This is a genomic window from Thalassobaculum sp. OXR-137 (assembly GCF_034377285.1).
Classification (GTDB): Bacteria; Pseudomonadota; Alphaproteobacteria; order Thalassobaculales; family Thalassobaculaceae; genus Thalassobaculum.
The window spans coordinates 4,822,733-4,938,075 of sequence record NZ_CP139715.1 but is presented as its reverse complement, the minus strand read 5'-3'; the positions used below and the strand labels follow the sequence as shown (position 1 = coordinate 4,938,075).

Sequence of the window (115,343 nt, the reverse complement as noted above, 5' to 3'; positions counted from 1 at the left end):
TGTCCAGCCAGCGCCGCAGCTGCTCGTTCAGATCGTCCAGGTTGCGGAACGAACGGGCCAAGAAGAAGTCCTCGCGGATGTATCGGAACGGCCGCTCGACCTTGCCCTTGGTCTTGGCCCGGTAGGGCTGGCACGCGCGCGGGTGGAAGCCATAGTGGCGGGCCAGATCCACAAGGGCCCTGTTGTAGACGATGCCGCGCGGCTCCCCGTCAGCAGCTTCGCCGATCACCGCCGTCTTCATGCGGTCGTAGAGAAGCTCGCGTGGCACGCCGCCGATCGCGTCGAAGGCGGCGACGTGGCAGCGCAGCACTGTCGCTAGGTCCTGATGGGCGACGAACCGTGCCCAGATCAGGCGGCTATGCCCCAGGACCAGCGAGAACAGCCACACGATCCGCGGCTGTTCCGGCTCATCGGTGAACACCACCTGGAACTGAGCAAAGTCGACCTGTCCTTGCTGACCGGGAGGTGTCTCGAAGCGGATCTCATAACCCGGTGTCGGCGCGGGACGGATATCACGCAGATAATCCGTCACCGCCGTATAGCCGCCGCTATAGCCGAGGTCCCGCAATTCTCGCAGCAGCCGGGCGCCGGTCAGGCCAGGCCACGTCATCACGCGTTCGCGCAGATAGGGGGTGTACGGATCCAGCAGACGTGACCGTGGCCTGCGTGGGCCATAGCTCGGTGGCTCCAGGCCGCGCTCGATGTAGCGACGAACGGTCTTGCGGTCGAACCCGCTCTCCCGTGCGATCGCCGATATAGACAGCCCCTGCCGATGCAGTTCCAAGATCATGAGCATCTCTCCCAGTTTGATCACCGCCGAACTCCTCTCGCCGACCGAGAGGAGCATCGGCAACTCGCCGCCGCCGGTCATCCGGGGCGCGCCCCGGATGACCGGCGACACGCCAACTGGGGAATTTTCAAACGGCGGTTCTGGGGAGATTCACTCCGGTATCAACACTGGGGTTTGCGCTCCAGCGCCACATGCAGGAGCAGGCCGGTCAGCAGAGTCCGCGCTTCCCGTTCCCAGTGATTGGCTTCCTTCCCATCGGGGGCGACCAGCATCTCCGCGATCATGCGAGCATCGTCCACCTCTTTCGGTGTAAAGGTCCGTATGAAGTCGATTGGATTATAGCCATCACCGCCGAGGGTGGAATCGAAGGGGGCGAAGGCAATCACCCTGCCCAGCGTCTCGCGGTACGCTCGTGTGACCGCATGGTTCTCGCCCTTGATATCCGTCACGACGACTGAACCGGGATGGTCGAGCAGGTTCGGGATGACGGCCCCGACGCCCTTGCCGGAACGTGTCGGGGCGAAGGTTAGAAGGTGACCTGGTTTGGCGTGACGGATGAAACGCCATCTGGACTTGCCGATGATCGGCCCGCGCTTGAGCAATTCGGCCCGCCGCAAATCTGATGATGCTGCAAAAGCGGCCTTGCCATAGGCATCGCGTGGAACGAAAAATACCCGCTGCACGGCCCAAGTCATCAGAAACAGCCCGAGCAATCCTCCGGCGCACAATGCCTTGGCAACCAGCGTGCTCGTGGAAAAATAATAGAAGAAGAGATAAAGCCCGATCGATGCAAACAGCAGCAATGGGAGCCAGATGGCGCATGCCCATAGGGCACGCTTAGCGTAGTCTATCACAGCCATGATATTACCCTTTTTAACGTTGAATACATTCAAGGGTTTATGATGGTGTGTTAAATAAAAATACTGACAGGTAGAAATGATATAAAATAATGCATATAGTAATTAGCGTTGCCGATCCACTTGTTATTACCCTAGGTTAACAAGAATACATTCACCAGGGTCGGCAACGCCATTAGATTATGATTTATGACAAAAATTTTTATATCTACATCGCCGCAATAACCATTGCGATATTCCGGCGTGTGCACAGTAAAGAGCAAATATTTCAATAATTTTATTTAAATTTCCTCAATTATCTCGTTAAAAATATTATGTCATGCGGTATATTTGTGTGTGGCAATATAAGTATTTGAATTCGTATTTTATCGTACAAATAAATATTTTTAATTATTAGGTATATGAAAATGGTTTGGCGATCAGTAATTTTAGCATCTTTATTTAGTGTAGCCATTGTCGCAAGCGTATCTGCGCAGAGTAAGTTTTTTGCCACATCCAGCCGCGGGATTGAAGGTGGCAAAGCCAATGCCCAAATCGGCACCTTGCAGGGTGAGAACGACCGCATGAACGCTTGTACTGCGGCTGGTAGGATTTATGCGCCAACCAATGCAGGTGCGGATGCTGGTGGGTGTGTGACCAGCTTCACCATTGATACGGCAACCGGCAATCTGACTGTTACCGGTACGGGGATTTTTGACAACGGTGCAACTGTTAACAACGGTTTGAACGTCCCAAGCGGAAACGTGAATGTAGGCAACCGGGTGACTGCGGCCGAGCTGTTTGTTGGTGCAGGCAACGTCGGTACCATCCCAACCTGCACGGGCGCTAACAAAATACAATGGAACGGTACGAGTTGGGTGTGTGTAGCCGATGAAATTGGTGCAACAGCAGCAACAGAAACCGACCCACAAGTTGGTGGTCTGACCAACGGTCGTTGGTGCCGCACAAATGGTTCGCAAATCATTTGTGATGTGAACGTTCCTCTAGCTTGCGGAACATCTCAGAAACTCATTTGGAACGGAACGAGTTGGACCTGCCAAGCCGATCAGGGGTTGGTCTCGGAAAGCGATCCCCAAGTCGGAAGTCTTACGAGTGGAAAATGGTGCACAACAGACGGTGCGACAATTAACTGTACCTCGGACGCCCCGACCGGCACGACCACAACAACCACCTCGGGCGCATCCTGCGTAAGCTGTAACTCCGTCTGCTCCTGTGGCGGCTCAACGGTGAGCTGTTACCAATGTAACTGTGACCAATGCTCTGGCGGTGACGGGGGGGATTGGTAATGGCCGCCCATACTGTACCGTTTCTCAATCTCAAGTTTGTGTCAGGGGCTGTCGTTACGCTGCTTATCTCTCTTGCGCCTAGCGTTCCGTGGGCGTCGTGCGGCCTCTTCCCGCCACATCAAGAACGCAAGGGATTCCAAGGGCATGAAACTTGGCAGGATGAGGACTTGCGGGTTTTCGTCTCCGATGGCTATTCGTTCCCTGCTCTTGCAGAATGGGAAGCTATCGGCGCGAAACAAGGCGACGACGGATGCTTGACGGCACCAGCCAAACAGACAGTAGCCGTTGTTCGATCCTCGGCTTGGCAAAGCAGAGATGTCACGGTTTCGCCAACCGCAAAGATGCCGGTTCGCCTTCTTAGTCCGGCTACGTGGACTCCCGCACAAACCGACACTGCCCTCGAACGTATCGCAACCGTGTTTGAGCGTATCGCTGATTTATATCCGCTCGGTCTTGATCCCGCCGGAACTGAGCCGTTTGCGATCATTGCCACGGTTGACGGACGCAGTCGATCCGACGTTCATCCAGTGGATACACCGCAGGTCGGCTTTCTCAGTGCGTTGCCTGACACCCCAGCTTTCGATGCTCAGGTTGCGCGTATGTGGGTACAGCTATTTTCACACGGCAGGCCGCACCCCGAACTTGGCCCGAAGGAAAGACGGAAGCCATCTCTTTCGGCAAAATTCCCGCTTGAAGTATTCGATGCGCTTGTCGCAGGATACGCTTCGCTTGCCGCAGCTTACGAATTGCAGGATCGGGATGCTGCACTGTACAGAGCTCTCTTAAACTATTTCGCGATTGTGGACGACAACTACGCCGCCTCGCCCGTGGATGCTGAGTGTCGGCATGTCGAGGCGGGTAATTTTGCTCAGAAACAAACGCGGTGGGGGTTCGGATCTGACCAGGATCGTCAGCTTTATACTCAGTGTCTCGCTCCAGCCCATGCAATTTTACTTTCAGACGCATTCACTTCAAGCGAGGATCAAGGCTCCAACGCGTTCAGAGACTGGGTGCGGCGGACACACGAGAACGGCTTCACGCCCTTGTCCATTCCACTTCCCGAGCGACTGCAAGGCATTGCCTGGGTGGAAACGCTATTTTCTCCGAGTCGCCAACTTTTTATCAATGCTTACCGCCGCGCTCGTCAAATGGGCTTAATCGAGCTGCCGCAAGTTGATCGGCCGAGAAATCTGAAAATCTATTCAGAGGGTGCCAAGCTCGATGCCCGTCTGTATTCCAAGAGCACTGATGCAAGGGCAGATCGAGTATTCCTCCTCACGCATAGCTATGACCCGATGAGTTATTCACCATTCGTCCGGGCATTCGATTTAGTCGCGGCGCGGACTGTTGAGATGTTGCTTGAGTTTGGCGATGTTCTGGTTCTGCATCGGGCTGGTTACGGTGAAACAGTCGGCGGCACGCTGGAGGAGTATGGCCCCTGCGCCAATCCCGAATATTTAATCGCTGCCCAAGACGGCGGCGTGCACATTGGTGATGCGGCTCACTGGTTAAAGCGCCGTAGTTACGACCACATCATCGGGGTGAGTCGCGGCGTTGGTGCAGTTGCCATGCTCAGCGCCGTTGAAAGAGGCGACATTTCAGGTCTGCTTATTGCCGACCCGGTGCGCGGGGCCGCCACCAGAGAATCTGTGTGTGCCCCCGATCGCATGTTGCACACAGTAGAACAGCTTTACGCGCGCGCCAAAACGGTCCCGCTGGAAATCGCAGGGCACCCGGATCTGATCTTTTACGAGGATGGTCGCCAGAAAGAGTTTGAAGGTATATTCGGCAAAGTTAATTGGTTGAAGCCTAGGGCGCATGACGACCCAACAAACGGTTTTTACCAAAACCCTGAACGGTGGCGATCGCAACTAGAGAAATTGTTGAAGAAAATATAATTTCGACGAGTACGATAACAACAAATATAGAATGTTGTGCCGAAAAAATAACTCTGGAAATTATTGTGAAATTACAAACACCTAATGATCATTATAGGCTTGTGGAGGAGGTTTGTTTGATTGCGTAAAGAATTATATTATTGGAATAAAATGCATGGCAAAAATTGTTGTATTTCAGAAAAATCCGAAAGACGTTATCTGGACAGTAAGGTGCGACCAGCCGATATTGGAGCTTGAGTTTGGCACATTCGACGACGCGATGCGGGAAGCCGAGAGACGTGCGCAACTGTTGAAGGCCGAGCTCATCGTTTATCCGCGTAGGGCGCTTTAAGTACCGTTTTTGCAACAAGACGGGCGCCGTTGATGATATTGTGAAAACGTGTTGCGAATACTTGTTGCAAATAGATGGAGCGAATTTGACGGTTGATCTTCGGCTATGCCCGCGTATCGAAAGCTGAAGGCCAGGACACGGCTGCACAGGTTGCTGCGCTGAAGGCGGCGGGAGCCGAGACCATATTCGAAGACGCAGCGTCTGGTGGGCGGTTTGACCGTACATCCCTCCAAGAGCTTCTGGATGCCGTCGGACAGGGCGACGTTGTTATCGTCTGGAAACTCGACCGTCTTTCCCGTTCCCTCATGGACCTTCTGCGCATCATGGACCGCCTCGACAAGGCGGGAGCAGGCTTCCGGTCGCTGACCGAGGCTATCGATACTACAACGCCGGCCGGCCGGATGATGATGCAGATGCTGGGCAGTGTGGCAGAGTTCGAGCGGGAGATGATCAGGGAACGCACCCGCGCGGGCCTCGCCCATGCCCGTGAGCAGGGCCGCCCACTTGGCCGCCGTCGTGCTCTCACCAGCGACCAGCGCCGAAAGGCAGTTCGCTGGATGCAAGAGGGCCAGAGCCAGGCCGAAATCGCCCGCACCTTCGGCGTCCATCGTTCGACGGTTTCCAGGTTGGCGCATGAAACGAGAGTGACCGCTCGGTGACTTCGGCTTCCGAAACGAACAACAGTGGGCTTGGTATCGGAAATCAGACGATTTCAATGTATCCAATCAATTCAGCTGAATAGCTGCCGTCGCCGTTGGCTGCTCCCTTGTGTTTTAGTTCGCGTTGTAAGGTCGGTTCGACGACAGAAGAGAATAGCAGAAGGCGTTCATCATCAGATAGTTTCGGTGATCCAGGTTCAGCCCTAAGGTATCTGTCTGTCTGCCGTTCGACACTGGGGACACGACTGCCTTCCATGTTCACGGCAATGGGCTGCAAAGAGATGCGCTTCTCGCCATTGCCTGCTGTCGTCTCGACCATCCAGAGAGACAAGAGTACTGGGTCACCCTCCTCACTGCTGTTCGCCACAGCCCCAAGGCTTTCGGGAGAAAGGCTTCTCCACCGTCCAAGCTCTTCCTGAACGGTAGGGTGATCTATGCCCATCAGTTCAATGTTGTCATTGGCGGTCGCAGTGTCACGATCCAGCGTAAAGCGTTTCTTGCCTCCAGTGGTCGTGCTGTCCAGTTCGTAGGTCTCTTCGTCTATCTTCACTAGGCGCTGGTTGCGCTCGTCCAAGGCCGCCGCCAAAAAGTTTACCAACCGCTGCATGCTTGAAGATATGTCGGAGAACGGCTGATAATCATCGAGACTGAAGCCATCCAAGTCTTGGAACAGGTCGAATACAACCTCGCGCGCTTCGCGAGCGTTGGACAGTGCAGCCTCCAACTCGACCGCTGTTCGTTTCAATAGCGGGTCGGATAGAGCTTCTTGATAAAGCCGGTCATAGTTCAGGCGTTCTGATAGCTGGCCCAAAATCTGAGAACGTAGGTCTTCTGCAACATTCCCTTGGTCATCGACCTTTCCAAGCGTCTTGGCAATTTCCGTCAGCTTGTCATCGAGCAAGAGAAAAATGCGACCTTCAATCGTATCGGAAAGTACCAGGTTATAGACTTGGGCCGTATGGGCCTGCCCGTAACGATGGATGCGACCTATGCGCTGCTCCATATCCATAGGATTCCAGGGCAGGTCGAAATTGAAAAGGATACGGGAAAACTGGAGATTGATACCTTCGCGGCCTGCGGCTGTGCAAACCAGCACCCTCGGTCCGTTCTTCATCTTGAAGCGCCGTTCGGCCGCAACCTTCGCTCCATGGTCTCCACCCCGGAGCACGACAACACCTTGGCCCGGATAGACGCTCTCGATCTCCTTTGCCAGGAGTTCAACCGTGCCGAGATAGGTCGCGAATATGACGATTTTCTCGTTCGGATTTTGCCGCCAGAGCGTACCGAGTCCGTCCAGAAGCTTTTGTGCCTTCGTTTCCCGCCTCTCGGGGAAAATGGAAAGCAATTCCGCAATGCGCAGACGTTCTTCGGGCAGATGAAGGTCAACCACAGCGGAAGCAGCATCTTCCATGTGCGACGATGCGAATTCACTCCCGTATGGGTCTGACGCCATTTCCAGCGCTTCCTCATCCAGCTTCTTCGCCAGCCGGTACTTGAGGTCTGCCATCACGCGATCGACTTCGGTTCGTCCAATCGGATCACGGCTGAGGCTCCACTCGGTATGGACGATTTCCCGAGCTTCATCGTAGAGCCGTTCCCGTCCCTCGATGTCCAGCTCACGGTCGCGAAGCAGGGCTTCGTGCAAAGTGAGCATCAGCATTCTCCGCTTCAATGTTCGGCGCACAGCGGCGAAACTCGATGCAGCAATCTTCTGGAAAATGGCCATGAGGAATCCTAGGGCACGCCCCTGGTTCCCCTGTCTCTTCGCGAGATCAAATCCGTCTTCGAGGTACTCCCTCAGCTTCTCGTAGAACTGACGTTCATCCTCATTCATGAGAAACGATTCAGTATGTACCCAACGCCGGGCAAAGAGCGGATCGCCGTCCGGGCGGCAGGCATCCGCCTTGGTTCGGCGGAACATCACCGTGTTCAGTCTGTGGCGGTTCTCAATCATTTCCTCGGGGCTGCCGAAGAGTGTCGGATTGAGCAGTTGGACCAGCATCCAGAATTGGAAATGGTTGCCTTGGTGCGGCGTCGCTGATAGCAGCAACAGGTCGCGTGTATGGCCCTTCAAAGCCTCACCGAGCTTATAGTTTTCGGTCTTTCGGACCTTGCCGCCAACTCGGTAGGCGGTCAAATGATGCGCCTCATCGAAGACCACCAGATCCCATCGTGGCGCTTCGAGCAGGCGCTTGATACGCGCTGGACGTTTGAGGGTGTCGATACTGGCGATCAACCGATCATGCTTGGCAAAGGCATTTGTCTTGCGGTCGGTGATGTCGCCTTCCGAACCAAACACCTCAAAATCCAGATTGAAAACTTCATTCAGTTCCCGGTGCCAGTTGTTCACCAAGCCGGCGGGAACGACCATTAAAGCCCGGTCCAATTCTCCCCGGCTGGCAAGCTCGCGGAGGATGAGTGCCGTTTCAATTGTTTTGCCTAGTCCTACCTCGTCGGCGATCAGGAAACGGCGGGGCGAGGCGGTCGCGATCCGATGCGTCAGCACGACCTGATGGGGAAGTAGATCAATGCGCGCGGAGGTCAGCGCAGAGGCGCTCTCCATGACGGGTAGTGCATGAGCTTCGTAAGAAAGCCAGACATTCCGCAGCCGTTCGGGCGTCCCTTCGACCGACCGCAAAATGCGCTCGGTTCTGGAAAGCTCTCGCTGCACATTGGTCAGCGGAACACGCCGTTCTCCGACACTGAAAAATGCGCGCAGATAGCCGTCACTGGGTGCCTCCAGCACCACCCCGGCGCCAAGTTCGGGATGCGTGATCCGCTCACCTGGTGTGTAAGACATTGCTTCCATCCCGCGTCCTCAAGTGATCCGCAGGTGGAAAAGGCCCACCGGTTTGCCTGCCTCGGACATGATGATTTCTTGGGGGTACTCCCTGGCTTCGCCCCATAGAATACGGCCAAGCTCTATATTCTCGTTGGAGTGCGGTGCCGCACAGCGCCATCTAACCGCGTCGGTTGCCATGTCGGTATGGAAGCGCCGCTGTCCTTTCGGAAGCCAGAAGATCAGGGCGGCTTCACCGGAATATGCATCTTGAAACGAGAGAATGGCTGACTTCAATTCCCCGCCAAGCCAGTTCTCAGCATCGGATGGGTTGAGCAGGTCGATGCTAGCATCGAGGCCAGCGACAACGAGTGAATTGCCACCGTTACTCGGCAGATCGTCCGGCCAATCCCTTCCGGCCCGCATCAATTGGCGCAGACTGAAAACCTCAGAAGGTTGGGTCACGGCGGAAAGGGCTTCGTCGTCCCATATCCAGCTAATCCCGCGCCGCTGCCAGACGCTGTCGAGCAATTGCTTCATGCTCAGTCCTCCAGGAACAGCGACATCTGTGCCACTTCCTCTTTGTGGCTCGTGGCCCAGTTGTTGTAGATCGTAAGTGCCCGCGAGGCGGCGTTCCGCATAGGCTGCGTCTGGCCCCGTCTGCTAAGCCATTCCAGCAATCCCTTCAGAGCCGGGTGCGGCTTGAAGTTCTCATTCTTGAGCGTGTCGGAGGCGTTGATGCCGCTTCCGTCATAACATGCGCCCGTCAGAACAAGGGCCTGATCGAGGTCGGCTGTGAGACGCCGTCGGTGCTTGCCCTGCCAATCTCTGGCGAAATCGAGTGGATCGGCGACCTGGAATACTTTCTTGTCTTCGCTGCACCAGCCTCGCTTTTCGAATTCATCGGGTGCAATTCCGGAGCCGCGCAGCAGTTTCTGAATCTGGTCCCGCGCAAGCTCGGTCTTGCCGTCGAAGATGCGCAGGAATTGACGAGACATCGGCTCGGCGATGACGGGAACCGCCTCGATGGTTTTGTTCGAATCCTCGTCGATCAGCTGGTTGATGCCGACAAGAGCATCCTTCACCGAGATCGGGCGGCCTTCGTCGACGTAGACCTTGCCGTAGTGGCGCGAGAAGTATTCCAGCGCCTTGCCACGGCGGATGACCTGAAGATCGGCTGCGGGGAGACCAGCACGAGCGTGGTTTTCCAGCATGCCTTGGAGCTGGCGCACGTCGGCCAGGACTTCGCGGCGCATCCGGCCCCAGCTGACTTCCTTGGGTGCTTCAGTCCGTTTTCGGCAAACATGAATGATATCATATTCGATGGTTTTCGAGCCAAATTCACCGTCGCCCTTCGTCTCGTCAGACCGGATGGGATAAGTCGCCTCAAGGTAAAACCCGGCGTCAAATAGAGATTCCAAAACTGAAACCCATGGAGCATCTTCGCTGTGATGGAAAGTGAATGCGAGCATACCGCCCGGCTTGAGGACGCGGTGCGCTTCCTTCCAGCAAGCTGTCAGCAGTCGCTGGTAGAAGCCATCGGGATCCTCGGGCTCGCGCGCTCGATTTGAAACGGCTTCCATAGATTTCGGAGTATATTCTGGGCCAAATACTCCTGGGTACTTATCTTTAAGCGGCAAGCGCAACCAGACATGGAAAAAATCGGCGAGTTCAGAATAGTGAAGGAGGCCGCCAAAGGGGGGGTCCGTGATGACCAAATCAATGGATTGGTCATGATATTGAGTAAGCTCGGTAGATGAACCTTGGAAGACTTCTGCCGGCATAACGGCGTCACCAGGAAACACTTTTTCGCTTTTTCCGGTAACCTCGGCAGCCAGATCTGCATCGCTAGTAGATAGAGTTTGAACACTCACAGCTTCCCAAGGCCGTTCTGCCCAGTCACGACCTTCAATCGTGCCTGCCGTAGACGACGCCCAATTTCCTCGCCCAAGTTTTGGAAAGACACAATTTTCAATGACAGTGGACTTCGGGTGAAAATTGTTATTTGAGAACATTGGTTCAGGTGTGTCTCGCTGAGGATTCCAAAAACTGAAAAGGCACTGATTTCTTAGATATTGCTGGAATGCGCCGAGGACGAATTCTCGTACAGACCAGTCATATCCATCTTGCTCAACTATCGTTTTTAATATCTGTGAATGCACCAAGAGCTGTCGTGGATTAAACATCTTCCACCAATGCGTGAAGCCATGATTAGGAACGCCGCCTTGAAGGTGGTGCGTCATAAATCCGTAAGGTAACTCAGATTTAGGCCAGTATTCACTTAGATCGGCGTCTTTTCTCCGGTCCCATTCACTGATTGCTGCATTGTATTGGTTTGCCAATGATGACTGAAATGGTAAAAAATACCGGCCGCCGTATGGTGCTCCTGAAAGCTTATAGTTCTCAGAAAAACATTGAACAGAATATCCCGCCATTGGTCCAGTTTTACCCGACGCTTTAATAGCGTCGAGAACATCGTTTTCGCGGCCATCGGATTGGCAGGTGAAGGTAGATTTTTTTGGTACGGTGCCACCTCGTTTATCTGTGGCAAAGACCACACCTGTTTCTGGGCATTCAACTTCCTCAGGCAGCGTGCCTCGGACTTCCAACAATCTCAGGTGCTTTGCTCTATCGGAGTTCCAGCGGCTCGTCGCTTCCACGCTGTCAGTTGCAGAACCGCCGTACTCATTGCCATTTTCATCCTTCTGAGGGCTGCCCGTCATCCACTCTGGGTGGACGAGCAAAGACAGTTCAACCTTCTTATTCTTGCCCTTGCCGAGCTTGACCATCGACGTTTGGCCGCAGCTTGGGCAATTTACGCGCCCCTTGCCATCAAGGGTCGAGTACGGTTTCTCATCAGGAGCAACGTAAAGAGGCACATCTGGTGCCATTCGCGCTGCTGCCGCTTCGATGTCGAAAGCAGTTTCGCAGGAAGTGCATTTGTGCGACCAGCTTTTCACTGAGATGGATTTTACAGCCATGACCGGGTTGGTCATGATAGGCGTGCGATGGCCACAGCCTGTCACCTGGCAAGGACCATGCTTGGCCCAGAAGGCGTAGATGATTTCCGGCCCTTCGTAGCTGTAGTCCTTTCGCTCTTCCGGCTTCAGGGAGAGCGGGTCAAAATCTGATCCCATCACTTTGCCACTCGGCTTGTGCGTCCAAGTTCCCTTCTCACCGTTCGGGCCGTCGCAGTAATAGAAGGGCATAATCTGGGGTTTGACCTCGGCCTCGATATCGGCCAAGAGGCGCTTTACCTCGTCCAGATCGACGTCGGCGAGCTCCTGCTTTACGACAAACCAGGCCACCGGGTTCAGGTCGTTGCCGGACATCTGCATGCCAAGGCGTGAGCCTTCGACCAGCGTTGTTCCGCCGCCCATGAAAATGTCGGCGACCTTGAGATGCTTGAAGGCACCCTTCTTCTGGTGATTGGCGTAATAGTTGTCCCAGACGAGCTTGGCAGCCATAGCCGGATCGTCCGGAGCCTTCGTGGCTGCCGCAATCAACATCGAGCGGAAAACACTCGAACGCCGCCGCGCCCACCATTTGGACATCTGGTAAATCGGCTTGCCGGCGTTGCCCTCAATCACCGCAACCTGATTGACGGGCAGGATGGGGAAATCGACTTCAAGGCATGTCTTCGGGCGGTTAGGGTCGCTGAAATCGACCGTTTCCATTGCAACGGGTTTACCTGCGCCGACCGCGCGTGCCACTTCCTGAGCTACAAGTTCCTTTTTCGTGGCCATGCACGGAGTTCCTTACTTTGTTATTTCTACAAACGGTGACAGCATTTCCAGAATAGAAAGCCCACCGTGTGCCAGCGTCGGATAACCGCCCTGGCTCTTCCATTTCCATCGCCCCACAGCGAGCATGTGCGGTCCGTGCGCGCTGGTCATTTGCAGGGCCACAGGCGGAACGAAAGGTCCCGGATCATGCTCGCCCGGAACAAGACGCCCGCTCTTCAGTGTGCTCTTGAGGAACGCGGCTTGCTCATCGGCCGCATCAAAGAATAGCCCCGTTGCCGCGTAGCCATGATCAGACGTGATCACCAACCGACGGCCGGTTGCCAGGCGCTCGACGAAGCCCCAGAAATCGTCACTCGTCAGCTGTGCAGCGATATCACGGGTCAGGGTATCCAATCCTTGGCCTGCGCCGGAACCATCGTGAAGCTTGCTGTCAGGCCAATGGTGCCAGAAAACCCAATTGGGCGAGGCATCAATCAGCCCCGCACAATCAGTCCATGGAAGATCGACACATTCCGTTTTACATGGCGTCAGCCGGTGCGTTTCGCCACCGCCATTGTTCTGTAGCTGGCTGCGGCTGTTGAAACCTAAAGCGCGCGCGAAGGCGTTTGTCTCACTGGGTATCTCAGCCCCAAAAGCTGTAGACGAGTGAAGGGTGAACCCTCGCTCCTTAACGCCTTCAACAAGCCAAGGAAGCTCCCGCAAGCTCAGCCCGTCCAGGACAAGAATTGCCTTGGCGCTGTAAGGCTCTTTCCACCACTCAGACAACCGGTCGGCATTACGTACAACGTCGGTTCCGAACGATTGCCACAGATCCCACGCGCTCGCAGACAAGAAGTGGTCGAGAGCGCCGACAGCCCTGTCACGCTTCGTGACCTCGCCAGGGGCATTGCCTTCCGACAAGGGCTCCGCGCACAGAGCGAGGGTGTTTTCAACGATTGCACGCCATGCATCGGCGGAAGCATCCGTCGTTAGTGATCTTAGCTGATTGGTGTCGAGCGGCATCAACTGTCCTCCTTGTCGAGCGACAACTCGAATGTCATGCCGTCGGGCAGCTTCTTCAGCAGTTCTTTCAGCTGCGCACCGGTTGCGGCAGGCACCTTCAGCGTAACCTCCTTTACAGGGGTCGCCGGGCCTATGCCCCAGCCCTCAAGTTTACCAATCAGATTGAGCGGAGATGTCGCAGGATTGGACAGATTCGTGCGTGTCCCAACAGCGACCCCGCCGCCGCCGTATATTCCGCCACCAGGTTTCGTTGGGTCAGGCGTCGGGGACGCAGGATCATCACCACCGCCTGTTGAGGGCGTCGGGGATACCGGACCTCCTGAGCCTCCTCCCGTTACCGGGTAGCCGGCCGGCGGTATCGGAGGGCTAGAACCGCCTGTCGACGGTACCGCGGATGGCTGAAGCAGGAATACCTCGTCAAGCTGTCGGCCTGTGTAGGCCAATTTGGGTCGCAGCCGTTTCCAGGCTGCGTCTTCGTCCTCTCCAGACTGAGCTTGTAAGTACTCCATTCCACGCAGGTTGATCGCGATGGTGCCCCGTGCGCAAAGACGAACTATGCGCTCTTTCATGGCTGTTTCACCAAGCCATGGAATGCAGTCCTGTCCCGTCGGGCGAGGCTCTTGCAGCTCGCGAAGCAGCTTGCCCACGGAGGCGTTGTTATCAGCAGCCTCCTTGACCAGGTCTTCAAAATCCTCAGGGACAAACAGATCGTTTAAGAGAGCCTGCTCCATCGCTTCAGGAATTTTTGCGCCCTGCTCGCGCAGGGTTTCGATGTGAAACTCACATTTCTCCGGATCGGCAAAATTCCAGCGGTGCAGAACGGCAAAGCGGTCGAAACGCTTCTTCAGGATGTCACGCAGTTCGTTCTGATATTTCGTCTGGAGCTTCCGGTATTCACCATTCTGAGCGCCCCATTCCTGTGCTTTCATTTCGGCTCGCGCGAGGATCAGCAGGTCGCGGTCGTAAAACGCATTTGATGTTCCCGCTCGTGGCAAAAGGAAACGGACAGTGTTGCGGCGTTTTTGCAGATGGTCCTTCAGCCACTTTCCGAGACGTTCGTTCAGATGGTCTGGCTCTTCCGGCAGAACCAAAATAGGGAGCCGGTCGTCCCATCTCTCAGGCTGTTCGCTTTCATCCAGTCCCGTCCATGGATCGTTCAGCCAGTTGCGTGGCAATGCGATGACCCTGAAAGTCTTGGCAACCTCTTCAGAACCGCCAATGACGTAACGGACCTCTTTGGCAAGTTGTGCCAGATCGGAGCCGTCAGTGAACAGCTTGTCGTTCCGCGCAGAGGCCATAACCTTGGCCTGAGGATTTTCCTCTTCCTTGAAAACAAGGCGTGAGCCGTCCTGGTGGATGTTGAAGCTGTTCTCGATAATGGTTGCTAGCTCTACCTGGAAGGCGTTGTCATCTATTGCCTTGTCCTGGGTGACATCGACCTGAAGGACCGCGGGCTCGGCACCTGCAAGATTGCCAACGGCAATTGAGCGCAGCCAGAGAGCACCCATGATCTCCTGAAGATGCGGTGCTTTGATCGCATGATCTGAAACCGCCTCAATGACCGAGGTGACATTGCGCAGCGCTTTATCCCGTAGCGTTCGATGTTGCTGGTTCGCCACCGAGTCCAACAGCGCGCCGATGCCGGAAGCTTCATCATCCAACCGGAAATCCGCCGAGGTCAGAATAGGCGTGTGCTCACCTCTGCTTTTGAACAGATTTGCAAGGATGCGGATAAGGTCGCGGGTCTCTTGAGCATCCGTCGCGACCAATACTTGGTCTTCCAGAAGCTGAAGCAAGTGGGGAGCGAAAGGCCAGGATTCGGTAAACTCTCGCCTTTTGCGATCCTGTTCTGAAGATGGAGTGCCAAGGTGTCGGAAGTACTCGGAAACGTGACTGGTTAGCAGACTCTCGATAGAAGCAGGGGCAATCTGAAGCCGGTTTTCAAAAAGCCGATGCAATAGCATCCGTCGCCGGTCATGCTGAATACGTTCAGGACTGCCACCTGCCTTGAAATCAATCTGGACAGGGTTGACGCGATGAATCTGCTGATATGCATCGGTATCGCCATTGCGAACAGAAACCACAAGCACGAGTAGTTCGGGGTGCTCTTTAGCGATCTCCGATAAAATCTGGATGAAATTGAAGGCCCAATTTTTCCATGGATACTGCTTGGTGTTCGTCAGGCCGTCATACCAGGTTTGAAACTCGTCGAGCAGCAACATCGTCGGTGTATGCCGCAGCATTTCCAAAATGAGCTGGTCCGAGGGAATATCTGTTTGGGCACTGCCCATCCCTTCCCATTTTCCCTTAATATAGGTGCCATGGGGATGGCGTTCGAACAGCAAGTCCCAAAGAAACTTGTATCGCTGCCGGTGCAGGCTTTCACCAATGACAAGCATGCCGTTGCGTAGCTTGATGCTTCCAATCTGCGGATCGCCCAGCGTGCTTGACCAATTGTTCAGCCAAGCCCCGGTCGACGTAGGATCGTTGACCGCGTGATAGAGAGCGGCCATCAGGTGAGATTTACCAAGGCCGCGCTCACCGATAACAACCACGGGTCGACCATGATCAGGGCCGACAGCTTCTATACCCTTCAACAGGTCATGAGTTGGGTAGGTGATCCCAAGGAAGTCCTGAGCAGATACCTGAGTTGCTCCCGTATTTGCTTCATTCGAGAGCTCAATCGCTGTGCCCTTGAGGCGGCGCCCTTTAAACTCTTGCCTTAGATTCAAGCCAAGCATTGGCATGCCCCCTCTACATTTCTCTTGTTTTCGGTTGAAGCTATGAGCAGCCCCAGCACATCGACGTTCTGATGTTTATGACCCCGAATGCGCGATACCGTTCCAACATCGGCATAACGTGGTTGGCCATACAATTGATCGACGGGCTTGTACTGAGATCCTTCACAATTCTCCGTTGATTTCATTTATTGAACCCCGCCATTGCCGAGTTCCCGTTTCTCATAGACAGAGGCTACCCGATTGCCGTCCCAGACGTAGCAGAGATGCCGTTCCTGCCGCCCGTTCGACAGCAGGCGAGGTCGGAACACGGCAACGCACTCACCGCCCGCGCGCCGCACGCTGTCATAGGCAATCCCGTTCGAGCCCTCTTTGCGGAGCGTCTTCCCCAAATGCTGGCCGGCTGCGTAATTGTCATTGTGATAGACAAGTGGCTGGGTTGCCTTCTGGCCCCTTAGATCATGAAGCTCGCCATTGAGGTCCGTCACATACACCCGCATGTCGAGTTCCATGTGATCTTGCTTCGTGGCGCGCATGAAGCGCTCGCGATGGTGCTTTGTCTCAGCGATAGCCGTCTCCAGATTATTCGCGGCATAAAACACCCCGTACGTGCCGTCAGAGAACCGACTCCCCTCGGGGTTCAGGTGTGTGAAGGCCGCCATAATGATACTTGTGCCCGGCCCGCTGATCCTTTCCTCGGGCGGCACAAGGCGGATATCGCCGACTTCATCCCTTAGCCTTGGGTTGGTCAGGGACTCCAGTTCAAAGATGGCTTCCAGATCATCCGGTTCTGTTACCCGCTCGAAGAGCGCAATCGGTGGAAAGCGGCTGGGGATAATCCTCCAGCACGGCTTCCAATCGATTTGAGTAACAGCAACTGTCATGCCCAGCCGCCTCGCTGTGCATCGAGGTATTGTCTGACCACAAACAGGTCAGCCACCTGACCAGACAGCATTCTGTCCAACGCCGACTGGCCGGCGAACACAGGCGCTTCATTCGGTCGCTTGACCCATTCATCCGCCGCCTGTTCATCCGGCAACAGAATTTGCAACGCCTTGTAGACCCCGACGATGTAAGAAATGCGCTCAAGAGTATCCCTCGGGAGAACGGTGTTCGGGTCCTTCTTCCACTTGAAGAAGGTGGACCTGGCCGTCACACCTAGGAGAGTCATCTGGTCGTCAACCGACAGCTCCCACAGCTCCGCTATACGAAAGAACGTGCGCAAGGCTGGACCCGACAGGCCCTTGCGATCAATCACTGTAGCTGGACGCGCTTGCGCTGGCATGACACCCTCCAATTCTGGCTCATGATTTAGATGTAGTCTATATATGGACTTAATGCAAGTGTGAAGTTGCCCAAACGAAAGAAGCCCCACCGCGAGGGTGGGGCTTCGGTCGAGGTCGAAGGCCGTGTCAGGCCGCGTCGTTCAAAGCCTTCGGAGCCATACGCTGACCCTCCAGCCACTTGTTGAATTCGGCACGGTCGATATAGACCCGTCCACCGATCTTGATCAGCGCAGGCTTCAATCCATTCGTTTCCGCATGGAATATCCACCAGCGCAGCTTGGCTTCCGTGATGAACGGTGCTTCCACCGCTACCTGCTTCACGGTCGCCAGGTCCCGAAAATCAACCATGGTAAACCTCATGGTATAAGGGGCCTATAAAGAGCAGGAACCTCACATATAGCCGAAAACGGCTTGCCGAACAATGAAGTGTGGGCGGGTTACAGCTCGGCGGGCAGCACCTTGTCGTTGACGCTCTGCACTAGCTCCTTGACGTGACTTTCCGACAGGTGGGCGTACCGGCGCACCATCTGAAGCGTCCTGTGCCCTAGTACCTCGGCAATCTCCACGAGGCTTGCGCCGTTCATCGCCAGATAGCTGGCCGTCGAGTGGCGGATGTCGTGAAACCTGAAATCCACCAGTCCGGCCGCGTCCCGTGCGTTCTCCCAGGCGGTGCGGATGTCGATCGGCGCCATGCCATCCCGTCTCGGGAACAACCACTTGGCGGGCGGCGCATGGTCGAGCTTCTCATAGAGCGCTTCGACCTGCTTCATATGCGCCGAGAGCAGTTTCTGGAGGGCAGTCACGATTGGCACAGTGCGGGTATCCCCGTTCTTCGTGTTGCGGAGGATAGCGACACCCCGCTTCAAATCCACATCGCCGAAGGTTAGCGACAGAACCTCGTTCTTCCGCGCGCCCGTGGACAGGGCGAAGATAACGACAGGGTACAGATGCTCGTTCTCGCTAGCCTTGCAGGCCGCGAGCAGGGCGGTGCGTTCCTCGTCACTCAGGAAGCGCATGCGCTCGTTCCTGATCTTCGTGATCTTGTTGACCCCGTCGATGGGGTTGACCGCCGTCCAGCCCCACTGTTTGGCATGCTTGAGCAGTAGGGCCAGAGTGTCGCGATAGTGCTTCAGGGTTTTGCGGCTCTTCGGCGCTGCCTTGATGGGCTTTGCGGCTTCGCCGTCATCTGCCCTGCGGCGGCCGTCACCTGCCTCGCCAAGCTCACGCAGCTTGGCGCTGATCAGCTGCGGCTCGATATAGGAAAGGGCATACTTGCCAAGCTCCCGCTCCCAGAAGGCCAGATAGGTCGTTTCCGCCCGCTGGGTCGATGGTGCCTTGTGCGGCAGCACATCGTCCCGGTACCGTTCGATCACATCGTTCAGTGTCTTGCTGCGGGCCGTGGACACCACGTTCTGAAACTCGCCTTTGCGGATCGCCGCTTCGGTTTGCTGCGCCCAGAGCTTTGCGTCCGTGAGGCGCTTGAAGGTCTTCTTCTGGCGTGGGAAGCCATGAATGCGCACGTCGGCCAGATAGACCGTGCCGGACTTACGCTCCCGTTTTTGAATGTTTGCCATGATGAACCTGACGTCTGGGGGCAGTAGGGGCAGTGAGCTTCAGGTTGCCATGGGAGAAAACCTGAAGGTCGCACCTCCGTATTCTGGGGGCACTTTAGGGGCACTTGATATCAGGTTTTGCCCATAATTGCCAATAGCCATCAATGATGCAAAGGTCACAAAGCACTGATAAATATGATGAAAAAAATTGAGGGTTGTTGGTGCTGATAGGTCTACATGGGGCTCATAACCTGAAGGTCGCAGGTTCAAATCCTGCCCCCGCAACCACCGACAGTTGACACCCCACAGCAACCGCTGCGGGGTGTTCGTGTATTTGGGCGCAAGCATCGCTCAACGCCAGGATCTGCGCCAGATTGCCGTGGAGTTTGACGTCCAGTCCGGGTCCATCGGCGCGCGGCATGAGCACGATGCGGTCGATGAGAGATCGCAGAACCTCTCCAGCCTCAGTCTTGATCGCTGGATCGTTCAACGAAGCGGTCAGGTCAGCGATTTTGCGGGCGTAGAGCTTGGCCAGGTTGGGATGCGGCGTGACCGTCGTGCTGGAGACTGACGAAACCCGAGCCTCAAGGTCCACCTCTTGCTTCCTCAGTTCCGCAATCCGCGTCTTCATGGATGCGTCGTAGAAGCCATCTTCGATGGCCGTGAGTATCTGAGAGATCTTCGCGCGCGTGTTCGACAGCGCCCTTTGAGCTGCACTGCTATCGGCGGACTGTCTGGACTGCAGGCGTCGGACTTCATCGTTGAAAGCTGATATGAAAGTCTCGGTCAGCTCCGGGGTGACCAGGCGGTTCTTGAGAGCCGTTAAGACGCGCTCTTCGATCTCCTGGCGCTTGATGGTCACCGAGTTGGAGCATGTTCCCTTAGACCGTCGTGTGGCGCAGCCGTACCGGTCCTGGGCGACGATCGTGTAGCCTCCACCGCACATGCCGCAGGTCAGCAGGCCGGATAGCAGGAACACGCGTCGATGCGCGACGTTCAAGGCGTTACCGCTCTCGTCCCGCCCCATGGTTCTGGCGAGATCTGATCTGCGGGTCCGCGTTTGTTGCCAGACGCGGTCATCAACAATCCGAAGATCAGGAACCTTAACGACTTCCCACTGATCCTGGGGGTTCGGACGCGCGACGCGACGGCCGGTCCGTGGATCTTTGATATAGCTGCATCTGTTCCACTCGAGGCGCCCAACATAGAGGCTGTTGTTCAGGACGCCCGTGCCGCGCTCGGCTTGGCCCCGGATGGTGGTGTCTGACCATGGTCGCCCGCCTGGTCCCGGAACTCCATCGGCGTTCAGGTCCCGGGCGATCTTGCGTGGGCTGTCTCCGGCGGCGTAGCTGCGGAAGATCCGCCGAATGACTTCCGCTTCCTCTGCGTTGATCGCTCGTTCGCCGGCGCCGTCTGTGGTGGCTGGCAAAACGTCATAGCCATACGCCTTACCACCGGGGATCTTGCCTTTGAGGGCGCGGCCGAGTTGACCGCGCTTGGTCTTATCGGCGAGATCACGCACGTAGTGCTGCGCCATCATACCCATCACTGCGGTGTGGATCGGCGTTACCTCGCCGACGTTCAGGGCGTATAGGCGGATGCCGAGGAAGCTCAGGCGGTCGTGAAGGTCGGCGGTATCTGCCAAACGACGGCTGAGGCGATCCAGGGACTCGCAGAGGACGACGTCGAATACCTTGCGTTCGGCATCACGCAGGAGCGCTGCATAGGCAGGCCGACCGTGCGTGGAGCCACCACTGATGGCTTGATCCGCGTAGATCTCCGTCACGGACCAGCCTTCCTGATTTGCGCGACGGCGGCAGAGTTCCACCTGGTCGTCGATCGAGGCGACCCGTTGGTTGTCGGACGAGTAGCGGGCATAGATCACAACGCGAGTCGTGCGAACCTCCGGCGTCGACGGCGTTCGACCGGATAGTGATCGCGTGGTGCCAAGCTCGGCAAGGGCTCTGGTTCATAGTGACCAGCGACAATAGCTTTGGCTCGATCAGCCACCGTCACAGAGAACCGATGAGCTCGTGGATCGGTCGGACGATCCTCAGGGTCGAGCGATCGCTTGAGCCAGTAGGACTGGTCGTCCACTGGTGTTCGGCTACTGAGGTTACAGCTCCAGACTTGAAGCCGCCCGAAGTTGAAGCCGGTATCCCGCAAATCCTGGCGCGATGGGGTGATCGCGAGCGTCAGGGTCTCCGTCGTGATTGCGCGCCACTCGGTGTTGATCCGGCGGATCACCTCCAACGCAAAAAGCTCGCGCCATCGGAAGGCGACCTCGGCAAGAAATCGATGCTCTAGGTGATGCGTTCGCGCCTGTACGGCTCCGATTTCATGGCAGTAAGCACGCCATCGGCCGCGCACGCCTTGGGCGAGGCTCGCGGTGTCTCCACCGAAGAGGCCAATCTGCCACTCGTTGAAGCGATTGCCGAGAACGAACCAGCGGAGATCATCAGGATTGTTCGGATGTTCCAGTTTGTAGACCTGGTTCAGCCAGTGGCAGAGAATCGCGAAGCGATGACCTCGGTAGTGGCTGCAGATGTACTCAGCGTAGCTGTCACGGCAGTAGCGCAGCCACTTGATGACGTTCACCGACACCCGAAACCGTTCCGCAAGGATGTCGACAAGAGGCTCGCCCTGGTCGATCAAATCCTCGTACTCATGGAGGAGGGCGCGAAAGCCCGATGCGTGTGGAGGGCCTGTTGCCTGCGGCCGGCATGGCCGGCGGAGATCCAGTCTTCAAACGCCTCATCGCCACGCTTCGCGTCGGTACGCGGTATCTCCTCCCAGATCTTGGCGCACTCGTCGCGACGCGCCTGCGGATCATGATCCCAATACTCGTTGCGCAGGGGCTTCATCGTGCCGCCCTCCGATGTGACTGCGCTGCATGTCTCTTGCGCCGGGAGAGGACGGCTCGGTTCAGGTCGCGTTGTGCCGACATGCTTTGCCCTTGATTGTAGAACCGCTGGCTCGTCTCCAGCGAGGTATGGCCGAGAATGGATTTGATGATCCGCACATGTTCTGGATCCTCGATCGCAATCGAGGTCGCTGCACAATCCCGGAACAGATGAGGGTTAATGGCGTGGCCGAACCTGGCCTTTGTGCGCTCCTCGATTTTGTCGTGGATGCCGCACTCGCTCAGGTCGTCGCCTGCCCAAGAGATCCAGAGTTTGTCGCTGTCGCGGCCATTGAGAAGCAGCGGGCGTACTCTATTCAGGTAGTCGTCGACATAAGGGGGGAGGTCCTGAGGAAGCGGGTATACATCGCCCCGTCCCGTTTTGGCGTCTTCGTCCCAGATCTGAATTAGATAACCATCGCCCGACCGACGCAGGTGTCGACCAACCCGCAGGCGCCAGAATGTCCGAAGTCGGAATGGCCGTGCTGCTAGGAGAGCAATCATCAGGCCATCGCGGAACTGAACCGACGCCGATGACGGGCGCGGCCCGCGATCGTGTTTCGAGCGTTCCATCAGATCGACCCCAAGATCGAAGAGTTGGTCTATCGGGACGATCCGGCTGTGCTTGTTGCGGACTGGCGTGATTTGACTGCTCAGCCTGCGCCCTAGGCGTCGCAGCCACTCAATGTCGGATCCGGGGCTCATCACCCGGATCGCCTCGCCGAGATCGATGATCCGTCCGGCAAGTGTCTTCGAGGCGACTTGCTCTCTCAGAACCCCAATGTATTGAGCGACCAGTTGACGGCTGATCCTTTCGGCGGGCGATGTAGCACCGCTGAGTGACCCGGTCGAAACCAGGAACGTTAGGTATCGCCCGTATGCCTTCTCGACCTTCCGAACGGTGTCGGGGCGCCAATGTTCGGCGAGGCCACCATCCTCTAGAAGATCACTATCGGCCCGTGCCCGTTGCCAAAGCTCTCGGTCGATCGACGGCCAATCCATGACAGGAAGACAGGTCCGATCAGTCATCACGACCCTCCCTGTCGCTAGATCCAGACAGTCTGCGGCGACGCGTCAGGACCGTGTTGTCGAAATGACGTGTGGCCTGCCCGGTTTCTAAGCCGGCATAGAAATTGGCCGTTGTGTCGATCTTCTTGTGGGCGAGTGTCCGGCGCAGCCCTTCGTAGTTCCCCGGGTGCTCCTCGAGGAACAGTTTGGCCGCGGTATGCCGGAATAGATGGAGGTTGAACTCCAGTCCGATCTCCCGACGCAGAAAGGCACTGACGTTCCGGCCCATCTGTTCGGCGGCCTTGTGCTCTCCGGGTCTGCCGCCGGGGAAGAGCCACCCTGCATCGGGGCCGACGAGGAGACGAGGACGATAGCGCTCCAAGTACGCCTCCCAGAGCTCAACAGTCTCGATCGGCAGCTCGAAATCCAAGGGTACGTGGTTCTTCACCTCGTCCGCGGGAATGTGGATGAAGATCATTTTCTGGCGCCCGTCGAACTGGTACCGAACATGTCGGTTCAGGTTCAATAACACGAGATTTCGGCGCCGGATCGGGACGAACAGCAGAAGCTCGACGACCAAGGCCGTTTGCGCCGCCAGCGCCTCTCGGTGCCCGATCTCAATCACGCGGTCGAGCTTCCCAAACGTCACGCTCGGGAGTTGAAGAAGCCGCTTTTCGTTGTCTTGGGAGTCCAGTTGAGTAAGGCGTTCCTTGTTCTTCGAGGTAAGGCCACTGCTTCGAGGCGTGACGCGGTGCTGAAGGTTACGAAGCTTATTGATCTCACCTTCCTCGAAGCGCGCGTAGTGTCGCGCAATCGCGATCGCCTTGCTCGCAATGTGGGCGAGCATGCTGCTCTGGTCTTTGCCGGTCCGTGATCTGAGAAAGGTGACCGCGATTCTAACGCGCTCAGGTTTGATCAGGTCGCCGAGCGACTTGATACCTTCGATCTGCTCACCCGAGCGCTGAAGGGCGCCCATGATCTGGCAGACGAAGTATCGATAGGACTTGAGCGTCGCTTCGGATACGGACGAAGGCAGGTCGTCATCGAAGGATAGATCGTCGCCCGATATGCGAGCGAGCCACCTCTCGGTGTCTTGCCGGAGCGCCTCGGGCAACTCTCCCCACTTCATGCCGTAGAGGTCACGGCCGGGGGCCAATGGGACTGAGAGGCTTGGCCATTCGGTGATGGCATCCGCTGCCTTGTTCCACAGTCTGATCGACCGACGAACCACCTTTTGAGTTTCTTTAAGGAGCCGGGACGACTCCATCCAGGCATGGAAGTCGTCGAACGTCTGCGCTGTTACATCGATCGGAGCGATGCCGTTCGAAGTGCAGTAGCTGAGGAACCGCGATAGATCGCTGGAGCGCAGCCCGAAGGTCTCCACCAGACGGGATCGTAAGGCTGTCCATTCCTCTGATACGGGAATTGGAAGGCCGCCGCGAAAATCCGGTTTGGGCCGGTAGCGGTTCAGGGCGAACTGAACATCGCTTCGGATGTTCTGCCATCGTTTGACGGACATGCCCTGGGCGAGCGGTTGGAAGCTTTTTAGGCGAGACCGATACGCCCTGGGGTCCGCCGGTGATGTGGCGAGGGGGAGGCTCAACAGTTCGGCAAAGCGCTTGATGCTCGACGTCACGTCCTGGCGCTTGCGAGGGGGAAGTTCGGTATCCGCCGCTATTCGAGCGGTGATCTCAGCAAGTGTGACGGGGACCGACCAGGCGGAAGCTGTGGGGGATACTTTCGGTGCTTGTTCCATCTTCGGGAACCTCCGCGATAGCCACTCGTGTACTCGGGAGGACAGGAGTGGACTGGGTGCCATTTCCGGGAGAACGTAACAGAGAAAATGAATCTCATTAGTGAGGGCGTGTTTTCCCTAAGCGAACGTAAATATTTGATTTGTATAGACTGCAGTGTCCCGCTGGGGACTAACGAGACAAGAGCTCTTTGCCTCTGCGCAGGCGCTCAAATGCCATGAGATCGTCGTTCGAAATGCGGATCGCGCGACCATATCTGTGAGCGGTCAAAGCTCCAGAAGCTATTGCTCTGCGAATGTGCTTTTGGGAAACCGAGAGACGCTCGGCGACCTGTTTGACAGTCAGATAGGGTTGCTCAGACACGGCGGTTCTCCTTCGGTTCTTCAGATGAAGGAGGCTCCGGGTGTTCGCCCAGCCATTCCCTCGCCGCCTGTTCGGCAAGCAGCCGGACTAGTGCACCCGTCCCAGCGGAGACAACCCCGGCCGAACTTGTGATCGGCGGCCATTCGGGCTGTTCCTTCTGTGTCGGGTTGCCTGGCATTCGGGCCTCCAAGTGGATGCCCAGAACCTGCCAGTCACGTCAGGTCCCGTGACGGGGACAAATCAAAACGTCGGTCAGGATTGATTTGTCTCGCGTAGCCGCTCCTGATGGCGCCTGAACTGTTGGGCGATCGCATCGGGTTCGGTGGGGCGGCCCATTGCACTCAGGATGGCACAGCAAAAATCGATGAATTTGCCGGACGGCTTGTCGCCAGTCTTAGAGACCGTCGGCCGCTTTCTCGTGATATCGAGGTAGGTATTAACCAGTTCCCCGATCACTTGGGCTCTCGTCGGGTCAGCAGCGTGCCGGCTGCCGCCTTTTCCCTTACTGACACGCGAGCTTGCTTGAGATGCAACCGTCTCGGCGGCCGATTGCCAGCGTTGAATTCGGTCTATGTCACGCTGCAGGCGCCGTTTCAGGCCACCAGACTGAAGGTTCTGCTCTAGGTTCTCCGGGTCGTCGATGAGCCCCAATCCAGACGCAAGCGATAGTCCGAAATCGGTCTCATCGAGGTTGGCTCTCCAACGACCGGCATCGTCCATCGTTGCGACCAGCTTGAGGACATTCTGAATGGCTTTGTGCATCGAATTAGCTCTTTTCGCCAATTCGCGCGAGTTCGGGCGGTGCTTCCTGATGGCGAACAGTTCGATCGTGACGGAGAGACGCTGCAGGCGATACTTCAGGATCGAGCGCTCTCTCATCCCGTTGTTGCCGAGACCAAGAAGAACGCGGTCGAGAAGTTCGTCGGTGATCCAGCCGTCCGGGTCTGCCATGTCGAGCCTGCTCCAATCGTGTTTGCCAGGCCGCTTGATCTTATCCCCAAGGCATTCAGACCCTCAAACGTGACAGCAGATGCGGCCATCCTTGGACGCCTCATGGTTCCTCAGCCTGCCCGACGCGAGGTGCAGCATCGAAACCTGGAGGGCGGATTACAATCTGAACCGGCCGCATTCCAGCCTGGGAAACTTGACCCCCAGCGCCTTTGCGGCCCAAATCAACCCAGCCCGAAAAGTCGCATAGCGGCTGGACCAAAGATGGGCTCAGGTCAAACCGACTGCGCTTCATCGTCCGTCTCATCGTCAGAGGAACAGACTAACCTGACAATGCGGAGCTTTCAGGGGAGCACGTCAGGCGGTCTTTACTCCGGGAACCGCTTCGGCTAATCGTGCAGCGCCTTTCGAAGCGCATCCGGCGCATCGGAGTAGAACAAAATTTGCACCTTCGTCGCCACATCATCGGAAAGATCGATCAGCGCCCTGCGGCTGGACACCGGTACAAGCACGGCACTCGCGCCTTTTTCCATGGCTAGCTCGACAACGTCGATCGGATTGTGGATCGGTTCGATGGTACCGCCCAACGTAATGCCGCCAGCAATGACGAGGCCACCCTTCAATGGCTTTCCTACGAGGGCTGAACAAAGCGCGACGAGGACACCGACGCCAAGCTTTTCGCCGCTCTTCGCTGCATCGAAAGATCGAAGCTGAAGAGCAAATTCGTGCTCGCGCGGATTGCGCTCACCGACGAGCTCCCGTGACCTTGCGTATAGGTTCTGTTCCGCGATGCGCGCGCTTTCCCGGAAGGGGCCAGGAGGTGACTGGTTCAGGATGCGGACGCCGCCGCCGGGACTTTCCGTCACCTCGATACGGAACAAACCCGTGCTTTCGTCCGGACCACCTGGGCTGATCGCCCAGACCTGACCGGATGGCAGAGGGTCGGAGCCGATGCTGTCCTCGCTCTGCAGCTCCGGGGTCGAGACGAACTTCTCGACGCCATCCAAGCCCATCACGTAGCTGAATTGCGTGTTGCGAAACTCGGCCGAGCCTATGCGTTTCTGCTGCTCCTTCACACGACGGCGCACTTCGAGGGCGAGACGCACCGCCCATTCAAGATCGTCGTCCGGCACGGCGATGGTCGGATCGGGATAGAGAAGCTTCAGCAGGCCGGAGACGGTCTTGTTGACCGCGTTCTGATCGCGGCCGGAAAGGGCGCCGCCGAAATGGACCCGTCCTTGGAGGACGTTGACGCGGCTTTGCGAGCGAAGGCGCGAGAAGCACTCGGCGAGGACATCGCTAACCAGGCCGAAGCGATCTGTGAACAGCTCCTTGCTGACCTTGGGAATGTCCCACCCCGGCAGGTAGCAGTGGATACGGTCCATGAAGGCGGTGTCGTTCCGCATTTCGGGCGGCATCGGTCCGAACAGGTGTCCCACCCGCTGCTGGTGCTGCACGTCCACATCGAAATTGCCGACCATGACGATACTGCCTTCCGCGCGGATGCTCTCCCGGCCGCGCGAAAACTCTCCCGACTCCATGTAGCCCTTCATGATGTTGACGCCGTCCTTCTGGTCGAAGGAAATGCCTGAGACTTCATCGAAACAGACGACGTCGTACTGACAGACAAGGCCGCGCTGGCCGTTCGCCATGTTGACGAACATGCGGGCCACCGTCGCCTTGCCGCCGGAAACGAGGTGCGCGTAGGGCGAGACCTGCTGGAATAGGTGGCTCTTGCCCGTGCCGCGCGGGCCTAGTTCGATCAGGTTGTAGTTGCGTTCCACAAAGGGGATCATGCGCAGGAGCGTCGTGTCCTGGGCGCGGGCGCTGAGAGCGGCGGGCTCCAGGCCGATACTGCGCAGGAGGAGGTCTTTCCACTCGCGCGTGGATAGTTGGGCACGGCCGGCAGCTATCTTGTCCAGTATGTCGCGCGTCGATAGCTGGATTTCACGGAGGCTCAGGACTTCGAACGGCCTGCCGCCCTTCTCCTGTGCGATGCTGGCGTCGTAGCCGAGTTCGATCTCGGCATAGAAGCCGCCCGTCAGCATGCGTTCGTGGTCCAGGACAATCTTGTCCGAGATGCGCACGTCGTTGAGGCGGAGGCTCGGCAGGGTCGCCAGGTAGCTGTCGGTCTTGGCGTCGAGCCGGGCGGTGATGATGTCGATGATGCGAACGGAGCCGCGGTCGCGCGCCTTCGACTTGAACAATTCCTCTTCACCCGCGCGCACCGTCCGGTCGGAGAGTTGCGACTGCACCATCTGGAGACCTTCTTCGATCTCCTCGGGCACGGTGCTGGCGCAGTAGCGGCCGAGCATGAACTCAACCACATAGGTCGGAACGGGGAACTGGCCGCGAAAACGGCGAACTAGGTCCTTTCGCACGATGTGTCCGGGGAACGCTTGCGCCGCCTTGCGGTCCAGGTCGTCGAGCTCGATCACGTCAGTCCTCCCCGACCGTCAGCGTGCGGTGGGCCAATACCCGACCATCGTCATCCAGTACGACAAGGCAGGCGGCTTCACGCTCATGTTCGTCGCTGACCAGGAACGACGTGCGGCCATGCTCGTCGAGAACCCTGTCGCCCTTGACCAGGGTCGGTCCGCTGGTCTCCGAACCGAGGCGCAGATCGACGCGGAGGTCGGCGCCGCCGGTCACTTCAACGCGCAGACGCAGCCCCTCCCACCTGGTTTGTCCAATGGTGACGGCGCGCCGTGCGCCATCGTTCGCCACCTTCAGGACGGGCAGGATGCATTCCTGCGGGCTGACGCCGCCATGCGCATACTCGTAGCTTGCATAAAATGATCGCGCACCCGTCGCCGTCGCCACCGAGACCTGGGGGTTCCAACTCCAGGGAACCTGGAGATAGGACGTTTCGGCCTGCGCTTTCACCATGGCGCAACGCGTCCGCTTGCCGTTGGGCTCCACCAGGCCGACATCGAGCGCCGCGTGGGGCAGCCCGCCCGGCATCAGCAACCAGCCATGGTCGGTAACGATGTGAAGGCTCCGTCCCGAGCGCACCAACTGAAGGATACGGTCGGCCGCATCCCGGATACCTGCCGAAAGCCGCTCGGCAAGCCGCGCGCCCAGCGCATGCCCTTCTTCATCGAACCGCCCAGTCTCCGCCCAGAGCTTGGCGTCAGGGAGAAGGGCGCTGTCCGTTTCCCAGCCTTGCGCTTCCATCAACTTGAACAGAACGGGTTTCGTCGCCGGCTTGCCTTCTGGAGACAGTGGCAGAACGTCGGCGGTGGTCGGCGGGCCGCTCAGCAGGGACGCCACCGGCGAGACCATCGGCTTGCATGTCGCCGTGACGGTGGGGAACCCGGACCACATCCAGCCCAGCGAGACCTTTACACCCTCATCCTCCAGGCGGCGGACCAGCTCACGGGCAAGGTCCATGCGCAAGCCGTCTACGAACAGAATCGTGGTGGCGTCGTGACCAGTCTCGGGCGGAGCAGCGAGCTTTACCTTGCCGACCCGGATCAGCTCCTGGAGCGCGAGGGCGCCCTGATCCATCCAGGGCAGATAGACCGCACGTAGCGCTGCGGCGACGGCCTCGCGGTCGAGCTCGCGTGGCGCGACCGCCAGCGCGCGCATCGCGGCCCAGTCCACATCGGCGCCAGCCGCAACATAGGCTTCGGCCAGCGCCTTGCCATCATGGCTCGGGAGCGTCTCGGCGGCGGCGATTTTCGCGATGAACACGAGGGCCTGCGCCAGGGGTGCTTCGCCGCGCCGCGCCCAGACTGTCTCGCGCCGCCAAGCATGCTTCGCTTCCAACTCTCCAATTCTTACCTTTGCAACCTCCGGCGAAAGATCGTTGAGCTCGAGGAGTTGCTGGCGCAGGTCCTTTTCGTCCCGAGCATTCAAGCGGGGGTACGAATCCTGGTGCTCGAACAGCGTTCCCGGCTCTTCGAGGCTGAGATACGTGACGACCTTTTCAAAACCGGTAGAGGCGGCGAAACGCGCCCATACCTCCGCCCAGCGCCCTTCGCGCTTGGCCAAGCGCCGCGTAGCGTCCTGCGGGGACAGCTTGCGCGGATCGAACTTTAGTTGCTTTTCGGCAATGTTGGCGAAGGCCGCGAACCGCGCGGGATCGCCCAACTCGGTGATGGCGCCGTCGATCCAGTCGAGCATGTCGGCGGCGAGGTCGGGCGCGAGCAGCGCGTTGAGCTGATGCGCGTTCCAGCGTTGACTGCGCAACTCCTCGATCGGGCGCGTGCAGAATCGCAGCGCCGCGTGAGAGAGCGCTGTGCGGCTCGCACTGTCGTCGGCGATGCCGAGCTTGAGTGCTCCGCGTTCGGAGGTGAGGAAGCCGCGCAGCGTCCAGTCCTTGCCGTTGACGTGCCCGAACGCGGTGCCTGCCACGGTGAACCACACCAGCGGCTGTAGGAGGGTCGGGCAATCGTCGGCGCCCTTTAGCGTCTCGCGAGCGACACCGGGCAGATAGAGGATGGGCGTGCTCTCCTCGGGGATGGCAACGGCGGGAACGGCACCGGCAACGGCTGCGCGCAACCAAACCGCCGGCCCCGTTCGTGTCGCCGCATCGAAGTTGCCGTACGTCAGCAGCTCCGGAAGCCGCTCGCGCAGCGCAGGCAGAAGGGGTTCGAACTCCCGATTGACGTCGCACCACACCACCGCTTCCGGCGGCGCCTCGGCCGCGGCGTTGTAGCTCGCGGCGTCATGCAGGGCGCTGACGAGGGCATCGAGAGGCGTCTTCACTTCGCCGCCTCCACCCGTTTCGCAGCGGCATCACGCGCGGCGCGCTTCTCGGCCAGGGTGGTATGGTGGTCGTTGCGGCGCTCTCCCTTGAAAACGTCGTACCAGGGCGCCGACGAAACGTCGTTGCCGCGATCCTTGTCCTTCAGGATCTTCGACAGGTCGTGGGTGAGCACGCCCGCCTTGATGAAGGGGCGAATGTTCTGGCGCACGCCGTCGTCGAGGTCTGGGTCCCAGCCGAGCGGCTGCTGGGCGATGGACTTCCAGCGCACGAAGATGTCGAAGGGCCTCTCGCCCTCAAGGATCTTTTCCAGCTTCTGCTGGAGCTCACGGCCTTTCTCGTAGCGCAGCGTGTTGTTCTCGGCCTTGGCGCGGGCGAGCCAGTCACCAAGCAGGGTGTAGGTCAGCTTACGCAGATTGGCCTGGTCGAAGCGGTGGTAGTGGACGAAGACTGAGAAGCCGTCCTTCAACCCATCCGAGATGTGCCACACGAAGGGACGCTGGCCGAACAGGGCGCAGTGTTGGCGGAAGGCGCGGTCACGGACCCAGGCTTCGAGTGAGCCATCGCGGGCCGATTTTTTGTCGAATGCTTCATCTCCCTCGGCGACGAGGCGGCGCTCTAGGGCATCGGACCATTCAGCGCCGAATGCGGCGGCGAGATAGGCGCGCAGGCGATCGGCGAGCGGCTTCTCACCAGCGACAGGTGGAACGCCGAGGAGGCCATCATTGTCGCCGGACGGCAGTGCTGCGGTCTTTGCGATCCAAGCCCGCGTCTCGTCAGATAGGCGCATATCGGAATCGGTCTCCGCTGGCCAGCGGTAGCCGCAAAGCCGAGCAAGTGCCACATGCAGTGCCATGCCAGGTTCAGAACTGGCAGGATGACCACTAAATAACCATCGCGTGGGATTGCTCGAAAAAGGAGCGAGTTTGGGTCTAATCTCATCGGCCCATTCCGACGGGTCAAACGGTAAATGCTGGAAATATCCATTCCCAATTCCAAAGGCTGAGTTTACCGATTGCACAACATCTTTGAATTTTGCGCTCCGCATAAAATTTAGTATTGGGTGGATGAATCTACTGTCTTTCGGAATTATCACAGGGGAAGATGTAGAGAACTTATCACCCCAGTAAAGGGCGACAGGAAAGGGAGAGATCTTCGTGGTTACAAGACCGGTTTTACCCCAGGCTTCTCGACCACGAATAGCAGCGCCGGGGAAGCCAGCATCAACTTCTTCCCACTTGATAATGTAGCTCTTTCCGCTGCAATCAGAGCTTCCATCGGGCGTGTTCTGGAAGTAAATCCACCGATCTGACAGCTCCTGCTTCTCCCAGAATGTCCTTACAAACCTGTCTCCATCTCCAGGCGATGTCCCCTGAAATGCGGTGGCGTACTGGCCAAGCGTGGAACCACCTGCCTTAGCGCCTATCAAGATGGGATCCGTACTTTTGCGGCCCTTGACCGGAGTTAGCTTGAGCTCGCCTGCGCTTAATGCTTTAGCTTTCGCCTCTGTCGTGCGAATTGATTGCGCATTTATTCCAAAAGCCGATATTTTATCACTGATTCTCGACGAAATCGCGAACAATCATACGTTTACCACTTCTCCAGTTATCTGACCAAAAGCGCCAGAACCGAGGGATGCCAAGACGTCAAAATCGAATAACCGAAGAAGGTTCGACCTACAGGCTGAATATGTTGTTTGACTTAACCATGAATTAGGGGCGACTGCGGCGATTGATGAGCCTTGACCGGCCAACAACTGCATTCGGCCAATCATCGCTGTCGCGAGATCATTGCTTAAATCAGGATAGTCGCGCTCCAGGCAGCTTTTCAGCCGATCATTCTGTTGATTACGACCTAAGAAGGGAACATTGGTCGCCAGCAAAGTGAATTCGCTGCTCAGCAGGCCAGCAGCATCCGCCATTCCACGCGCTGCAATCACGCCCTCTCTTGCTTCAGGCGTAGCTTTCTTCGCCTTCTCTAAGAGTTCGATCAGTACGGACTCAATCCGTGCAACACGGCGGAAATCGGCCAGATCTCCACCGGTTGGATGGAGAAGGCTGCCGAGTAACGGAGCTTGTGCAAAGAGATCGTGGAGGGCGGCAAGAGCCAGTTCCAATTCGGTTTCGCCCTCGGCAAGCGCTACGAACTCACGCTTCGGCAGAGGGGGCGGAGCGCCCACCCATGCGACCTGGGGCACCGGCAGGACTTGCCATCCACCAATCCGCCAAGCGCTGAGTGCTACCGCGAAGGCGGCGATCTGCACACATCGCCCGTCGATCTCCAGCCCATGAAGGTTGTCGCGCAACACTGCCAAGACCGCATCGGGCGGCGAGAGATGTTCTTCGGCCTGCCGTAGCGCCGCCAGGATCGCCAGCGCCTCGGTCAAAAAGTGCCCGGACCCACAGCAGGGGTCGAGCATAGTTATGGCCTTGGCCTCCTGAGGCCAGCCGGGGAAGATGCCCGCCGCGGGCCGCCAGGGCCCATCCTCGCCTTCACGCACAAAGCGCAGCATGTCGAAGCTGTAATCGGGCAGCGAACAGGCCACGCGCAACGTGTCCTCGTCCGCGGCGGTTTGCGCAAGCATCGGATCGGCCGCGAGTACCTTCCCCGCCCACCAGGCCCCAAGCGTGTTGTGCAGCAGGAAGCGCACCATGTAGGGCTCTGTGAATAGCTGCGTGACCGCTGGCAGTTCATCCGCCCCGATCTTCACGCCCGACTTGTTGACCGCATCCTTCTCGGCCGCGCGCCAGAACTGATAGGTCCAGCCCAGGCTGTCCTCGGCCTGAAAGACCTCAGCATCGAGCCCCGTGACGAGGCGGTGCAATTTCTGCGTATGGACCGGGTCGAGCTCGATCGCGAGGACCGGATCGTCGATGCTGAAGACCGCAGGCAGCATCGAGGCCGCATAGCGCTCGGCGATCACCCACGGATCGGTTAGGCCCTCAGCCTCTGCGAGCTCCCGGCAGTCCTCCAGTGAGACCGGCACGTCATACTCCGGATTCCGAAGCAGCCCGCGCTCGGCCAGGAACCGAGCGAAGAGCATGCGATGCCAGTGCGCGTAGGCCGCCGCTTCGACCAGCCGCTTCGTTTCCTGCGTCTCGTCCGATTTATTGAATGCGTCCCCCAGCGCACGGGCATGGGCGCGCAGGCGGCGGCGCAACTCCTTCTCGCCATCATTCAGGTAGGAGGGCGCCTTGCCGGTCGCGACGCCGAGGCGCTGGATCGCATCGCCCGCGCTTTCCTCGGCGATGATGCGTGCGTCCTTGACCGTCTTTTCGAGTGTCCGGCGCAAAGCGGTGGAGAGGTAGCGGTTCGTCATGCGTCACACCTTCGGGATCACGGGACCATCGCCCAGCGACTTGACGATCCGGTCGCGGACCTTGGCGAGCCAGTCATCCAGCTCGGCCTCGCTCTTCAGCAGCGCGCCCGGCAAATTCACGGCGCGGGCCTCCGGCTCCAGCAAGGCTGCGGCGGCGGCCAGCGCATCCTCGATGCGCGCCGGGAGCGCCTTCACCATGTTCTCCCACTCCGAGAGGCCGCGCTTTGACAGCGCTTCGGCGATCGCCTGCGGCGTGTCCACCGCGGGCTTGTCTACCATCAGCGGCCCGCATTCCTGGCGGATGCTGTGCTTCTGTTCCGGGGACAGCTTCGCCCAGGTCGGATCGGCGGCAAGCCGCTGCTCGCCCTTCTGCCACGCCGCCTCCCAGGCTGCATAAGCGCCATTCAGCTTCGCCCGCAACGTGTCTGCCGCCGCAGAGATCAACGGCGGCACCGGATCGGGGTCGGCGAGCAATCGCCGTCCGTCACGCAGATCGTCGAGATCGCCCTGTTGTTCCGTGGCGCCCAGGGCGACAAGACGTTCCGCCAACCGCCAGTTTGGCAGCCGGTCGCCGATCTTCTGGGCGGCCGCCTTCCATGCCTTCAGCTTGTCGCGCAATGTCGCCGCGTCGGCCGCCAGCGCGGCAAGCAGGTCATTGCCCGAAAGGCTCTTGTAGGAGGCGATGTTGGGGACCGTTTCCGGCTCCGGCGCGGGCGGCTCGCCACCAGATTGCCGCGCCGCCGTTTCGAGGCGTTCGAGAAGCGCCGTCAAGACCAGATGTTCCTGGTTGTTCTCGAAGGCGATGCCCGCGTCGGTCAGCAGGCCGCGCACAGGCATGCGCTGAGCGATGGTGATGATCGTCGTTTCACCGCGGAACGTGCAGGTGCCAAGCTTCTGACGTGGCAGATCGGGGAGCGATGCGGGCTTCCCATCGTCGCCCGTGACGCGGACCAGCCCGGCATTGGAGAGCACGATGAGTGCTCCATCGACGGTGTCCTGCGACCAGCCATAGGGCGGACTGGTGAACTTCGAGCGCAGGTCCGAACCTTTCCGACCCGGGCCGAGCTCGGCGAGCAGCGCCTTGCACACGGCATGGTTCTCCGGAGCCCCGGCATGGTCCACCGCCTTCATGGCGTCCGGGTCCTTGCGCATCGCCCGGTCGCGCACCTTGTCCCAACCAGGGTGGTCGCCATCGGCGAACTGCGGATAAAGGCGAGCAAGTGCGTTGGTCGCTCCTTCCTTTACAGCGTCTCCGGGCGCGCCCGTAATTAGTTTGCCGCCTGCCTGATAGACGCGTCCCTGCACCACCGCCTCGCGGACGATCTCCTTGGCTACGGCCTGCGCCTTGTTGGCGCGAGATTGCATGGCGGACTGGGCCTCGCGCCCGGCGTCTGTCTGCGGCACCCCACGAACTTGCAGGACGTGCTCAGCGGCGCGCCAGGTCGTGAGCGCGGTCGTCAATTCGTTGTCGCGCGTCGCATGGCGCGGGATGAGCAGATGTACGGAAGGGTCCGATGTCGATGCCGCCGCGATGTCCTTCTCCACCGCTGCCAGGTCTTCGTTCCACCCACTTCTCAGGCGCAATGGGATGCCATCCGCCGGAGCCTTGTCGTCGGGGCGCAGGCGGTGGATGCGTCGTTGCTGACGGCTGGAGCCGTGAGTCACGCTGGCGGCGCCCCCCAAGGCGGTCTCGATCGCCTCGTCGAGCAGCTCACGTCTTGATCGGGTGAGCTCCGATTGGTCGGCCAGAATTGCCTTTTCTTCGCTGCGATATGCGGCTTCCCATTCGGCGCTCTCCTTCGTCTGCAAGCGCCATTCACCGCCGACCTCGATCACCGCCCCGTCGGTCTGCAGCTCCTGCAACAATTCGGGCACCTTGCGGCGCAGGTCATCCTCACCCGCAAGGTCGATGATCAGGAGATCGGCAATCGTCTCCGCCTTTGCGCGGACGCCGTGATGGTCTGCCTCTGGCGCGATGCGACCGAGCATGTAGACCAGCATGAGAATTCGAGCCTTTAGCTGATCTTTTTCCGACCCACCACGTAGGGCTTCGATACGATTCCGCGTCTCTCCCGGCAAAAGACCTGCGTTGTACGCCTCGGTGGAGAACCGCCCATAGAGGAAGTCGACCGGTACTGCGTGACCCAGCGGCTTATCGCTGTAGGTGCGCGCAGCATCCAGTGTGGTGCGTAGTTGTCCTCGAAGAGTGCCGCCAAGTCCTGTCCGGTCGAGTTCGCGAAGGATGCGCTCCCAGACACGGCGACGGGATGGAAGCAGTGGCCAATCGAGCACTGCTTCGTCGTCGTCCTGCACCGTATGCGCCAGACGGCTGCCATGCAGGTGCCGACTGATTTCGCCCGCATTCGTGCTCAACATACCCCGAATAGGCTTGTCGGCACCCGTCTTCTTCCGCAGGACGGTCTTCCGGATAACGGCATCGACATCGGCTTCTCCAAGCGCGATTTGTACGGGGAAGCGATCGAGAAGCTTTTGAAGGTCCTGCACATCGCTTAGCGCCTGTTGACCTGTCGCGACCAACAGCACGCGACCGTCAAAACGTCCCGCAAGCCGTTCCGCTATGGTCTGTATCTTCAGTGTGAGGCCGGGGTCTTGGCGAATGAACTGCTGCACTTCATCGAGCACGATCAGGGTCAATGGCAACTCGGTTCGACCCAGCATAAGCGCTCTACGTACCATCGATTCGAGGAGATCAACGGTCACCGGTGGAGGCTCGGGGAACTGTGAACGGAGCAGCCCACTCAGGTCCTTGGGCGAGCCCGCCAGGTCTGGCTTGGCTTTGAGTACTGCGGCGCCGAAGCGGGGCGACAGAATGAAGTTGCGGATATCGGTGTCGAAGGTGCTACCGAGCTCCTCCCGAACGCTGTCCAATATCCCAAGATCGGCCAGCCAGAACGCGACTTGAGCCGCGCGGAGATCGCTTGGTAATCCGACTGCCCGTAGCACGATCCCAAGTGTAGCTTCGGCCGGATCAGACGGGCCTGTACCAAGTGTATCACCGGCCGCCACAACGCCATCCGCTCGTTTCGCTGCGATGCGCAACTCCTTCAGCGGAGCGGCCACTTCCGGCGGTAGATGATGGACCAGCCCTTCCGCCGTTGCACCGTCGGAAAACTCAAGATTGGTCCACAAAGCTGCGAGCATGCTCGCAAGGTGGGACTTGCCGGAGCCGTAGAAGCCAGAAATCCAGACGGCGGGGGCACTGCCGCCTCGCCCAACAGAACCAAGAAAGGCCTCAAGAATGCGCGCGAGTCCGTTGGCATAAGCGCCATCGCAAACGAAAGTCGTGAGCTCTCCCCTTAGCGTTTCGAGCGCTTCCGAAGTGGGTGGAAATGAAATCTTGGCAACGCCTTGATTGGCCAGCCTGTATTCGGCCGGATCGGTATGGAAAGTCTCGCGATTGAGCATGGCGCTGCCCCTCATAATGCGTTGTCAGTAGGAATAGGGATCGCGTGGTAGTTCCAGCCGTCCCGCGCATCGAGCAAACGGTACACGCCAGCGGAATGCTTTCCAGGAAACCCGACAAGGAGTCGCCCAGGAATCGACTCCGCGACGCGACTGATTAAGGCCGAGATTCGCGCGACACCGAACAGCGCACCACATCCGTCAATTGCTAGAATATCGTTCGCGGTGCAAGAGCGCAGGGCACCCTTGATCTCGTTGACGAGACTGTCCTCAACTTCAGGCAACAGCCCCCGCAGTTCAGCCGGTTGATCGACCAACGCATCAAAAAACTCGTGCTGCCCGATCCAGGAACCGAACCACCTGGAGAGGGAGACTTGTCGCCAACCGTGCCCGGCCTTGAGCGTCGCATGCTCGAACTCCGCAAGACGGCCTGTGAAACGTCGTTGGAGCGACTTGTCGTACCAGACGATCCAGACACGGCCCGCCGGAGGCAAATCTTCTGCCCAGGGAAGCCGGACTTGCTTGCTGTATGCGTTGAGGATGTCGTCAAACGTGTTCAAGTTCGGGCACCCCCAGAGCGACCGCCATAGGCTGACGGACGGATATTTCGGTCACATCGCCCGCTGACCGGACGCGAGCTAGCCCGATGGCTTCGGCTCTCCGCAATGCGTTGATAGCTTGGTCGGGCGCGAGGTCCAGCACCTTCATCCAGCCGGAGCTAAGGATAGACGGTCCACCAAAACCCGAAGCCGTTGCAATGAGTGCCGCGAAGGCGACGGTTGGTGGAGTCGGCATCACTCGCTGCCTAATTTTCTTGATCGCTCCCATCAGATGGCCGCTCTGCGTCCATGATGAAGCACAGTTCTGAGCAAGAGATCGCAGCATCTTTTCGCTGAAGCGTTCGGGATACGCTGCGACGAGTGCCTCTTCAAAGAATGGCCGTTGCAGGCTTTGCCCCACGGAACCGGCCATAACAACAGGGGCTGACTCGCGCAGCAACGGGTCACGCGCCAAGGCAACGAGTAATGCCTGCAATCGGCGGCCTTGAATGTCGCTTTTCCAGATTCTCATGTGCGCCTTCGTCAAAGGTGGCTGATCGCCGAGCCCATAGAGCGACGCCATGTGCCTGTAAGTCAGTCGCCGAGTGTTGCTCGTAGCCTTGCCGATGGCGTTTTCTTCGATGGCGGCTGACCGGAATTCCTCCGGTGTCGATGCGCCGGTTCCCATCAGCGCTTCAAGCTCAGCGAACATCATGGTCTTGGACTGATGCGCTCCTCCCCCGGACAGCTTTATCCCGAACGAGGAAAGCGTGGCGTCTTCTGCCCGCACGCCGCGCCAAAGAGTCGCCCTCGATTCGGGTTGGGTGAGCGATCCTCGGCAGCTCGCCATTTTAGTCCTCGTTCGAATTTCGAGCATGTAGAATGTGTTCGCCTCAATGTCGACCAATTGGGCTGGCTCGACAAATTGCATGGCTGCCTCGCGCCCGTGTCTGGAAAATTGGTACCCGGAAGAACTTCCGATAGTGGAGGATCTAGCTCCTGTTTGCTGATAGTGCGCGGTTTGGTTTCAGTATGCCAGACGCCTGGCATTGGCCTGAGCTGGCCTGGGCCCCGAGTTTACTCCGGCTATTGGTCGAGCCCGGGCATCGATTGGAGTGCTCCCGAACCTGCCCTCGGCTGAGGCAGGAAAGCGATCTGGGATATCTGGGTTGAACCCCTATAACCAAATTAACTATCTCAACTCTATCGAGATTCCCGAGATATTCTCCACTTCTTGATCAGCGTCCCGTATCGTGGTTAGGAGATCATGGATCTCCGAAAAATCTCCAGAAACGTCGATTTCGAAACCTTCATCTTCCTGTGTTGCCTTGAAATCAAAGGTATTATCTTTTCGTCTAAACTTATCAAAACAATGAATCTCTTCGGCTTGTGTTGATCCTAGGCGTTTCAGGCCACTCAAGAATAGCGGGCTTAAATTCAAAGCTGACCCATCATCTGGATTGACAAGATAGACCCAGCCGGGAGGGATAGATACTGGGCCTTCGTAGTTAAAGAGTTTCGAAAATGGCGCATTTGGGCCAACGGCACATCGAAAAATACCTTTATATTTTCCCGCAGAAAATGGTTTACCTTTTACGTCTTCAAAATATCCGACAAAGTTTTTCGCAAAAATGCGCGTAAGTTGATTTCCAATAAGGCTGATCACCCGCGGATAATCAATATCTTTCGGCTTCTTTCCATGTTTCTCCTGCGCAATCTCATTTACTACATGATCTATTTCATCAAAAAACGGTTCTTCTGTAAGTTTCATAAACGAACGGAAAGCATGCGATTTCACTCTTGTTCTCGATAACCTCTTCAATAAATCCCAAAGTGGACCGGCGGATCTGTTTTCAAATCCCTTCAGCAGATGTGTGTTGAGTTTTGACGATGAGGCGCAATAAAGTGAGTATGACGTATATGCTGTCATGCAAAGCATCGCCTCAATCACTTCTCTGCCAAACTTAGAAATACCATGCTCACTCGTCTCGGCAACGAATGAAGCAAGTGGGTGAGCTATAGGATAAGGAAGTTCTTGGATAAGATCTGTGATTTCAGTCCAGTTTTTTTCTTTAGACCTTTTTGTATACTCCCTTACATCCCTGTTGTCGACGTACGAAAATGCAGATGTGCTGGTTCCAAAATCAAAGCCCAAATATGTTTCGCCTTGAACTTCTTCGGATGCAAACGTCATGTCAAGTGCAAAGGGACGGCCTTCCACGCGAGTTTCAAAACCGTGTCGATCAATTTGTCCGTAAATAAAGCATGGAATTGCTGTTCCATCTTCGCGGACAATCAATTCAATATCTATACTACTCCCAAATTTTGTTTGAGGCGGAGTCGAAACAGTCTTGTCCATGACATTTTGAAGATTCTCAAGGTCTTCTGGATCAAATGATGATCTAAGAAAGTAATAATCTAAATTTCTAGTAGGAGCTTTGGATAACTTGGTTCTCCAGCGTATTGGTGTATCGATCAAGCCTCGTAAACTGCTCGCTGAAGGTAGAAGAACTCCATTTTCACTGCTGTTATTAAATGCATCATGGGTCGTGCAGCGGAATTTCCGTGTCTCTGCACCGTCACTATTAGGATTAAGAGAAAGGCATAGCCGATTATATGTCACCGCCCGAAAATCACTCGCGCCTGCTGTATAGTATCTTCTGGCACACTCTACTGCTAATCCCTTTGCTACAATTTCTTGGAAATCGTCGCTCAACTCTAGGATTTGCGCGTCGCCAATTTTTGGACGAAGATCTCGTTCAAGCAGGCTAGTGAGCCATCTGATGTTTGATGACCCACCAGATAGTAAGACTATCGAAATCGGCTTTCCATCAAGTTCCTGGGATGCCCGCTTGAGGCCGCTCTCAATGGCAGGCTGAAGCTTTTGCTTCCAAATACGTTGCTGGAAAATTTCGCGGATCTTTTCTGCATCCAGCCGAACCTCAGTCCAGTTCGGGTTCGCCGAACATGGGTTTACGGGCGTCCGCACTGGAAATGCTATTGCGTTTCCAAGGTTTGCACTTAGGTCCCAGTTCGCGATGCCGGAGCAAATTGAAACTTTAGCGATCTCCACACTGTGGAGGAGAGATCTGTAGTTTATAAAGAAATTTTTAACATCATCGCGAAGGTCATCTGGATCACTATTTTTCTCTTCAATGAACTTGTTAATATTTTTTCGTATTTCCTGCTTATCTGCTTTTTTGTCGACTACAGAAAAAAGTATGTCGTCCGCAATAGCGCGATTTATATAAAAGCCCCCGACGGCAATCGAACTAGCTGACAGTGGGCGTGAATTTCGACCACTTTGGCTAATATCACCTTCAGCGGTAGTTTCAATTACAGATACATCAAATGTACCGCCTCCAAAATCTATAACCAGGGCTATATGTTTTTGCTTTTCTGCGATTAGAGGATGTTTGATGCCATATCTGTAGTACTGAAAAACTGCAAACGGTTCTGGCATAAAATCAATCTCTTCAAATTTTCCGTGAAGAGCTCTTCGCATACATGCTCTATAGTTTGAAAGCCAAGTCTCTGTGACATTTTTTGAATTACTGAGCGATAGAGGCTCAGCGATCAATACACGATTAGGAAATTGTTGTCCTTCAAATTCTATTAACTTTTTTATTTTTTTAATATTTTCATCGCAAAAATCTCTTGTCATCCCTAGAGGTGAGCGAACTTGAGAAGCACCCACGGACACTCGAGTTCGTGCTTGTGATGCGGGATCCCGTTCTCCCAATTCAACTTTGAAGTCGTCGCGATAGGAGCTTCCCTCTAAAGCGTCTGTTCCAACTCGAACCTTTCCATTTTGATAGTCAACGACAGTTGGGACCGTTCTATCCCCATCAATAGAAAGCAGCTTAACAGCTGATACGAAAAGTTCTTTCTTGACGCTCACGTTCTACCTGTTGGTTCAGGCCACTTTCAGAGTATGTGACGGTAGCGCTAAGATTGAGCAGTTTCAAGCTATTGGAGTGGGAGAGAGAACCGCCGATGTGACTGGGCGTGCCCACAATCTGCATATGTCGCACTGAAATTTGCGACTAGGGCCTGTCCCCATAAACGGGTTTCGTTGAGGTCAGAGATTTGATTCAACCTCCTGTGATGGGGGGGATATGCGCCGTCACGAGTTGAGCGATAAGGAATGGTCGATCATCGAGCCGCTGCTGCTGCGCAAGAGCCGCAGGGTGAAGCGTGTGGATGACCGCCGGGTGATCAATGGGATCTTGTGGCGGTTTCGCACCTGGGCGTCATGGCGCGATGTACCGGAGCGCTTTGGACCGCGCGCTACGCTCTACAACAGGTTTTGCCGATGGCGGGCCTCGAGTGTGTGGGACCGACTCCTGGAGGCGGTCTCAGACGCTTACGACGGCGACATCGTAATGATTGACAACTCGTGTGTCCGCGTCCACCAAGACGGTGCCGGCGCGAAAGGGGGATCTGGCGACCCGTGCATGGGACAGTCCCGGGGCGGGCTGACCACGAAGATCCACGCCGTTGTCGATGCCGAGGGGCGGCCTGTTCGCCTGGCGTTGAACGCCGATCAGGCGGGAGACGCGCCCATGGCGGCGAGGCTGCTAGAAATAGTGACACCGGGCGCGACCGTGCTCGCCGACAAAGTCTACGACACCGACGGTATCCGATCCTTCGTGGCGGCCCGCGGCGGATGGGCGAACATACCGCCAAGGATCATGCGCAAAGGCACCTTCGCCTTCAGCCGATGGGTCTACCGCCAGCGCAACCGCGTCGAGCGCTTCTTCAATCACCTCAAACAGATGCGTGACATCGCCACCCGATACGACCGACGCGCCGACAACTACCTCGCCGCAGTCAAATTCGCTGCACTCCGCATCTGGATCAAAGCCTTATGAAACCGCTTTCTAGAACAAAACAAGAATTTTTTTGCAAAGCCAGTTCAAACAGCAAAAAAATCGCCACTACTTGCATGCGTCGATCTTGCAACCCATTGAGGCTAAAGGCAAGGGCTGGTTGGGGCTTCTGGAATGGAACCAGGGACCCGCTGACTAAGATTTATCGGCTCAATGGGGTACACCATTGCATACTTTCGGTGGTTTCACGCCCCCGCAACCAAGATACGCCCGCTAATCCAATCGGTTAGCGGGCTTTTTGTTGTCCTGACACCAGCCCCCGAAACCCGCCTGATGTTTGGCGCGACCCAGGCTGTCCTATCGCCCGAGCGCATTCGATCTCATAACCGCCGCTCCGGGCGGCCCCTTGCGTCGCTACCAATGTCCTGCCCCGTCCGTCACACTGCTGCGATGGATCACGCGACACCCAGGAGCCCCGACATCCCGTGCGGTACCAGGCGGGTCGTCGTGCTCGGCGGCACCGGGACGATCGGACGCGCGACCGTCGCCGCCCTTCTCGAGCGCGGGCACCGGGTCATATGCCCCGTACGCCCCGCGAGCTGCGACAAGGCGCGACGGTAGCTCCCCCCGGACGCCGACATCCGGCCGTGCGACGTCACCAATCCGGACGCCCTTGCCCGCGACGGTTTCCGCGGAGAGACCTTCGATGCCCTGGTCTCCTGTCTCGCCTCCCGTTCCGGCGCCCCGGGGGACGCCTGGGCCATCGACTACGCGGCACAGTCCCAGGCGCTCGGCGTTGCGCGCAGGTCAGGCATAACGCACATGGTCCTGCTCTCGGCGATCTGTGTGCAGCGACCCCGGTTGGCGTTCCAGAAGGCCAAGCTCGCCTTCGAGGCGGAGCTGACCGGATCCGGCCTGACATTCTCGATCGTGCGGCCGACCGCCTATTTCAAATCCCTGTCGGGGCAGATCGACCGGGTGCTGTTGATACCGGAGTGAATCTCCCCAGAACCGCCGTTTGAAAATTCCCCAGTTGGCGTGTCGCCGGTCATCCGGGGCGCGCCCCGGATGACCGGCGGCGGCGAGTTGCCGATGCTCCTCTCGGTCGGCGAGAGGAGTTCGGCGGTGATCAAACTGGGAGAGATGCTCATGATCTTGGAACTGCATCGGCAGGGGCTGTCTATATCGGCGATCGCACGGGAGAGCGGGTTCGACCGCAAGACCGTTCGTCGCTACATCGAGCGCGGCCTGGAGCCACCGAGCTATGGCCCACGCAGGCCACGGTCACGTCTGCTGGATCCGTACACCCCCTATCTGCGCGAACGCGTGATGACGTGGCCTGGCCTGACCGGCGCCCGGCTGCTGCGAGAATTGCGGGACCTCGGCTATAGCGGCGGCTATACGGCGGTGACGGATTATCTGCGTGATATCCGTCCCGCGCCGACACCGGGTTATGAGATCCGCTTCGAGACACCTCCCGGTCAGCAAGGACAGGTCGACTTTGCTCAGTTCCAGGTGGTGTTCACCGATGAGCCGGAACAGCCGCGGATCGTGTGGCTGTTCTCGCTGGTCCTGGGGCATAGCCGCCTGATCTGGGCACGGTTCGTCGCCCATCAGGACCTAGCGACAGTGCTGCGCTGCCACGTCGCCGCCTTCGACGCGATCGGCGGCGTGCCACGCGAGCTTCTCTACGACCGCATGAAGACGGCGGTGATCGGCGAAGCTGCTGACGGGGAGCCGCGCGGCATCGTCTACAACAGGGCCCTTGTGGATCTGGCCCGCCACTATGGCTTCCACCCGCGCGCGTGCCAGCCCTACCGGGCCAAGACCAAGGGCAAGGTCGAGCGGCCGTTCCGATACATCCGCGAGGACTTCTTCTTGGCCCGTTCGTTCCGCAACCTGGACGATCTGAACGAGCAGCTGCGGCGCTGGCTGGACAGTGTCGCCAATCCCAGGGTGCATGCCACAACCCGGCGGGTCGTGAACGAGGCGTTCGCCGAGGAGAAGCCGCACCTGCTGGTTCTGCCTCTGGCGCCGTTCCGCTCCGTACTACGTCTGGAGCGACGGATCTCCCGGGAAGGGATGGTAAGCGTCGGTGGCAACTTCTACAGCGTTCCGGATGCCACCCGGCGGCGCACGGTCGAGGTGCACACGCTCGCCCAGGAGATCAGGATCTTCGAGGACGGCACGTTGATCGCGACCCATCCGGTCCTGGAAGGCCGCCACCAGCGCCGGGTGGCTCCTGGACACCGAAAAGGAGGGGGCTCCACAGGACGAAGACGTGGAGCCGACGGAGATGTGGTCGTCAGCCGAACCGGCGACGTGGTCGCTCAGCGCTCCCTGGAGTTCTACGACGCTGTCGCTCGCCGTCTTGCCCGGGAGTGCCGGTCATGAGCGCTCCAGGTGATCTGACCCCGTCGACCCTGGAGCGGATCCGCCACGATCTGGTCGGTCTGAAAATGCCACGCGCCCTGGAAGCCCTCGATCAGGTCGTGCGCCGCCTCGAGCACGGGGAGATCGGTGCTCTGGAGGCCATCGACATGCTGCTCGCCGAGGAACTGACCCTGCGCGAGAACAGCCGCATCAAGACGGCCCTGCGCATGGGCCGACTGGCGACCATCAAGACGCTCTCAGGGTTCGACTTCTCCTTCCAGCCGTCGCTCGACCGCGATCGTATCCTCACCCTCGCACAACTCGGCTTTATCGGTCGCTGCGAGGTCGTCCACTTCCTCGGCCCGCCCGGCACCGGCAAGAGCCATCTGGCCATCGCCCTCGGCGTCGAGGCGGTGAAGGCAGGGCGCAGTGTCTACTTTTGCACACTCGCCGACCTGCTCGGGCAACTCGCCCGCGCCGAGCGCGAGGGACGGCTGACGGAACGCATACGCTTCTTCTGTCGACCGGCTCTGCTGATCGTTGACGAGATCGGCTACCTGCCCGTCGTTCCTGGGGGTGGCAACCTGTTCTTCCAGCTGGTCAACGCCCGATACGAGCGTGGTGCGATGGTCCTGACCTCCAACCGCGGCTTTGCCGAATGGGGCGAGGTGTTCGGAGACCCGGTCGTCGCCACCGCACTCCTCGACCGCCTGCTGCATCATGCTCTGGTCATCCAGATCGAAGGCTCCAGCTACCGGTTGCGCCAGCACGCCGACCTCATGCCCGAGCACGTCCGCTCCAAGGCTACCATCACACCGCCGACCCCAGCACCGCTACGACGGCCAAGGGGACGGCCGCCCAAAAACGACCACATCACCGCGACAACCTGACCGGCGAAACTGGGGAAATTTACTTCGGCGCTTCTGGGGAAATTACGGGCGGCATTGACAGGTGCGGCGCGGAAAGCCGTATCTTGTCTTCGGGGATGGCCGGCTGACGGCCTGCAAGCCGATCAGCGACAGGGATCTGGCAAATTACCTCGCGGACTGTCTCGACGACCGGTCTCTGTGGAATCGGGTGCTTCCGATTGGCGGGCCGGGCCCCGCGATCACGCCCCTGGAGCAAGGCGATCGGCTGTTCGAACTGCTCAAGCAGGCGCCGCGTGTGCGGCGGGTGCCGATCGGGCTGCTGGACGCCGCTATCGTGGTTCTGAGTGTGCTGGGAACGGTCTCGCGGCGTCTGCGCGACAAGGTCGAACTGGCTCGGATCGGTCGGTACTACGCCACCGAGTCGATGCTGGTTCTCGATCCGGCGACGGGTCGCTACGACGCAGAGGCGACACCGTCCACGGGCACGGACACGCTTTTCGATTTCTATGCGGAGGTCATAGCCCAAGAGGCGTCGGTCGATCTTGGGGAACACGCGGTTTTTTGATGGTCGGCGTCAAAGTAGGGGCGGCATCACTGCAGCCGGCTGCCCGACTATCGGGCGGCGGCGACGGTGCTGCGGAAGCGGAGCAGGGCGCAGACGAAAAAGACCGCGCCGATCGCGGCGACCGTCAGCAGCTGCGGCCAGACGATCTCGATCCCGGCGTCGCGATACAGCACCGCCTGGGAGAACTTCACGAAATGGGTGGCCGGCGAGGCGTGCATGATCGTGCGCAACGGCTCCGGCATGCTCTCCAGCGGCGTGGTGGCTCCCGACAGCAGGTTCAGCACCACGAAGACCGGGATCGACAGAAGCCCGAACTGCGGCATCGTCGTCGCGATGGTCGACAGCATGATCCCCAGCGATGTGATCGCGAAGAGATAGACGGCCGCCCCGAGGGCGAAGAGCCCGATCGAGCCCGCCACCGGCACGCCGAGCCCGCCCTCGACCACGAGCTTCAGCGACAGCACCGCCGCCAGGACGATCACCAGCCCGTTCGCCCAGATCTTCGCCAGTACGATCTCGGCCGGCCGGACCGGCATGGCCAGCAGATGCTCCAACGTGCCGTGCTCGCGCTCGCGGATCACCGCGGCACCGGAGAGGATCACCGCCAGGATCGTCAGGTTGTTCACGATCTGCATGACCGAGGTGAACCAGCTTGTCTCGAGGTTCGGGTTGAACTTGGCGCGCACGGTCAGGACCGCCGGTGCGCGGGCGGTCTCCTGCCCGCGCCCCAGCAAGCCCGCAACCTCCGCCTGGACGATGCTCTGAATGTAGCGCGTGCCGTTGCCGGCGAGGGTCATGGCCGTGGCGTCGACATTGAGCTGGATCGTCGGGTTGCGCCCGGCCAGCACATCGGCCTCCAGGCCGGGCGGAATGTCGAGGACGAAGGAGGCGCGGCCGCTGTCCAGCACCGGGTCGAGTCTGTCGATGCCGATCAGATCGGCCGGCTGGAAATGCGGCGGCAGCAGGGCGCCGCGGATCCGCTGCGACAGGACCGAGCGGTCCTCGTCCACCACCGCCACCGAGGCATTGCGCAGGTCGGTCTGCTGGCCGCGCGCGACCGTGTAGATCGCCAGGGTGAAGGTATAGGCGATGAGCCCCAGCAGGACGACGTCGCGCGACAGGCTGTAGAGTTCCTTCACGCCGAGGCGGACCGTGTTCTGAAGCAGGCGCGAGTCCGGCGGGCGCGGCATCTCAGTCCTCCTGCTTGCGCAGCAGGACCGAGGCGGCGCACCAATAGGCCACGACGAAGGCCGCGAGGATGGCGTGGTTGCGGTAGAGCTGGCCGAGGTCCAGCCCCTTGTTGAACACGCCGGTGGCGATGTTCTGGAAATAGAGCGACGGAAAGGCGTGGCCGATCACCCGGGCCGCCCCTTCAAGCCCCGACGCGGGGTACATCATGCCGGAGAAATTGACCGCTGGGATCATGACGATGATCGCCGTGGCGAAGATCGCCGCGATCTGCGAGCGCACGAAGGTCGAGACCACCAGCCCGAAGGCGGTCGCCGCAGTGGTGTACAGCGCGGCACCCACGAGGAGGGCGATCGGGCTGCCGGCGAAGGGGACCCCGAAGAGGCTGCGCATGAGGGCGACCAGCGAGGCGAGGCTCACCATCGCCACCGCGATATAGGGAAGCTGCTTGCCGATCAGGAACTCGAGCCGGCGCACCGGCGCGGCATAGAAATTGGTGATCGAGCCGAGCTCCTTCTCCCGGACGACGCCGAGGGCGGTGAGCATGGCGGGGATCATCATCAGCAGCATCATCAGCACGCCCGGCGAGATCGCGTCGGTCGAGCGGAAGGCCTGGTTGTAGCGGAACCGGGTTTCGACGGTGACCGGGGCGCGCGGCGCCGGAGCACCGGTCTCGGTCAGGACCAGCTCCGCCAGGAAGCCCTGGAACGCCGCCTCCACATAGCCGCGGATGGTTTCCGCGCGGATCGTGTTGGCGCCGTCCAGCCATGCCGCCACTTCCGGGGTGTGTCCGGCGAGCAGGTCGCGGCCGAAGCCCGGCGGCACCACGAGGGCGAGGGCGATCCGGCCGGCACCCATCTGCCGGTCGAGATCGGCGAAATCGGCCAATTCCGGCCCTTCCTCGAAATAGGGTGAACTGGAGAGCTGCCGCAGCACCATGCGGCTTTCCGGCGACCTGTCCTGGTCCAGCGCGGCATAGGTCAGGCTGTCCACGTCGAAAGACACGCCGTATCCCATCGCCAGCATCAGGATCAGCGGGCCGAGCAGGGCGAAGGTCAGCAGGATCCGGTCGCGCAGCAGCTCCAGCGCTTCGCGCCGGGCGAAGGCCCAGCAGCGCCTCAGGGAGAAGTATCCGGCGGGCCGGTCGGCCTTATTCGCCTCGGCGGGCGGGGCGGCGGCCACAGGGACGGGGTGGGCCGGAGCGGGATCGTCGCCGTCGCCGGCGGCCTGTTCCAGGTATCGGATGAAGGCCGCCTCGATCGTCGGCGCCTCCTGCCGCTGCCGCAACGCCTCGGGCGTACCGACGGCCAGGACCCGACCCGCATGCATCAGGGAGACCCGGTCGCAGCGGGTGACTTCCTCCATCAGATGGGTGGAGATGAAGATCGTCACCCCGCGCTTGCGGGACAGGTCGTAGAGCAGTTCCCAGAACCGGTCGCGGGCGATCGGGTCGACGCCGCTCGTCGGCTCGTCGAGGATCAGCATATCCGGTTCGTGCAGCACGGCGACCGCCAGTTGCAGCCGCTGACGCACGCCGACCGGCAGGCGGTCCGGCCGCGATCCGGCGACGGTGGCGAGGTCGAACTGCTCCAGCAGCTCCGCCACCCGATGGCGCTTGCGATCGGGGGAAAGTCCGAACAGGTCCGCGTGCATCTCCAGGTTCTGGCGGGTCGACAGCTCGCCGTAGAGCGAGAAGGACTGGGACATGTAGCCGACCCGCTGCTTCATCGCGCCGGACTGCACGCTCACCGGGGTGCCGAACAGTCGGGCCTCCCCTTCCGTCGGCGCCAGGAGGCCGGTGAGCATCTTCATGGTCGTGGTTTTGCCGCAGCCGTTCGAGCCGAGGAAGCCGAAGATCTCCCCCGCCTCGATCCGGAAGCTGACGCCGTCGACGGCGGTGAAATCGCCGAACCGCTTGACCAGACCCTCGGCCTCGATCGCGGGCGGTCCGGCAGTCGAGGGGCGGGGCGGGGAGACGGCGCCGTCCCGGCCGGACGTCGCCTCCGGCAGCAGCGCCAGGAACGCATCGTCCAGCGTCGCGGTCCCCGTCCGCGCCAGGATCTCGGACACCGAGCTGCGGGCGATGGCCCGGCCGCGGTCCAGGGCGAGGATCGTATCGAACATCTCGGCCTCCGACATCTGGGCGGTCGCCACCACCAGGGTCATCCCCGGTCGCCGCGCCCGGATGCGGTCGATCAGCCGCCAGAACTGCACGCGCGACAGCGGGTCGATGCCGGTCGTGGGCTCGTCCAGGATCATCAGGTCCGGGTCGTGCACCAGGGCGCAGCACAGGGCGAGTTTCTGCTTCATCCCGCCGGACAGCTTGCCGGCCGGCCGGTCCCTGAAGTCGGCGATCCCGGTCGCCTGGAGCAAGTCGTCGATGCGCCGCTCGCGTTCCTGCGGCGGCTGGCCGTAGAGCCTGGCGAAGAAGTCGACATTCTCCGCCACCGAGAGCGTCGAATAGAGGTTTCGCCCCAGCCCCTGGGGCATGTAGGCGATCCGGCCGCAGACGTCGGCGCGCCCGCCGGCTTGCGTCATATCGGCGCCGAGGACGGTGACGGTGCCCTGCTGGCTGCGGCGGATGCCGGCGATCAGGCCGAGGAGGGTGGACTTGCCGACCCCGTCCGGTCCGATCAGTCCGAGAGTCCGGCCCGGCATGAGGGAGAGCGAAATGTCGGCCAGCGCCTCGGTGGTGCCGTACCGGTGCCGCACACCCTCCAGACGGATGCAGGGCTCCGGGTCAGCGGACATCGGGGAGCCGGACGGCAAGGGATTCCGGCCACGGCACCGACGGGTCGAGGCGGATATAGGCCACCCCCGGAACCCCGGTCTTGACCACGTCCCGGTGGCGCTCGAGCACGTCCGGTGGGAGCGTCACCTTGACCCGGAACATCAATTTTTCCCGCTCGCTGGCGGTCTCGACGTAGCGCGGGGTGAACTGGGCCTCCGAGGCGACATAGGTCACCGAGGCCGGCACCACGTAATCGGGCGCGGCATCGAAGACGAGGCGAGCCTCCGCGCCGAAACGCAGCCGCCCGGCGGCGTCGGTCGGCAGGTAGACGGTCATGTACACGTCGGTCAGGTCGAGCAGCGACAGAACCCGGCCGCCGGCGGCCACGATCTCGCCCGGTTCGGCCAGGCGATACTGGACACGTCCGGCCCTGGGCGCGCGCAGGAAATGGTCGTCGCGATCGGCGGCGATGCGCTCGACGGTTGCCTTGGCGGCCTCGATCGAGGCGTTCGCCCGGGCGATGCCGGCCTTGGCGGAGGCGACCGCGGCGACGGCCGTCTTATGCTGCGCCCGGCGCAGATCGACCGTCTCGGCCGGCGTGTATCCCCGCTCGGCAAGCTGTTCCGCCCGGTTCAGCTCGCGCTCCGCATAAACCCGCTCGCTCTCGCGCTGGGCGAGCAGCGCATGCGCCTCGTTCAGCCCCTCTTCGGTCTGCCGCACGACCGCTTCGGCCTCGCGCAGCCTGGCATCGACCTCGGCCGCGTCCATCACGGCGACGACGGCACCGGCCTCGACCATATCGCCCTCGCGGGCGAGGACCTCGTCCAGGCGGCCGGAGGATTTAGCCGAGATGTCGATCCGCCCGGCCTCGGTCCGGCCGTTGGCGCTGACCAGGCCCGCCGGCAGCGACGTCTCCTGCCAACCGTACCAATACCAGGCGCCGAGCGCCCCTATGACGCCAATAAGGGCCAGAACGGGCAGGCTCTTTCTCATGGGATTCCGCTTCCTGAAGCCGTTGCGGGACAGACCTTCCGACAATCCTCTGAATCCGCGACGATGCTGCCGTGCGTCGATGCTCGAGACGCGTCGACATCATAGTCCCGATCGGGAACGGCGGACGCATTGATGCACGTCAATTCACGACGGCTCCGGCCTGCTAAGGTCGCCGGATGGCAGCCATCGAAGGTCGGATGATGAGCGTTATTCTGAAAGCCCCCTATTCTGCGGAGAACAATCCGGATCGACGGGACGGCGGCGCCGGGCGCCCGAGGAGCGGTCCGTGGCGTCGGTGAAGATCAGGTTTCACGGGGCGGCGCGATGCGTCACCGGCTCCTGCTACGAGCTGGAGACCGAACAGGCGCGCATCCTGGTGGATTGCGGACTGTTCCAGGGCTCCAAGTCGGAGCGGGAGCTGAATTACGGCGCGTTCCCGTTTGAGCCGTCCGCCATCGACGCGGTGCTGCTGACCCATGCGCATATCGACCACAGCGGCCTTCTGCCGAAACTGGTCAAGCTGGGCTTCGCCGGGCCCATCCATGCCACCCGGCCGAGCGTGGACCTGTGCTCGGTGATGCTGCCGGATTCCGCGCACATTCAGGAAGTCGAGGTGGCGCGTCTCAACCGGCGCAATGCCCAGCGCGGGCGCGACCCGGTCACCCCGATCTATTCCCCGCGCGACGCTGCGGACTGCCTCACCCTGTTCCGCCCGGCCGAGTACCAGACCTGGACGCCGGTGGCGCCCGGGATCCGGGCCCAGTTCTGGAACGCCGGGCACCTTCTCGGATCGGCCTCTCTGGAACTGGAGATCGACCGAGCGGGCGAGCGTCCGCTGCGGCTCCTGTTCTCCGGAGACATCGGCCCCAGCTTCAAGCTGCTGCATCCCGATCCCCAGGGACCCACCGGGCTCGATCACGTGTTCTGCGAGTCGACCTATGGCAACCGGGAGCGGCCGACCGTCTCGGTCGACGAGCGCCGGGCCCAGCTCGCCGAGGAGGTGCGCAAGGCGGCGGCGGTCGAGGGGCCGCTGATCATTCCGTCCTTCGCCGTGGAGCGGACCCAGGAGCTTCTGGTCGATCTGCATCTGCTCATGCAGTCGGGGGAGATCCCCTCCGCGCCGATCTTCGTGGACTCGCCGCTGGCCACCCGGGCGAGCGAGATCTTCGACCGGCACGCCGACGAGATCGAACAGGGCGATCTGCTGCGCGCCGCCTTGAACGCCCGCCGGGTCCGGTTCACCGAGACGGTCGATCAGAGCAAGGCGATCAACCGCTTCACCGGCTTCTTCGTCGTTATCGCCGCCAGCGGGATGTGCGATGCCGGGCGCATCCGACACCACCTGAAGGCCCATCTGTGGCGGCGCAATGCCACGGTGATGCTTGCGGGCTTCCAGGCCCAGGGCACGCTCGGCCGCATCCTGCTGGACGGCGCGCAGCGGGTCCGGATCCAGGGCGAGGAGATCGACGTCAAGGCGCGGATCAGCCTGTTCGACCTGTATTCCGGCCATGCCGATGCCAGCGAACTGGTCTCCTGGCTGCAGAACCGCGGGCCGGTGTCCGGGACGATCTTCCTGACCCACGGCGAAGAGACCGCGCTGACGGCGCTGCAGGCGCGGGTCGCTTCGCTCTTCCCGGAAACCCGGATCGTCGCGCCGCAACTGGACGATCTCTACGATCTGGACGGCGTCGCCACCTGCGTGGTCGAGGGTGCCCGTCCGCGGCGCCTGCCGCCGGAGAAGGTCGCCCGTCTCGACTGGCACAACGACCTGTCGAAACTGCTGCTGGCCATCTCCGAACAGGTGGATGCCGCTGCCGACGAACGCGGGCGGGCTGCCATTATCCGCCGCCTGCGCCGGGCGCTGGACGCCGAGGAGGGCGGATAGTTTAGCTTCCGGAATCGTCGGAATCGTCCTGATCGCGTTCGTAGCGCCGATCGACCGCAAAGGGCGGCAGCCAGGATTCCCGCCGGATCGTCCAGAGCTCGTAGGTCGGCACGAACTGCTCGGGCGCGTCGAGGGTGCCGAGGTTGATCTCCATTTCGTCGCCGCTGCGCGAGAAGACCGAGCTGCCGCAGCGCGGGCAGAAGGTGCGGCCGGCATACTCGGCGGTCGTGCCCGTCACCGTCACCGCGCTCTGCGGGAAGATGGCCGAGGCATGGAACAGCGCGCCGTGCTGCTTGCGGCAGTCCATGCAGTGGCACACCCCGACACGAAGAGGGCGGCCGGTGGCCTCGACCCTCACGTCCCCGCACAGGCATCCCCCGGTGTACCGCTCCATGTCCACTGTCTCCGTTGAAGGTCGGGTCGGCGAACCGTCTCACCGAACGAGCGAGAAGTCACGGGGGACGGCGAGCAACCGCGCAGGCTTGGCGGTCCAGGGTCCGGGGCCGGCCGCCTCTTTGGGGGTATTGAAAGGCTATGCGGAAGGTCGGTAAAAAGCATCGCGGAAAGCGCGAGTGACAGAGATTGAATATCCTTTTTGTGTTGATGTGACTAAAATCACGGCTATGAGGAGGTGTGGGGCCTCTGGGAATCGGTAGGTCCGTTGGGTCGGTCCGGCGTCGCGAATGGGAGTCCGGGCGGCGAGGCTTGGGCCTTAGCGTTCATGAGGGGAAGGCCGACGTGCCCAATGCCGGTCAGTGTCAATCTCCGCTGCGTCTCGGCCTGCTCGAATACCACCCGGAGACGGGCCGGTTGCTGGACCGGACGGGATCCGACGTCTTCCTGCGGGCGCAGTCGGCCCGCGTGCTCCAGCTGCTGGTGGAGAACCTCGGACAGCTCGTCTCGCGCGACCGGCTGATCGAGGCGGTCTGGCCGAATGTCAGCGTCACCGACGACAGCCTGACCCAGTGCATCGCCGATATCCGACGCGCCATCGGCGACGGCACCCGCGAGGTGCTGCGGACGATCCCCAAACGCGGATTCATTCTGCAGCCGGCCTCGGCCCCGGCCCGCCCGTCCTCCGGGCCGACGGTCGCGCCGCTGCCGCCCCCGACCCCAGCAGTGGCTGCAGCGTTTCCCCGGGTCGCCGCCCACCACTGGTCGGAAGATCTGCTGCCGACCATCGCCGTGATCCCGCTGCGTGCCCGCGATGCCGGCAGCGGCAGCGTCGCCGAGGAAGTCGTCGGCGAGGTGGTTGCCGAGGAGATCATCTACGCCCTGTCCCGATCCCAGGAGCTCTATGTCGTCTCCCGGCTGTCGGCGACGTATTTCCGGTCGCGCGACGCCTCGCTCGAGGAGATCGGCCGCACGTTGAGCGCCGACTACGTCATTTCCGGCACGATGATGGGCGATGCCGACCGGGTACTGCTCGGCCTGGAATTCGCGGAATCGGAAACCGGGCGGATCCTCTGGGCGGACCGGGTTGAGACCACCCTGCCGTCGCTGCTCAACGAGCCGGACACGATCCAGACCATCGTCGGCCGGATCCGCCGGGCGATCTTCCTGCGCGAGAGCCAGCGCGCCCGGTCGATGCCGTTCACGTCGCTGCCGGCCTATTCCCAGCTCATCGGCGCGGTCGGGTTGATGCACCGCCTGTCGCCGCCGGATTTCGAGGAATCCCACAGCATGCTGTCGTCCCTGATCGAGCGGTGGCCGCAGGAGCCGGCGCCGCTGTCCTGGATGGCGCGGTGGCACGTCCTGCGGGTCCAGCAGGGCTGGTCGGACGCCCCGGCCCAGGACGCGGAGGCGGCGTTGACCTGCTCCGGCCGGGCGCTGGAGATCGACCCCGACAATTCGCTGGCGCTCACCAGCGAGGGGTTCGTGCTGACGAACCTGCTCAGGCGGCTGGACGAGGCGGAGGACCGCTACAACACCGCCCTCGACATCAACCCCAGCGATGCGGTCGGGCGCTTGCTGCGGGGCACCCTGTACTCCTTCGAGGGCAAGGGAGCCGCGGCGGTGCGTGATACCGAGCGCGCCCTGCTGCTCGCGCCGCTGGACCCCCACCGGTATTTCTTCCTAGCGCTGGCGGCCGGCGCGCATCTGTCGAACGGGGATCATGTGCGGGCGCTGGAACTCGCCGACATGTCGCTGCGCCTGAACCGCACCCACACCTCGACATTGCGGATCAAAGCCGTCGCCCAGATCAATCTCGGCCAGGAGGAGGCGGCGCGGAAGACGGCCCGCGAACTGCTCCGGCTGCAGCCCAACCTGCGCATCGGCACTTGGCTCGGTAGTTCGCCGAGCGCCGATTTCGAGATCGGGCGCCGCATCGCCGACGCGCTTCGGAGTGCGGGGGTACCGGACTGAGGTTTCCAAACGGGGGAGAGACCAGCATGACCAACGGATTGAGCGGATCGCCTGAGGGCAGTTTCGGAAGTTTCGGCAGCTTCGGCAGTTTCGGGAGCTTTGGCAGCTTCGGGAGTTTCGGAAGTTTTGGGAGTTTCGGCAGCTTCGGCATGCCGGAATCGCCGGTGGCGTCGGAGGCGCTGATCACCAACCGGGACGGGATCGTCGGGCCGACCGTTCCGTTTCTCGAGCACGACCCGCGGGTCTCGCATGACCCGGTCCGCGGTCTGCCGCATTTCTCGCCGGTGGTGCGGGCGAGCATCTTCATGTTCGAGTTCGCCTCGCGCGTGGCCGTGACCGTCGATCGGGAGGGAGAGACGCCGGTCGCCCAGGTCCTGAGCACCGCCGTCGATCCCGGGCCGAAGCATCGGATGACGGCCGAGCCGCTGGTGCGGATCGCTGCCCCGTCCATCGAACAGCTGCGCGAGCAGACGAAGTACCTGATCGCCTATGCCGACCTGCGTCAGGACCGGGCCCGCGAGATCCTGGTTCAGACCTCGGCCCTGATTCCGTTCTATGCCTCGATCCTGTATATGGATCCGGGCCGAACGCCGCACACCCTGGAGTTCCTGTACACCGCGCTCAGCTGCGCCAACGTCCTGTATATGCGGATCAAATACGGACTGGCCCTGCCGCGCCCCATCGAGTTCTCGCCGCAGATCCAGCCGGCGATCCCGACCCCGACGCATCCGACGCTGCCCAGCGGACACGCCACCGAGGCGTTCCTGCTCGCCCGGCTGATCTGGAAGCTGCGGCGCCATTCGACCCACCATCCGGATTCCAAGCAGGAAGCGGTCTGGGGCGAGATGCTGATGCGTCAGGCCTCGCGGATCGCGGTCAACCGGACGGTTGCCGGCGTGCATTTCCCGGTCGACAGCGTGGCTGGCGCAATCCTCGGACTGACCCTGGCCGATTTCATCTGGAGCCTGGGCGAGAAGAAGATCGAGACGCGGAGCACGGCCGATTTCGACGGGCATCTATTCCCGGCCGATGAGGATTTCCATTGGCACGACCTCTATGATCCGAAGGACGACCAGCAGCGATCCTCGGCCGGCAAGAAGGGCCGGCACTGGATGACCAGCAGCACGAAGAAAACGAAGGGCGACGAAGCCGGATCGGAGGCATTCCGCTGGTTGCGCCACCGCGCCCTAGCCGAATGGGAAAAGCCGATCGACTGACGGCGGCGACTCTTTTCTTCCAGGCTGCAGGAGGCACCCATGCAGGTCGATTGGCAAGACGACGGGGATCCGGGCGCGATGGACCCGGTCACCGATTACCGGCTGAGCCGGGATCCGAGCACCTACCCCGGCCCGCTCGACGAGCTCTGGTGGTCGGCGATCTTCCATCTGGAGGATCTCAGCCTGGACGCGTTCCAGGAGCTGGCCGAGCGCGACTTCCCCGGTCAGCTTCTGGTTCCCGACGTCTATGACGCGGAGGACCGGGCTGCCGAGGGGATGCGGAGCGTGACGCTCCTGGCCCGTGCGCCGCTGATCCGGTCGGCCAACCGGCGGGGCAACGCCTTCGGCACCGCCGGCGTCTATCTCGGCGGCGTCGTCCCGGAGACGCATCTGCGGCTCGACCCGTCTGAGGACGGTGTGCCCCTGCCGGATGAGGTCGTCCACTGTTACGACGACACGGTCGTGACCGCCGTCATCGACGATGCGGTGGGCTTCGCCAATTCCCTGTTCCGGGACGGCGAAACGTCCAGCCGGGTGCATCTCGCCTACATCATGTCGACGCCGCTCCACGACCGCCACCGGCGCGGATGGCGGCGAGAGGTGCATGGCCGCTCGCTGGACAAGTGGGCGATCGACAAGCTGCTTAAGGAGTACACGGCCTTCGGCCTGACCGACGAGGACGCCCTGTACGTTGCGGCGGGAGCCATCGACCTTGCCGGCGGCGGCTTCTCGCCCCTGGCGCTGCGGCAGTCCCACGGCACTCACGTGGCGGCCCTGGCGGCAGGCTATCCGATGGACAAGGCACCGGCGCACAGGCCGATCCTCTGCGCGTCGCTGCCCTGGCGGGTCACCGCCGACACCTCGGGCGCCAATCTGTATCCGAGCCTGCTGCTGGCGCTGCACAGGCTGGAACGGGAGGGTCGGCGGTTCCGGCTGCCCGACGGCTCGGTGGCGCCGATGGTGTTCAACTTCAGCTACGGCACGCTGAGCGGACCGCATGACGGCTCCGGCTTGATCCCAAGTCTCATCCAGCGGGCGGTCGACCGGGGCGACGGCCCGATCCGCCGGATGGTGCTGCCCGCCGGAAACACCAACCTGTCCCGGACCCATGCCCTGGCCGAGATCGGCGAGACCGGGACCGCGACCCTCGACCTGAGGATCCTGCCGGACGACCGGACGGACAGCCATGTGGAGATGTGGCTGCCGACGGTCGATCACACGGGCTGGAACCCGGTCAGCGTGACCGTCACGGCCCCCGGGGGTGGGGCGTCCGCGACGATCACCGCGGGCTCCGACCGGATCTACCGCCTGCTGGACCGCGACGGACGGGAGATCGCCCGCCTGTCCTATGCGGCGGCCAACCGGACGGTGAACCGGGCGTCGATCGTCCTGTCGGTCAACCGCACCTACAGCGTCCACGGCGGTGCCGGACTGGCGCCGATGGGCGACTGGCGGGTGGAGATCTGGCGCAAGCGCTTCGGCGCAGACGAAGCGGCTGCGGCGGCGCCGCAGGACGGGGCGGCGGTGGAAGTGTGGGTCCGCCGCGACGACTCCCTGCCGGGCTTTCCGCCCCGCGGCCGGCAGGCGCATTTCAACAATCCTGACTATCAGAAATTCGACGCCTACGGTGCACCGCTGCCGGTGGATCCGCCGGGGACCCACTGTCCGATCCGCCGGGCCGGGACCCTGAACGGTCTCGCGACGGGTGAGGCGCCGCTGGTCATCGCCAGTTATACCCGCAGCAACAGCCTGATCTCCGACTATTCCGCCTCCGGACCGGTGCCGAGCCGGAAGGGGCCGGATGCGGCGGCGCTCGGCGACCATTCTCCGGTGCTGCGGGGCGTCCTCAGCGCCGGATCGAAGAGCGGCTACCTGGTCCGGCAGTCCGGGACCAGCGTGGCGGCGCCGCGCATCGCCCGGCTCGCCGCCGACGAGATCGCCCGGGACAAGCGGAAGGGCGGGGTGGGCGACCGGAACTGGCTGCAGAAATATGCCGAGAAGGCCGATCGCGGCAACTTCCCGCAGCCAAGGCCGGAGTTCGCCCGCGGCGGAGCGGGACGGATCGACGTGGAGGTGGACCTGGGAACGCCGGACTACGATTGACCGCTCCAGTCCGACGCTCCGGCGGCCGGAGCGCCGCCGGGGCCGGATCGTTGCGGCACCGTCTTCAGGAAGATTTCGCGCAGCGATCAGGATTCCACGGAAGGCATCGGCGAGGCTGGGAGGCATCACGGCGCGGCGGGCCGCGCTATCCCATCAAACCCGGAGGTTCCGATGGTGCTTCGCCCAGACCTGAACGGAATGTTGCTGCAGCTGCCCGACGACATGGTCGTCTACCAGGTCGTCAACGGCAAACGCCACCCACTCCCCAAGACATCCGCGATCAACATGCTGTTCATCCCCGGCGCCCGGGTCATCTCCCAGGGGAGCCCCGACGAGCCGAGCACGGCGATCCGCTGGTCGCTGTCCACGGATTGAGGTCCCGGCCGGTCTCGGGAACGAGGCGAAATTTCGTGTCGATTTCACCTCGATCTCAGGACTTCGCGCCGCCGCTGCCGCACAGTCGGGACATCAGGGAGGGCGAGGTCGGGTCCGAATACCCGGCCCGCTCGCAAGACCGCGAGGGGAGGACGGCGATGGCACGGCGCAACGACCTCAACGGAACACTGCTTCAACCGCCCAACTGCGGCACGACCTATCTGGTGCTCGGCGGGCGGCGGCATCTGGTGCCGGACCGCCGGGTGCTCGCTCTTCTCTTCCGCAGCAAGCCGCCGGTCAGGACCGACATCGACCCCGACGACGTGGATGAAGGCGACCCGCTGCCCGATGGCGGCTGTCTGGTGCGCGTTACGAACAGCGCGGAAGTCTACCTCGTCCCCGGCTCGGACAAGCTCTGGTTCGTCGGGCCGGACGAACTCGCCGCGAACGCCTTGGGCTGTGGGCGGACCGGCGCGTGTCCCGACATTGAAATGGCTCGGTGCCCCGCCGATTAGGGACAGAGCCGACGGAAGGCACCGCAGGCGGGTGGGACCGGCTGCAGGTGGCGGGGTCAGCCGATTGGGGAGTGGTCGGCTGGCTGCGAGGGGGGGACCGGGCGTGTGATGGACGCCCGGTCTTTCCTCGTTTTACCGCTCAGCCGATCAGGAAGCTGTCGGTGCCGAGCTGGCTGGCGGACACGCCGATCAGGGTGACGGAGTTTCCTGCCGACAGGTCGAGCAGGGCGTTGCCGGCGCCGTCGTCGGTCAGCCGGGCGAGAAGGTCGGCGGTTGTGGCGATTCCGGATCCGTTGACGCCGGCTGCGACCGCCAGCACGTCCTGGCCGATCGTGAAGTCATGCACCGTATCGGCCCCGTCCGCGTCGCCGAACCGGAAGACGTCGGCACCGAGATTGCCGAACAGTCGGTCGTCGCCCGCTCCGCCGGACAGGGTGTCGGCGCCCTGTCCGCCATACAGCGTGTCGGCTCCGTCCTCGCCCCAGAGCCCGTCGTCCCCCGCGTTGCCGTAGACCAGGTCGCCGCCGCCGTTGCCGTGCAGCCGGTCTGCCGCGTTGTTGCCGCACAGTATGTCCGCATCCTGGCCGCCATAGAGCGTGTCGGTACCCTGTCCCCCGTACAGCGTGTCGGCGCCCTGGTTGCCGTAGATCAGGTCGCTGTCGGCGTTGCCGTACAGCACGTCGAGGCCGCCATACCCCCGCAGCGTGTCGTTGCCGGCGTAGCCGCGCAGGATATCGTTGCCCGCCGTGCCCGAAACCGTGTCCGATCCCGATCCCGATCCCGATCCCGATGCCGGCTGGCCGCCGGCCGCTCCGCCGGAGTCCGACGCCGGTGGCGGCCGGTAGGTCAGGGTAACGTCGTTCCCGGTGCCGCCCAGGTAGCTGATCTGGAAGGTGCTGCCGCCGATGGTGAGGGTGGCCCCCTCCGCCAGCCCGTCGAAGGCCCCGGTGACGGCGTCGACCCCGTCGTTGTCGATCAGCGTATAGACGTCTCCACTGGCTGGCGTGTAGCCGAGGGTCGCGTTCAGCGTGGCGTTGGAGAGGGTCACGGTGCCGGTGACCTTGATCTGGTCGTAGCCGGTGCCGGCCGTGTTGCCGTCGATCTCCATGGTCGCGGTCGAGCCGCTGGCGAGGGTCAGGTTCCCGGTCGAGATGATGCCCGGGCTATTGCCCGGCGCGATGGTGCCGCCGTTCGCGACCGTGACCGCCGTGGAAAAGGTGCTGGTGCCGCCCAGGGTGGCGCCAGAGGCGACGGTGTAGGTGCCGCCCCCCGCGATCGTGCCGCTCCCGCTGATCGTGCCGCTGAAGGTCGTGGACGCGGAGTCCGTCAGCGTGAGGGTGCCGCTGCCGATGTTGAGAGTCCCGCTGCCGCTGAGGCTGCCGATGGTTTCGCTGGTGCCGTTAAGGTCCAGGGTGGCTCCGGGGGAGACGGTCACCGCGCCGCCGTCGGCCAGGGCGCTTCCACCGGAGACCTGCAGCGTGCCGGCGCCGATCGTGGTCCCGCCGGTATAGGTGTTCGTGCCGCTCAGGATGGTGGTCCCGGTGCCGGACTTCGTCAGGCTGCCGGTCCCGGAGATGTCGTTGGAGATGGTCGTCGTGCCGGTGACAGCCAGGCCGCCGCCGTTCAGGACGACGGACCCGGAGCCGAGATTGCCGGATGACTCGACCGACAGGGTGCCGGCGCTGACCGTGGTGGTGCCGGAATTGGTATTCGTTCCGGTCACCGTCAGCGTGCCGGTCCCCGCCTTGGTCAGGTTTCCCGTGCCGCCGATCACGCCGCTCAGAGAGACGGCGGCGCCTGTATTGATCGTTCCGCCCGACGCGCCGATCGTGATGGTGTTGTTGATCGTGCCGGCGCCCGTGACAGCCAGCGTGCCGCCGTTGATCGTCACCGCGCCGGAGGAGAGGTTGCTGTCGCCCGCGACCGACAGCGTTCCCTGACTGATTGTCATGGTGCCGCCGGTGGACCCTGTCCCGTTGAGCGTCAGCGTGCCGGAGCCCGACTTCGTCATGGCGGCCGTGCCGCCGAACCATGTCACATTCCCGGAGAGCGTGACGTTGTTGCTGCCGGTATGGATCGTCCCCGCACCATCGAATTCGATCGCGGTGGTATAGGTGGCGCTGGTCGCGAACCTCAGGGTGCCGGAATCGATCTGCGCACTGGTCGGGGAGGTCGTCGTTCCGATTTCGGCGTTGGAATTGTCTTGAATCCACAGCAGACCGACATCGCTGAGCGACCCGTTAAGGGAGAGCGTCCCGCCGCCCTCGGCCAGGACGACATTCGCCGCTGTCGTGAAGTCGAAAGCCGAATTGATTGTCAGCGACTGACCGGCGGTCAATTCGAAATAAAGGTGCGAATTTGAAACGAGGGTCGACCCGCCGATGGTGAGCGAGGTGGTGCCGTTCGTGAAACTGAGTTCTGTGGCAGAGCCGCGCACGAATTGCGGCGACTGCGTCAGAGTGATGGTCTGGCCGTCGAGATTGCTGAAGCTGATCGTCGCATCGGTTGTAGTCGCCGCGAGCCCAAGTGAGCCGGCCGTGACGTTGTCGCCGGCGGTGCTGGTGACGGTCGCCATCAGAAGGCCCGGCCAGGTGGCCATTCGGGTCGGGCCGAAAGGAAGCTCACTGTGATGCGGCCGCGCGCCCGCCGAGAGATCGAACGCCCAGTCGCCGCCGCGCCACGCGGCACCGGTCGGCGTGGAGGAGGCCAGCACCGGGGCGGCCAGGGCGGCCGACAGGGCCTCGACGAAGCGCCGGCCGATTTGGCCCCGGCCGACCGAGCAGCCATAGAGGACCAGCGGTCGGCCCGCCAATGCCTGCCGCAGCGCCGCGATGTCGGGCCGGGCCAGATCGGCCTCGGTGACGTGCGATCCCGCCAGATGCACGAGGCCGGGCGCGCCGTGGCTGAACAGATGGATCGAGGAAAGACCCCTGCCTGCCTGCGCGATTGCGGCGGCGAGCCCGAGGATCGGCGAAATCCGTTTCGCCAGCCCGGCAATTCGGCAGGCGTTCGTCAGCAGGTTGAGCAGCGGCGCCTGGTGCGGAACAGCGGTGTCGATGACGGCCAGGGCCGTGAGCGCTCCGGTACAGGGCGTCGCCGCGAAATGAGTTGTGGAATTTAAATTAATTGCTGAGTTATGAGCCATGTTCTATGGGTCTCAGAATTGATCGCTTCTCGAAATCTAAGTCCATATCTTAGGTATGTCTTTTTTAATCGAAACTAGAAAAGTAGAAGATTCAGTTTGAATATCTCGTTATGAATTTATTTCGTGCCGAAAGGATCTGGTGCCGGGGTGCGTGTGCAGCCGGCTGTCAGCCCTCGAAGCATCCGTAAAGCTGGGTGAGCCTGGGGATGTCGCGGGCGATCTCGCCGGCGCGGGACCCCATCCGGGCCGGATCGCGGTCCAGCGGGTTCGGCAGAATGGCCGCAATGCGCGCCGCTTCGCCGCGGGACAGAGCGCTGGCCGGCTTGCCGAAATGCCGCTGGGCGGCGGCCTCCACGCCGTAGATGCCGTCGCCCATCTCCACCACGTTCAGGTACAGCTCCAGGATCCGCTTCTTGGGCACGAGAAGTTCGAGGCCAAGCGCCAGCGGGATCTCGACCATCTTGCGCAGGATCGAGCGCGAGGGCGGCAGGAACAGGTTGCGGGCGAGCTGCATGGTGATGGTGCTGGCCCCGCGGCTGGGCTGGCCGGTCTCGCGGAACTCCTCCAGCACCTTGTTCATCTGCCGCCAGTCGATGCCGTTATGCTCGCAGAAGGTCTGGTCCTCGGAGGCCACGACCGCCCGACCGGCGTCGCGGGCGATGTCCGACATCCCCACCCAGCGGTAATCCACCGGGGCGCTGCGGACCAGCATCAGTGGGGTGCCGGGCGGCGGTACCACGCGGTACAGCAGCATCAGCAGCACGGGCAGCACGACGACGACGAGAAAGACCGCCAGGAGAAGTCGCCGGATCAGTCGGGCCATGCTGTGGTTTCCGTGCGGTGGTCTCGTCCACCGTCATGTGGCGTCCGCGCGGTCCTGTCAACTTGCGCCGTCCCGACCGCCGGGCCGCGAAAGACCGGGATCGCGGAGGCGGGCCGCGCTATTACTTGCCGGAAGGCGGTCGTCCGGTCGCCGGCGCGCGGTCGTGGGAGGAGGACGGGGATGCCGGATCTGACTGCCGCAGGGCGCCTGCTTCGGATTGCCGTGGCGCTGGTCCTGATCCTCGGGTCGGTGGCGGTCCTGGAGGGGGCGCGGCGCGGGGTGGAAATCCGAACCCTGACGGTTGGCGAGACGCCGGTGAGCGCCTACGCCCTTGCGGGTGCCGAGGGGCCGGTCGTGGTCGTGGCCCATGGCTTCGCCGGCTCACGGCAGATGATGCAGGGGTACGCCCTGCCGCTCGCCTGGGCGGGGTACCGGGTGTTCAGCTTCGATTTCCTCGGTCATGGCCGCCATCCGCTGCCGATGTCGGGCGACGTGACCGCGGTAGAGGGAACCACGCGGCTGCTGATGGCGCAGACCGATGCGGTGATCGACGCGGTTTCCGACGGGCGGGCGCCGGTGGCGCTGCTCGGGCATTCCATGGCGACCGACGTGCTCGCCCGGGTCGCCGCCGAGCGCGACGATATCGGTCCGGTGGTTCTGATCTCGGCCTTCTCTCAGGCGATAACGTCGCAGAGCCCCCGCGACCTGCTGATGATCACCGGGGCGTGGGAGCCGGGATTGCGGGACGCCGCGCTCCGGGCGGCGCGTTTGGTTGCGCCGGACGCACAGGAGGACGAGACGGTGACCGCCGGGCCGGTGGTCCGCCGGGCGGAGGTGGCACCGCTGGCCGATCATGTCTCCATCCTGCAGAACCGGGACGCGCGGGCGGCGGCGGTGGACTGGATCGACCGGGCCTACGGCCGCGGCGCCGGCACGACACTCTGGCCGACCGGATGGGCGATCCTCGGCCTGTTTGGCGGGCTGGTGCTGATCTTCGGCGGGATGGCCCGGTCTCTGCCGGCAGACGAACCGGCATCGGGCAGGCTGAGCTGGCGGCAGGTGGCGGTGGCGACGGTCCTGCCGGCGGTGCTCGCACCGCTCGTGGCGGTGCCGCTCAATCCGAACCTGCTGCCGGTGCTGGTCGCCGATTATCTGGCCCTGCATCTGGCGCTGTTCGGCCTGCTCCAGCTCGCGCTGATCTGGAGATGGAGGCTTCCCGTCGGCCGGGTCTCCATCGCGGCCCTGCTGCTGGTTCTGGGCTGGTGCTGTCTGTTCGGGTTTGCGCTGGACCGCTACGTGGCGAATTTCTGGCCGACGGCGGGGCGGTTCTGGATCGTCGCCGCCATGGCCCTGGGTGCTGTGCCGTTCATGGTGGCCGACGCGGTGCTCACCCTGCGCGCTCGGATCGCACAGAGGCTGGTCCTGCGGGCCGGCTTCCTGGTGTCCCTGGGCGTCGCCGTGGCGCTGGATTTCAGCGGACTGTTCTTCCTGCTGATGATCGCGCCCGTGGTGCTCGTCTTCTATCTCGTCTTCGGCACCGTAGGGCGGGCCTCGGCCGTCCGGGCCGGTCCGCTCGCCTCCGGCCTCGCCCTGGGCCTCGTCCTGGCCTGGGCGCTGGGGGTGAGCTTCCCCCTGTTCGCTCCCTGACGGCCCGCCGCGTGCGGCCCGGGTTGCTGAGGGCGGCGTCACAAAACTGCAGCCGCTCGGTCATCGAAACGACCAGCCAACAGCAACAAAGAGTCCGCAAAGCTCTCACATAACCAACATCGCCTCCTGCGACACTCCAGGTCTGTTCACATACTGGAGTATGAGCCATGAGAGGCTTCTTCCGCCTGGCCGTGGGCGCGCTCGTCGCGCTCGGCCTGATGGCCGGACCGGCCTTGGCCGACGATCGGCCGGAGCTGGTCGTCGCGGTCAACGATCTTCCCGACACCCTCGAGCCGGCCGACGGCATGGGCAACGTCCATGTCCGCATCATCTACTCGATGTTCGACAGCCTGATCCGCCGCGACTTCCTCGCGAACGGCAAGGGCAGCGGCTCCAAGCTGGTGCCGGGCCTGGCCGAGAGCTGGACGCGGATCGACGACAAGACCATCGAGTTCAAGCTGCGCCAGGGCGTGAAGTTCCACAACGGCGACGAGATGACCGCCGACGATGTGGTCTTCACCTTCACCCAGGGCCGCATGCTGGGCGACCGTCCGATCGTCCCGACCGGTCGGCAGGAGATGAACACGATCAGCCACGCCGAGCGCATCGACAAGTACACGGTGCGGATCGTCAGCCGCGTTCCGGACGTGATGATGGAGCAGCGTCTGGCCGGCTATGCGAGCTGGATCGTCAACGCCCGCGACTACCTGACCCGCGGCTACGACCAGGTGCGCCGCAGCCCGGTCGGCACCGGCCCGTTCAAGATCGCAGAGTTCGTCGACGGCGAGTACATCAAGCTGGTCGCCAACGACGAGTATTTCGGCGGCATGCCGACCGCCAGCAGCATCACCTTCAAGGTGGTGCCGGAGACCTCCGCCCGCGTCGCCGGTCTGGTCAGCGGCGAGTTCGACATCATCGTCAACGTGCCGCCGGATCAGGTCCAGGTCCTGCAGGGCTACGACGACATCGACGTGAAGCAGGTCGTGCTCGACAACACCCACATGCTGGTCTTCTACATGGACGCGCCGTTCATGAAGGATAAGAACGTCCGCCAGGCGCTCTCCCTGGCGATCGACCGGGCGCTGCTGCGCAAGGCCCTGTGGAACGACAAGAACTTCACCCCGAACGGTCACCAGCTTCCGGACTACGAGATCTACCTGGCCGATTATCCGGAGTTCGCGTTCGACCCGGACAAGGCCCGCGAACTGGTCAAGTCGTCGTCCTACAAGGGCGAGGAGATCGTCTACCGCCTGCCCCTGAACTACTACCTGAACAGCCTCGAGGCGGCTCAGGCGATGCAGCAGATGTGGAAGGATGTCGGCCTGAACGTGAAGGTCGAGCCGGTGGAGAACTGGGCCCAGGTCACCAAGGCCGAGGGCACGAACATCCGCCCGTGGTCCAACACCCACCGCATCCCGGATCCGAGCGGCTCCTTCGTCTCCCAGTGGGGCCGGATCAGCGACGTCCAGAACAACAAGGCCTTCCCCGACCGTGCCTGGAAGGCGCCGGAGGAGTTCAACAAGCAGCAGGACCTGCTGGTTTCCGGCACCGACACGGCGGCCCGCAAGGACGCCTACCGCAAGGCGCTGGACATCTGGACCGACGAGGTCCCGGGCACGATGCTCTACAACCCGCTTGAGACCTACGCGCTCAAGAAGTCGGTCCATTGGGAGCCGTACTCGCTCTACTACATGGACTTCCGTCCCTACAACCTGACCTTCGGGGTCGGCGGCTGACGCCGTGGCACGGGGGCGATCGGACCTTGCCGTCCGGTCGCCCCCGTCGCCGTTCCGATTTGGATATCCCTATGCATTCGAGCGACGTTCCATCTCTTCTCGACGTCCGCAACCTGACCGTTCGGATCGACCTTCCGGGCGGTCCGGTCTTTCCCGTCCGTGACGTGTCGCTGCGGATCGGCCCCGGCGAGACGCTGGGCCTGGTCGGCGAGAGCGGCTGCGGCAAGACGCTGACCTGCCTGTCCGTGATGGGCCTGTTCGGCAGGCGCGTGTCGGTGGAGAGCGGCGAGATCGCCTTCAAGGGCGCTCCGCTGGACCCCAGAAGCCGGGCCGACCGGGCCCGCCGTGCCCGGGGCATGGGCATGATCTTCCAGAACCCGATGACCGGCCTGAACCCGGTGCGCACGCTCGGCTGGCAGGTGGCGGAGGCCTATCGCATCCGCACCGGCTCCGGCCGCCGCGAGGCAGCAACCCGCGCCGTCGAACTGCTCGACCTGGTCGGTATTCCCGAGCCGGCCCGTCGGGCGCGCGACTATCCCCATCAGATCTCCGGCGGCCAGCAGCAGCGCGCGATGATTGCCATGGCCATCGCCGGCGAACCCGCCCTGCTGGTGGCGGACGAGCCGACCACCGCGCTGGACGTCACCGTGCAGGCGCAGATCGTCGAGCTCCTGGCGCGTCTCCAACGGGAGTTCGGCATGGGCATGCTGTTCGTCACCCACGACCTGGGCCTTGTGGCCGAGGTCGCCGACCGGGTGGCGGTGATGTATGCCGGCCGCGTCGCCGAACTGGCGCCCGCCGCCGATGTCTTCGCCCGCCCGCGTCATCCCTATACCCAGGGGCTGCTCACCTCCCTGCCGTTCCTGGACGACGAGGTGGAGCGCCTGACCCCGATCGAGGGGACGGTGCCGTCCCTGCGGGCGATGCCCCGGGGCTGCGCTTTCGCGCCGCGTTGCCCCCACGCTTCCCAGATGTGCCTGACGACGGTTCCGGACCTGACGGGTGCGGTGGCCTGCCATCATCCGCTCGCCCTGCGGACGGAGGCGGCATGAGCGCGCTCGCGGCCGACTCCGCGGAGACGCCCCCGCTGCTGCGCGTGGAGGGGCTCAGCCGCCGGTTCACCCTGCCGCGCACCAGCCTGTTCGGGCCGCGTCCCGAGCTGACCGCCGTGGCCGACGTGTCCTTCGAGCTTGCCGCCGGCGAGACCCTGGCCGTGGTCGGGGAGAGCGGTTGCGGCAAGTCGACCGTGGGCAATCTCGTGCTCAACCTGCTGAGCCCCAGCGCCGGTTCCATCCGCTTCGACGGCGAGGATCTGGCGGCGGCGAACGATGCCCGCTGGCGAGACCGGCGCCGGGACCTGCAGCTCATCTTCCAGGACAGCCGCAGCGCCCTCGACCCGCGCCTGACCGTCGAGCGTCAGGTGGCCGAAGGGCTGGAGATTCACGGCGTGGCGACCGCGGCCGACCGACGGATCCTGGTCGATGCCATGATGGAGGCGGTGGGCCTCGGCGGCGACCTCGCCAAGCGTTATCCGCATGAGCTGTCGGGGGGCCAGCAGCAGCGTGCGGTGATCGCCCGCGCCCTCGTGCTGGAACCGAAACTGGTGGTCTGCGACGAGCCGGTGGCTGCGCTCGACGTCTCGGTCCAGGCCCAGGTGGTCAACCTGCTGCGCGACCTGCAGCGCACGCTGGGGCTGGCCTATCTCTTCATCTCCCACGATCTGAGCCTGGTGCGTCACGTGGCCGACCGGGTGGCGGTGATGTATCTCGGCCGGTTCGTGGAGGTGGCGGACTGCCGCGCCCTGTTCGACGCCCCGGCGCACCCTTACGCCCGGGCGCTGATCGGTGCCGTCCCGGCCGCCCGGTCCCGGCGCGGCCGGCTGGTGCGGCCCCTGCGGCTGGACGGCGAGCCGCCGAGCCCGATGAACCCGCCCAGCGGCTGTCCGCTGCATCCGCGCTGTCCCTTCGCCACGGAGCGCTGCCGGGTCGAACTTCCGGCGCTGCGGCCGTTGGCCGACGGCCGCACGGTCGCCTGCCACCACGCCGAGGCCAGCCAGGCCGACGGCGCCAGGCTCGACGCGGCCGACCCCCAACCCCTGAAGGCTTTCCCATGAACCTGCGCTATGCCGCGATCAAGCTGCTGCGGGCGATCGTCACCCTGTGGCTGGTGGTGACCTTCGTCTTCGTGGTGCTGCGTCTCACCGGCGATCCGACCCAGCAGCTCCTGCCTGACGACATCGGCCCGGAGATCCGGGAGTATTATCGGGCCGCCTGGGGTCTCGACCGGCCCCTGTGGGAGCAGTATCTGCGCTATTTCCAGGCGGCGCTGCACGGCGATTTCGGGATCTCCTTTCGCAACAGCCAGCCGGCCATCGACCTGATCTGGCAGCGGGTGCCGAAGACCCTGGAGCTGGGGCTGGCGACGTTCTTCTGTTCGCTGGCGCTCGGCATTCCTCTGGGTGTGCTGGCGGCGGTGTGGCGGGACAGCTGGATCGACCGGCTGACCATGTCCTTCGCCGTCTTCGGCTTCTCCATGCCGAACTTCTTTCTCGGCATCCTGCTGATCCTGCTGTTCGCGTTGAACCTCCGCGTCCTGCCCAGTTCCGGCTACGGGACATGGCAGCACATGGTGATGCCGGTCTTCACGCTGGCCACCGCCTTCGCAGGCGCCATCGCCCGCTTCACCCGCTCGGCAATGCTGGAGGTGCTGTCGCGCGACTACATGCGCACGGCCGAGGCCGAAGGCGCCTCGCGGTTCCGGCAGGTGTGGTGGCATGCCTTCCCCAACGCGGCGATCCCGGTGGTGACCATCGTCGGTTTCAGCCTGGGCGGGATGATCGGCGGGGCGGTGGTGACCGAGAACGTCTTCGCCTGGCCCGGCGTGGGCCGGCTGCTCACCAGTTCCGTGGCGGACCGTGACCTCTCCATTGTCCAGGGCATCGTCGTCCTGGTCGCGATCACCATGGTCTCCGCCAACCTGCTGGTCGACCTTGCCTATGGGTGGCTGGATCCGAGGGTCCGCGTCGGCGGTCGGGAGCGGTCGCGATGAGCGCGGAAACCGTCGAGACCACCGCTCCCCCGGTGCAGTCCCCCCCACCGGCGACCAAATCCGCCGGGGCCTGGCGCATGCCGTTGCTGGTGCGGATCGCCGCCGTGATCCTGGTGGTGGTCTCCGTGATCGCCGTCCTGGCGCCGCTGCTCGCCCCCTACGGCTATGAGGAAACCGACCTGCTGTACCGGCTCAAGCCGCCGTTCTGGTCCTCGCTCTCCATTGAGGGCCATCTGCTGGGGACGGACAAGCTCGGCCGGGATCTGCTGTCGCGGCTGCTGATCGCTACCCAGGTTTCCATTGCGCTCGCCCTGCTCGGCACGCTGATCGGCGCGGTGCTCGGCACGTTCCTGGGTATCCTGGCGGCACATCGCGGCGGGTGGGTGGATGAAGTCGTGATGATGCTGGTCGATTGGCAGGCGGCCATGCCGTTCCTGATCATCGCCCTGGCGGTCCTCGCCTTCCTCGGCAACAATTTCTACCTGTTCCTCGCCCTGATGGGATTGGCCGGGTGGGAGACCTATGCCCGCCTGACCCGCAGCCTGGTGCTGTCGGCCCGCGAGCAGGGCTATGCGGTGGCCGTGCGCGCGCTCGGCGCGCGGCCACTTCGGCTCTACGGCCGTCACATCCTGCCGAACGTTATGGGGCCGCTGATCGTCCAGCTCACCCTGAACTTCCCGCAGACGATCCTGCTGGAGACGTCGCTCAGCTTCCTCGGCCTCGGCATCCAGCCGCCGCTTACCTCGCTCGGCCAGATGCTGGGGGAGGGGCGAGACTACCTGCTCACCGCCTGGTGGCTGGCGGTGCTGCCGGGCGGGGTGATTTTCGTCACCACCCTGTCGATGAGCCTGTTCGGCGATTGGCTGCGGACCCGGCTCGATCCTACGCAGCGCTGAGGCCTACGCAGCGCTGAGGACCGCCCGGCGGCCGAGCGCCGGGTCGTTGACCAGCAGCCCGTCGGCCCCGGCGGCGATCAGCCGGAAAAGGTGGTCGGCCCCGCAATCGCCGACGTCCCGCTCGGTGCCTGCGCCGCCGGTGGTCACCCAGACGGTGCAGCCCTGACGGTGCAGGGCGGCGACGGTCTCGGCGTCGGCGTCGCGTTCCCACAGGCGGATCAGCTCCACCTCCTCGGCCAGGAAAGTCTCCACCGGCGTCGTGCCGCCGTTCAACGCCAGAACGCGCGCGGTCGGCAGGACGAGCCGGGCCGGCCCGACAAGGGCCGGGTCGCGCAGGCCCAGCGCGATCTGCCGCGGATCGAAGCCCGTCTTCGCGAGGTCGGCGGCGATCTTCTCCAGCACGGCGGGGATCAGCGACTTGACGTCCAGCATCAGCGGAATGCGACCGCGCGCCGCCTCGAACAGGGTCGCCAGCGGCAGGACCGAGGCCCCGGCCGCGGCGGCGATCCGGGCGAGCTCCTCCGCTGGCGTATCGTCGATCAGCACCGGGCGCCCGGCGATGCGGGACAGATCCGCGTCGTGGGAGACGACCAGGGTGCCGTCCCCGGCGATCCGCACGTCGCACTCGACCCGGTCGGCGCCGGCAGCGATGGCACTGTCCAGGGCCGCAAGGCTGTTCTCCGGCGCGTTGGCGCTGTCGCCGCGATGGGCGATGATCTGGGGCAGTCGGCGGGTCATGCCGCTTCCGCCAGGGCGTTCACGCGGCCGGCGAAGGTCCGCAGCCGGTCCAGGCTGTCGCCCAGCATCGCCCGTGCATGGCCCTGCAGTTCCAGGATCGCATAGGTGCCGGGCAGCACCTGGGAGACATCGGCCAGGGCGTCGAGATCCATGCAGCCGGTGCCGAGCGGCGCGTGCATGTCGCCGATGCCGAAATACATCCAGTCGTGTTGGGCGGCGATCGACGGGATGGCGGGCCGGCCGCTCGCCTCGCTGATATGGATGTGTCCGGTCAGCGGTGCCATGGCGCGCGCTCCGGCGATCGGGTCGAGGCCGAGCAGCCCGGCGCCCTGGTTGGCGTGGCTGTAGTCGAGGCAGCCGGTCACGCCCGGGTGGTCCAGCAGATCGAGCTGCCGGGCCAGGGCCGCCGGGTCCAGCGAGTAGCTGGTGAGCCGGCCGGCGATCACCGCCGGGTTCGGGCTGATGTTCTCCAGGGCGATCCGCACGCCCGCCTCCACCGCGATATCGCCGATTGCCGACAGCTCGTCGCGCTCGAAGGCCAGCAGGGCGTCGGCCTCCCGCGCCCAGGTGTCCGGGTGGGTGCGGCCGGCATGGATGACGACGATCCCGGCGCCGATCTCGGCGGCCAGTTCCACTGACACCCGGGCGGCGCGCCGGTGCAGATCGATATTGTCGCGGTCCATGAAGTCGATGGGGATCGGGGCATGGAGGGTCACCGCCAGCGGCCGCTCGGCACAGATCCCGCGCAGCTCCGCCACCCGGCCGGGGATCGGTCGGGCGTCGGCCACCACGCCCAGATCGGAGGCGTAGCACTCGACCACGTCGGCGCCGAGCGCGATCAGGGCGTTCATCTCGGCGCGCACGGCGTCGAGATCGCCGCGGACGCCGCCGAGATTGGCACCGATGCCGGCGATGCGGATTGGATTGGACACGGCTCGGGACCCCATCATGAGATTGAGATGGCGCGACCATGCCACGTCTTCGTGACCGTTGAGTGAAACCAGCGCCGTCAGGTCCCGCCGCGCAGCGCTTCCACCACGTTGAGCCGAGAGGCCATGACGGCGGGATAGAAGCCGAAGAACACGCCCACCGTCACCGACACGCCCGCGCCCAGGGGGATCGCCAGGGGGGCGACGACGAAGGTCCAGCCGGTCTGATCGGCGAAGACCCACGCCGCCGCGATGCCGAGCAGACCGCCCAGAATACCGCCGGTGACCGACAGCAGGATGCTCTCGATCAGAAACAGCGACTGGATATCGCGCCGCCGGGCGCCCAGGGCCATGCGGATGCCGATCTCCTGCCGACGCTCTGTGACCGAGACCAGCATCACGTTCATCACCCCGACCCCGCCGACGATCAGCGCGATCGAGCCGATGGCGCCCAGAAGCACGGTGTAGAGCCGCATCTGGGTCTGCATTTGGTCGATGAGCTGCCGGGCGGTGCGCACATCCAGGACGATGTCGGGGCGGAAGGCCGAGAGATAGGACGCGACCGCCTGTTCCAGGGCGCCGGCGGGCAGTTCGCCGGCGGTGCGGATCAGGATGTCGCCGATATCCGTGCGGTCGCTCAGGCGCCGGGTGGTGTCCATCGGCACGAAGACGGTCCAGTCCGTATTCACCGGCACCAGGGCGTTCTGGTCCACCGGTGCGAGAATGCCGACGATCTCGAAATCGTGGGTGCCGATGCGGATGCGGTCGCCGAGCGTCAGCGGCGGCCCGTCCCGCGGTCCGCGGGCAACCTCCGCGCCGACGGTCGCGAAGGTATGGAAGCCGTCCAGCAGATCGACGATGCGGCCCTGGGCCGGCTGGATCCGGTTGATCGAAAAGAACTGCCGGGTGGTGCCGACAACCTGCGCCCGCAGGGACTCCCCGTCCTTGGTGACGTCGACGCCGACATTGACGATCGGCGCGGCCATGCGGATGGCCCCGATACCGGCGGCGAGGCTCTGCACCTCCTCCCGGCCGAGCGAGCTGCCGCCGCCATAGGAGCTCAAGGTGGCGATGTCGGTCCCCAGCGAGCGGAAGCGGCGCACCGCCTCCTCGGAGACGATGGTGCCGATATTGATCATGGCGATCACCGACCCGGTGCCGATCACGATGCCGATCAGCGCCAGCAGGGTGCGCTGGCGTGATCCGATCAGGTTGGCGATGGCCTCGGCGATGTTCTGATACAGCATCAGGCCACCGCCGCCGCACCGATCCCGCGTCCGTCATCCACCAGCAGCCCGTCGGCGATCACCACCTGACGGCGGCAGCGCGCCGCCACCGACGGGTCGTGGGTGATGATGAGGATCGTGCGGTCGCCTTCCTGGTTGAGTTCGACGAACAGATCCAGGATTTCGGCGCTGGTGTTGGCGTCTAGCGCGCCGGTCGGCTCGTCGCAGAGCAGCAGCGGCGGATTGCCGATCAGCGCGCGGGCGATGGCGACCCGCTGGCGCTGGCCGCCGGACATCAGGTTCGGGTGCTTGTCGGCCTGATCGCCGAGACCGACCCGGTCCAGCACCGCCCGGGCCCGCGGGATCGACGCGCCGCGGGACTCGCCCCGGTACATCATCGGCAGCAGCACGTTCTCCAGCGCGGTCAGCCGGGGTAGCAGGAAATAGTTCTGGAAGATGAACCCGATCTTGCGGGCGCGCAGAGAGGACAGGGTGTCGTTGCGGGCCGACAGCACGTCGGCGCCCTCGAACAGGTAGGTGCCGGAACTTGGCTGGTCGAGCATGCCGATGATGTTCATCAGGGTCGACTTGCCCGAGCCGGACTGTCCCATGATGGAGATCATCTCTCCAGGCTGGGCGGTGAAATCAATGCCGTGCAGCACCGGGATCTCGGTCGGGCCGACCTGGAACGATTTGCGGATGTCGGACAGGGTGATCAGGCTCATCCCGTCCTCCTAGGGCAGGACGATGCGGTCGCCGGCGGTCAGGCCGGACAGGACCTCGATGCCGGCGGGCACCGGCCGGCCGAGGGTCACCGTGGCCGGTTCCGCCGTTCCGGACAGCCCGGCCTCGTCGCCGCGCCAGACCCGGACCTGGGGGCCGTCGGGGCCGCTGCCGATGGCCGTGGTGGGCACCACCAGCGCCTCGGGTGCCTCGTAGACGACAACCTGGACGGTGGCGCTCATGCCGACCCGGATGACGCCGCGGGCCTCTTCCGGAATGGACGGGATCCGCACCCTCACGCCGAAGCGGGCGAGGCCGCCGCGTCCGGCGGCGGCGCTCTGGGCCTGGGCCTCGATAGCCTCCACATGGCCTTCCAGGACGATGCCGGGGAAGGCAGGACCGGTGACGCGCGCGAGCTGGCCGTTTCGGATGTTCGCGATGTCTACCTCGTCGACCTCGCCGGCGACCGAGAACTGGCCGACATCGCCGATCGACAGGGCGGTGACGCCGGCCTCGACCCGCGAGCCGACAGCGAGGTCCACCGGCGTCTTGTCCTTGCCGGTGATCGGCGCGAAGGGCAGCCCGGAGACCGGGGCGACGATGATCGCGCCTTCGGCCTGGTTCTCCAGCGATTCCAGCGCCCGCCGCGCGTTCTGCAGCTCGAGGGCGGCGATCCGCCGGCTCTGCTCGTCGCCGCGTTCCAGCACCCGGTCCAGGTTGGACTGGGCGGAGGCCAGCGCATCGCGTTGCGACCGCACGCGCTGGACCTGCCCTTCCATCTCCTGGCGCGCGATGATTCCGCGCTCGAACAGGCGTTTGGTTTCCTCCAGGGCGCGGATGGCGTCATCCAGGGCGTATTGCGCCTGGTCCAGGCGGCGCCGGCTCTCCGCGACCTCGTCCCCGGTGGTCCAGGTCTCGATATCCTGATAGTTGCGCTGCGCCTTGATGAAGGCGGAATGGGCGTTGGCGAGCTGGGTCTCCATGTCGGTGGAGGATAGGGAGAGCAGAACCGATCCTTCGGTCACCGGGACGCCGTATTCGAACAGCCGCGTGTCGATGCGTCCGGCGAAGGGCATGGTGATGTTGACCACCGCCCCCGGGTTCAGGGAGCCGGTCACCGTGACCACGTCGCGGACCGGCGTCGGGTAGACGGTGTAGAGTGCGGCCTGTCCTTCCTGGGCGCCGTCGGCAGGGCCGGAGGAGACGCCGAAATCGGTCGGCAGCGTGTCCGAGAAATTGATCACGCCCAGTCCGACGAACAGCACCAGCACGAAACCGGTGGCGCCGAGCCGAACGATCTGCAGCCGCTTGCCGGTCTGTTCGAGCTCCTTGGACTTGCGGTCGAGGTCCCGATAGGCGTCCTGCAGCTCGCCGTTCTGGGCCTTCAGATTCTCTGCCATCTCCCGGTCGCGCAGGCGAAGCGACTCGATCTCGGTGATGTCCTGGAACACGACGACCACGCCGCCGCCGTCGCCGGTTTCGTCGCGCAGGCGGGACGTGCGGACCTGCAGGCTGCGGGCGGTCTCCCCCGTACCCAGTTGAAGCACCCTCTCGACGACCGCCTGATCGGTGTCGATCGCCTCGGTGATGGTGTCGATCAGCGCATCGTTGCGCCCGTCCTCCGCAATGAGCTGGAAGAGCGCACCCTGAAGCACATCCTCGGCGTCGACGGCGAGAATCTCGGCCGCGGTCGGGTTGAACGCGACGATGCGGCCCTGGCGGGTGACCGCCATGACCCCGTCCGACATGTCGTCGAAGATGCGCTCGTAGAGCGGCGTATGGGCGCCGGAGGGGCGCGAAGCGTCGTCGGTCACGGGCGCAGCTCGATCTGCCAGGTCTCCAGGGTCGTGCCGAGGGTCTGGTCCAATGTGGTCAAGGCATTCTCATAGGCGATGTTGGCGCTGACCTCCGCGTTGGCGGCGTCGATCATGGTCTGCTCGAAGGTCAGAAGCTGAAAATTCGACGTGCGCCCGGCCTGAAGCTTCTCTTTCTCGATGGCGAGCTGCTGGGCCGCCAGTTCGCGGGCGCGGATCGCGAGCTGAAGCCTGCGCCAGCTCATCTCCACATCGCGGACGGCGTTGCGCACGTCGCTGCGGATCTGGGACGTCAGAAGCTGGTTGTTGAGCTCCGCCTTCTGCCGGGCGACCCGGGCGGCGGTCTCGTTCAGGACCAGCGACTTGGTGCCGATGGTGGGGACGGCGAAGACGACGCTGGCGCTCCATTCAGGCCGGCCGTCCACCGCTCCGCGGACCGCGCTGCCGAGATTGTCTTCCACGCCGGACCTGCGACCGGCGCCGAGCTCCACATCCACCTGCGGCAGGCGGTCGTTACGGGCGATCATCAGGTCTATGTCGGAGAGTTCGATCTGCAGGAGGTTCGACTGCCAGTCCGCCCGGTTGTCGAAGGCGGTCTCGTAGGCATTTTCCAGGCTGACCGTAACCTGCCGGGGTTCGATGGGTTCCGCCGGCTCGATCGGCGTATCGACGTCCAGGTTGAGCAGGGTGGCAAGGGCGATCCGCGCTTCGGCCGCATCACCTTCGGCGGCGATCACCGACAGCTCCTGGGTGGCGATGCGTTGTTCCGTCTGCACGTTTTCCAGGGACGCCATCCGACCGCTCTCGATGAGCTGGCGGTTGATCTCGAACTGCTTGCGCGCCTCTTCCAGACCGCGGCGGGCGATCTCCACCTGGCGGATGGCCTGCTGATAGGTCCGGTAGCCGCTGATCACCGTGGTGACCGTGGCGGCGACCGTGTCCTTGAGCCCCAGAATATTGATGCGCTCGCCGATCCTGGCCCGCCGCACCGGCGCGCGACCGATCCCGGTGCCGGCGCCGCGCAGCAGGGGCTGGGTGAGGGTGATGCCGGTGCCCGAACTGAACCGTCGTCCGGAATTGTCGCCATCCGCGGCGTCGGCAGACCACACGAAGGACAGATCGCCGCCGGTCGGCAGACCGACAGTGACCGTGGGCGTGGTGCCGACCACGACCTGATCCTCACCCTCCTGGCTGCGCTGGAAACCCGCGCGCCCGCCGATATCCAGCTTCGGCGTGAACGCCTCCTCGGCGACTTCCAGGCTGAGCCGCTGGACGATCCGGTCCAGATAGGTGCTGCGCAGGGTCAGATTGTCCCGCAGCGCCAGGGCGACGGCGGCGGGGAGGGTCAGTACGAGGGGCGTTCCGCTTCCAGGATCGTTCGGCGACTGAGCGCAGACCTGGCCGGAGACCAGCGTCAGACCCGCAACCACCGCCACGGAGGCAAGCCGCCGCCAACTCGGCGCCGATCGAGCAAGCGGAGACCGCCGGTCGAGCAGGGTTGGAAAGCGGAAAGGCACTGAAAACGGTTTACCTTTGAGCTGGGCGGGTAGTCTAGGCAAGGGACACGCACCCGGGGCGCCCGGCACTATGCGGGTACGGCATGGGTTCCTCCAAGCGCAACTTCTTGCTTTCTTTCGAAAATTCCCAAGCGGTGCGGTCGAAAAGATCCGGAAGACCCACCGCGGCATGCGCATGGCTACGCCGCGGTGTGGCTTGGGCGGCGATCAGCAGGAGCACTGGCCGTAGGAGACGGTCGCCTCGTCGGTGTTCCATGTATTGGGACGCATCTTCAGGCACACCGAGCCGCCGTCGGTCACCATGTCCCTCACATTGTGTATGACGCGTTTCTCGTCGGAGTTGAGGAAGGTGACGTGCGTCTTGACGAAGCACATATCCGCCGGACAGTTCAGGGTCCGCATATCGCCCTCCCGCATCTTATACGCCGAGGAGGCGGCGACCATGCGGACCGGGTCGTTATAGTTGAACGAATGGGCGGTGATCGTGGTGTCGGGAGAGCAATTCTTGAACGTGAAGGTCGCGCCCAGGACCACGTTGGGCAGGGTCAACACAATCAGGAAGGCGGCGATCGCGGATTTCATGGGCGCATACTCCTGTGGTGGGTCGTGGCTTTCGGTGTCAGCAACTGCAGTCGCTGACATGGAGGATCGGCGGAGACCGGGTCTCCAGCTCTCCCGTGGCGGTATATTTCGGAAAGAAGCAGACGGTGCTGGACTGCACCGGCAGAGGGTATTGGAAGTGCTCCATGTCCTCGGCCGGCGTTCCCGTCCTGGCCGCGCGCGTCTCGGCGTCGGCGATCTTCGGATAGGAGAAGATGTAGCTGCAGCGTGACGTGTTGCAGGTCAACGCCGCGCTCGCCCCGGCGTCGATCCGAACGACCGAGAACGGGAAGAGCTGGTGGATATCGGTGGAGTTGAAGGTTTTCACTTCGATTTCACCGTCGGGGGCGTTGCTGCAGTTATGCGCCCTGAACTCGCCCGCCTGTGCCGAGCCGCCGATAGCGGAGATCAGCAGGAACGCGAGTGCCGGCGCGCCGGCGAACCAGGGGATGCCGTTGCCGCCTCGGGTGCGATGCGGCGGTGCGATGGCGCTCATCCGATCAGGTCCGGTATCCGCCGGCACGCTCGGTCGGTTGCCGGTCCAGTCCGCGAAGGCCCGGGCGGGACAGAATGCGCGTCGCCGGAGCGGATGGGGACGTGTTCAACATCATTCTCCTCGACGGAGCGGTCCGCTCCGTAGCCGATATCCCGTCCTCATTCCCCACGAACTCGACTGTGCGCTGCCCGTATGAGTGCTACCTAGTGTAATGATTTGCATTCATTTGCAGCTTCTTGTGGATCGGCGGTCGGGGTTGGCCTTCGCGGCCGTCGCCGGTCAGCAACTGCATTGCCCCCGGGTCACCCGCACGCTCGGAGAGTTCCAGTTGTTGAAGCGGATCCCGAAGCAGACGGAGCCGCCGTCCGGCGCAAAATCCTTGAGGGTGTGCTGGACCTGATTCTGCATGCCCAACTCGAAATCGGCATTCACCTGCACCAGGCACTGATCGGTCTTGCACGACAGGTTTACCTGATCCCTGACCCGGACATTCCGAGCCGATGACGCCGTGAACATCTTGACCGGGTCGTCGTGGTTAAAGACGCGCACGCTCAGCACCGCGTCAGACGAACAGCTCGTGAAGGTGAAATCGGCCGCGTCCGCCGCGTGCGGCACGGCCGCAAGAACGAAAAGGGCGGCAATCGCTGCTTTCATCTCGTCGATACCTTATGAACGGTGACGAAAAACGGCGCGTGATTCAGCGGACGCTCAATCGACCGCGCCGTGTTCTGGATTGAATTATGCTGGAACGGGTGTGGAACTCGCTACGGCAGCGAATTGCATTCTTTTGTAGTTTCCGGCGGTTGCTCCGGGGAGACCTGACTCAGGCGGCGGTCTCCAGTCGGCGCCTGTCGAGCAGGACGGCCACCGCAGTGACCCGCTCGCGGCGCACCGTGATGGTCGCCTCGTCCCGCTCGTCGAGCAGCAGGCTCAGAATCTCGCGCTCCGCCACTTGGTCCGCATCGGCGGCATAGCCGAGTTTCGCCAATTGGTCGCTCATCACGTCAGGTTCCGGCGCAAGATACTGCGACAGCGTGGCGAGCTCGTCGACGGAGAGCGCGTGGTTACGCAGCAGGACGATGGAGCTGGCGGTCGGCTCGGAGTTCGGGTCGTAGATGGCGCTACCGGCAAAGATGCCTCCGGCGAAATTCCCGGGCAGGGGAGGCAGGTGGAACGCCATGAGGAAGCCGTCGCCGGTGGCCGGGCACCGCAGCATCAACTGGCAGGTCCGTCCGTCGGTCGTGCCGGTTCCCGAAAACGGGACGGTCTGACCCAGCACGGACTCCTGATAGCTGGCAACCAGGGTTTCGTTGACGACATCGATGGTCAGCGGACCGCAGACCAGCCGACCGCGCTGGGACGGCGACCACGAAGGCGACACGGCCAGGAAACTGCCCCGGAGCAGTCCGCCGCCCGTCCAGATGCTGCCGCCATCGTCCCGGGGAGGAAGGTCGGCGGACGGCGCGGCAGGGCCGTCGTAGCCGAAGGATTTGAGGAGATCGGCCGGCAGGCTGAACTTTTCTCCCAGGACCCGCACGAACTCGCCCAGACTGCTGGACATCACGAAATGCGGTCCCTGATCGATCCCCAGGGCGGCCGCCCAGTCTTCGAAGATGCTGAAGCTGCGCGGGATCGAGCGGCCGCTCTGCCAGTTGTAGCTGTTCTGCAGGGTCATCAGGGTATTCGGGTTGACCCGGGCGAAGGCCGAGCAGAGTTCCTTGCGCGTCAGGCAGCCGAGCGCGATCGACGTCAGTTTGAGTTTCTGGGCGATCTCGACGGCCTGGGCCATGGGCACCTCTATATTCGGTCTTTCGGGACGCTCCGATGCGGCGCGCCGGCGCTAGGTCCTTGATGGACGTGGATAATTACGTCCGAGTTATATGGTCTTACGATAATCAACGAATGAATACGACGCCAAATCCAATCAAACGGGGGCATTCCTAACCCACCCGCCCGAACCCGCCCGCCCGGGAGAGACATGCGAATCGTTCTCATTTGCAAATTCCTGGGGTATACTGCGAACGGATCTCAATACTGTTCGGCGGAGCGGGCGTTGCAGTTCAAGCCAAGGATGACATCGACCGTGGAGCGGATCGTGCCGCTGGCCGCGGTGAGCTGCCTGAAGTTCGATTGGATGGCGATAGACCTGTGGCGGGTCGAGGCCGGGCAGGGGGCGGGCGGCCGCTACGTCTCGCCGGATCCGCGCTTCGTGATGCTGTTCGACGGGGCGCAGATCGCGCTGAGCCCGGCCGAGGGTGCCGTGTCTGCGCTGTGCAGCGCGTTCTTCGTGCCGGCCGGCATGGCCCTGTGCGGCCGGCTGGCCGCGGCCGGCGACCTCGAACATATCGACATCCATGTGGACGCCGACCGCCTGCGGGCGCTCGTCGGACCGCAGGTGAGCCTCGACCAGGCCCTGTTCCTGCCCGACAGCATCGAGCTGCGCCGGCTCTGCGCCCTGCTGGCGGACGAGTGCCGGCGGCCCGAGCGACCGGCCGGCTACGGCGAGGCGCTGGCCTGCGGGGTGATCCACGAGTTCTTCCATCTCGGCGCGCAGCTCAGCGCCGCCCGGGCGACGCCCGCCTGGCTGGACGAAGTGATGGATCACGTCCGCGGCCGGCTCGACCGGCATCCCAGCGTCGAGGAGCTTGCCTCGCTGGCCGGAATGTCGCGCTCCCGCTTCACCCGGCGGTTCAAGGAGCTGGCCGGGATGCCGCCGCACCAATGGGTAATGGGCACCCGCATCAAGCAGGCCCAGCGGCTGCTCAGCGAGGGGGCCATGCTGTCCCAGGTGGCCCACGATACCGGCTTTGCCGATCAGGCGCATTTCAGCCGGTGCTTCCGGCATGCGACCGGCATGTCGCCCGGCCGCTGGACCAAGCGGCACGAATGTTCAAAAGCCGGGGCGTTCGTTCAAGACAGCCGAACGGCCCGACCCTAAGCAGGGCGAACGATCGCTTATCGCCGTCCGGTGTCCAGGGGGACCGCTGCGGACGGCGCGCCTTACTGGGGGTATCGCCACATGAGCACATCGGTTTTCAAACGGGGCCTGGCCCTGCGTTTCGTCCTGTCCGCCCTGATGGTGCCGACCGCGGGATCCGCCCTGGCGCAGGACGCCGGCAAGACCATCGTTCTCGAGCCGCTGAAGGTCCTCGGCAATCAGGAGGACGCGACCGGCCCGGTGGGGGACAGCAACAATCCGCCGACCGTCACCGGATCCAAGGCCCCGGTCTTCGCCACCGAGGTGCCCCAGTCCCTCTCGATCCTCGGCCGCGAGGATCTGGAGCGGTTCAACGCCGACAGCGTCAGCGAGTCGCTGCGCTACACCCCCGGCGTGACCGCCGACGTGTTCGGCAACGACACCGACTACGACTGGCTGCGGATCCGCGGCTTCCAGGCCGACCAGACCGGCACCTACCTGGACAACGCCCAGAACCTCTCCTTCGCCTTCGGCTCGTTCTATATCGACCCCTACGCGCTGGAGCGGATCGAAGTCCTGCGCGGACCGTCCTCGGCGCTGTACGGCGGGTCCAACCCGGGCGGCATCGTCAACTACATCTCCAAGCGGCCGGGCGAGCGGGTGCGCGAGGTCGTCCTCGGCATCGAGGATGCACCGGCCGCATCGCTGTCCTTCGACTACGGCGATCCGCTGGAGAACGGCCAGGCCTACCGCGTGATCGGCAAGATCAAGGGCGGCGACAAATACGACGACCCGAACGAGGGCGTGCGCGGCACCCTGGCCCCGTCCTACAAGTTCGAGACCAGCCACGGCACCGAGGTCACCCTGCTGGCCAATGCCCATGTGGCCGACGAGAAACATAACGGCAGCACGTTCCTGCCCTATGCCGGCACCGTCACCGCGACCGACCAGTTCGGCTATATCGACCGGGACGCCAACTTCTCCGACGAGGAGTGGGACAGCTACAAGCGCGAGCAGTTCTCCGCGACCGCCATCGCCGAGCATACCTTCGACAACAACTTCACCCTGACCGGCATCGGCCGCGCCGGAGTGGCCAGCGTCGAGGAGCGTTACTACTACCCGTTCGGCTATGCCGGCTACGCAACCACGCCGAGCGACGCCCAGGGCACCCTCAGCCTGATCGCCTTCGAGCACGACACCCTGGTCCGCACCGCCCAGACCGATATCCGCTACTACGGCACGGTGCATACGGGTCCGGTCAGCCACGACCTGCTGTTCGGTCTGGATGCCCGCTACTACTGGCTCGACGAGACCCAGGCCTCGGGCTTCGGCACCAATCAGGTGGTCAACCCGACCAACCCGGGCACCCCGACCCTCGGCGCACCGTATCAGGACGCGACGACGACCCAGTCGCAGACCGGCCTGTATGTGCAGGACCAGCTCCGTTTCGGCGACGGCTGGATCGTCACCGGCAACCTGCGCCACGACTTCGTGGAGACCGAGCAGGACGGTGCCGCCGGGTTCGAGCGCAGCGACAGCGAAAGCTCCTGGCGCGCGGCGGTGGGCTACGAGTTCCCGCTCGGCATCACGCCCTATGTCAGCTACTCGAGCTTCTTCAACCCGCTGATCACCTCGCCGGCCAACGGTGTGACCGAGCCGGAGACCGGCGAGCAGGTGGAGGCTGGCGTGAAATGGGCACCGGAGGGTGAGAATTTCTACCTCATGGGTGCGGTGTTCCAGATCGACCGGGAGAACGTGGTGACAGGGGCGTTCCCGAACTACAACCAGCTCGGCGCGGTGCGCTCGACCGGGTTCGAGTTCGAGGGCGGCTACCAGTTCGGCTTCGGCCTGACCCTGGCGGCGACGGCGACGGTGCTGGACGCCGAGGTGACCGAGGACACCGATGCCTCGCTGATCGGCAACACCCCGACCCTGATCCCGGACCACGAGCTGACGCTGCGGGCGGAATACGCCTTCCAGGGCCCGCTGCTGGACGGCGTGTCGATCGGCGCCGGCGTGCGCCACCGCGGCGAGAGCTATGCCAACGACGCCAACACGCTGACCGTGCCGGACGCGACCCTGTTCGACCTGTACGCGGGGTATGAGCTGTCCGAGAACCTGGACCTGAACCTCTCGGCCACCAACGTCGCCGACAAGCGCTACGTGACAGGCTGTCAGACCGAATACGTCTGCTCCTACGGGGCCGGCCGCGAGGTCATGCTGACCCTGAAGGCGACCTGGTAAGCCTCAGGAAAACTATCTCTCAAGCGAAGAGGCGGCCCGCGGGCCGCCTCTTTTGCATTTCGAGCAGTACTGTAGCCCGGCCCTTCGACACGCCCCGGATGTGATCCGGGGCTGCTCAGGGCGAGGTCATCATACAATCAAACAAGGACCTCGCCCTGAGCAGGAGCGGAACGACGTGTCGAAGGGCCAGGCTAATCCGACAGTCGGCCTAAGCCCGCTTGCGGCCCTCGAACATCGACCACACGCCATCGGCGCCGTCCCAGCTGCCGCGGCTGGCGGCCTTGGAGTATTCGGTCGCCCGCTGCTCGAAGAAATTCGCGTGCTCGACCCCGTTCAGGATCTCCACCAGCCAGGGCAGGGGATGCGGCTTGAGCTGGCGGTAGCCGCCCTCGGCCACTTCGAAATTGCCGAAGACCGTCGGCAGCTTGAGCTGGGTCAGGCGCCAATCGGCGATGTAGCGGACGTAGTCCTTGATGTCCTGCGCCGTCATGCCCTCGATCTCGCCCAGCTCGAAGGCCAGATCGACGAAGCTCTCCTCCAGCCCGACCATGGTCTTGGCCACGTCGACGATGTCGTCGCGCACCGCCGGCGTGAGCGCGCCGGTCTCGCGGTTCCACTCGTGAAACAGCCGCACGATGCCCTCGCAATGAAGGCTCTCGTCGCGCACCGACCAGCTCACGATCTGGCCCATGCCGTTCATCTTGTTGTGGCGCGGGAAGTTCAGCAGCATGGCGAAGCTGGCGAACAGCGCCATGCCTTCGGTGAAGGCGCCGAACATCGCCAGGGTACGCGCCACGTCGCCGACCGTGCCGACGCCGAAGGTGTGCATGTAGTCGGCCTTGGAGCGCATGGCGTCGTAGTCGCGGAACGCCTCGAACTCCGCCTTCGGCATGCCCAGGGTGGTCAGCAGCAGGGCATAGGCGTCGATATGCACGGTCTCCATGTTGGTGAAGGCCGCCATCATCATCTGGATTTCCAGCGGCTGGAAAATCGGGATGTAGCGCTTCAGGTAGTTGTCGCCCACCTCCACGTCCGACTGGGTGAAGAAGCGGAAGATCTGGGTCAGCAGGGCCCGCTCCGCCTCGGAGACCCGCGGCGAGGCCCAGTCCTTCAGGTCGCCGCCGAGCGGGACTTCCTCTCCCATCCAGTGGGTCTGCTGCTGGCGCTTCCAGAACTCGTAGGCCCAGCCGTAGCGGCTGACGTCGTAGGTGCCGGTCGATTCCAGCAGGCCGACCCGGCCGGTGCCGATCAGCTCGCGCGGGTCGAGATGGACCAGGGAGTCGGGAATCACTGACATGACAGGCACTCCTCGTAATCGGTCGGCTCGACCGTGAAGGCCTGGCGTTCGACCTTCTCCAACTGCCCGGCGAAGCCGGCCCGGCTGACCGATTTGGAGCGGCAATAGTACAGGCTCTTGATGCCCCGCTCCCAAGCGGTCCAGTGCAGCATGTGCAGGTCCCACTTATGGATGTCGGCCGGCAGGAACAGGTTGAGCGACTGGCTCTGGCAGATGAAGGGCGCGCGGTCGGCGGCGAAGTCGATGAGCCAGCGCGGATCGATCTCGAAGGCGGTGCGGAACATCGACTTCTCGTCTTCCGTCAGGCAGTCGAGATGCTGCACCGAGCCCTCATGCTCCAGGATGCTCTCCCAGGTTTCCGGCGTGTCCGCGCCCTTGGTCGCCAGCAGCTTCTTGAGGTGCGGGTTGCGCACGGTGAAGGCGCCGGACAGGGTCTTGTGGGTGTAGATGTTGGCCGGGATCGGCTCGATGCAGGCGCTGGTGCCGCCGCAGATGATGCTGATGGACGCGGTCGGGGCGATCGCCAGTTTGTGGCTGAACCGGCTCTGCATCCCGCGCTCGGCGGCGTCGGGGCAGGGACCGCGTTCCTCGGCCAGTGCCACGGACGCGGCGTCGGCCTCGCGCCGGATCTTCTTGAAGATCCGCATGTTCCAGGACTTGGCCAGGGCGCTTTCGAACGGGATTCCCTGGGCCTGCAGGAAGGAGTGGAAGCCCATGACGCCGAGACCGACCGAGCGCTCCCGCATGGCGGAGTAGCGCGCCCGGGACATGCCGTCCGGGGCGTTCTCGATGAAGCTGGTCAGCACGTTGTCGAGCATCCGCAGCACGTCCTCGACGAAGCCCGGCTCCTCGTTCCACTGCTCCCAGGTCTCGATGTTGAGCGACGACAGGCAGCACACGGCGGTGCGCTCCTCGCCCAGGTGATCGGCCCCGGTCGGCAGGGTGATCTCACTGCACAGGTTGGAGGTGGAGACTTTCAGCCCCAGCTCGCGCTGATGCTTGGGCAGGTTGTTGTTCACGCTGTCGATGTAGAGCAGGTACGGCTCGCCGGTCTGCAGTCGGGTCTCCAGGATTCGCTGCCAGAGCTGGCGCGCATCGACCTGGCGCATGACCTCACCGTTCTTCGGGCTCTTCAGGTCGAACATCGCGCCGTCACGCACCGCCTCCATGAAATCGTCGGTGACATTGATGCCGTGATGCAGGTTCAGGCCCTTGCGGTTGAAGTCGCCACTGGCCTTGCGGATCTCGAGGAACTCCTCGATCTCCGGGTGGTGGATGTCGAGATACACCGCCGCCGAGCCGCGCCGCAGGGAACCCTGGCTGATCGCCAGCGTCAGGCCGTCCATGACATGGATGAAGGGGATGATGCCCGAGGTCTCGCCGGTGCCCTTCACCTGCTCGCCGATGGAGCGGACCTTGCCCCAATAGGTGCCGATGCCGCCGCCGTTCGCCGCCAGCCAGACGTTCTCGTTCCAGGTGTTCACGATGCCGTCGAGGGAATCCGGCACGGTGTTCAGGAAGCAGGAGATCGGTAGGCCGCGGGTGGTGCCGCCGTTGCTCAGGATCGGGGTCGCCGGCATGAACCACAGCCGCGACATGGCGTCGTACAGCCGCTGGGCGTGGTCGATGTCGTCGGCATAGGCGCAGGAGACCCGGGCGAACATTGCCTGGAAGTCCTCGCCCGGCATCAGGTAGCGGTCGCGCAGGGTGGCCTTGCCGAACTCGGTCAGCAGCGAATCGCGGCTCCGGTCCAGCACCAGATCGTCCGGCGTCGGCGCCTTGGCCAGCGGACGCGGCAGGGGTGCCCGCTGCGGCTCTGCTTTCGCTGCGGCAGGCCTTGGGGCCGCCGCTTTCGGCGCGATGGGAGCGGGCGGGAAATTGCCGGATTCGTCGAAGTCGTAGGCCAGTTGCGTAGACATGGACACCCCTCGTGTCGGTGGAGGGGGAGTCGGCAGGGCCTGCGGGAATGGGCAACAGCCCAGCAAGCGCCTTCCGGATCACCCCGCCCGGGACGGATATGCGCTCACGGCAGGTCTCCTGGCTCGCGGGTCCGAACGACTGTCTGGCCTTCCCAGCGTCCCATGGACACCAGTGACCCCTCTCGACAGCCGCTAGCCGCTAACAGTTGCGGGGGCAGCTCCGGCTTTGCCCGAAGGCGCACCGGGATTCCCTCTTAGCCCTAGATGTTGGTCATCCAGAGACCGTGAACGCTGCATTTAGTAATGATTTGCGCTGCGCCGTCAATCGTTTCCTGTGCCGCCGGGTATGTCGTCGGCGGACAAACTCAGGTCGCGCTGGGACGCAACGCCTGGGCCCGATCGGGCGTAGCCTTAGTCTGTCGAGGTGCTGTCCGTCCGGCCTGGAGGAGCCGGCGGGCGGAGAATTGGGAAGCCGGTGAAATCCCGGGACTGCCCCTGCAACGGTATTGGAGTGCGCAGCGCGGCAAAGAGCCACTGGGATGACCGGGAAGGCGCCGCGCGGGTCCGAAAGGACCGCTTCAGAGTCCGGAAACCAGCCTCGGAACGGCCAGGGGATCGCGGTGGGCGATCGGCGGGCTGTGCGTCGGCATGTCCGCTCTCAGGACCGCCGGCCGCCGGCGCCGATCCCATCCACCGGACCCGCCTTTGTGAAACGTGTCTTCGACGCGGGGTGATGTGATGGATGCGCGGCTTCGGACTCAGGAACTTCTTCTTCGCCAGAAATCCGGCTTCAGCCTGGAGCGGGACCTGTACGTCTCGCCCGAGACCTACGCCCTGGACCTGGAGCTGATCTACTACCGCGACTGGCTGTTCGTCGGCCATGACTGCGAGCTTGCCAAGCCCGGCTGCTACCTGACGGTCCAGGTCGGCGCCTATCCGGTGATCGTGATCCGCGGCGCCGACGGCGAGATCCGCGCCTTTCACAATGCCTGCCGCCACCGCGGCTCCCGCCTGTGCTCGGCGGAGAAAGGGGCGGTGGCCAAGCTGGTCTGCCCCTATCACCAGTGGACCTACGAGCTCGACGGCCGGCTGCTCTTCGCCCGCGACATGGGCCCGGGCTTCGACCCCGCGTCCTACGGGCTGAAGCCGGTGCATTGCGAGGGCGTGGCGGGATATCTCTTCATATGCGTCGCCGACCATGCCCCCGACTTCGCCCCGATCCGCGCGATGATCGAGCCGTATCTGGCCCCGCACCGGCTGCGCGATGCCAAGGTGGTGCACGAGACCACGATCATCGAGAACGGCAACTGGAAGCTGGTCTGGGAGAACAACCGCGAGTGCTATCACTGCGCCGGCAGCCATCCCGAGCTCTGCCGCACCTTCCCCGACACGGTCACCCATGCCGATCCGAACGCCAGCGAAGGCGATCCGGCCCTTATCGCGCTGTGGGACAAATGCCGCGCGCTGGGCCTGCCGAGCGGCTTCGACATGGCCGATGACGCCCAGTACCGCATCACCCGCATGCCGCTGCTGCGCAATGCGGAGAGCTACACCCTGTCGGGCAAGGCGGCCGTGAAGCGGCCGCTCAGCGACGCGGTCCGCGGCTCCGGCCTGGGCGCGCTGCTGCTCTACCACTACCCGACCACCTGGAACCACGTGCTCGGCGACCATGCGATCTCGTTCCGGGTGCTGCCGGTCGGCCCGCTGCAGACCGCCGTCACCACCAAGTGGCTGGTGCATCGCGATGCGGTGGAGGGGGTGGATTACGACCTCGACGAGCTGACCAAGGTCTGGCTCGCCACCAACGACCAGGACCGCAAGGTGGTCGAGGAGAACCAGATCGGTGTGAACTCTCCGGCCTATCAGCCGGGTCCGTACTCGCCGACCCAGGAGGCCGGGGTGATCCAGTTCGTCGACTGGTACACCGGCATCATGCGCCGCCGTCTCGGCGGCACCCCGGAGCGCCGTAGCGAGGTCGCGTGACCATGCGGTCGATCGAGGCCCTGCCGCGCTTCCGCAATCTGGACGAGCTGGTTCCCTGGAACGCCCAGTCGCAGATGCTGGAATGCGTGGCGGTGCTGCCGGAAACCGCCAGTGCCCGCACCTACTGCTTTCAGACGCCGGAGGAGAGCTGGTTCCGCTATCAGCCGGGCCAGTTCATCACCCTGGAGATCCCGCTGCCGTCGGGCACGGTGCACCGGACCTATACCCTGTCCTCCAGCCCGTCGCGGCCGATGCTGATCGCCATCACCGTGAAGCTGCAGGACGACAGCGTGGGCACCCGCTGGCTGTTCGACAATCTGCAGGTCGGTGGAAGGCTGAAGGCCTTCGGGCCGGCCGGATTCTTCTCCTGCCATACCTGGCCGTCGGACAAATACCTGTTCATCTCCGCCGGGTCGGGCATCACGCCGATGATGTCGATGACCCGCTGGTTCTTCGACCAGGGCCGGCATTGCGACATCGCCTTCATCAACTGCGCCCGGCGCCCCTCGGAGATCATCTTCCGGGCCGAGCTGGAACGCATGGCGGCCCGTGTGCCGTCCTTCAACCTCGCCTGGGTGGTCAGCGAGCCGGACCCCTACAGCGTGTGGACCGGCTATCGCGGACGGCTGAACGGGCTGATGCTGGAGCTGATCGCGCCGGATTATTTCGAGCGCGAGATCTTCTGCTGCGGACCGGCCGCCTTCATGCAGGCGGTGCGCGACGTGCTGAATGCCGCCGGCTTCGACATGGAGCGCTATCACGAGGAGAGCTTCCACGCCCCGGTGACCGATCCGGCGGCAGTGGACGAGCCGGACGACGTGATCCCCGACGAGAGCAAGAAGGCGCGCATCCGCTTCCTGGCCTCGGACCTGGAGGCGTCGTGCCACGAGACCGACACCATCCTGTCGGTGGCGCGCGAAGCCGGGCTCAATATTCCGAGCGGCTGTCAGTTCGGCGTCTGCGGCACGTGCAAGATCAAGGTGGCGTCCGGCCAGACCCACATGGTCCATAACGGCGGCATCCGCGAGGACGAGGTGGAGGAGGGTTATGTGCTCGCCTGCTGCACACAACCGATCGGGACCATCGAGGTCGAGGTCTGAACGGCGGAGGCTTCATTTCCCGTACCCCCTTGCCGATCACTCCCCAGATGTTTCTTGGGGAGTGACTTGAAGAGGGATGGGTCAGAGCGTCAGTCCTCCTTGGCCCCCTCCCGCACGATCTCCACGATCCGCGACAGGTCCTGCGCCGACCGGCCCTGGAACGTGCCGTGCAGCATCACCAGCCGCGCGGCCTGGCAGACCCACATGGGCACGCCCAGCGCCTCGCCCTGCTCGATGGCGAGATCGACGTCCTTCATCAGGATCTCCAGGGTCGCGCCGAAATCGAACGTGCCCGGCACGATGTTCGCCGGAAAGACATGGGCGGTGGAGAAGTTTCGCCCGGTGCCGTTGTTCAGCACCTGCAGCATGGTCTCCGGCGCGATCCCACCCTTCTCGGCCATGGTCATGGCCTCCGAGGTCGCGACGAGGCCGACGGCGAACAGGATGTTGTTGGTCAGCTTCATGGTCTGCGCCGCACCGACCGTCTCGCCGGCCACCACGACGGTCGGCCCCCAGGCGCGGAAGACCGGCTGCAGACTCTCGACCGTCTGCGGATCGCCGGACACCATCACCGCGAGCGTCCCGGCGGTCGCGCCGGCCGGACCGCCGCTGATCGGCGCGTCGATGACCGTCACGCCGCGCGCGGCGCAGAGGCGTTCCACCTCCGCGACGAACGGACCGCCGACGGTGCAGGTGTTCACCACGGTCTTCAGAGCCTCGCCGGTAAGCAACTCGTCCAGGGCCTGACGGAAGATCGCCAGGGTCGGCAGGGACACCACCACCGTCTCGCAGGCATCCGCCAAATCCCTCGGCGAGGCCGCCTTGCGGGCCTGACGCTCCAGCAGCGGCTGCATCGCTTCGTCGCGGATGTCGTAGACCCAGAGCTCGTGGCCCGCATCAAGCAGCTTGCCGGCCATCGGGCGGCCCATATTCCCGATACCGAGAAATCCGATACGCATTGTCTTCCTCCCGTGAATGGCCGAGAGGTTCATCGCGGTCGGACCGGCGCCTCCCTTATGCCGAAAGCCAGCAGGTCCCGCCGGCATGCGCTGCCGGCGGGACGCGGTCGTGGTTACTTCTTGAGGCGCGGCTTCTCGATATTGGCGAGATCGCAATGGGCGTCGACCATGGCCGAGAAGTCCTGGGAGCCGAACCCGCGGGCACGGGCGGCGCTGAACATCTCGCGGGCCGCCGCCGCCATGGGCATCGGCACCTTCGCGGCGTTGGCCGCCTGCATGATCAGCGACAGGTCCTTATGGGCGAGGTCGATGGTGAAGCCCGGGGAAGTGTCGCCGGCCAGCACCTTGTCCGGCCAGTTGATCTTGAGCTGGCCGTTCATCGCCGTGGTGCCGTAGATCACGTCCAGCGTGCTCTCCAGGTTCAGCCCCAGGCCCTGGGACAGGGCCAGCGCCTCGGCGTTGAACTGGCAGGAGGCGACCGCCAGGAAGTTGTTCACCAGCTTGGTCCGCGTGCCGGTGCCGACACCGCCGCAGTGATAGATCGTCGTGCCCATGGCCTCGAGCATCGGCTTCACCAGCTCGAAATCCTCCGGCTCGGCGCCGACCATGAACAGCGACTCGCCGCGATCCGCATGGGCCGCCAGGCGGCCGACCGGCGCATCCACGTATCGTAGGCCCTTGGCCTTTGCCTGGGCGGCGAGATCGTCGGTGGTGCCCGGCTCCACGGTGCTCATGTCCATGATGAGCGCGCCCTTGGGGGCGTTGGCGATGACGCCGTCGGCGCCGCCGATCACCTCGCGCACGACAGGGCCGTCGGGCAGCATGGTGATGATCACGTCGCTCTTCTTCGCGACCTCGGCCGCATTCGGCGCGCTGGAGGCCTGAAGCTCCTCGAGCTCCTTGACGGCCGCCGGATTGATGTCGTTGACGACGAGGCGGAAGCCCTTGCGGGCCATGTTGGATGCCATCGGCCGCCCCATGCGGCCGAGCCCGATAAAACCGACATTCATTGAGTTAGTCCTCCCGAGATGGTTGGCCTTCCTTGTAGGAGGCGGGCGGGCCCCCTGACCATACGGGAAATGACGTCTGCGGAGTCAGCGCCCGGCGCGCGCCCGGGCGTCGCGGTCATAGGCGAAGTATTGCCGGTGGGTGGCGATGTGGTCGGCCACGTAGAGCGCATCGTGCCAGACCCCCCAGATGAAGGACGAGCCGCGCCGCGACAGCCAGGGCAGTCCGACGAAATACAGGCCGGCCTCGGTCGACACACCGCGCTTGTGCTGCGGCTTGCCGGCGGCGTCGAAGGCGTCGACCTGCAGCCAGCCGAAATCGTATTCGTAGCCGGTGGCCCACAGGATCGTACTCACCCCCGCGGCGGCCAGATCCAGCTCCAGAGTCGGCTCGGTGACGCAGGCCGGGTCGGCGGGGATCACCCGCATCTCCGGCTCCTCGGGCAGGTCGAGGCCGTTGCGGGAGATATAGGCGTCGGCCTGGTCGAGTTCCGACATCAGGCTCTCGTCGCCGCGCGCCAGATTGTCCGCGAGGTCGGGGGCGAAGCGGATCACCCCGTCCTTATACCCGGCGGTCAGGCCGACGAGGGTCATGCCGCGCTCGGCCAGCCGGCGGAAATCGACCGTGTGGCCGCCATAGGCGCCGCTGACCGCGATGGTGACGTGCTGGGTATCCGGGTCTGGCGTCTCCGCGTCCCAGCGGCCGAGCACGCCGAGCCACCAGCAGTAGTCGCGCTCCCGGTAGCGGCGGGGGTAGCGGTTATGCGGGCCGACCGAGAGGTAGACCCGTCGCCCCGCCCGCAGCAGCTCGTCGGCGATCTGCGCACCCGACGACCCGCAGCCGACCACCAGCACCGACCCGTCGGCGAGCTGGTCAGGATTGCGGTAGGCGGCGGAATGCATCTGCGTCACCGGCGCGCTCTGCGGCACGATGCGAGGAATGATCGGACGTTGGAACGGCCCGGTGGCGGCGACCACATATTTCGCGTCGATCGGCCCGTCGGAGGTCTCCACATGGAAGCCCGGCCGATCGGGGTGGCGGGTGACCTTGGTCACCTCAACGCCGCAGCGGATCGGGGCCGAGACCTTGGCCGCGTAGTCGGCGAAATAGGCGGCCACCCGCTCTTTGCCGGGAAAGCCATCGGGGTGGACGTCGTCGAATTCCAGGCCGGGGAACCGGTCGTGCCAGGCGGGACCGTTGGCGACCAGCGAGTCCCAGCGGCCGGACCGCCAGCGCTCAGCGATGCGGCCGCGCTCCAGCACCAGATGCGGCACCCCGAGGGACCCCAGATGCGCGCTCATCGCGACACCCGCCTGGCCCGCGCCGACGACCAGCGTCTCCACCTTTTCAACCTTCATATCCGTGCCCCCGTGCAATCCCGATCCGGGGGTGACTCAACCACCTTCGGACGTCGTCGCAAAGGGGGCTCGCTGTCGCGCCATGGGGTCAGTCGATCGGCTCGCCCGCCCGTGGGTCGATCGGGAGCTTGCTGGCGAGGCCGGTCATGTCCTCCAGCAGGGCCGCCGCCGCCAGCAGGCCGGCATCGTCATGGGGTTTGCCGACCACCTGGATGCCGACCGGGCGGCCGTCCTCGGTGAAACCCGCCGGCAGGGAGAGGGAGGGGCAGGCGGTCAGGGTGATCGACGACGTGGTCGCCGAGGCGGCGATGTAATTGTCGAACTTCACCCCGTCGACACCGTCGATCCGGGTCTTGTTGACGTCGTAGGGCGGCAGCACGGTCACTGGCAGCACCAGCAGGTCGTAGGTCTCGAAGAAATCGGCCACCCCACGGTAGAAGGCGGCCCGTTCCCGCTCCGCCCAGGCGATCTCCTCCGGCGACAGGGCGAGGCCCTTCTCGGTGTTCCAGATGATGTCCGGCTTGATCTGGTGGCGGTGGGTCTTCAGCCGCTCGCCGTGATTCACCACGAAGATCATGGCCCGCAGGATCTGAAACGCCTCGCCGATCCCGCCCATCTCGGGGCAGGCTTCCTCCACCGGAATGCCGAGCGTTTCGAAATTGCGCACCGCCTCGCCGATCACCCCGCGCACCGCCTTTGAGATGGGAGCGACGCCGCCGAGATCGGGAGAGAAGGCGACCCGCTTGGGCCACCAGGCCTTCTTGTCGGCCAGGGCCGCGTCCACCGTGCCGGCGAAGCTGCGCTCCGGGGCCGGGCGGCTCATCGGGTCGCGCGGGCACTGGCCCGCCATGGTGTCGAGGAACAGGGCGATATCCGGCACGTTTCGCGCCATCGGCCCTTCCACCGAGCTCGGGCTGAACAGGTTGTTCGACGTGCCCCGAGTGACCCGGCCGGGGGACGGGCGCAGGCCGACGACGGAGGTATGGGCAGCCGGGCCACGCAGGGAGCCGCCATGGTCGGAGCCGTGGGCCAGCCAGACCTCGCCCGTGGCCAGCGCCACCGCCGCGCCGCCGGACGAGCCGCCCGGGGTGAGGGAGGTGTTCCAAGGGTTGCGGGTCTTGCCGAAGACCTCGTTGTAGGTGTTGCCGCCGGCACCGAATTCCGGGGTGTTCGACTTGGCGATGACCAGCCCGCCACGGTCCTCGATCTTCTCCACCAGCGGATGGGAGCGGTCGGGCACGTGGTTGGCATAGATCGGCGAGGCGTAGGTGGTGCGGACGCCCTTCACATCCATCAGGTCCTTGATCGCCACCGGCAGCCCGGCGAGCCAGCCGGGCGCGCCTTTGCCGGCGCGTTCCGTCAGGGTCTTGGCGGCCTCGCGGGCGCGGTCCAGGCAGAGCGTCGGAAGGGCGTTGACCGCCGGCTCGAGCTCGGCGATGCGGGCGGCCGCCGCGTCGATCAGCTCCAGCGGCGAGACTTCGCCCATGTCCAGCAGCCGCACCGCCTCGCGCGCCGTCAGCTTCGTCAGTTCGGTGCTCGCCGCCATCGTCTTCCCCTGCTGGTTAGGCGCCAACTCAAGCAAGCGGAGGGAGCAGGGTAAAGATGCCAATTCGGCAGGACTGGCGGCCGAAGCGGAACCCGGCTTGTGGCCGCCGGGGCAGGCTCCTATCGTCGCCGGACACCAAAAAACGATACCGCGAGGAAACAGCCGTGACCGCTCCCGAAAGACTGCGCGCCCTTCTGGCCGAGCCTGAATTCATCGTCATGCCGGCGGCCTGGGACGGTCTCTCCGCCAAGCTCGCCGCCCAGGCGGGGTTCAAGACGGCGTTCCTGTCGGGCTCCTGCGTGGCGGCCAGCCGTCTCGGCGGCCCCGACCTCGATCTGGTGTCCTTCGGCGAGATGTTCGACAGCTTCAACATGGTCCATGGCGCGGCCCCGGAGACCCTGGTGCTGGCCGATGGCGACCACGGCTACGGCAACGCGATGAACGTGCAGCGCACGGTGCGGGCCTATGGCCGGGCCGGGGCCGCCGCCGTGCTGATCGAGGACAAGATCACCCCGCGGGCGCTGACCGCCGCCGGCAAGCCCTGCCTGTCCCGCGATGAAGCCCGGATGAAGATCCGCGCGGCCGTGGAAGCGGCGAAGGAGTCCGGCATCCTGGTCCTGGCGCGCACCGACTGCCGGCCGACCCAGGGCATCGACGAGGCGGTGGCCCGGATCGAGATGTATGTGGAGGAGGGGGCCGACATCCTGTTCCTGGACTCGCCCGCCGACAACGATGAGATCCGCCGCGCGGTGGAGGCGGCCGGCGGACGTCCGTCCTTCTCCGTCCTGTCGCCGGGTGCGCAGCGCGCCTGCCCGAGCCAGAAAGAGGCGGCGGAACTGGGCTTCAAGATCGGCACCTATCCGACCGGCATGCTGTCGCCGGCCATCGCCGGCATGAAGGCGGGCCTTGCCGCCCTCGCCGCCGGCCAGGCGGAGACCTCCGGCGCGCTCAGCCCGGCGGAGTTCCGCGATACGCTCGGCTATGGCGACTACGACAGCCAGGCCAAGCCGTTCATCGTGCCGGCCTGACCGTCGCCAATCGATCCGCTGGGGCGTAACAGCCTCAGCGGATGAACTGGTCCACGTAGTCGGCGCCGAGGCCGACCTGCTCGAAGTGCTTGCGGCACATGTCGATCTTGGTGAACACGTCCTCGTAGCCGAGATGCTTGCCCCAAGGGTCGCAGTAGTACATCACGCCGTTGACCTGGAAGTAGGTGATCATCTCCTCGACATCCTCGGGGACGACCAGGGTGTGGGTCTCGCCCGGCGGCTCATAGACATAGCCGCCTTCCTCGGCGACCCAGTCGTGTTCCAGGTAATACCAGCGGCCCTTCAGCACGAAGCCGTGCACCGCGTTCGGATGCCGGTGGCGGGACAGCACGCCCGACTTGGTCACCTTAAGCAGGTTCATCCAGTAGCCCTGGGACACGTTCAGGCAGAGCGGGCGGAAGAACACGTTCTCCGCCTGCTTGACCCAGAGCCGGTCGTCCGTCGGGATCGCGTTGGGGACGACGATCTCCTGCTGGGCTTCCTTGGGAAAGGGGAGCTGGTAGGGGACCATCGGGTCCTTGTCGGGGGCTTCCAAAGGCATGGCTGTTTCTCCGTCGTTTTCTTGGCCGTCGTTTTCTTGATTCTCGTCACATGGCCGCGTAGCCGCCATCCACGTTCAGAATGGTGCCGGTGATGAAGGAGGCGGTCTCGCTGGCGAGGAACAGGGCCGGGCCGGCCAGCTCTTCCGGCTGGCCCCAGCGGCCGAGCGGGGTGCGGCCGGTGATGGCGGCGTTGCGCGCCTCGTCGCTGCGTAGATTGGCGGTCAGCGGCGTGGCGATCCAGCCCGGCGCCAGCGCGTTCACCCGGATGCCGTCGGCGGCATAGGCGATCGCCAGGGACTTGGTGAGCTGCGCCACTCCACCCTTGGACGCCGCATAGCCCGGCACCAGCCCGCCGCCGAAATAGCTCAGCATGGAGGCGATGTTGATGATGCAGCCCGTCGCCGCCGCCAGTTTCGGTCGGAAGGCGGCGCACATCCGCATGGTGCCGTTCAGATTGATGTCGATCACCTGGGCGAAGACCTCCGGCTCCAACTCGTCGCCACGCCGGATCACCCCGGCGGCGTTCACGAGCACGTCGAGCCGGTTGTGACGGGCGGCCAGATCGGCGATGGCCGACGCGTCGGTTACGTCGAGGGACTGAAAGGACAGGTTCGCTTCCGGTTCCGGCAGGGTGCCGAGTCCGGCGCCAGTGACCGTATAGCCGGCCGCCGCGAATCCCCGGGCGATGGCGAGACCGATACCGCTGGTGCCTCCGGTGACGAGGACGGACCGGGAGACGGGGGCGGATCCGGTTGACATGCTCAGTTTGTCCATATTATGGATATTGATCTACTATATGAGAATTTACAGCAGACGCTTGCGGTGTCAATTCCCGCCGCGCGGTCCTTGGGGGTGATGTGACGGAGCAGGGGACGAAGCCGGGGCCGGTCCAGGGTGCGCAGAGCTTCTCGCGCAGCATGGCGGTGCTGCAATGCGTGGCGGATCATCCGACCGGGCCGAGCGTGGCCGAACTCGGACGCCAGCTCGACCTCACCCGGCCGACCCTGTACCGCATCCTCGCCTCGCTGGAGGCGGAAGGCCTGATCCGCCAGCGCGGCGACCGGCGCTATGGGCTGGGCAGCCGGCTGATCGGTCTCGCCCACCGGGCGCTGGCCCAGCAGGACATCCGCCCGCTGGCCCGTGACAGGCTGGAGGCGCTGCGGGACCGGACGGGGGAGACGGTGCATCTCGCCGTCCGGATGCTCGACGAGATGGTCTATATCGACAAGGTCGAGAGCCCGGAACTGGTCCGCATGGCCTCCACGGTGGGCACGCGGGTGCCGTTTCATACCAGTTCGGTCGGCAAGGCGTTCCTGGCGGCGCTGTCGGAGGACGAGGCGGAGGCGGTGATCGGCCGGCTTGCCCTTTCCGCCGTGACGGACCGGTCGGTGACCGATGCCGATGCCCTGCGCGCCCGGATCGCGGCCGCCCGACGGCTCGGCTACAGCTCGGACGAGGAGGAGAACGAGACCGGGATCGTCTGCTTCGGCGCGGCGATCCGGGATGCGGGGGGACTGCCGGTGGCGAGTGTCAGCGTGTCGGTGCCGAACTTCCGCCTGCGGGACGACCGGGAGGCCTACTGGCGTCCGCTGCTGGAAACCTGTGCGGCGATCTCCCGGCAGTTGGGCGGGTGAGGGGCGCTTCCTCTAACCTATCGCACCAAGGTTTCCGCTCTCTTCACTCCCCGGACTTGTTCCGGGGCAGGGCCTCAGCGTGACAGATCCTTTGTTCACGAGAGCTCTGGCCTTGCCCCGGAACAAGTCCGGGGAGTGAAAAGAAATGGAGCGGCGTTTGTCATGTCGCCGTCCCGCCGCTGGGCCGCTCGCCCCGCCCGGCGATTGCCTGCCACACCCGCTCCGAGGTGGCGGGCATCTGGATGTGGTCCACGCCCAGGGGCGACAGCGCGTCCACGACGGCGTTGATCACCGCCGGCGGGGCGGCGATGCAGCCGGCCTGGCCCACGCCCTTCGCCCCCAGCGGATTTGCCGTGGTCGCCTCGCCGGCGAAGGTGACGTCGAACATCGGCAGGTCCACCGCCCGCGGCAGGGCGTAGTCCATCAGCGACCCGCTGAGAAGCTGGCCGCTGTCCGCGTCGTAGGCGATCCGCTCGCCGAGCGCCTGGCCGATGCCCTGGACCACGCCGCCATGGAGCTGACCCTCCGTGAGCTGCGGGTCGACGATGCGGCCGTAATCGTCCACGGCGATGTAGCGGGTCAGCGTCACATGGCCGGTCTCCGGCTCGATCTCGACCTCGGCTATGTGGCAGCCGCCGGGGAAGGTGAACGGCACATCCTTTCGGAATACGGCGGTGTCGAGGCCTGTCTCTCCGGTCTCCGGCGAGGCGTCGCTGCTACGCGCGGCGGCGGCGACCTCCAGCAGGGAGACCGAGCGGTCGTCGGTCCCGGCGCTGAACCGGCCTTGCGCGAAGGTGACGTCCTCCGGATCGGCCTGCAGGAGCCGGGCGGCGAGGGGGGCGGCCTTCTCCAGCATCGCGTCCATCGCGAGCATTAGGGTACCGGCGCCCATGTGCATGGTCCGCGCGCCGCCGTGGCCGGCGCCGGTGCGGGTGGCGAAGGTGTCGGCCTGGACGTACCGGAAGCCGTCCATCGGCAGGCCCAGCCGCTCGGCGGCTAGGCGGGTGAAGACGGTCTCGTGCCCCTGGCCATTGGATTCGGTGCCGGTCGCCAGCTCGACCTTGCCGTCGGCGGCGAAGCGCACCTCCACCTCCTCCTGCGGCGCGCCGCGGGAGCTTTCCAGGAAGCAGGCGATGCCGAGGCCGAGCAGTTTGCCGGACTGGGCGGCCGCCTCGCGCCGCGCCTCGAACCCGTCCCGGTCGGCCAGGGCGACGGCGTCGTCCAGGTTGCCGCGGAACCGGCCGCAGTCGAGCACCGCGCCGAGCGCCTTGGGATAGGGGAAGGTGTCCACGATGTTGCGCCGGCGCAGTTCGACCGGGTCGAAGCCGCAGCGCCGGGCGGCGGCGTCGATCAGCCGTTCGATGACGAAATTCGCCTCCGGCTTGCCGGCGCCGCGATAGGCGTCGACCGGGGCGGTGTTGGTGAAGATGCCGCGGCTGCGCATGTGGATCGCCGGGATCCGGTAGACTCCGCCCATGGCGGTGGAGGCGGCGTTGGTGGAGGCGTTCGGCCCGCCGCTGGACAGGTAGGCGCCCATATCGGCGACCATCTCCACGTCCAGCGCCAGGAAGGTTCCGTCGCCGTCGAGGGCGAGCTTGGCCTTGGAGGCGACCGCCCGGCCGTGAATGGAACCGGCCAGTTCCTCCCCGGTGGTGGCGAGCCAGCGCACCGGCTGTCCCGTCCTGCGCGCGGCCCAGAGCAGGCAGACCCACTCGCTGAACAGGAAGTTCTTCAGCCCGAACCCACCGCCCACATCGTCGGCCCGCAGGTGGAAGCGGTCGGCCGGCAGGCCGAAGACCGGGCCGGCCAAATCGCCACGGATGCCGTGCAGTCCCTGGCCGGTCAGGTCCATGGTGAAGCGCTCGCTCTCGGCGTCATACTCGGCGACGGCGGCGCGCGGCTCCAGCGGGAAGGCGGAGACCCGGTGATTGTCCAGGTCGAGCTCGACCACGTGGGCGGCGGAGCCCATGGCGGTGGCCACCGCCTCCCCATCGCCCTTCACGAACCGATAGGCGCAGTTGCCCGGCGCCTGCGGCCAGATCAGCGGCGCGTCCCCGGCCTCGGCGGCATCGATCGTCACCACGGCGGGCAGGTCTTCGTACTCGACCATCACCGCCTCGGTGGCATCGGCGGCGGCCTCGCCGCTCTCGGCCACGACCAGCACCACCGGCTCGCCCACATAGCGCACCCGGTCGACGGCGAGCGCGTGGTGCGGCGGGATGATGATCGGCTCCACGGTTGCGGCGACGACGCTGCAGGGCATCGGGCCGATGTCGTCGGCCACGAGATCTGCGCCCGTCCAAATGCCGATCACGCCGGGGATCTCCGCTGCGGCCGAGATGTCGATCCCACGGATCTCCGCATGGGCGAGGTCGGCGCGCACGAAGCGGGCGTGGAGATGGCCGGCATCCGGCCGGTCGTCGACATACCGACCCTTGCCGGTCAGGAAACGCTGGTCTTCGAGGCGCAGGGAGGGCTTGGCGGCGGCTGAGGTCGTCACGGTCATATCCCATTGTGGAGAGGGCGTATCCGGAAGCCGGCAGCTTAGCAGGAAAGTGCCCGCGCATAAGAGGGCCACACCCGCGGGCGTTGCGTCGCGCGGCCGGCGGTTCTAAACCGCTGGCGTCATTTCCCGCTGGAGTTCCCATGTCCGCAGCATCCCCCAATGCCGACGCCAAGCGGCTTGAGACGGCCCGCCGCGCCGCCGAGGAAGCGGGCCGCCTGGCCCGCCGGTTCTTCGAGAACCGCGAGGCCCTGCTGATCGAGACGAAGGGGCCGCAGGATCTGGTCAGCGCGGCCGATCGCGAGGTGGAGGAACTGATCCGCGGCGAGATCGCCCGCGACTTCCCCGACGACCGGGTGCTGGGCGAGGAATTCGGCACCGGCGGTGCCGGCGACAACGAAGCCGGGGGCGACGGTGCCACGGGCTGGGTGGTCGACCCCATCGACGGGACCCAGAACTTTCTGCGCGGCATTCCCCAGTTCGTCGTCTCCATCGCCTATCGCGAGGACGGGGTGGCGCGGGTCGGGGTGATCCACGATCCGAACGCGGGCGAGACCTTCTGGGCGACCGCCGGCGGCGGGGCTTTCCGCAATGGCACCGCCATTCGCGTCACCGGGGCCGCCTGGCTGGAAGAGGCAGTGGTCGGCATCGGCCATTCGCCGCGTCACGCGCCGGAAATCTTCAATCGCACCGTCACCGCCCTGATCGAGGCCGGCGCGCAGACCCGCAACTACTGTTGTGCGGCGATCCAGCTCGCCTATGTGGCGGACGGTCGGCTCGACGCCACCTGGGATCCTTATCTGCTGGATTGGGACGTGGCGGCCGGCATGCTAATCGTGCGTGAGGCGGGCGGGGACGGCGTGCCGTTCGTGCCTGGACGCAAGGGCCCGCATGCGGACACTCTGATCGCCGGGACGCCGGGCCTGCTGGAGCAGTTCCGCAGCCGGACCCGGATGTTCGACGACTGATCGAGGGACCCAGATGTTCTACGAACCCCAGAGTGGGCACGGCCTGCCGCACGATCCGTTCAAGGCGATCGTCGCCCCGCGGCCGATCGGCTGGATCTCGACCGTCGACAAGGACGGCCGGAACAATCTGGCGCCCTACAGCTTCTTCAGCGCCATCAACACCAACCCGCCGATGGTCAGCTTCACCAGCGAGGGGCTGAAGGACAGCCCGGCCAATGCCCGCGACACCGGCGAGTTCGTGTGCAACCTGTCCACCCTGCCGCTGGCCCATCAGATGAATGCGTCGTCCGGCCCGGTCGGCGCCGAGGTGGACGAGTTCGAGCTGGCCGGCCTGGAGACCGCGCCGTGCCGCCTGGTCCGTCCGCTGCGGGTCGCGGCCTCGCCGGCCGCGCTGGAGTGCAAGGTCACCGACTTCATCCAGCTCAAGAACCTGCAGGGCGAGCCGACCAACCGCTACATGGTCCTGGGCGAGGTCGTCGGCGTGCATATCGACGAGGCGTTCCTGAAGAACGGGCTGTTCGACACGGCCGCCGCCCAGGCGTTGGCCCGCTGCGGCTACATGGATTACGCCGCGGTCACCGAGGTATTCAGCCTGCGCCGTCCCGAAGCGGCGGAGTGACCGGCGTTAGAACCGGTCGTTCGCCGGTTTGTGCCGATCGTGATCGCCCAGCTCGAGGGACCAGCGCCGCATCAGCTCCACGTCCGGCAGGTCCGAAGAGGCGGGGGTGAGGATCGCGGCCACGCCCCGGGCGTGATGCGCCTGGGCGGACTCGCGGACCTCGCTCGGCGTCATGCCGAATTCGTCGCGGAAGCGGGTGGTGAAATGGCTCGGGCTGGTGAAACCGTATTCCAGCCCGATGTCGAAGATTCCGCGTTTCATCTGGCTTTCGCTGCTCAGCGCCTGGAAGCAGGCCATCAGCCGCCGGCGCCGGATGTACCCCTGCACGCCGCCCTTGTCCTGAAACAGCCGGTAGAGGGTTGCGCGGGACATCCTGTACTTGGCGCAGATGCTCGCCACGCCCAGGTCCGGATTGCCCAGGTTCATTTCGATATACCGCTGCACGGCCGTCAGAGCGCCGTCGCGCGCGTCGATGGCATGGGGCTCGCCATCGGCGACCAGCACCTGCAGCAGGCCGAACAGGGCCTTTGACAGAAGCGGCGCATCGGCCGCCGAGGCCTTGGGTAGCGTTTCCCGCAGGGACATCATGAAGTCGGCCAGCAGCCGCCCGGGGGTTGTGTCCAGGGGAAACAGCGTTCCGATGGTTTCATGCAACGTCGGAAGGTGTTCGGCCACCATCGCCCGCGGCAGCGCAAGCGTCAGGGCTTCGGCTTCGGTGCAGGACGAGTGGACCTCGTATCCCAGGTTGACGGCGGTGACCGCGCCCCGGTCCATCACGAAGGAATGGCCGGCATTCTCGACCTGATTGGTTCCGCGCAGAAAAAGCTGCAGGGCCACGGGGTCGGAATCGTCGTTGCGTCGCAGCCAGGCGGCATCCCGCACGTATTGCTGCTCCGACAGATCGGTATGATAGAAGTGGAAGCTGCCGGCGTTGAAGAAATGGACTTCCGGCGCCCGAGTGGGCCGACGCGGATCGACCAGCGGAACCGAGCGGAAATAGTGCGATATCCCGGTCCGCCAGTGCCAGAACAGTTCCTCGTTCGGCGCGGTGCCGGGCCTCAGCGACAGCGACGGCAGGGCGGCGTGTTGCGACATGTCGTCATCCCCCAATGACGGGCGGGCAGGGATATCCGACGACATCCCATGCGCAACCTGAGAGCCCCCACTCTTCGGCTAGGCGCGGCGCCTCAAACAGGACGCCCATGCGTCGCTCATGCCGGCGGACGGTCTCCGTTTTGGCTCTCTGACCGGTACTCCCTAAATACCGATCATAGTCCGAGGGCCGGGAGATCGACTCAACTCAAACGATGCATACATGAGTATCCACAAAATTTTGGCGATTGGTCAATATCCTTTTATGCCGAAGTGTTATTGACCTTGCGATCCGGGTTCCTCCCCAGCCGACCGGGTCGCGCCGGCCCCCATGCGAAGCCGGGTTGCGAGAATATGAATGATGGTTCATTATTCATCTCAAGCCTGAGGAGGAAACCAGCAATTATGACCATCGGATCGACTTCTGCCGCCAAAACTGACGGTGCGGCCCAGTATGACGCCGTCATCATCGGCGCCGGCTTTTCCGGCATGTACCAGCTCCACCTGCTGCGCGACCGCCTCGGCCTGAACGCCCGGGTGATCGAGCGCGGCGACGGGGTCGGCGGGACCTGGTACTGGAACCGGTATCCGGGCGCGCGCTGCGATTCCGAAAGCCACTCCTACAGCTACTACTTCTCCGACGAGTTGCTGAAGGAGTGGGAATGGTCCGAGCGCTATCCGCAGCAGCCGGAGATCGTGCGCTACCTGAACTTCGTCGCCGACAAGCTCGACCTGAAGCGCGACATTCAGTTCGACACCGAGGTGACCGGCGCGGTCTATGACGAGAAGGCCAATCTCTGGCGGGTCTCCACCGACGACGGCGCGACCGTCTCGGCCAAGTACCTGATCACCGCTGTGGGCTGCCTGTCCTCCGCCAACGTGCCGAACATTCCCGGTCGCGACAGCTTCAAGGGCCAGTGGTACCACACCGGGCAGTGGCCGCATGAGGGTGTGGACTTCACCGGCAAGCGGGTCGGCCAGATCGGCACCGGCTCGACCGGCATCCAGGCGGTGCCGGTGATCGCCGAGACCGCCAAGCACCTCACCGTTTTCCAGCGCACCGCGAACTACTCGATCCCGGCGCAGAACCACCCACTCTCGCCGGAGTTCAAGACCTGGGCGAAGGAGAATATCGACGAGATCCGCCAGACCATGCGGGCCTCGACCAACGGCCATCCGTTCCTGATCAGCGAGCGCAAGGTCTTCGACGTCTCCGCCGAGGAGCGCCGCCGGATCTACGAGAAGGCCTGGGAGGTCGGCGGCCTGCGCTTCCGCGCCTCTTTCCACGATCTGCTGTTCGACAAGGCGGCCAACGACACCGCGGCCGACTTCCTGAAGGGGAAGATCGGCGAGATCGTGAAGGATCCGCAGAAGGCGAAGGACCTCGCCGCCATCGATCACCCGTTCGCCACCAAGCGGCCGCCGATCGACACCGGCTATTTCCAGGCCTTCAACCGCGACAATGTCAGCCTGGTTAACCTGCGCGAGACGCCGATCGTCGAGATCACCGAGAAGGGCGTGAAGACGACCGACAGCGAGTACGAACTCGACATCATCGTCTTCGCCACCGGCTTCGACGCCATGACCGGTTCCCTGCTGAAGCTCGGCATCGTCGGCCGCGACGGCGTGACGCTGAACAAGGCCTGGGAGGCGGGGCCGCGCACCTATCTGGGCATCCAGGCAGCCGGTTTCCCGAACTTGTTCACCATCACCGGTCCGGGCAGCCCGTCGGTGCTCTGCAACATGCCGGTCGCCATCGAGCAGCATGTGGAATGGGTCGCCGACTGCATCGAGAAGATGGAGAAGGACGGCATCGATCGGATCGAGCCGACCGAGGAAGCCGTCACCGGCTGGGTCGACCACGTCAACGAAGTGGCCAACGCCACCCTGCTGCCGCAGGCCGGGCACTCCTGGTATCTGGGCGCCAACGTGCCGGGCAAGCCGCGGGTCTTCATGCCCTATGCCGGCGGCATGAACCGCTTCCGCAAGATCTGCGACGAGGTGGCGGGGAAGGGGTACGAGGGCTTCGTCCTCTCCCGCGACCGCGCCGACAGCCGGGCCGAGGCGGTCAACGCCTGAGGGCGAGCAAACAACCCAATCCCTGTGGCCCGGTCCCCAATGCCGGGTCCCTGTCCTGGGTCAACGGTGGAGCTTTCCGCCGTTGACCCTTTTTTCCGCTCAATTTAATCTATCGATCGATTAATTATGGAGACGAGTTTGGCGGCGACAGCCCAGGCGCGTAAGGCAGGACGCCCGCAGGGCGCGCCGGACACCCGCGAAGGCTGCCTGGAGGCAGCGGAACGGTTGTTCGCGACTCAGGGCTTCGCCGCCACCGGCCTGCGTCAGATCGGGGCCGCTTCCGGCGTTTCCATCGCCACGCTGATCTACCATTTCGGCTCCAAGGAGAAGCTGTACGGCAAGGTGCTGGAACGCATCGCCGACAGCATCGCCCCCTACATGCCCCGCCCGGACGGGTTCGAGGCGGATCTGGACGGTGTGGTGGCGATGGTCGAGCGGTTCCTCGACTGGTCGCTGGACCATGGCGACTATTCGGCTCTGCTGCTGCGCGAGCTGATGGAGAACCCGTCGCGGGCGGCCAAGGCGCGGCGCTGGTACCTGCTGCCGCTGATCCAGGCCTATGCCGCCGCCATCCGGACCGGTCAGGAGGCGGGCCGGTTCGGTCCCTGCGATCCGGAGATGGTCGCGTTCTACCTGACCGGCGCGATCACCCATTTCCAGGCCTCCACGGTGACCATCCAGCAGATGCTGGCGGTAGAGAGCCGGGAGGCGGTGGTCGCCCGGTTCCGCGCAACCCTGCGCGCCAATGTGACGGCGATGCTGCTGCCGGTCGGGGACTGATCTGGCCCGAAGGGACGCGCCACGACATCCCGGGCCGTAAGAGGAGGAGACACCCGTGACGCGCGTTCCGCCGTCCGCCGAGACTTGTGTCCTGCGCTACGCGCTCGAACGCCATGCGGCGGAGCGCGGCGACGACGTCTATGCGGTCTTCGAGGACGGCGGGCGCTGGACTTTCGCCGAGACCCTGGCCCGGGTGCGCGCCACCGCCGCCGGGCTGCAGCGGCTGGGCGTGGAGCGGGGAGACGCGGTTCTGGTGATGATGCCGAACGGCGCGCTCGGTCTGCGGGCGATGTTCGCCGCGAACTATCTCGGCGCGGTCTCGGTGCCGGTGAACCCGGCCTATCGCGGGGCGATCCTGGAGCATGTGGTCGCGGATTCCGGTGCGGCCATCGCGGTGGTGCATCCGGACTGCCTCGACCGGCTGCTGGAGGTCCCGACCGGCGCGTTGACCCGCATCGTGGTCGCGTCACCGGAGCCGGGAAGCGACGCGCCCGACGGGCTCACCCTGCATGGCGAGGCGGTGCTGCTGGGGGAGGGGGGCGGGCCCGAGCCCCTGGCGACCCCCATCGCGCCCTGGGACACCCAGTCGATCATCTTCACCTCCGGCACCACCGGCCGGTCGAAGGGGGTGCTGTCATCCTATCTCCACTGCTACACGGCGATGAACCCGGAGACCTGGACCTGCACCCGGGCCGACGACCGGCACCTGCTGCACATGCCGATCTTCCATATCGGCGGCGCCTTCATCGCCTCGATGGCTTTGTGCGTCGGCGCATCGATCGCGGTGGTGGAGCGGTTCCGCACCGACGATTTCTGGCCGGCGGTGCGGCGGATGGAGGTGACCTGCGTCTTCCTGCTCGGTGCGATGGCGACCTTCCTGCTGAAGCAGCCGCCGCGCGACGACGACCGCGACCACCCGCTGCGCGCGGTGATGATCGTGCCTCTCGGCCAGGCCGGCCCGCCGTTCCGGGAGCGGTTCGGCGTCGACGTGTTCACCCTGTTCAACATGACCGAGATCAGCACGCCGCTGATCTCCGGCGCCAATCCGGCCAAGCCGAACATCTGCGGGCGGCCGCGCGCCGGCGTGGAGGTGCGGCTGGTCGATGCCAACGACTTGGCCGTGGCCGACGGCGCGCCGGGCGAGCTGATCATCCGCACCGACGATCCCTGGACCATGACCCACGGATATCACGGCCGGCCCGAAGCGACGGCGGCAGCCTGGCGCAACGGCTGGTTCCATACGGGCGACATGTTCGTGCGCGATGCCGACGGCGACTACCAGTTCGTCGACCGCCTGAAGGACGCGATCCGGCGGCGCGGCGAGAACATCTCCTCGTACGAGGTGGAGGTGGAGATCCTCGCCCATCCGGACGTGCGCGAAGCCGCGGTGGTCGCGGTGCCGAGCGACGTCACCGAGGACGAGGTGCTGGCCGTGCTGGCGCCGGTCGAGGGGCGGCGGATCGATCCTGCGGCGATCGTCGCCTTCCTCGAGCCGCGCCTGCCCGCCTTCATGATCCCGCGCTACATCCGCGCGGTGGACGCGCTGCCGAAGACGCCGACCGCCAAGGTCGAAAAACACGTGCTCCGCGCGACCGGCCTCACTCCCGACTGCTGGGATCGGGGCGGCGACCGTCGCGGTTCCTCCCCGTCGAAATTTGAAGGACTGCCGTCATGACCAAGCCCGTCATCCGGGTCTACACCGACTACAAGAGCCCCTACGCCTTCGTGGCGGTGCGGCCGACCTATGCGCTGGAGGACCGGTTCGACGTCGCCCTGGAGTGGCGCCCGTACACCCTGCGGATCGAGGAATATCTTGGTGCGGTTGAAACCCGCACCGAGCATTCCTGGCGGCGGGTGCGCTATTCCTACATGGACGCCCGGCGCTACGCCAACAAGCAGGGCCTGACGCTGAAGGGGCCGGCACGGGTCTATAACGGCTATTACGCCAATGCCGGCATGCTCTTCGCCCAGCGCGAGGGATTCTTCCGCGCCTATAACGACGCGGTGTTCGAGCGGTTCTGGAAGCGGGAACTGGACCTGGACGTGCTGGCCGAGATGTCGGCCGTGGTCGGCGAACTCGGCGGCGACGTGCAAGCCTATGAGGCTTATGTGGAAGGGCCCGGTCGGGCGGAGATGGACGCCGTCATCACCGAGGCCGAGGTGATGGGCGTGTTCGGGGTGCCGATGTTCGTGTTCCAGGGTGAGTTGTTTTGGGGCGGTGATCGCATCGACCTGCTCTGCGAGCGTCTGCGCGACCATGGCGTGGCGGAGCACCCGTCGCCGACACCCTGACACCCTTCGCCCAAGGGGAGATCGGCATGGCTCGCCGGTGGAAAATCAGAACCGCCAGCCGGTAGAAAGACAGAACAGTTTCACCCGATGAAATGATCAATGACTCACTATTCATTATCTTGACATTGGGAGCGCGGGGTAACCATGCTCCGGGCGAATAGACCATCATAAAAATCCGAACCCTCGCCACGTGTCGTGAAGCAAGAGGGTCGTCATCAAGTGAGGATCGCAATGAAGAAGTCGCACTCCAGCCCGCGCCGGGGCCTCGATCGGCGCACCGTCCTGAAAGGCGCCGCTGCGGCTGCCGCCGTGGGTACCGGCATCACCGGCTTCCCGGCCTATCTGAAGGCCGCGAACACCCCGATCAAGATCGGCGTGCCGACCATCCTGTCCGGCCGCGTCGCCATTCTCGGCGAGTCCTCGGTCGCCGCGATCAAGAACGAAGTCCGCAAGATCAACGAGGCGGGCGGCATCGAAGGCCGCACGCTGGAGCCGGTCTTCCGCGATTCCCGCGGCAAGCCGGACGAAGCGGCGCGCATGACCCGCGACCTCGTGAACAACGAAGGCTGCGAGATCATCATCGACGCAGAAGCCTCGGGCGCATCCTTCGCCGTCAACGAGGTGGTGCGGGACATGAAGCAGTACTGCATCCATACCAACTCCGAGACCTCGTCGCTCACCGCCGACCCGAAGAACCAGGTCGACTGGGTCTTCCGTGGCTGCCGTCAGGGCATCCACGACGCCGTCGGCGGCGGTCTGGTCGCCGCCAAGGTGGTCAAGGAGAAGGGCCTGAAGAAGTGGGCCACGATCTCCCCGGACTACGCCTACGGCCGCGCCAATACCGAAGAGTTCATGGAGTACGTGAAGCTCTTCGCCCCCGAGACCGAGGTCATCACCGAGACCTGGCCGAAGCTGTTCCAGCCGGACTACACCGAGAACGTGACCGCGCTGCTGAACGCCCAGCCGGAAGTGCTGTACTCCTGCCTGTGGGGCGGCGACCTTGTCGCGTTCTTCGACCAGGCCAGCCTGTACGGTCTGTTCGACCAGTTCACGGCCTTCGCGGTGAACCTGGGCGACTATCCGGTGCTGACGGCCATCAAGAGCCGGCCGGCCGGTGTGTATTCCGGTAGCCGCTACCACAAGGACATTCCGGATACCCCGGAGAACGAGGCCTGGTACGAGAGCTACATGGCCAATGCCGACGTGCTGCCGACCAACTGGGCGTGGCAGAACGCGGCCGCGATCAACTTCATCGCCGAGGCGCTGAAGAAGACCGGCGGCAACACCGACACGATGAAGATGGCGGAGGCCACTTCCGGCCTGACCATCAACTCGCCGTTCGGTGTCGACGGCACGCTGACCATCCGCGAGGAAGACCACACCCTCGTCAACTACATGGTCGGCTACTCCAAGACGATCGTGAACGAGCCGTACGTGGTGGACTTCGACCAGACCGCCTGGTCGGAGATCTACAAGCACGAAGCGGAGTGGAAGAAGCGCAACGGGTACGCCTGATGCGGCATCCGGGCGGGGACTGACCTCCGCCCGGCACTTTCCGGGGCGCCGGCCACAAGCCGGCGCCCGTCTCTGTTCGTATCCGCGGATTGACCCTTATGTTCGATTTAGATGCGCTTGCCAGCTGTCTGTCGGCCTCTGCCTGCCTGGTGAACCAGGCGACGAGCGGACTGATCATCGGCATGCTTCTGTTCCTGGTGGCGTCCGGCGTCACGCTGATCTTCGGCGTGCTCCATGTCATCAATTTCGCCCATGGCAGCTTCTACATGGTCGGCGCGTATCTCGCGTATACGACCTATGTGGTCACCGGAAACTACTTCCTGGCGGCCCTGGTCGGCGGGGTGGGAGCCGGCATTACCGGTATTCTTTTCGAGCGGCTGATCATCAGCCGGGTCTACGGCCAGAACCTGCTGATGCAGCTCCTGGTCTGCTACGCCTTCATTCTGATCGTCGATGATCTGGTGAAGATCATCTGGGGCGCGGAATACCTGGCCATGGGCATCCCGGCCGAGTTCCGTCTGCCGCCGCTGCGCTTCGCCGGCGGCTTCATCCCGCCCTTCTATCTGTTCCTGGTCGGCGTCGCCGTCGCCATCGGCCTCGGATCGGTGCTGCTGGTCACCAAGACCCGGTTCGGCAAGATCGTGCGGGCCGCGGCGCTGAACGCGCCGATGGTGTCGGCCCTCGGCATCCGGGTGAACGTCTACTTCGCGCTGTTGTTCGGCTTCGGCTGTGCGCTGGCCGGTGTTGCCGGCGCGCTAGCGGCACCGGTGCGCTCGCTGACCCCCGGGATGGGCCTCGGCATTCTGGTGGAGAGCTTCATCGTCACGGTTATCGGCGGCATGGGCTCGATCCCGGGCGCCTTCCTGGCCGCGATCATCCTCGGCCTGACCCGCTCGATCGGCAGCGTCGGCTTCCCGCTCTTCGTTGACGGCGCGATGTTCATGATCATGGCGCTGGTGCTGATCTTCCGGCCGACCGGGCTGCTGGGCCAGGGAGCGGTGCGATGACCCTCATTGTTCAGTTCCGGCGCGATCTGCTGATTGCCGCCATCGGCCTTGCCGTGTTGATCGCCATCGGTCTCGGCATCGAGCATGCGTGGCCGCGCGACTTCCTGACCTCGATCTTCGCCGCCGGCCTGCTCGCCATGTCGCTGAACATGCTGATCGGCTACACGGGCCTGGTGTCCTTCGGCCATGCGGCGTTCTTCGCGCTCGGCGGCTATATCTTCGGCCTGCTGCTGCAGTCGCCGGCCTTCACCGGCGCCATGGGCGCCGCATCGGTTCCCGTGGCCCTGGTGGCGGCGGTGGTCGGAACCGGTCTCTATGCCGTGGTGATCGGCGCGATCTGCGTCCGGCTGACCGAGATCTACTTCGCCTTCCTGACGCTCGCCTTCCAGATGTTCCTGTACAGCGTGATCCTGAGCTGGGTGGACCTGACCGGCGGCGACCAGGGGCTGATGGGCGGCATTCCGCGGCCGGAGTTCCTGGGCATCGATCTGGGCGACCAGTATCACCGCTACGTCTTCTGCGCGGTACTGTTCGTGGTCTGCGTGATGATCATGCGGATCATGACCGAGAGCCCGTTCGGCTACACCCTGCGCATGATCCGCGACAACGCCACCCGCGCCGCCTTCCTCGGCGTGAACGTCACCCGGGTGAAGCTGATCTGCTTCGTGGTGTCGTCCTCGATCGCGGCGGTCGGCGGCGTGATCCTCGCCCTGTTCACCTCCGGCGCCTATCCGGAATGGGCATTCTGGGCGCAGTCCGGCGAGGCGATCTTCATGATCATGCTCGGTGGCCTGAACGTGTTCCTGGGACCGGTGCTCGGCGCGGTGGCGCTGCGCATCCTGAACGACGTGGTCCAGATGTACACCTCGCACACCGAGATCGTGATCGGTCTGGTGATCATGTTCGTCGTGCTCGTTCTGCGCCGCGGCATTCTCGATTTCGTCAAGGATTGGTGGGTCGAGAAGCAGCAGGCGCGTCTGGCGGCGGAAAATCGGAATGGACGTGAATGATGAGTGACGTGGGAAGCCTGAAGGACCGCATCGCGGTCGTCACGGGCGGAGCCAGCGGCATCGGTGCCGCCTGCGCCCGGGTGATGGCGGCGCGCGGGGCGCGCGTGGTGGTCGCCGACGTGAATGCCGACGCGGCGGCCAAGGTCGCGGCCGAGATCGGCGGGGTCGGTTATGCCGTGGACGTACGCGACGCCGACGCCATCGAGGCCCTGGCCGAGAAGAGCGAGCGAGAGGTCGGTCCGACCGACATCCTGGTGACCTCCGCCGGCATCGTGCAGCCGCCGCTGCCGCCGGAGGAGCTGTCGCAGGAGCTGTTCGACAACGTCATCGCGGTGAACCTGCGCGGCACCTATCTTTGCGCCAAGGCCTACGGCCTGCGCATGGTGACGCGCCGCAGCGGCTCCATCGTCACCATCAGCTCGGTGACCGCCGAGCGCTCGGTGCCGCTGCACGCCTATGCGCCGAGCAAGGCGGCGGTGACCAACATGACCATGAACCTTGCCGCCGAATGGGGCAGGGCCGGGATCCGGGTCAATACGGTGGAGCCGGGCTATACCCGTACGCCGGCGCTGCAGGACCAGATCGACCGCGGCCATCGCGACGTCACCCTGCTGGAGGAGAACTCCACCCTCGGCCGCATGGTCGAGCCGGAGGAGATCGCCAAGGCGGTCGCTTTCCTTGCCTCCGATGAAGCGTCGGCCGTGACCGGCATCGCGCTTCCGGTGGATGTCGGCTTCTTCAGCGCCGGCTCCTGGCATCCGTATGGCGGCGTGCGCCGACAGGGGAACCGCTGATGCTGCGCCTCGAGAATGTGGTCAAGTCGTTCGGCGGCGTGGTCGCCACCAACGACGTCTCCCTCAACTTCCCCGCCGGCTCGCTGAGTGCCGTGATCGGTCCGAACGGTGCCGGCAAGACGACGCTCTTCAACCTCGTCACCGGACACCTGGTGCCGGACAGCGGGAAGATCCTGCTGGAGGAAGAGAACATCGCCGGCAAGCCGCCGGTCGATATCGTGCGCAAGGGCATCGGCCGCGCCTTCCAGATCGCCAGCATCTTCCCGAGCATGACGGTCGAGCAGTCGCTGATGTGCGCCGTGGCCTCGCATTTCCGCGAGTCGGAAGCGCTGCTGTCGGTATTCCCCCCGACCAATGTGCGCCGCCGGACCGAGGAACTGATCGAGCTGCTGGGCATGGGCTCGGTGGCGAAGCTGCTGAGTTCCAACATCTCCCACGGCGACCAGAAGCTGCTGGATATCGGTCTGGCGCTTGCGCTCGAGCCGAAGGTGCTGATGCTGGACGAGCCGACCGCCGGCATGGGTCCGGAGGAGCGCTGGCAGATGATCGGGACCGTGCGCCGCCTGTGGGAGCAGGGGGGCATGACGCTCATCTTCATCGAGCATGACATGGACATCGTCTTCGAGGTCGCCCAGGGCATCACCGTGCTGAGCTACGGCGCGGTCCTGGCCCAGGGAACGGCGGACGAAATTCGCAGCCATCCGGAGGTCGTCGAGGCCTATCTGGGATCGGAGTCGACGGCGGAGGCCTCGCAATGAGCGGCGGGACGAACGGCAGCACGGCCGGTGACGTGATCCTCAAGGTCGAGGATATCGACGTCTTCTACGGCGCCTCCAAGATCCTGTTCGGCGTCGATCTGGAGGTCACCCGCGGCCGCACCCTGGCCCTGCTGGGCCGCAACGGTGCCGGCAAGAGCACGACGATGAAGGCCATCGCCGGCATCGCCAAGCCGCGCAAGGGCGTCATCGCCATGGAAGGCCAGAACCTGGCCGGGGCGCGGCCCGATGTCATCGCCCGGGCCGGAATCGGCTACGTGCCGGAGGATCGGCAGGTGTTCTCCATGCACAGCGTGGAGGACAACCTTCTCATCGGTATGAAGAAGGGGGTGCGCGGGCAGGAGGATTGGACCCTGGAGCGGGTCTACGACACCTTCCCGATCCTGGCCCGCATGAAGGACCGCAAGGCGGGGCTGATGTCCGGCGGCGAGCAGCAGATGCTGACCATCGCGCGCACCCTGATGGGCAACCCGGACGTCCTGCTGCTGGACGAACCGTCGGAGGGTCTGGCCCCGATCATCGTGCAGGCGATCGGCGACCTGATCCGCACCCTGCGGGAGACCGGCGTCACCATCGTCCTGGCCGAGCAGAACATGCATTTCTGCCTCGGCATCTCCGAGGATGCGGCGGTGATCGACAAGGGACATATCGTCTACCGCGACACCATCGCCGGCCTGCGCGCCAACGAAGAGGTCACCAAGCGGTACCTGGCGATCTGACGGTTTTTTTCGATCCAGTATTACCCGACTTCCTGGACGTCCCCGGCCCAAAGCCGGGGGCGATCCAGGACCCCGTGATCGACGCCGGGGACACGATCCTGGATCGCCCTCGGCCGTTGGCCTCGCGCGTCCAGGACGTCGGGTGGGGGACGGGAGTGACAGGGAGACGAAGCCCTCACCCTTCCGAGAACAGGCCCCGGCGCAGCATCTTCATATAGGCCTGGATCACATGCTCGGGCACCGGGCCGGTATGGCCGTTGCCGTCCCGGGCGTAGCGCATGGCGATATAGGCCCGCGAGGCCAGCAGCATGTAGATGATCGCCTCCAGCTCGTTCTCGTCGAACCCTTGGATCTCGCCGCGCCGGACCGCCCGGCCCAGCGCCGCCTTGT

91 protein-coding genes, 2 pseudogenes and 2 riboswitches (2 of these 95 running past the window's edge) are annotated in these 115,343 nt (G+C 63.7%); of the genes and pseudogenes, 40 read left to right on the top strand and 53 right to left on the bottom strand.

Features of this window, described 5'->3' with window-relative positions:
- On the bottom strand, nt 1–814 hold the 5' portion of the coding sequence (istA, locus tag T8K17_RS22840) for an IS21 family transposase (RefSeq protein WP_028793183.1). It extends 455 nt beyond the left edge of the window; only the first 814 of its 1,269 coding nucleotides appear in the window; its start codon is at nt 812–814; its stop codon lies off the left edge, out of view.
- Nucleotides 815–951: 137 nt separating this feature from the next.
- On the bottom strand, nt 952–1,650 hold the full coding sequence (locus T8K17_RS22835) for a type IV secretory system conjugative DNA transfer family protein (RefSeq protein ID WP_322332036.1): 699 nt from the start codon (nt 1,648–1,650) through the stop codon (nt 952–954).
- Between the two features lie 398 nt (nt 1,651–2,048).
- Here T8K17_RS22835 and T8K17_RS22830 point away from each other — a divergent pair, with 398 nt between their 5' ends.
- The 3 genes from T8K17_RS22830 to T8K17_RS22820 all read left to right on the top strand — a co-directional run bounded on the left by T8K17_RS22830 (nt 2,049) and on the right by T8K17_RS22820 (nt 5,821).
- Nucleotides 2,049–2,933, top strand: coding sequence for a hypothetical protein (locus tag T8K17_RS22830; RefSeq protein ID WP_322332035.1), 885 nt, complete (start codon nt 2,049–2,051; stop codon nt 2,931–2,933).
- Nucleotides 2,933–4,831 carry a hypothetical protein gene (locus T8K17_RS22825; protein ID WP_322332034.1) on the top strand — a complete coding sequence of 633 codons (1,899 nt, stop codon included), beginning with the start codon at nt 2,933–2,935 and terminating at the stop codon, nt 4,829–4,831. The genes T8K17_RS22830 and T8K17_RS22825 overlap by 1 nt, the downstream gene beginning before the upstream one ends.
- 423 nt (nt 4,832–5,254) lie before the next feature.
- Nucleotides 5,255–5,821, top strand: a complete 567-nt coding sequence (locus tag T8K17_RS22820; protein ID WP_322332033.1) for a recombinase family protein — start codon at nt 5,255–5,257, stop codon at nt 5,819–5,821.
- A 43-nt stretch (nt 5,822–5,864) separates the two neighbouring features.
- Here the strand turns inward: T8K17_RS22820 and T8K17_RS22815 are convergent, their stop codons facing one another.
- The 16 genes from T8K17_RS22815 to T8K17_RS22745 form a co-directional block, all read right to left on the bottom strand.
- A complete protein-coding gene (locus T8K17_RS22815) occupies nt 5,865–8,621 on the bottom strand; it encodes a DEAD/DEAH box helicase (protein ID WP_322332032.1) in 2,757 nt (918 codons plus the stop codon).
- 18 nt (nt 8,622–8,639) lie between these two features.
- Nucleotides 8,640–9,140 (bottom strand): hypothetical protein, encoded by a 501-nt coding sequence (locus tag T8K17_RS22810; protein WP_322332031.1) that lies wholly within the window; start codon nt 9,138–9,140, stop codon nt 8,640–8,642.
- Nucleotides 9,141–9,142: 2 nt separating this feature from the next.
- Complete coding sequence (locus T8K17_RS22805; protein WP_322332030.1) at nt 9,143–12,346, bottom strand: hypothetical protein; 3,204 nt, start codon at nt 12,344–12,346, stop codon at nt 9,143–9,145.
- A 12-nt stretch (nt 12,347–12,358) separates the two neighbouring features.
- Nucleotides 12,359–13,348: a hypothetical protein gene (locus T8K17_RS22800; protein ID WP_322332029.1), complete on the bottom strand. Its 990-nt coding sequence runs from the start codon at nt 13,346–13,348 to the stop codon at nt 12,359–12,361.
- Nucleotides 13,348–16,089, bottom strand: a complete 2,742-nt coding sequence (locus T8K17_RS22795; RefSeq protein WP_322332028.1) for a DUF499 domain-containing protein — start codon at nt 16,087–16,089, stop codon at nt 13,348–13,350. Before T8K17_RS22795 ends, T8K17_RS22800 begins: the two co-directional genes overlap by 1 nt.
- Before the next feature lie 185 nt (nt 16,090–16,274).
- Nucleotides 16,275–16,970: an RES family NAD+ phosphorylase gene (locus T8K17_RS22790; RefSeq protein WP_322332027.1), complete on the bottom strand. Its 696-nt coding sequence runs from the start codon at nt 16,968–16,970 to the stop codon at nt 16,275–16,277.
- Nucleotides 16,967–17,371 (bottom strand): MbcA/ParS/Xre antitoxin family protein, encoded by a 405-nt coding sequence (locus T8K17_RS22785; protein ID WP_153345587.1) that lies wholly within the window; start codon nt 17,369–17,371, stop codon nt 16,967–16,969. The genes T8K17_RS22790 and T8K17_RS22785 overlap by 4 nt, the downstream gene beginning before the upstream one ends.
- 127 nt (nt 17,372–17,498) lie before the next feature.
- Nucleotides 17,499–17,720, bottom strand: a complete 222-nt coding sequence (locus T8K17_RS22780; RefSeq protein ID WP_150497970.1) for a helix-turn-helix domain-containing protein — start codon at nt 17,718–17,720, stop codon at nt 17,499–17,501.
- A gap of 89 nt (nt 17,721–17,809) precedes the next feature.
- Nucleotides 17,810–18,946, bottom strand: coding sequence for a site-specific integrase (locus T8K17_RS22775; RefSeq protein ID WP_322332026.1), 1,137 nt, complete (start codon nt 18,944–18,946; stop codon nt 17,810–17,812).
- A 223-nt stretch (nt 18,947–19,169) separates the two neighbouring features.
- On the bottom strand, nt 19,170–20,810 hold the full coding sequence (locus T8K17_RS22770) for a recombinase family protein (RefSeq protein WP_322332025.1): 1,641 nt from the start codon (nt 20,808–20,810) through the stop codon (nt 19,170–19,172).
- Nucleotides 20,807–21,580 (bottom strand): hypothetical protein, encoded by a 774-nt coding sequence (locus tag T8K17_RS22765; protein ID WP_322332024.1) that lies wholly within the window; start codon nt 21,578–21,580, stop codon nt 20,807–20,809. Before T8K17_RS22765 ends, T8K17_RS22770 begins: the two co-directional genes overlap by 4 nt.
- Entirely contained in the window at nt 21,577–21,789 is a 213-nt protein-coding gene (locus T8K17_RS22760; RefSeq protein WP_322332023.1) for a hypothetical protein, read from the bottom strand. The genes T8K17_RS22765 and T8K17_RS22760 overlap by 4 nt, the downstream gene beginning before the upstream one ends.
- Entirely contained in the window at nt 21,786–22,856 is a 1,071-nt protein-coding gene (locus tag T8K17_RS22755; protein ID WP_322332022.1) for a site-specific integrase, read from the bottom strand. Before T8K17_RS22755 ends, T8K17_RS22760 begins: the two co-directional genes overlap by 4 nt.
- Nucleotides 22,849–24,591 carry a hypothetical protein gene (locus tag T8K17_RS22750; RefSeq protein ID WP_322332021.1) on the bottom strand — a complete coding sequence of 581 codons (1,743 nt, stop codon included), beginning with the start codon at nt 24,589–24,591 and terminating at the stop codon, nt 22,849–22,851. Before T8K17_RS22750 ends, T8K17_RS22755 begins: the two co-directional genes overlap by 8 nt.
- A 169-nt stretch (nt 24,592–24,760) precedes the next feature.
- Nucleotides 24,761–24,952: a helix-turn-helix domain-containing protein gene (locus tag T8K17_RS26335; RefSeq protein ID WP_416153152.1), complete on the bottom strand. Its 192-nt coding sequence runs from the start codon at nt 24,950–24,952 to the stop codon at nt 24,761–24,763.
- 252 nt (nt 24,953–25,204) lie between these two features.
- Nucleotides 25,205–25,903 (bottom strand): hypothetical protein, encoded by a 699-nt coding sequence (locus T8K17_RS22745; protein ID WP_322332020.1) that lies wholly within the window; start codon nt 25,901–25,903, stop codon nt 25,205–25,207.
- Between the two features lie 91 nt (nt 25,904–25,994).
- Between T8K17_RS22745 and T8K17_RS22740 the strand changes: the two are divergent.
- Nucleotides 25,995–26,150 (top strand): annotated as a pseudogene (locus tag T8K17_RS22740) (integrase core domain-containing protein); the annotation flags it as partial.
- 139 nt (nt 26,151–26,289) lie between these two features.
- Here T8K17_RS22740 and brxL read toward each other — a convergent pair.
- The 8 genes from brxL to T8K17_RS22700 form a co-directional block, all read right to left on the bottom strand.
- Nucleotides 26,290–28,338: a protease Lon-related BREX system protein BrxL gene (gene brxL / locus T8K17_RS22735; protein WP_322332019.1), complete on the bottom strand. Its 2,049-nt coding sequence runs from the start codon at nt 28,336–28,338 to the stop codon at nt 26,290–26,292.
- Between the two features lies 1 nt (nt 28,339).
- Nucleotides 28,340–30,613 (bottom strand): BREX-1 system phosphatase PglZ type B, encoded by a 2,274-nt coding sequence (gene pglZ, locus T8K17_RS22730; RefSeq protein WP_322332018.1) that lies wholly within the window; start codon nt 30,611–30,613, stop codon nt 28,340–28,342.
- Nucleotides 30,610–31,467, bottom strand: a complete 858-nt coding sequence (locus tag T8K17_RS22725) for a hypothetical protein (RefSeq protein WP_322332017.1) — start codon at nt 31,465–31,467, stop codon at nt 30,610–30,612. The genes pglZ and T8K17_RS22725 overlap by 4 nt, the downstream gene beginning before the upstream one ends.
- Nucleotides 31,468–32,193: 726 nt before the next feature.
- Nucleotides 32,194–33,930, bottom strand: a complete 1,737-nt coding sequence (locus tag T8K17_RS22720; protein ID WP_322332016.1) for a hypothetical protein — start codon at nt 33,928–33,930, stop codon at nt 32,194–32,196.
- A gap of 3 nt (nt 33,931–33,933) precedes the next feature.
- The gene (gene brxC, locus T8K17_RS22715; RefSeq protein WP_322332015.1) at nt 33,934–37,356 is read right to left on the bottom strand and encodes a BREX system P-loop protein BrxC; all 3,423 of its coding nucleotides are present in this window, start codon (nt 37,354–37,356) and stop codon (nt 33,934–33,936) included.
- 11 nt (nt 37,357–37,367) lie between these two features.
- Nucleotides 37,368–37,913 (bottom strand): hypothetical protein, encoded by a 546-nt coding sequence (locus tag T8K17_RS22710; protein ID WP_322332014.1) that lies wholly within the window; start codon nt 37,911–37,913, stop codon nt 37,368–37,370.
- Nucleotides 37,900–38,823: a hypothetical protein gene (locus T8K17_RS22705; protein WP_322332013.1), complete on the bottom strand. Its 924-nt coding sequence runs from the start codon at nt 38,821–38,823 to the stop codon at nt 37,900–37,902. The genes T8K17_RS22710 and T8K17_RS22705 overlap by 14 nt, the downstream gene beginning before the upstream one ends.
- A gap of 261 nt (nt 38,824–39,084) precedes the next feature.
- Complete coding sequence (locus T8K17_RS22700; RefSeq protein ID WP_322332012.1) at nt 39,085–41,793, bottom strand: hypothetical protein; 2,709 nt, start codon at nt 41,791–41,793, stop codon at nt 39,085–39,087.
- Nucleotides 41,794–42,010: 217 nt separating this feature from the next.
- Between T8K17_RS22700 and T8K17_RS22695 the strand changes: the two genes are divergently transcribed.
- The 6 genes from T8K17_RS22695 (at nt 42,011) to T8K17_RS22675 (ending at nt 46,531) form a co-directional block, all read left to right on the top strand.
- Nucleotides 42,011–42,766, top strand: a complete 756-nt coding sequence (locus T8K17_RS22695; protein WP_322332011.1) for an IS5 family transposase — start codon at nt 42,011–42,013, stop codon at nt 42,764–42,766.
- A 171-nt stretch (nt 42,767–42,937) separates the two neighbouring features.
- The gene (locus T8K17_RS26330) at nt 42,938–43,345 is read left to right on the top strand and encodes an NAD-dependent epimerase/dehydratase family protein (protein WP_416153151.1); all 408 of its coding nucleotides are present in this window, start codon (nt 42,938–42,940) and stop codon (nt 43,343–43,345) included.
- Nucleotides 43,346–43,363: 18 nt separating this feature from the next.
- Nucleotides 43,364–43,723: an NAD(P)H-binding protein gene (locus T8K17_RS22690; RefSeq protein WP_322334995.1), complete on the top strand. Its 360-nt coding sequence runs from the start codon at nt 43,364–43,366 to the stop codon at nt 43,721–43,723.
- Nucleotides 43,724–43,849: 126 nt separating this feature from the next.
- Nucleotides 43,850–45,118: an IS21 family transposase gene (istA, locus tag T8K17_RS22685; protein WP_028793183.1), complete on the top strand. Its 1,269-nt coding sequence runs from the start codon at nt 43,850–43,852 to the stop codon at nt 45,116–45,118.
- Nucleotides 45,115–45,987 carry an IS21-like element helper ATPase IstB gene (istB, locus tag T8K17_RS22680; protein WP_028793182.1) on the top strand — a complete coding sequence of 291 codons (873 nt, stop codon included), beginning with the start codon at nt 45,115–45,117 and terminating at the stop codon, nt 45,985–45,987. Before istA (T8K17_RS22685) ends, istB begins: the two co-directional genes overlap by 4 nt.
- A 61-nt stretch (nt 45,988–46,048) precedes the next feature.
- The gene (locus T8K17_RS22675; protein WP_322332010.1) at nt 46,049–46,531 is read left to right on the top strand and encodes a hypothetical protein; all 483 of its coding nucleotides are present in this window, start codon (nt 46,049–46,051) and stop codon (nt 46,529–46,531) included.
- A 47-nt stretch (nt 46,532–46,578) separates the two neighbouring features.
- Here the strand turns inward: T8K17_RS22675 and T8K17_RS22670 are convergent, their stop codons facing one another.
- From T8K17_RS22670 to T8K17_RS22660, 3 genes are read right to left on the bottom strand one after another with little or no spacing between them, the layout of a single operon-like run.
- The gene (locus T8K17_RS22670) at nt 46,579–47,721 is read right to left on the bottom strand and encodes an ABC transporter permease (protein WP_322332009.1); all 1,143 of its coding nucleotides are present in this window, start codon (nt 47,719–47,721) and stop codon (nt 46,579–46,581) included.
- 1 nt (nt 47,722) lies between these two features.
- Entirely contained in the window at nt 47,723–50,470 is a 2,748-nt protein-coding gene (gene rbbA / locus T8K17_RS22665; protein WP_322332008.1) for a ribosome-associated ATPase/putative transporter RbbA, read from the bottom strand.
- Complete coding sequence (locus tag T8K17_RS22660) at nt 50,460–51,443, bottom strand: HlyD family secretion protein (protein ID WP_322332007.1); 984 nt, start codon at nt 51,441–51,443, stop codon at nt 50,460–50,462. The genes rbbA and T8K17_RS22660 overlap by 11 nt, the downstream gene beginning before the upstream one ends.
- Nucleotides 51,444–51,729: 286 nt before the next feature.
- On the opposite strand from T8K17_RS22660, the gene T8K17_RS22655 reads away from it, so the two are divergent.
- Entirely contained in the window at nt 51,730–53,328 is a 1,599-nt protein-coding gene (locus T8K17_RS22655; protein ID WP_322332006.1) for an MBL fold metallo-hydrolase, read from the top strand.
- A 1-nt stretch (nt 53,329) separates the two neighbouring features.
- On the opposite strand, the gene T8K17_RS22650 is transcribed toward T8K17_RS22655, so the two are convergent.
- Complete coding sequence (locus tag T8K17_RS22650) at nt 53,330–53,722, bottom strand: GFA family protein (RefSeq protein WP_322332005.1); 393 nt, start codon at nt 53,720–53,722, stop codon at nt 53,330–53,332.
- A gap of 344 nt (nt 53,723–54,066) precedes the next feature.
- Between T8K17_RS22650 and T8K17_RS22645 the strand changes: the two genes are divergently transcribed.
- The 5 genes from T8K17_RS22645 (at nt 54,067) to T8K17_RS22625 (ending at nt 59,905) form a co-directional block, all read left to right on the top strand.
- Nucleotides 54,067–55,695 (top strand): winged helix-turn-helix domain-containing tetratricopeptide repeat protein, encoded by a 1,629-nt coding sequence (locus T8K17_RS22645; RefSeq protein ID WP_322332004.1) that lies wholly within the window; start codon nt 54,067–54,069, stop codon nt 55,693–55,695.
- Nucleotides 55,696–55,721: 26 nt separating this feature from the next.
- The gene (locus T8K17_RS22640) at nt 55,722–56,912 is read left to right on the top strand and encodes a phosphatase PAP2 family protein (RefSeq protein ID WP_322332003.1); all 1,191 of its coding nucleotides are present in this window, start codon (nt 55,722–55,724) and stop codon (nt 56,910–56,912) included.
- Nucleotides 56,913–56,951: 39 nt separating this feature from the next.
- Complete coding sequence (locus tag T8K17_RS22635) at nt 56,952–59,015, top strand: S8 family serine peptidase (protein WP_322332002.1); 2,064 nt, start codon at nt 56,952–56,954, stop codon at nt 59,013–59,015.
- A gap of 171 nt (nt 59,016–59,186) precedes the next feature.
- The gene (locus T8K17_RS22630) at nt 59,187–59,390 is read left to right on the top strand and encodes a hypothetical protein (RefSeq protein ID WP_322332001.1); all 204 of its coding nucleotides are present in this window, start codon (nt 59,187–59,189) and stop codon (nt 59,388–59,390) included.
- Between the two features lie 158 nt (nt 59,391–59,548).
- On the top strand, nt 59,549–59,905 hold the full coding sequence (locus T8K17_RS22625) for a hypothetical protein (protein WP_322332000.1): 357 nt from the start codon (nt 59,549–59,551) through the stop codon (nt 59,903–59,905).
- Between the two features lie 139 nt (nt 59,906–60,044).
- On the opposite strand, the gene T8K17_RS22620 is transcribed toward T8K17_RS22625, so the two are convergent.
- Nucleotides 60,045–63,050, bottom strand: coding sequence for a DUF4347 domain-containing protein (locus T8K17_RS22620; RefSeq protein ID WP_322331999.1), 3,006 nt, complete (start codon nt 63,048–63,050; stop codon nt 60,045–60,047).
- Nucleotides 63,051–63,216: 166 nt separating this feature from the next.
- Entirely contained in the window at nt 63,217–63,873 is a 657-nt protein-coding gene (gene mtgA, locus T8K17_RS22615) for a monofunctional biosynthetic peptidoglycan transglycosylase (protein WP_322331998.1), read from the bottom strand.
- 180 nt (nt 63,874–64,053) lie between these two features.
- On the opposite strand from mtgA, the gene T8K17_RS22610 reads away from it, so the two are divergent.
- The 6 genes from T8K17_RS22610 to T8K17_RS22585 all read left to right on the top strand — a co-directional run bounded on the left by T8K17_RS22610 (nt 64,054) and on the right by T8K17_RS22585 (nt 71,200).
- On the top strand, nt 64,054–65,520 hold the full coding sequence (locus T8K17_RS22610; protein WP_322331997.1) for an alpha/beta hydrolase: 1,467 nt from the start codon (nt 64,054–64,056) through the stop codon (nt 65,518–65,520).
- 167 nt (nt 65,521–65,687) lie between these two features.
- Nucleotides 65,688–67,256 (top strand): ABC transporter substrate-binding protein, encoded by a 1,569-nt coding sequence (locus T8K17_RS22605; protein WP_322331996.1) that lies wholly within the window; start codon nt 65,688–65,690, stop codon nt 67,254–67,256.
- A 71-nt stretch (nt 67,257–67,327) separates the two neighbouring features.
- Nucleotides 67,328–68,308 (top strand): ABC transporter ATP-binding protein, encoded by a 981-nt coding sequence (locus T8K17_RS22600; RefSeq protein ID WP_322331995.1) that lies wholly within the window; start codon nt 67,328–67,330, stop codon nt 68,306–68,308.
- The gene (locus T8K17_RS22595) at nt 68,305–69,369 is read left to right on the top strand and encodes an oligopeptide/dipeptide ABC transporter ATP-binding protein (RefSeq protein WP_322331994.1); all 1,065 of its coding nucleotides are present in this window, start codon (nt 68,305–68,307) and stop codon (nt 69,367–69,369) included. Before T8K17_RS22600 ends, T8K17_RS22595 begins: the two co-directional genes overlap by 4 nt.
- Nucleotides 69,366–70,304 (top strand): ABC transporter permease, encoded by a 939-nt coding sequence (locus T8K17_RS22590; RefSeq protein ID WP_322331993.1) that lies wholly within the window; start codon nt 69,366–69,368, stop codon nt 70,302–70,304. Before T8K17_RS22595 ends, T8K17_RS22590 begins: the two co-directional genes overlap by 4 nt.
- Nucleotides 70,301–71,200: an ABC transporter permease gene (locus T8K17_RS22585; protein ID WP_322331992.1), complete on the top strand. Its 900-nt coding sequence runs from the start codon at nt 70,301–70,303 to the stop codon at nt 71,198–71,200. The genes T8K17_RS22590 and T8K17_RS22585 overlap by 4 nt, the downstream gene beginning before the upstream one ends.
- A 3-nt stretch (nt 71,201–71,203) precedes the next feature.
- Here the strand turns inward: T8K17_RS22585 and T8K17_RS22580 are convergent, their stop codons facing one another.
- From T8K17_RS22580 to T8K17_RS22535, 10 genes are all read right to left on the bottom strand, one after another.
- Nucleotides 71,204–71,938 (bottom strand): glycerophosphodiester phosphodiesterase, encoded by a 735-nt coding sequence (locus T8K17_RS22580; RefSeq protein WP_322331991.1) that lies wholly within the window; start codon nt 71,936–71,938, stop codon nt 71,204–71,206.
- Complete coding sequence (locus T8K17_RS22575; RefSeq protein WP_322331990.1) at nt 71,935–72,870, bottom strand: sugar phosphate isomerase/epimerase family protein; 936 nt, start codon at nt 72,868–72,870, stop codon at nt 71,935–71,937. Before T8K17_RS22575 ends, T8K17_RS22580 begins: the two co-directional genes overlap by 4 nt.
- 77 nt (nt 72,871–72,947) lie before the next feature.
- Nucleotides 72,948–74,114 (bottom strand): ABC transporter permease, encoded by a 1,167-nt coding sequence (locus T8K17_RS22570; protein WP_322331989.1) that lies wholly within the window; start codon nt 74,112–74,114, stop codon nt 72,948–72,950.
- The gene (locus T8K17_RS22565; RefSeq protein WP_322331988.1) at nt 74,114–74,818 is read right to left on the bottom strand and encodes an ABC transporter ATP-binding protein; all 705 of its coding nucleotides are present in this window, start codon (nt 74,816–74,818) and stop codon (nt 74,114–74,116) included. The genes T8K17_RS22570 and T8K17_RS22565 overlap by 1 nt, the downstream gene beginning before the upstream one ends.
- 9 nt (nt 74,819–74,827) lie before the next feature.
- On the bottom strand, nt 74,828–76,630 hold the full coding sequence (locus T8K17_RS22560; protein ID WP_322331987.1) for a PAS domain-containing protein: 1,803 nt from the start codon (nt 76,628–76,630) through the stop codon (nt 74,828–74,830).
- Nucleotides 76,627–78,066 carry a TolC family protein gene (locus T8K17_RS22555; RefSeq protein ID WP_322331986.1) on the bottom strand — a complete coding sequence of 480 codons (1,440 nt, stop codon included), beginning with the start codon at nt 78,064–78,066 and terminating at the stop codon, nt 76,627–76,629. The genes T8K17_RS22560 and T8K17_RS22555 overlap by 4 nt, the downstream gene beginning before the upstream one ends.
- A 288-nt stretch (nt 78,067–78,354) precedes the next feature.
- A complete protein-coding gene (locus tag T8K17_RS22550) occupies nt 78,355–78,729 on the bottom strand; it encodes a hypothetical protein (RefSeq protein WP_322331985.1) in 375 nt (124 codons plus the stop codon).
- A gap of 37 nt (nt 78,730–78,766) precedes the next feature.
- Complete coding sequence (locus T8K17_RS22545; RefSeq protein ID WP_322331984.1) at nt 78,767–79,243, bottom strand: hypothetical protein; 477 nt, start codon at nt 79,241–79,243, stop codon at nt 78,767–78,769.
- 279 nt (nt 79,244–79,522) lie between these two features.
- On the bottom strand, nt 79,523–79,897 hold the full coding sequence (locus tag T8K17_RS22540) for a hypothetical protein (protein ID WP_322331983.1): 375 nt from the start codon (nt 79,895–79,897) through the stop codon (nt 79,523–79,525).
- 169 nt (nt 79,898–80,066) lie between these two features.
- Nucleotides 80,067–81,032, bottom strand: coding sequence for a hypothetical protein (locus T8K17_RS22535; RefSeq protein WP_322331982.1), 966 nt, complete (start codon nt 81,030–81,032; stop codon nt 80,067–80,069).
- 282 nt (nt 81,033–81,314) lie between these two features.
- Between T8K17_RS22535 and T8K17_RS22530 the strand changes: the two genes are divergently transcribed.
- Together T8K17_RS22530 and T8K17_RS22525 are read left to right on the top strand one after the other, a co-directional pair.
- The gene (locus T8K17_RS22530) at nt 81,315–82,181 is read left to right on the top strand and encodes an AraC family transcriptional regulator (protein WP_322331981.1); all 867 of its coding nucleotides are present in this window, start codon (nt 81,315–81,317) and stop codon (nt 82,179–82,181) included.
- Between the two features lie 81 nt (nt 82,182–82,262).
- Nucleotides 82,263–84,404: a TonB-dependent siderophore receptor gene (locus tag T8K17_RS22525; RefSeq protein ID WP_322331980.1), complete on the top strand. Its 2,142-nt coding sequence runs from the start codon at nt 82,263–82,265 to the stop codon at nt 84,402–84,404.
- Nucleotides 84,405–84,612: 208 nt separating this feature from the next.
- Here T8K17_RS22525 and T8K17_RS22520 read toward each other — a convergent pair whose 3' ends face one another.
- Both T8K17_RS22520 and T8K17_RS22515 read right to left on the bottom strand, forming a co-directional pair.
- Nucleotides 84,613–85,701 carry a ribonucleotide-diphosphate reductase subunit beta gene (locus T8K17_RS22520; RefSeq protein WP_322331979.1) on the bottom strand — a complete coding sequence of 363 codons (1,089 nt, stop codon included), beginning with the start codon at nt 85,699–85,701 and terminating at the stop codon, nt 84,613–84,615.
- Nucleotides 85,692–87,620, bottom strand: coding sequence for a ribonucleoside-diphosphate reductase subunit alpha (locus tag T8K17_RS22515; protein ID WP_322331978.1), 1,929 nt, complete (start codon nt 87,618–87,620; stop codon nt 85,692–85,694). The genes T8K17_RS22520 and T8K17_RS22515 overlap by 10 nt, the downstream gene beginning before the upstream one ends.
- 90 nt (nt 87,621–87,710) lie before the next feature.
- Nucleotides 87,711–87,922: riboswitch (cobalamin riboswitch) on the bottom strand.
- A gap of 103 nt (nt 87,923–88,025) precedes the next feature.
- Nucleotides 88,026–88,236: riboswitch (cobalamin riboswitch) on the top strand.
- Nucleotides 88,237–88,358: 122 nt separating this feature from the next.
- Between T8K17_RS22515 and T8K17_RS22510 the strand changes: the two genes are divergently transcribed.
- On the top strand, nt 88,359–89,603 hold the full coding sequence (locus T8K17_RS22510) for an aromatic ring-hydroxylating dioxygenase subunit alpha (protein ID WP_322331977.1): 1,245 nt from the start codon (nt 88,359–88,361) through the stop codon (nt 89,601–89,603).
- 2 nt (nt 89,604–89,605) lie between these two features.
- A complete protein-coding gene (locus tag T8K17_RS22505; protein ID WP_322334994.1) occupies nt 89,606–90,703 on the top strand; it encodes a hybrid-cluster NAD(P)-dependent oxidoreductase in 1,098 nt (365 codons plus the stop codon).
- Between the two features lie 89 nt (nt 90,704–90,792).
- Here the strand turns inward: T8K17_RS22505 and T8K17_RS22500 are convergent, their stop codons facing one another.
- The 4 genes and pseudogenes from T8K17_RS22500 to T8K17_RS22485 form a co-directional block, all read right to left on the bottom strand.
- Nucleotides 90,793–91,662, bottom strand: coding sequence for an NAD(P)-dependent oxidoreductase (locus T8K17_RS22500; protein WP_322331976.1), 870 nt, complete (start codon nt 91,660–91,662; stop codon nt 90,793–90,795).
- A gap of 113 nt (nt 91,663–91,775) precedes the next feature.
- Nucleotides 91,776–92,681 (bottom strand): annotated as a pseudogene (locus T8K17_RS22495) (NAD(P)-dependent oxidoreductase); the annotation flags it as partial.
- Nucleotides 92,682–92,756: 75 nt separating this feature from the next.
- Nucleotides 92,757–94,028, bottom strand: a complete 1,272-nt coding sequence (locus T8K17_RS22490) for an NAD(P)/FAD-dependent oxidoreductase (RefSeq protein ID WP_322331974.1) — start codon at nt 94,026–94,028, stop codon at nt 92,757–92,759.
- Nucleotides 94,029–94,116: 88 nt separating this feature from the next.
- Entirely contained in the window at nt 94,117–95,574 is a 1,458-nt protein-coding gene (locus T8K17_RS22485; protein ID WP_322331973.1) for an amidase, read from the bottom strand.
- 164 nt (nt 95,575–95,738) lie between these two features.
- On the opposite strand from T8K17_RS22485, the gene T8K17_RS22480 reads away from it, so the two are divergent.
- Nucleotides 95,739–96,602, top strand: coding sequence for an isocitrate lyase/PEP mutase family protein (locus T8K17_RS22480; RefSeq protein ID WP_322331972.1), 864 nt, complete (start codon nt 95,739–95,741; stop codon nt 96,600–96,602).
- A gap of 34 nt (nt 96,603–96,636) precedes the next feature.
- Here the strand turns inward: T8K17_RS22480 and T8K17_RS22475 are convergent, their stop codons facing one another.
- Both T8K17_RS22475 and T8K17_RS22470 read right to left on the bottom strand, forming a co-directional pair.
- On the bottom strand, nt 96,637–97,164 hold the full coding sequence (locus T8K17_RS22475; RefSeq protein WP_322331971.1) for a 2,4'-dihydroxyacetophenone dioxygenase family protein: 528 nt from the start codon (nt 97,162–97,164) through the stop codon (nt 96,637–96,639).
- 46 nt (nt 97,165–97,210) lie between these two features.
- A complete protein-coding gene (locus tag T8K17_RS22470; protein ID WP_322331970.1) occupies nt 97,211–97,924 on the bottom strand; it encodes an SDR family NAD(P)-dependent oxidoreductase in 714 nt (237 codons plus the stop codon).
- 98 nt (nt 97,925–98,022) lie between these two features.
- Here T8K17_RS22470 and T8K17_RS22465 point away from each other — a divergent pair, with 98 nt between their 5' ends.
- The gene (locus T8K17_RS22465) at nt 98,023–98,799 is read left to right on the top strand and encodes an IclR family transcriptional regulator (protein WP_322331969.1); all 777 of its coding nucleotides are present in this window, start codon (nt 98,023–98,025) and stop codon (nt 98,797–98,799) included.
- Nucleotides 98,800–98,959: 160 nt separating this feature from the next.
- Here T8K17_RS22465 and T8K17_RS22460 read toward each other — a convergent pair whose 3' ends face one another.
- Entirely contained in the window at nt 98,960–101,299 is a 2,340-nt protein-coding gene (locus tag T8K17_RS22460; RefSeq protein ID WP_322331968.1) for a xanthine dehydrogenase family protein molybdopterin-binding subunit, read from the bottom strand.
- A gap of 146 nt (nt 101,300–101,445) precedes the next feature.
- Between T8K17_RS22460 and T8K17_RS22455 the strand changes: the two genes are divergently transcribed.
- On the top strand, nt 101,446–102,270 hold the full coding sequence (locus T8K17_RS22455) for an inositol monophosphatase (protein WP_322331967.1): 825 nt from the start codon (nt 101,446–101,448) through the stop codon (nt 102,268–102,270).
- 13 nt (nt 102,271–102,283) lie between these two features.
- Nucleotides 102,284–102,889 carry a flavin reductase family protein gene (locus T8K17_RS22450; protein WP_322331966.1) on the top strand — a complete coding sequence of 202 codons (606 nt, stop codon included), beginning with the start codon at nt 102,284–102,286 and terminating at the stop codon, nt 102,887–102,889.
- A 6-nt stretch (nt 102,890–102,895) separates the two neighbouring features.
- Here T8K17_RS22450 and T8K17_RS22445 read toward each other — a convergent pair whose 3' ends face one another.
- Nucleotides 102,896–103,984, bottom strand: coding sequence for a helix-turn-helix domain-containing protein (locus tag T8K17_RS22445; protein ID WP_322331965.1), 1,089 nt, complete (start codon nt 103,982–103,984; stop codon nt 102,896–102,898).
- Nucleotides 103,985–104,386: 402 nt separating this feature from the next.
- Between T8K17_RS22445 and T8K17_RS22440 the strand changes: the two genes are divergently transcribed.
- The 10 genes from T8K17_RS22440 to T8K17_RS22395 all read left to right on the top strand — a co-directional run bounded on the left by T8K17_RS22440 (nt 104,387) and on the right by T8K17_RS22395 (nt 114,953).
- Nucleotides 104,387–106,060, top strand: a complete 1,674-nt coding sequence (locus T8K17_RS22440) for an NAD(P)/FAD-dependent oxidoreductase (protein ID WP_322331964.1) — start codon at nt 104,387–104,389, stop codon at nt 106,058–106,060.
- A 138-nt stretch (nt 106,061–106,198) separates the two neighbouring features.
- Nucleotides 106,199–106,840: a TetR/AcrR family transcriptional regulator gene (locus tag T8K17_RS22435; RefSeq protein WP_322331963.1), complete on the top strand. Its 642-nt coding sequence runs from the start codon at nt 106,199–106,201 to the stop codon at nt 106,838–106,840.
- Between the two features lie 55 nt (nt 106,841–106,895).
- Nucleotides 106,896–108,515, top strand: a complete 1,620-nt coding sequence (locus tag T8K17_RS22430; RefSeq protein ID WP_322331962.1) for an AMP-binding protein — start codon at nt 106,896–106,898, stop codon at nt 108,513–108,515.
- Entirely contained in the window at nt 108,512–109,132 is a 621-nt protein-coding gene (locus tag T8K17_RS22425) for a 2-hydroxychromene-2-carboxylate isomerase (protein WP_322331961.1), read from the top strand. The genes T8K17_RS22430 and T8K17_RS22425 overlap by 4 nt, the downstream gene beginning before the upstream one ends.
- Before the next feature lie 231 nt (nt 109,133–109,363).
- The gene (locus T8K17_RS22420; RefSeq protein ID WP_322331960.1) at nt 109,364–110,647 is read left to right on the top strand and encodes an ABC transporter substrate-binding protein; all 1,284 of its coding nucleotides are present in this window, start codon (nt 109,364–109,366) and stop codon (nt 110,645–110,647) included.
- Between the two features lie 98 nt (nt 110,648–110,745).
- A complete protein-coding gene (locus tag T8K17_RS22415) occupies nt 110,746–111,654 on the top strand; it encodes a branched-chain amino acid ABC transporter permease (RefSeq protein WP_322331959.1) in 909 nt (302 codons plus the stop codon).
- Entirely contained in the window at nt 111,651–112,664 is a 1,014-nt protein-coding gene (locus T8K17_RS22410; protein ID WP_322331958.1) for a branched-chain amino acid ABC transporter permease, read from the top strand. The genes T8K17_RS22415 and T8K17_RS22410 overlap by 4 nt, the downstream gene beginning before the upstream one ends.
- Nucleotides 112,664–113,458: an SDR family oxidoreductase gene (locus tag T8K17_RS22405; protein ID WP_322331957.1), complete on the top strand. Its 795-nt coding sequence runs from the start codon at nt 112,664–112,666 to the stop codon at nt 113,456–113,458. The genes T8K17_RS22410 and T8K17_RS22405 overlap by 1 nt, the downstream gene beginning before the upstream one ends.
- Complete coding sequence (locus T8K17_RS22400) at nt 113,458–114,216, top strand: ABC transporter ATP-binding protein (RefSeq protein ID WP_322331956.1); 759 nt, start codon at nt 113,458–113,460, stop codon at nt 114,214–114,216. Before T8K17_RS22405 ends, T8K17_RS22400 begins: the two co-directional genes overlap by 1 nt.
- The gene (locus tag T8K17_RS22395) at nt 114,213–114,953 is read left to right on the top strand and encodes an ABC transporter ATP-binding protein (RefSeq protein WP_322331955.1); all 741 of its coding nucleotides are present in this window, start codon (nt 114,213–114,215) and stop codon (nt 114,951–114,953) included. The genes T8K17_RS22400 and T8K17_RS22395 overlap by 4 nt, the downstream gene beginning before the upstream one ends.
- A 175-nt stretch (nt 114,954–115,128) precedes the next feature.
- Here the strand turns inward: T8K17_RS22395 and T8K17_RS22390 are convergent, their stop codons facing one another.
- Nucleotides 115,129–115,343: the 3' portion of a TetR/AcrR family transcriptional regulator gene (locus T8K17_RS22390; protein ID WP_322331954.1), read on the bottom strand. 427 nt of this gene lie beyond the right edge of the window; only the last 215 of its 642 coding nucleotides appear in the window; its start codon lies off the right edge, out of view — the gene reads right to left on this strand; the stop codon is at nt 115,129–115,131.

Excerpts from the sequence above, each read along its gene's own strand:
- T8K17_RS22835 (WP_322332036.1), bottom strand. The coding sequence starts at position 1,650 with ATGGCTGTGATAGACTACGCTAAGCGTGCCCTATGGGCATGCGCCATC.
- T8K17_RS22830 (WP_322332035.1), top strand. The coding sequence starts at position 2,049 with ATGAAAATGGTTTGGCGATCAGTAATTTTAGCATCTTTATTTAGTGTA.
- T8K17_RS22825 (WP_322332034.1), top strand. The coding sequence starts at position 2,933 with ATGGCCGCCCATACTGTACCGTTTCTCAATCTCAAGTTTGTGTCAGGG.
- T8K17_RS22815 (WP_322332032.1), bottom strand. The coding sequence starts at position 8,621 with ATGTCTTACACACCAGGTGAGCGGATCACGCATCCCGAACTTGGCGCC.
- T8K17_RS22810 (WP_322332031.1), bottom strand. The coding sequence starts at position 9,140 with ATGAAGCAATTGCTCGACAGCGTCTGGCAGCGGCGCGGGATTAGCTGG.
- T8K17_RS22805 (WP_322332030.1), bottom strand. The coding sequence starts at position 12,346 with ATGGCCACGAAAAAGGAACTTGTAGCTCAGGAAGTGGCACGCGCGGTC.
- T8K17_RS22800 (WP_322332029.1), bottom strand. The coding sequence starts at position 13,348 with ATGCCGCTCGACACCAATCAGCTAAGATCACTAACGACGGATGCTTCC.
- T8K17_RS22795 (WP_322332028.1), bottom strand. The coding sequence starts at position 16,089 with ATGCTTGGCTTGAATCTAAGGCAAGAGTTTAAAGGGCGCCGCCTCAAG.
- T8K17_RS22790 (WP_322332027.1), bottom strand. The coding sequence starts at position 16,970 with ATGACAGTTGCTGTTACTCAAATCGATTGGAAGCCGTGCTGGAGGATT.
- T8K17_RS22785 (WP_153345587.1), bottom strand. The coding sequence starts at position 17,371 with ATGCCAGCGCAAGCGCGTCCAGCTACAGTGATTGATCGCAAGGGCCTG.
- T8K17_RS22780 (WP_150497970.1), bottom strand. The coding sequence starts at position 17,720 with ATGGTTGATTTTCGGGACCTGGCGACCGTGAAGCAGGTAGCGGTGGAA.
- T8K17_RS22775 (WP_322332026.1), bottom strand. The coding sequence starts at position 18,946 with ATGGCAAACATTCAAAAACGGGAGCGTAAGTCCGGCACGGTCTATCTG.
- T8K17_RS22760 (WP_322332023.1), bottom strand. The coding sequence starts at position 21,789 with ATGAAGCCCCTGCGCAACGAGTATTGGGATCATGATCCGCAGGCGCGT.
- T8K17_RS22755 (WP_322332022.1), bottom strand. The coding sequence starts at position 22,856 with ATGACTGATCGGACCTGTCTTCCTGTCATGGATTGGCCGTCGATCGAC.
- T8K17_RS22750 (WP_322332021.1), bottom strand. The coding sequence starts at position 24,591 with ATGGAACAAGCACCGAAAGTATCCCCCACAGCTTCCGCCTGGTCGGTC.
- T8K17_RS22745 (WP_322332020.1), bottom strand. The coding sequence starts at position 25,903 with ATGGCAGACCCGGACGGCTGGATCACCGACGAACTTCTCGACCGCGTT.
- T8K17_RS22725 (WP_322332017.1), bottom strand. The coding sequence starts at position 31,467 with ATGGCACTGCATGTGGCACTTGCTCGGCTTTGCGGCTACCGCTGGCCA.
- T8K17_RS22720 (WP_322332016.1), bottom strand. The coding sequence starts at position 33,930 with ATGACGAACCGCTACCTCTCCACCGCTTTGCGCCGGACACTCGAAAAG.
- brxC (WP_322332015.1), bottom strand. The coding sequence starts at position 37,356 with ATGCTCAATCGCGAGACTTTCCATACCGATCCGGCCGAATACAGGCTG.
- T8K17_RS22705 (WP_322332013.1), bottom strand. The coding sequence starts at position 38,823 with ATGCAATTTGTCGAGCCAGCCCAATTGGTCGACATTGAGGCGAACACA.
- T8K17_RS22695 (WP_322332011.1), top strand. The coding sequence starts at position 42,011 with ATGCGCCGTCACGAGTTGAGCGATAAGGAATGGTCGATCATCGAGCCG.
- T8K17_RS26330 (WP_416153151.1), top strand. The coding sequence starts at position 42,938 with ATGGGGTACACCATTGCATACTTTCGGTGGTTTCACGCCCCCGCAACC.
- istB (WP_028793182.1), top strand. The coding sequence starts at position 45,115 with ATGAGCGCTCCAGGTGATCTGACCCCGTCGACCCTGGAGCGGATCCGC.
- T8K17_RS22670 (WP_322332009.1), bottom strand. The coding sequence starts at position 47,721 with ATGCCGCGCCCGCCGGACTCGCGCCTGCTTCAGAACACGGTCCGCCTC.
- rbbA (WP_322332008.1), bottom strand. The coding sequence starts at position 50,470 with ATGTCCGCTGACCCGGAGCCCTGCATCCGTCTGGAGGGTGTGCGGCAC.
- T8K17_RS22660 (WP_322332007.1), bottom strand. The coding sequence starts at position 51,443 with ATGAGAAAGAGCCTGCCCGTTCTGGCCCTTATTGGCGTCATAGGGGCG.
- T8K17_RS22650 (WP_322332005.1), bottom strand. The coding sequence starts at position 53,722 with ATGGAGCGGTACACCGGGGGATGCCTGTGCGGGGACGTGAGGGTCGAG.
- T8K17_RS22640 (WP_322332003.1), top strand. The coding sequence starts at position 55,722 with ATGACCAACGGATTGAGCGGATCGCCTGAGGGCAGTTTCGGAAGTTTC.
- T8K17_RS22635 (WP_322332002.1), top strand. The coding sequence starts at position 56,952 with ATGCAGGTCGATTGGCAAGACGACGGGGATCCGGGCGCGATGGACCCG.
- T8K17_RS22630 (WP_322332001.1), top strand. The coding sequence starts at position 59,187 with ATGGTGCTTCGCCCAGACCTGAACGGAATGTTGCTGCAGCTGCCCGAC.
- T8K17_RS22625 (WP_322332000.1), top strand. The coding sequence starts at position 59,549 with ATGGCACGGCGCAACGACCTCAACGGAACACTGCTTCAACCGCCCAAC.
- T8K17_RS22620 (WP_322331999.1), bottom strand. The coding sequence starts at position 63,050 with ATGGCTCATAACTCAGCAATTAATTTAAATTCCACAACTCATTTCGCG.
- mtgA (WP_322331998.1), bottom strand. The coding sequence starts at position 63,873 with ATGGCCCGACTGATCCGGCGACTTCTCCTGGCGGTCTTTCTCGTCGTC.
- T8K17_RS22610 (WP_322331997.1), top strand. The coding sequence starts at position 64,054 with ATGCCGGATCTGACTGCCGCAGGGCGCCTGCTTCGGATTGCCGTGGCG.
- T8K17_RS22605 (WP_322331996.1), top strand. The coding sequence starts at position 65,688 with ATGAGAGGCTTCTTCCGCCTGGCCGTGGGCGCGCTCGTCGCGCTCGGC.
- T8K17_RS22600 (WP_322331995.1), top strand. The coding sequence starts at position 67,328 with ATGCATTCGAGCGACGTTCCATCTCTTCTCGACGTCCGCAACCTGACC.
- T8K17_RS22595 (WP_322331994.1), top strand. The coding sequence starts at position 68,305 with ATGAGCGCGCTCGCGGCCGACTCCGCGGAGACGCCCCCGCTGCTGCGC.
- T8K17_RS22590 (WP_322331993.1), top strand. The coding sequence starts at position 69,366 with ATGAACCTGCGCTATGCCGCGATCAAGCTGCTGCGGGCGATCGTCACC.
- T8K17_RS22585 (WP_322331992.1), top strand. The coding sequence starts at position 70,301 with ATGAGCGCGGAAACCGTCGAGACCACCGCTCCCCCGGTGCAGTCCCCC.
- T8K17_RS22580 (WP_322331991.1), bottom strand. The coding sequence starts at position 71,938 with ATGACCCGCCGACTGCCCCAGATCATCGCCCATCGCGGCGACAGCGCC.
- T8K17_RS22570 (WP_322331989.1), bottom strand. The coding sequence starts at position 74,114 with ATGCTGTATCAGAACATCGCCGAGGCCATCGCCAACCTGATCGGATCA.
- T8K17_RS22565 (WP_322331988.1), bottom strand. The coding sequence starts at position 74,818 with ATGAGCCTGATCACCCTGTCCGACATCCGCAAATCGTTCCAGGTCGGC.
- T8K17_RS22550 (WP_322331985.1), bottom strand. The coding sequence starts at position 78,729 with ATGAAATCCGCGATCGCCGCCTTCCTGATTGTGTTGACCCTGCCCAAC.
- T8K17_RS22545 (WP_322331984.1), bottom strand. The coding sequence starts at position 79,243 with ATGAGCGCCATCGCACCGCCGCATCGCACCCGAGGCGGCAACGGCATC.
- T8K17_RS22540 (WP_322331983.1), bottom strand. The coding sequence starts at position 79,897 with ATGAAAGCAGCGATTGCCGCCCTTTTCGTTCTTGCGGCCGTGCCGCAC.
- T8K17_RS22535 (WP_322331982.1), bottom strand. The coding sequence starts at position 81,032 with ATGGCCCAGGCCGTCGAGATCGCCCAGAAACTCAAACTGACGTCGATC.
- T8K17_RS22530 (WP_322331981.1), top strand. The coding sequence starts at position 81,315 with ATGACATCGACCGTGGAGCGGATCGTGCCGCTGGCCGCGGTGAGCTGC.
- T8K17_RS22525 (WP_322331980.1), top strand. The coding sequence starts at position 82,263 with ATGAGCACATCGGTTTTCAAACGGGGCCTGGCCCTGCGTTTCGTCCTG.
- T8K17_RS22520 (WP_322331979.1), bottom strand. The coding sequence starts at position 85,701 with ATGTCAGTGATTCCCGACTCCCTGGTCCATCTCGACCCGCGCGAGCTG.
- T8K17_RS22515 (WP_322331978.1), bottom strand. The coding sequence starts at position 87,620 with ATGTCTACGCAACTGGCCTACGACTTCGACGAATCCGGCAATTTCCCG.
- T8K17_RS22510 (WP_322331977.1), top strand. The coding sequence starts at position 88,359 with ATGGATGCGCGGCTTCGGACTCAGGAACTTCTTCTTCGCCAGAAATCC.
- T8K17_RS22505 (WP_322334994.1), top strand. The coding sequence starts at position 89,606 with ATGCGGTCGATCGAGGCCCTGCCGCGCTTCCGCAATCTGGACGAGCTG.
- T8K17_RS22500 (WP_322331976.1), bottom strand. The coding sequence starts at position 91,662 with ATGCGTATCGGATTTCTCGGTATCGGGAATATGGGCCGCCCGATGGCC.
- T8K17_RS22490 (WP_322331974.1), bottom strand. The coding sequence starts at position 94,028 with ATGAAGGTTGAAAAGGTGGAGACGCTGGTCGTCGGCGCGGGCCAGGCG.
- T8K17_RS22485 (WP_322331973.1), bottom strand. The coding sequence starts at position 95,574 with ATGGCGGCGAGCACCGAACTGACGAAGCTGACGGCGCGCGAGGCGGTG.
- T8K17_RS22475 (WP_322331971.1), bottom strand. The coding sequence starts at position 97,164 with ATGCCTTTGGAAGCCCCCGACAAGGACCCGATGGTCCCCTACCAGCTC.
- T8K17_RS22470 (WP_322331970.1), bottom strand. The coding sequence starts at position 97,924 with ATGTCAACCGGATCCGCCCCCGTCTCCCGGTCCGTCCTCGTCACCGGA.
- T8K17_RS22455 (WP_322331967.1), top strand. The coding sequence starts at position 101,446 with ATGTCCGCAGCATCCCCCAATGCCGACGCCAAGCGGCTTGAGACGGCC.
- T8K17_RS22450 (WP_322331966.1), top strand. The coding sequence starts at position 102,284 with ATGTTCTACGAACCCCAGAGTGGGCACGGCCTGCCGCACGATCCGTTC.
- T8K17_RS22445 (WP_322331965.1), bottom strand. The coding sequence starts at position 103,984 with ATGTCGCAACACGCCGCCCTGCCGTCGCTGTCGCTGAGGCCCGGCACC.
- T8K17_RS22440 (WP_322331964.1), top strand. The coding sequence starts at position 104,387 with ATGACCATCGGATCGACTTCTGCCGCCAAAACTGACGGTGCGGCCCAG.
- T8K17_RS22425 (WP_322331961.1), top strand. The coding sequence starts at position 108,512 with ATGACCAAGCCCGTCATCCGGGTCTACACCGACTACAAGAGCCCCTAC.
- T8K17_RS22420 (WP_322331960.1), top strand. The coding sequence starts at position 109,364 with ATGAAGAAGTCGCACTCCAGCCCGCGCCGGGGCCTCGATCGGCGCACC.
- T8K17_RS22415 (WP_322331959.1), top strand. The coding sequence starts at position 110,746 with ATGTTCGATTTAGATGCGCTTGCCAGCTGTCTGTCGGCCTCTGCCTGC.
- T8K17_RS22410 (WP_322331958.1), top strand. The coding sequence starts at position 111,651 with ATGACCCTCATTGTTCAGTTCCGGCGCGATCTGCTGATTGCCGCCATC.
- T8K17_RS22405 (WP_322331957.1), top strand. The coding sequence starts at position 112,664 with ATGAGTGACGTGGGAAGCCTGAAGGACCGCATCGCGGTCGTCACGGGC.
- T8K17_RS22400 (WP_322331956.1), top strand. The coding sequence starts at position 113,458 with ATGCTGCGCCTCGAGAATGTGGTCAAGTCGTTCGGCGGCGTGGTCGCC.
- T8K17_RS22395 (WP_322331955.1), top strand. The coding sequence starts at position 114,213 with ATGAGCGGCGGGACGAACGGCAGCACGGCCGGTGACGTGATCCTCAAG.